The 115,343-nt window shown below is 59.6% G+C and carries 92 protein-coding genes, 3 tRNA genes and 2 pseudogenes (2 of these 97 cut by a window edge); 42 read left to right on the forward strand and 55 right to left on the reverse strand.

What is annotated here, in order from left to right; genetic code table 11:
• Positions 1–298, reverse strand: the 5' portion of a protein-coding gene (locus BPSY_RS02895; RefSeq protein ID WP_033496867.1) for an Rrf2 family transcriptional regulator. 170 nt of this gene lie to the left of the window's left edge; only the first 298 of its 468 coding nucleotides appear in the window; its start codon is at positions 296–298; the stop codon falls past the left edge of the window.
• Between the two features lie 278 nt (positions 299–576).
• Between BPSY_RS02895 and BPSY_RS02900 the strand changes: the two genes are divergently transcribed.
• Positions 577–1,428, forward strand: a complete 852-nt coding sequence (locus tag BPSY_RS02900) for an SDR family oxidoreductase (protein WP_033496866.1) — start codon at positions 577–579, stop codon at positions 1,426–1,428.
• A gap of 95 nt (positions 1,429–1,523) precedes the next feature.
• The gene (locus tag BPSY_RS02905) at positions 1,524–2,357 is read left to right on the forward strand and encodes an alpha/beta fold hydrolase (RefSeq protein WP_051921560.1); all 834 of its coding nucleotides are present in this window, start codon (positions 1,524–1,526) and stop codon (positions 2,355–2,357) included.
• On the opposite strand, the gene BPSY_RS02910 is transcribed toward BPSY_RS02905, so the two are convergent.
• From BPSY_RS02910 to BPSY_RS02940, 7 genes are all read right to left on the reverse strand, one after another.
• Positions 2,306–3,970, reverse strand: a complete 1,665-nt coding sequence (locus tag BPSY_RS02910) for an MFS transporter (protein WP_202961768.1) — start codon at positions 3,968–3,970, stop codon at positions 2,306–2,308. The two genes, BPSY_RS02905 and BPSY_RS02910, sit on opposite strands and share 52 nt — an antisense overlap.
• A gap of 51 nt (positions 3,971–4,021) precedes the next feature.
• Positions 4,022–5,059: a glutaminase A gene (gene glsA, locus BPSY_RS02915; protein ID WP_033496865.1), complete on the reverse strand. Its 1,038-nt coding sequence runs from the start codon at positions 5,057–5,059 to the stop codon at positions 4,022–4,024.
• A gap of 397 nt (positions 5,060–5,456) precedes the next feature.
• Entirely contained in the window at positions 5,457–6,473 is a 1,017-nt protein-coding gene (locus BPSY_RS02920) for an asparaginase (RefSeq protein WP_051921562.1), read from the reverse strand.
• A 126-nt stretch (positions 6,474–6,599) separates the two neighbouring features.
• Positions 6,600–8,012, reverse strand: coding sequence for an amino acid permease (locus BPSY_RS02925; protein ID WP_051921564.1), 1,413 nt, complete (start codon positions 8,010–8,012; stop codon positions 6,600–6,602).
• 156 nt (positions 8,013–8,168) lie between these two features.
• Positions 8,169–9,314, reverse strand: coding sequence for an amidohydrolase family protein (locus BPSY_RS02930; RefSeq protein WP_033496863.1), 1,146 nt, complete (start codon positions 9,312–9,314; stop codon positions 8,169–8,171).
• Positions 9,315–9,326: 12 nt separating this feature from the next.
• On the reverse strand, positions 9,327–10,688 hold the full coding sequence (locus BPSY_RS02935) for an aminotransferase class III-fold pyridoxal phosphate-dependent enzyme (protein WP_033496942.1): 1,362 nt from the start codon (positions 10,686–10,688) through the stop codon (positions 9,327–9,329).
• A gap of 48 nt (positions 10,689–10,736) precedes the next feature.
• On the reverse strand, positions 10,737–12,095 hold the full coding sequence (locus BPSY_RS02940) for a type I glutamate--ammonia ligase (RefSeq protein ID WP_157809775.1): 1,359 nt from the start codon (positions 12,093–12,095) through the stop codon (positions 10,737–10,739).
• A 127-nt stretch (positions 12,096–12,222) separates the two neighbouring features.
• Between BPSY_RS02940 and BPSY_RS02945 the strand changes: the two genes are divergently transcribed.
• Together BPSY_RS02945 and BPSY_RS02950 are read left to right on the forward strand one after the other, a co-directional pair.
• On the forward strand, positions 12,223–13,014 hold the full coding sequence (locus BPSY_RS02945; protein WP_081884168.1) for a class II glutamine amidotransferase: 792 nt from the start codon (positions 12,223–12,225) through the stop codon (positions 13,012–13,014).
• Positions 13,014–13,877 carry a MurR/RpiR family transcriptional regulator gene (locus BPSY_RS02950; protein ID WP_033496858.1) on the forward strand — a complete coding sequence of 288 codons (864 nt, stop codon included), beginning with the start codon at positions 13,014–13,016 and terminating at the stop codon, positions 13,875–13,877. Before BPSY_RS02945 ends, BPSY_RS02950 begins: the two co-directional genes overlap by 1 nt.
• Positions 13,878–13,944: 67 nt before the next feature.
• Here BPSY_RS02950 and BPSY_RS02955 read toward each other — a convergent pair whose 3' ends face one another.
• Positions 13,945–14,808 (reverse strand): LysR family transcriptional regulator, encoded by an 864-nt coding sequence (locus tag BPSY_RS02955; protein ID WP_033496940.1) that lies wholly within the window; start codon positions 14,806–14,808, stop codon positions 13,945–13,947.
• 69 nt (positions 14,809–14,877) lie between these two features.
• Between BPSY_RS02955 and BPSY_RS02960 the strand changes: the two genes are divergently transcribed.
• Positions 14,878–15,756 carry an EamA family transporter gene (locus BPSY_RS02960; RefSeq protein ID WP_051921664.1) on the forward strand — a complete coding sequence of 293 codons (879 nt, stop codon included), beginning with the start codon at positions 14,878–14,880 and terminating at the stop codon, positions 15,754–15,756.
• Positions 15,757–16,250: 494 nt separating this feature from the next.
• Entirely contained in the window at positions 16,251–17,156 is a 906-nt protein-coding gene (locus BPSY_RS02965) for a hypothetical protein (RefSeq protein WP_156099238.1), read from the forward strand.
• Here BPSY_RS02965 and BPSY_RS02970 read toward each other — a convergent pair.
• The 3 genes from BPSY_RS02970 to BPSY_RS02980 all read right to left on the reverse strand — a co-directional run bounded on the left by BPSY_RS02970 (position 17,143) and on the right by BPSY_RS02980 (position 17,974).
• Positions 17,143–17,427 (reverse strand): hypothetical protein, encoded by a 285-nt coding sequence (locus BPSY_RS02970; protein WP_033496855.1) that lies wholly within the window; start codon positions 17,425–17,427, stop codon positions 17,143–17,145. The genes BPSY_RS02965 and BPSY_RS02970 overlap by 14 nt on opposite strands.
• A gap of 372 nt (positions 17,428–17,799) precedes the next feature.
• Positions 17,800–17,872, reverse strand: a tRNA-Ala gene (locus BPSY_RS02975).
• Between the two features lie 28 nt (positions 17,873–17,900).
• A tRNA-Ile gene (locus tag BPSY_RS02980) sits at positions 17,901–17,974 on the reverse strand.
• Between the two features lie 208 nt (positions 17,975–18,182).
• Between BPSY_RS02980 and BPSY_RS02985 the strand changes: the two genes are divergently transcribed.
• A complete protein-coding gene (locus BPSY_RS02985) occupies positions 18,183–18,761 on the forward strand; it encodes a M48 family metallopeptidase (RefSeq protein WP_033496854.1) in 579 nt (192 codons plus the stop codon).
• Between the two features lie 134 nt (positions 18,762–18,895).
• Here the strand turns inward: BPSY_RS02985 and BPSY_RS02990 are convergent, their stop codons facing one another.
• Positions 18,896–20,023 carry a LacI family DNA-binding transcriptional regulator gene (locus BPSY_RS02990; protein ID WP_033496936.1) on the reverse strand — a complete coding sequence of 376 codons (1,128 nt, stop codon included), beginning with the start codon at positions 20,021–20,023 and terminating at the stop codon, positions 18,896–18,898.
• A gap of 306 nt (positions 20,024–20,329) precedes the next feature.
• On the opposite strand from BPSY_RS02990, the gene BPSY_RS02995 reads away from it, so the two are divergent.
• The 7 genes from BPSY_RS02995 (at position 20,330) to bglX (ending at position 32,500) form a co-directional block, all read left to right on the forward strand.
• Positions 20,330–21,979, forward strand: coding sequence for an ABC transporter substrate-binding protein (locus BPSY_RS02995; protein ID WP_051921569.1), 1,650 nt, complete (start codon positions 20,330–20,332; stop codon positions 21,977–21,979).
• Between the two features lie 199 nt (positions 21,980–22,178).
• Positions 22,179–23,105 (forward strand): ABC transporter permease, encoded by a 927-nt coding sequence (locus BPSY_RS03000; protein WP_238556787.1) that lies wholly within the window; start codon positions 22,179–22,181, stop codon positions 23,103–23,105.
• Positions 23,106–23,110: 5 nt separating this feature from the next.
• On the forward strand, positions 23,111–24,070 hold the full coding sequence (locus tag BPSY_RS03005) for an ABC transporter permease (RefSeq protein WP_081884175.1): 960 nt from the start codon (positions 23,111–23,113) through the stop codon (positions 24,068–24,070).
• Positions 24,067–25,719: an ABC transporter ATP-binding protein gene (locus BPSY_RS03010; protein WP_033496851.1), complete on the forward strand. Its 1,653-nt coding sequence runs from the start codon at positions 24,067–24,069 to the stop codon at positions 25,717–25,719. The genes BPSY_RS03005 and BPSY_RS03010 overlap by 4 nt, the downstream gene beginning before the upstream one ends.
• A gap of 30 nt (positions 25,720–25,749) precedes the next feature.
• Positions 25,750–26,655 carry an alpha/beta fold hydrolase gene (locus tag BPSY_RS03015; protein ID WP_051921571.1) on the forward strand — a complete coding sequence of 302 codons (906 nt, stop codon included), beginning with the start codon at positions 25,750–25,752 and terminating at the stop codon, positions 26,653–26,655.
• A gap of 142 nt (positions 26,656–26,797) precedes the next feature.
• The gene (locus BPSY_RS03020) at positions 26,798–30,283 is read left to right on the forward strand and encodes a GH36-type glycosyl hydrolase domain-containing protein (RefSeq protein ID WP_033496849.1); all 3,486 of its coding nucleotides are present in this window, start codon (positions 26,798–26,800) and stop codon (positions 30,281–30,283) included.
• A 63-nt stretch (positions 30,284–30,346) separates the two neighbouring features.
• Complete coding sequence (gene bglX, locus BPSY_RS03025; RefSeq protein ID WP_033496848.1) at positions 30,347–32,500, forward strand: beta-glucosidase BglX; 2,154 nt, start codon at positions 30,347–30,349, stop codon at positions 32,498–32,500.
• A gap of 95 nt (positions 32,501–32,595) precedes the next feature.
• Here bglX and BPSY_RS03030 read toward each other — a convergent pair whose 3' ends face one another.
• The 3 genes from BPSY_RS03030 to BPSY_RS03040 form a co-directional block, all read right to left on the reverse strand.
• Positions 32,596–33,075: a Dps family protein gene (locus BPSY_RS03030; RefSeq protein ID WP_033496846.1), complete on the reverse strand. Its 480-nt coding sequence runs from the start codon at positions 33,073–33,075 to the stop codon at positions 32,596–32,598.
• 137 nt (positions 33,076–33,212) lie between these two features.
• Positions 33,213–34,541: a hemolysin family protein gene (locus BPSY_RS03035; RefSeq protein WP_033496845.1), complete on the reverse strand. Its 1,329-nt coding sequence runs from the start codon at positions 34,539–34,541 to the stop codon at positions 33,213–33,215.
• A gap of 76 nt (positions 34,542–34,617) precedes the next feature.
• On the reverse strand, positions 34,618–35,250 hold the full coding sequence (locus BPSY_RS03040) for a carbonic anhydrase (protein WP_033496843.1): 633 nt from the start codon (positions 35,248–35,250) through the stop codon (positions 34,618–34,620).
• Between the two features lie 276 nt (positions 35,251–35,526).
• Between BPSY_RS03040 and ahpC the strand changes: the two genes are divergently transcribed.
• Positions 35,527–36,090, forward strand: a complete 564-nt coding sequence (ahpC, locus tag BPSY_RS03045; RefSeq protein ID WP_033496842.1) for an alkyl hydroperoxide reductase subunit C — start codon at positions 35,527–35,529, stop codon at positions 36,088–36,090.
• 189 nt (positions 36,091–36,279) lie between these two features.
• Entirely contained in the window at positions 36,280–38,076 is a 1,797-nt protein-coding gene (locus tag BPSY_RS03050; protein WP_051921573.1) for an FAD-dependent oxidoreductase, read from the forward strand.
• Between the two features lie 159 nt (positions 38,077–38,235).
• Here the strand turns inward: BPSY_RS03050 and BPSY_RS03055 are convergent, their stop codons facing one another.
• The 11 genes from BPSY_RS03055 to BPSY_RS03100 all read right to left on the reverse strand — a co-directional run bounded on the left by BPSY_RS03055 (position 38,236) and on the right by BPSY_RS03100 (position 45,926).
• On the reverse strand, positions 38,236–39,513 hold the full coding sequence (locus tag BPSY_RS03055; RefSeq protein WP_033496840.1) for an OFA family MFS transporter: 1,278 nt from the start codon (positions 39,511–39,513) through the stop codon (positions 38,236–38,238).
• 277 nt (positions 39,514–39,790) lie between these two features.
• Positions 39,791–40,195 (reverse strand): DUF6198 family protein, encoded by a 405-nt coding sequence (locus BPSY_RS03060; RefSeq protein WP_051921575.1) that lies wholly within the window; start codon positions 40,193–40,195, stop codon positions 39,791–39,793.
• 73 nt (positions 40,196–40,268) lie between these two features.
• Positions 40,269–40,787: a MerR family transcriptional regulator gene (locus BPSY_RS03065; RefSeq protein WP_202961769.1), complete on the reverse strand. Its 519-nt coding sequence runs from the start codon at positions 40,785–40,787 to the stop codon at positions 40,269–40,271.
• Positions 40,788–40,902: 115 nt separating this feature from the next.
• Positions 40,903–41,952: a S66 family peptidase gene (locus BPSY_RS03070; protein WP_033496839.1), complete on the reverse strand. Its 1,050-nt coding sequence runs from the start codon at positions 41,950–41,952 to the stop codon at positions 40,903–40,905.
• 88 nt (positions 41,953–42,040) lie between these two features.
• Positions 42,041–42,799, reverse strand: a complete 759-nt coding sequence (locus tag BPSY_RS03075; RefSeq protein ID WP_033496837.1) for a MerR family transcriptional regulator — start codon at positions 42,797–42,799, stop codon at positions 42,041–42,043.
• 3 nt (positions 42,800–42,802) lie between these two features.
• Complete coding sequence (locus BPSY_RS03080) at positions 42,803–43,315, reverse strand: VOC family protein (RefSeq protein ID WP_033496836.1); 513 nt, start codon at positions 43,313–43,315, stop codon at positions 42,803–42,805.
• 122 nt (positions 43,316–43,437) lie between these two features.
• The gene (locus BPSY_RS11585; RefSeq protein WP_156099239.1) at positions 43,438–43,578 is read right to left on the reverse strand and encodes a hypothetical protein; all 141 of its coding nucleotides are present in this window, start codon (positions 43,576–43,578) and stop codon (positions 43,438–43,440) included.
• A gap of 228 nt (positions 43,579–43,806) precedes the next feature.
• A complete protein-coding gene (locus BPSY_RS03085) occupies positions 43,807–44,397 on the reverse strand; it encodes an NAD(P)H-dependent oxidoreductase (RefSeq protein WP_033496834.1) in 591 nt (196 codons plus the stop codon).
• On the reverse strand, positions 44,397–44,969 hold the full coding sequence (locus BPSY_RS03090; RefSeq protein ID WP_081884178.1) for a TetR/AcrR family transcriptional regulator: 573 nt from the start codon (positions 44,967–44,969) through the stop codon (positions 44,397–44,399). Before BPSY_RS03090 ends, BPSY_RS03085 begins: the two co-directional genes overlap by 1 nt.
• Positions 44,970–45,038: 69 nt before the next feature.
• Positions 45,039–45,230, reverse strand: coding sequence for a hypothetical protein (locus tag BPSY_RS03095; protein WP_051921578.1), 192 nt, complete (start codon positions 45,228–45,230; stop codon positions 45,039–45,041).
• 273 nt (positions 45,231–45,503) lie between these two features.
• Positions 45,504–45,926 (reverse strand): MarR family winged helix-turn-helix transcriptional regulator, encoded by a 423-nt coding sequence (locus BPSY_RS03100; protein ID WP_051921580.1) that lies wholly within the window; start codon positions 45,924–45,926, stop codon positions 45,504–45,506.
• Positions 45,927–46,053: 127 nt separating this feature from the next.
• Here BPSY_RS03100 and BPSY_RS10955 point away from each other — a divergent pair, with 127 nt between their 5' ends.
• Positions 46,054–46,971, forward strand: coding sequence for an MDR/zinc-dependent alcohol dehydrogenase-like family protein (locus BPSY_RS10955; protein WP_051921581.1), 918 nt, complete (start codon positions 46,054–46,056; stop codon positions 46,969–46,971).
• A gap of 127 nt (positions 46,972–47,098) precedes the next feature.
• Here the strand turns inward: BPSY_RS10955 and BPSY_RS03110 are convergent, their stop codons facing one another.
• Positions 47,099–49,855 carry a phosphoenolpyruvate carboxylase gene (locus BPSY_RS03110; RefSeq protein WP_033496831.1) on the reverse strand — a complete coding sequence of 919 codons (2,757 nt, stop codon included), beginning with the start codon at positions 49,853–49,855 and terminating at the stop codon, positions 47,099–47,101.
• Positions 49,856–50,163: 308 nt separating this feature from the next.
• Here BPSY_RS03110 and BPSY_RS03115 point away from each other — a divergent pair, with 308 nt between their 5' ends.
• Positions 50,164–51,660, forward strand: a complete 1,497-nt coding sequence (locus tag BPSY_RS03115; RefSeq protein ID WP_238556795.1) for a threonine/serine exporter family protein — start codon at positions 50,164–50,166, stop codon at positions 51,658–51,660.
• A 100-nt stretch (positions 51,661–51,760) separates the two neighbouring features.
• On the opposite strand, the gene trpS is transcribed toward BPSY_RS03115, so the two are convergent.
• Positions 51,761–52,852: a tryptophan--tRNA ligase gene (gene trpS / locus BPSY_RS03120; RefSeq protein ID WP_033496828.1), complete on the reverse strand. Its 1,092-nt coding sequence runs from the start codon at positions 52,850–52,852 to the stop codon at positions 51,761–51,763.
• Positions 52,853–53,019: 167 nt separating this feature from the next.
• Between trpS and BPSY_RS11905 the strand changes: the two are divergent.
• Positions 53,020–53,364: pseudogene (locus BPSY_RS11905) on the forward strand (DUF3073 domain-containing protein); the annotation flags it as partial.
• A gap of 573 nt (positions 53,365–53,937) precedes the next feature.
• On the opposite strand, the gene BPSY_RS03130 reads toward BPSY_RS11905, so the two are convergent.
• Positions 53,938–54,363, reverse strand: a complete 426-nt coding sequence (locus BPSY_RS03130) for a sterol carrier family protein (RefSeq protein ID WP_033497697.1) — start codon at positions 54,361–54,363, stop codon at positions 53,938–53,940.
• Positions 54,364–54,503: 140 nt separating this feature from the next.
• Between BPSY_RS03130 and BPSY_RS03135 the strand changes: the two genes are divergently transcribed.
• Positions 54,504–56,960, forward strand: a complete 2,457-nt coding sequence (locus BPSY_RS03135) for a glycogen/starch/alpha-glucan phosphorylase (protein WP_033497699.1) — start codon at positions 54,504–54,506, stop codon at positions 56,958–56,960.
• A 397-nt stretch (positions 56,961–57,357) separates the two neighbouring features.
• Here the strand turns inward: BPSY_RS03135 and BPSY_RS03140 are convergent.
• Positions 57,358–57,576, reverse strand: a pseudogene (locus BPSY_RS03140) (hypothetical protein); the annotation flags it as partial.
• Between the two features lie 174 nt (positions 57,577–57,750).
• On the opposite strand from BPSY_RS03140, the gene BPSY_RS03145 reads away from it, so the two are divergent.
• A complete protein-coding gene (locus BPSY_RS03145) occupies positions 57,751–58,542 on the forward strand; it encodes a rhomboid family intramembrane serine protease (RefSeq protein WP_051921583.1) in 792 nt (263 codons plus the stop codon).
• A 150-nt stretch (positions 58,543–58,692) separates the two neighbouring features.
• Here the strand turns inward: BPSY_RS03145 and crgA are convergent, their stop codons facing one another.
• Entirely contained in the window at positions 58,693–59,253 is a 561-nt protein-coding gene (gene crgA, locus BPSY_RS03150) for a cell division protein CrgA (RefSeq protein ID WP_033497702.1), read from the reverse strand.
• An 85-nt stretch (positions 59,254–59,338) separates the two neighbouring features.
• On the opposite strand from crgA, the gene BPSY_RS03155 reads away from it, so the two are divergent.
• From BPSY_RS03155 to BPSY_RS03165, 3 genes are all read left to right on the forward strand, one after another.
• Positions 59,339–60,085, forward strand: a complete 747-nt coding sequence (locus BPSY_RS03155; protein WP_033497704.1) for a DUF881 domain-containing protein — start codon at positions 59,339–59,341, stop codon at positions 60,083–60,085.
• A 6-nt stretch (positions 60,086–60,091) separates the two neighbouring features.
• A complete protein-coding gene (locus BPSY_RS03160; RefSeq protein ID WP_081884185.1) occupies positions 60,092–61,237 on the forward strand; it encodes a class E sortase in 1,146 nt (381 codons plus the stop codon).
• Between the two features lie 119 nt (positions 61,238–61,356).
• Positions 61,357–62,007, forward strand: a complete 651-nt coding sequence (locus BPSY_RS03165) for an anthranilate synthase component II (RefSeq protein ID WP_033497734.1) — start codon at positions 61,357–61,359, stop codon at positions 62,005–62,007.
• 62 nt (positions 62,008–62,069) lie between these two features.
• Here the strand turns inward: BPSY_RS03165 and pknB are convergent, their stop codons facing one another.
• From pknB to BPSY_RS03200, 7 genes are read right to left on the reverse strand one after another with little or no spacing between them, the layout of a single operon-like run.
• The gene (gene pknB, locus BPSY_RS03170; RefSeq protein ID WP_081884186.1) at positions 62,070–64,220 is read right to left on the reverse strand and encodes a Stk1 family PASTA domain-containing Ser/Thr kinase; all 2,151 of its coding nucleotides are present in this window, start codon (positions 64,218–64,220) and stop codon (positions 62,070–62,072) included.
• The gene (locus BPSY_RS03175; RefSeq protein ID WP_081884188.1) at positions 64,217–65,251 is read right to left on the reverse strand and encodes a serine/threonine-protein kinase; all 1,035 of its coding nucleotides are present in this window, start codon (positions 65,249–65,251) and stop codon (positions 64,217–64,219) included. Before BPSY_RS03175 ends, pknB begins: the two co-directional genes overlap by 4 nt.
• On the reverse strand, positions 65,248–66,708 hold the full coding sequence (locus tag BPSY_RS03180; RefSeq protein ID WP_033497706.1) for a peptidoglycan D,D-transpeptidase FtsI family protein: 1,461 nt from the start codon (positions 66,706–66,708) through the stop codon (positions 65,248–65,250). Before BPSY_RS03180 ends, BPSY_RS03175 begins: the two co-directional genes overlap by 4 nt.
• The gene (locus tag BPSY_RS03185; protein ID WP_238556788.1) at positions 66,705–68,189 is read right to left on the reverse strand and encodes an FtsW/RodA/SpoVE family cell cycle protein; all 1,485 of its coding nucleotides are present in this window, start codon (positions 68,187–68,189) and stop codon (positions 66,705–66,707) included. Before BPSY_RS03185 ends, BPSY_RS03180 begins: the two co-directional genes overlap by 4 nt.
• A complete protein-coding gene (locus BPSY_RS03190) occupies positions 68,186–69,739 on the reverse strand; it encodes a PP2C family protein-serine/threonine phosphatase (RefSeq protein WP_033497708.1) in 1,554 nt (517 codons plus the stop codon). The genes BPSY_RS03185 and BPSY_RS03190 overlap by 4 nt, the downstream gene beginning before the upstream one ends.
• A gap of 6 nt (positions 69,740–69,745) precedes the next feature.
• Positions 69,746–70,279: an FHA domain-containing protein FhaB/FipA gene (locus tag BPSY_RS03195; protein ID WP_033497710.1), complete on the reverse strand. Its 534-nt coding sequence runs from the start codon at positions 70,277–70,279 to the stop codon at positions 69,746–69,748.
• Between the two features lie 26 nt (positions 70,280–70,305).
• The gene (locus BPSY_RS03200; RefSeq protein WP_033497712.1) at positions 70,306–71,007 is read right to left on the reverse strand and encodes an FhaA domain-containing protein; all 702 of its coding nucleotides are present in this window, start codon (positions 71,005–71,007) and stop codon (positions 70,306–70,308) included.
• Between the two features lie 135 nt (positions 71,008–71,142).
• Here BPSY_RS03200 and BPSY_RS03205 point away from each other — a divergent pair, with 135 nt between their 5' ends.
• The 4 genes from BPSY_RS03205 (at position 71,143) to BPSY_RS03220 (ending at position 79,633) form a co-directional block, all read left to right on the forward strand.
• Positions 71,143–73,437 carry a S9 family peptidase gene (locus BPSY_RS03205; RefSeq protein ID WP_051921585.1) on the forward strand — a complete coding sequence of 765 codons (2,295 nt, stop codon included), beginning with the start codon at positions 71,143–71,145 and terminating at the stop codon, positions 73,435–73,437.
• 79 nt (positions 73,438–73,516) lie between these two features.
• A complete protein-coding gene (locus tag BPSY_RS03210; RefSeq protein ID WP_051921587.1) occupies positions 73,517–76,168 on the forward strand; it encodes a YhgE/Pip domain-containing protein in 2,652 nt (883 codons plus the stop codon).
• Positions 76,165–78,411 carry a YhgE/Pip domain-containing protein gene (locus tag BPSY_RS03215; protein ID WP_033497714.1) on the forward strand — a complete coding sequence of 749 codons (2,247 nt, stop codon included), beginning with the start codon at positions 76,165–76,167 and terminating at the stop codon, positions 78,409–78,411. Before BPSY_RS03210 ends, BPSY_RS03215 begins: the two co-directional genes overlap by 4 nt.
• Before the next feature lie 115 nt (positions 78,412–78,526).
• Positions 78,527–79,633, forward strand: coding sequence for an alpha/beta fold hydrolase (locus tag BPSY_RS03220; RefSeq protein ID WP_033497716.1), 1,107 nt, complete (start codon positions 78,527–78,529; stop codon positions 79,631–79,633).
• A 107-nt stretch (positions 79,634–79,740) separates the two neighbouring features.
• Here the strand turns inward: BPSY_RS03220 and BPSY_RS11590 are convergent, their stop codons facing one another.
• The 6 genes from BPSY_RS11590 to BPSY_RS03250 form a co-directional block, all read right to left on the reverse strand.
• Positions 79,741–79,902: a hypothetical protein gene (locus BPSY_RS11590; RefSeq protein WP_156099240.1), complete on the reverse strand. Its 162-nt coding sequence runs from the start codon at positions 79,900–79,902 to the stop codon at positions 79,741–79,743.
• Between the two features lie 190 nt (positions 79,903–80,092).
• Complete coding sequence (locus BPSY_RS03230) at positions 80,093–81,373, reverse strand: MFS transporter (RefSeq protein WP_081884191.1); 1,281 nt, start codon at positions 81,371–81,373, stop codon at positions 80,093–80,095.
• A 306-nt stretch (positions 81,374–81,679) separates the two neighbouring features.
• The gene (locus tag BPSY_RS03235) at positions 81,680–83,734 is read right to left on the reverse strand and encodes an ABC transporter ATP-binding protein (protein ID WP_033497718.1); all 2,055 of its coding nucleotides are present in this window, start codon (positions 83,732–83,734) and stop codon (positions 81,680–81,682) included.
• Entirely contained in the window at positions 83,731–85,584 is a 1,854-nt protein-coding gene (locus BPSY_RS03240) for an ABC transporter ATP-binding protein (protein WP_081884193.1), read from the reverse strand. Before BPSY_RS03240 ends, BPSY_RS03235 begins: the two co-directional genes overlap by 4 nt.
• Complete coding sequence (locus BPSY_RS03245; protein WP_051921589.1) at positions 85,584–86,219, reverse strand: MarR family winged helix-turn-helix transcriptional regulator; 636 nt, start codon at positions 86,217–86,219, stop codon at positions 85,584–85,586. The genes BPSY_RS03240 and BPSY_RS03245 overlap by 1 nt, the downstream gene beginning before the upstream one ends.
• Positions 86,220–86,447: 228 nt before the next feature.
• Positions 86,448–87,533 (reverse strand): substrate-binding domain-containing protein, encoded by a 1,086-nt coding sequence (locus tag BPSY_RS03250; RefSeq protein ID WP_081884196.1) that lies wholly within the window; start codon positions 87,531–87,533, stop codon positions 86,448–86,450.
• Between the two features lie 151 nt (positions 87,534–87,684).
• Between BPSY_RS03250 and BPSY_RS03255 the strand changes: the two genes are divergently transcribed.
• The gene (locus tag BPSY_RS03255; protein ID WP_238556789.1) at positions 87,685–89,535 is read left to right on the forward strand and encodes a glycoside hydrolase family 13 protein; all 1,851 of its coding nucleotides are present in this window, start codon (positions 87,685–87,687) and stop codon (positions 89,533–89,535) included.
• A gap of 21 nt (positions 89,536–89,556) precedes the next feature.
• On the forward strand, positions 89,557–90,825 hold the full coding sequence (locus BPSY_RS03260; RefSeq protein WP_033497722.1) for an MFS transporter: 1,269 nt from the start codon (positions 89,557–89,559) through the stop codon (positions 90,823–90,825).
• 212 nt (positions 90,826–91,037) lie between these two features.
• Here BPSY_RS03260 and BPSY_RS03265 read toward each other — a convergent pair whose 3' ends face one another.
• Positions 91,038–92,372, reverse strand: coding sequence for a chloride channel protein (locus tag BPSY_RS03265; RefSeq protein ID WP_081884198.1), 1,335 nt, complete (start codon positions 92,370–92,372; stop codon positions 91,038–91,040).
• Positions 92,373–92,536: 164 nt separating this feature from the next.
• On the opposite strand from BPSY_RS03265, the gene BPSY_RS10960 reads away from it, so the two are divergent.
• Positions 92,537–92,998: a MarR family winged helix-turn-helix transcriptional regulator gene (locus BPSY_RS10960; protein ID WP_157809776.1), complete on the forward strand. Its 462-nt coding sequence runs from the start codon at positions 92,537–92,539 to the stop codon at positions 92,996–92,998.
• Entirely contained in the window at positions 92,995–93,921 is a 927-nt protein-coding gene (locus tag BPSY_RS03275; RefSeq protein WP_051921593.1) for a cation transporter, read from the forward strand. The genes BPSY_RS10960 and BPSY_RS03275 overlap by 4 nt, the downstream gene beginning before the upstream one ends.
• Before the next feature lie 83 nt (positions 93,922–94,004).
• On the opposite strand, the gene BPSY_RS03280 is transcribed toward BPSY_RS03275, so the two are convergent.
• Complete coding sequence (locus BPSY_RS03280; protein ID WP_033497724.1) at positions 94,005–94,253, reverse strand: GlsB/YeaQ/YmgE family stress response membrane protein; 249 nt, start codon at positions 94,251–94,253, stop codon at positions 94,005–94,007.
• 107 nt (positions 94,254–94,360) lie between these two features.
• Positions 94,361–94,885: a cupin domain-containing protein gene (locus tag BPSY_RS03285; RefSeq protein WP_051921595.1), complete on the reverse strand. Its 525-nt coding sequence runs from the start codon at positions 94,883–94,885 to the stop codon at positions 94,361–94,363.
• Positions 94,886–95,109: 224 nt separating this feature from the next.
• Here BPSY_RS03285 and BPSY_RS03290 point away from each other — a divergent pair, with 224 nt between their 5' ends.
• From BPSY_RS03290 to BPSY_RS03320, 7 genes are all read left to right on the forward strand, one after another.
• Positions 95,110–96,429 carry an O-acetylhomoserine aminocarboxypropyltransferase/cysteine synthase family protein gene (locus BPSY_RS03290; protein WP_033497726.1) on the forward strand — a complete coding sequence of 440 codons (1,320 nt, stop codon included), beginning with the start codon at positions 95,110–95,112 and terminating at the stop codon, positions 96,427–96,429.
• A gap of 18 nt (positions 96,430–96,447) precedes the next feature.
• Positions 96,448–97,029, forward strand: a complete 582-nt coding sequence (locus BPSY_RS03295) for a CoA-binding protein (RefSeq protein ID WP_081884201.1) — start codon at positions 96,448–96,450, stop codon at positions 97,027–97,029.
• A gap of 209 nt (positions 97,030–97,238) precedes the next feature.
• Entirely contained in the window at positions 97,239–98,378 is a 1,140-nt protein-coding gene (locus tag BPSY_RS03300; protein WP_051921597.1) for a substrate-binding domain-containing protein, read from the forward strand.
• Between the two features lie 18 nt (positions 98,379–98,396).
• Positions 98,397–100,001, forward strand: coding sequence for a sugar ABC transporter ATP-binding protein (locus tag BPSY_RS03305; protein ID WP_051921599.1), 1,605 nt, complete (start codon positions 98,397–98,399; stop codon positions 99,999–100,001).
• 6 nt (positions 100,002–100,007) lie between these two features.
• Positions 100,008–100,997, forward strand: coding sequence for an ABC transporter permease (locus BPSY_RS03310; RefSeq protein ID WP_051921600.1), 990 nt, complete (start codon positions 100,008–100,010; stop codon positions 100,995–100,997).
• A gap of 3 nt (positions 100,998–101,000) precedes the next feature.
• Complete coding sequence (gene mtnA, locus BPSY_RS10965) at positions 101,001–103,352, forward strand: S-methyl-5-thioribose-1-phosphate isomerase (protein ID WP_051921602.1); 2,352 nt, start codon at positions 101,001–101,003, stop codon at positions 103,350–103,352.
• Between the two features lie 73 nt (positions 103,353–103,425).
• Positions 103,426–104,547, forward strand: a complete 1,122-nt coding sequence (locus BPSY_RS03320; protein ID WP_033497728.1) for a RuBisCO large subunit C-terminal-like domain-containing protein — start codon at positions 103,426–103,428, stop codon at positions 104,545–104,547.
• Between the two features lie 73 nt (positions 104,548–104,620).
• On the opposite strand, the gene BPSY_RS03325 is transcribed toward BPSY_RS03320, so the two are convergent.
• Both BPSY_RS03325 and BPSY_RS03330 read right to left on the reverse strand, forming a co-directional pair.
• On the reverse strand, positions 104,621–106,492 hold the full coding sequence (locus BPSY_RS03325) for an ABC transporter ATP-binding protein (protein WP_033497343.1): 1,872 nt from the start codon (positions 106,490–106,492) through the stop codon (positions 104,621–104,623).
• Between the two features lie 123 nt (positions 106,493–106,615).
• Positions 106,616–108,388: an ABC transporter ATP-binding protein gene (locus BPSY_RS03330; protein WP_033497280.1), complete on the reverse strand. Its 1,773-nt coding sequence runs from the start codon at positions 108,386–108,388 to the stop codon at positions 106,616–106,618.
• 22 nt (positions 108,389–108,410) lie between these two features.
• On the opposite strand from BPSY_RS03330, the gene BPSY_RS11595 reads away from it, so the two are divergent.
• A complete protein-coding gene (locus BPSY_RS11595) occupies positions 108,411–108,563 on the forward strand; it encodes a hypothetical protein (RefSeq protein WP_156099241.1) in 153 nt (50 codons plus the stop codon).
• Positions 108,564–108,565: 2 nt separating this feature from the next.
• Here BPSY_RS11595 and BPSY_RS03335 read toward each other — a convergent pair whose 3' ends face one another.
• The 5 genes from BPSY_RS03335 to tgt form a co-directional block, all read right to left on the reverse strand.
• Positions 108,566–109,069, reverse strand: coding sequence for a MarR family winged helix-turn-helix transcriptional regulator (locus BPSY_RS03335; protein ID WP_051921604.1), 504 nt, complete (start codon positions 109,067–109,069; stop codon positions 108,566–108,568).
• 174 nt (positions 109,070–109,243) lie between these two features.
• The gene (locus tag BPSY_RS03340; RefSeq protein ID WP_033497279.1) at positions 109,244–109,876 is read right to left on the reverse strand and encodes a hypothetical protein; all 633 of its coding nucleotides are present in this window, start codon (positions 109,874–109,876) and stop codon (positions 109,244–109,246) included.
• 52 nt (positions 109,877–109,928) lie between these two features.
• Positions 109,929–110,312 carry a hypothetical protein gene (locus tag BPSY_RS03345; RefSeq protein WP_033497277.1) on the reverse strand — a complete coding sequence of 128 codons (384 nt, stop codon included), beginning with the start codon at positions 110,310–110,312 and terminating at the stop codon, positions 109,929–109,931.
• Between the two features lie 238 nt (positions 110,313–110,550).
• A tRNA-Leu gene (locus tag BPSY_RS03350) sits at positions 110,551–110,633 on the reverse strand.
• A 111-nt stretch (positions 110,634–110,744) separates the two neighbouring features.
• Positions 110,745–112,043 carry a tRNA guanosine(34) transglycosylase Tgt gene (tgt, locus tag BPSY_RS03355; protein WP_033497275.1) on the reverse strand — a complete coding sequence of 433 codons (1,299 nt, stop codon included), beginning with the start codon at positions 112,041–112,043 and terminating at the stop codon, positions 110,745–110,747.
• A 382-nt stretch (positions 112,044–112,425) separates the two neighbouring features.
• Between tgt and BPSY_RS03360 the strand changes: the two genes are divergently transcribed.
• Positions 112,426–114,510: a trypsin-like peptidase domain-containing protein gene (locus tag BPSY_RS03360; protein WP_051921606.1), complete on the forward strand. Its 2,085-nt coding sequence runs from the start codon at positions 112,426–112,428 to the stop codon at positions 114,508–114,510.
• Positions 114,511–114,766: 256 nt separating this feature from the next.
• Positions 114,767–115,343 carry the 5' end (the start) of an FAD-dependent oxidoreductase gene (locus tag BPSY_RS03365; RefSeq protein WP_081884202.1) on the forward strand. The gene runs 968 nt beyond the window's last position, so the window shows 577 of its 1,545 coding nt (coding positions 1–577); its start codon is at positions 114,767–114,769; its stop codon lies off the right edge, out of view.

The following is a 115,343-nucleotide window of genomic DNA, read 5'->3' on the forward strand; positions in this document are numbered from 1 at the left end:
TGCAGCGGGGATTCGTATGCTCGTCCACCTCGATCAGCCGGGTATCCCCCTGCACGCTGGTGAAGACGTCATACAGCGTGATGTCTTCCACGGGGCGGCTGAGCGTTGGTTTCGGACGACCGTTGACCGTGCGGATCAGCCCGTGCTGACGGAGCAGACCCATGATCTTGCGCACGTTCGTGGGGTTGGTCTCAATGCTTGCCGCCAGAATGTCGCTGGTGACGGAGTCCGTGTCTGAGAAGACGGCGATATAGGCAAGGATATGCACCGCATCGCTGAATCGCGTGGAATACCTCATGGCAAACGCCTCCTGTGCAAACCCCTCATCGGCTGAATCCGAGCGTTCCGGCCGAATCCGGCTCGCTCCGTCTGGACTGGATCACATCCATCCCAACTTGACTGGACAGAGGAAATTATATATTCTCTACCTGTACATTAAAAATATACAGCAAAACCGGACACTTGTCTCCCGGTGTGTGAGACCCCAAGCAGTCGCATGCATGTACGAAACAGGTGGGAACGGATGAAAGCCTTGCACCGCAAGGGTGCAGGGGACGTGCATGAAAGGGAGTCACCATGACATATTTGGTTACAGGAGCGACCGGCGGTCTGGGCGGTTATGCGCTTCACTATCTCAAGAAACTGGTCCCGGCATCCGAGATCGTCGCGTTGGTACGCGATGAGCGGAAGGCGACGGCACTGAAGGATCAGGGCATTGAGGTGCGCGTAGGTGACTACGGCGATCCTGCTTCGTTGAAGCAGGCCTTCGCAGGAGTGGACAGGCTGCTCTTCATCTCGGGAGTCCCGGGGGACAGGCAGGCACAGCACACGAATGTCGTCAATGCCGCCAAAGAGGCCGGTGTCTCCTTCATCGCCTACACGAGTTTTGCGAACGCCACCAACGTGGACAACATGCTGTCGGTCGATCACCAGTTCACGGAACAGCTGATCGAGCGCTCGGGACTGGATTACACCCTGCTGCGCAACAACTGGTACTTGGAGAACGAGACGCCCCTGCTCAAGGCCGCGCTGCATTCCGGTGAACTCGACTTCGCGGCAGGCGATGCGACGGTGGGATGGGCATTGAAGCGCGAATACGGCGAGGCGGCGGCACGGGTGCTCTCGGGCAAGCAGCACAACGCTCAGATAGTCGAGCTCTCCGGCAATGCGGTGACCTACACCCAGTTGGCCGAGGCGCTGTCGCAGGCTGCAGGCAAGACGATCGTGGCCCGCGCTCTGGATGACGAAGAATTCGTGAAGGCATTGGGCGAACAGGGCCTTCCCGCTGAGGCTGCTCAGGGCATTCTCGGCATACAGCAGCTGATCAAGGCAGGCGATCTTGAAGTGGAATCCAAGGACTTCGAAGAGGTGCTCGGTAAGCCGCTCACACCGCTTGCCGAGGCCCTCAAAGAGGTTCTGGGTCTGTAGCTCGTTCGAAGATGGATGGGGTTTGAGAGTCCCGGCAACGGTTCATACCGTCGCCGGGACTTCTGATTATGGACGAGCACAGGGGGTGCGGCTTGATGTATGTCGAGGAGCAGGGGAATGGTACGCCGTTGCTGCTGATTCATGGTTTCGGTGTGGATCATCACATCCTCAACTCGTTGAGGGACGCGATCGGTGAATCCGGCGGATGGAGACAGATACTGATAGATCTTCCCGGGCACGGCAAAAGCGCGATCGGCGATGTGCAGAGCTCCCAGGATGTTGTTGATGAGGTGGAGGATTGGATCCATGAGCATCTGGCAGGTGAGCGCTTCGCGGTGATCGGCAACTCCTTCGGCGGCATGGTCGCTCGGTGCATCGCGCATGATCTGCGCTCCCAGGTGCTCGGCCTGGCCACATTGGCCGGCGTGTTCGTGGCCGATCATTCCAAACGAGACGTGCCACCGCAAACGGTTCTGCATGAGGATCCTGAACTGATCGCATCGCTCGGTGACGAAGGCGAGGACTATGCGCAGATGGCCGTGGTGCAGACCGCGGCCCATGCCAAGGATTTCAGCGTGTATGTGCGTCCCGGCATCGAAGCGGCGGACAGAAGGGCGCTGCAGCGTATATCCGCCGACTACTCACTCCCGCAGGAGCCGGAGGACGCGCATCCGGAGCCTTTCACACAGCCCAGCCTGTTCATCACCGGTCGTCAGGATCAGGTGGTGGGGTATGCGGACGCATGGAGACGGATCGAACATTATCCCAGAGCCACATTCAGCGTTCTTGATGCCGCCGGTCACAACGTGCATCTTGAACAGCCGAATCTCAGCGGGGCGCTCGTGCTCGAATGGCTGAGCCGTATGGGATCGGCCGATTACTCGTCCTTCACGACGGGATCGGGGTCGGGAATCTCCTCGGGCTTGTAGCGCGGGAGCCTGCTGGCCGGAATAATCGCGATGGCGCTTACGGCCGCCAGCACCAGCAGGCCGGTTTTCAGCGCGGAAAGACGCGCCTGTTCGTTCAACGACACCGCGGCATCGACCTGCTCCGGTGTGGCCGTCGTGCCAGCCAGCACCTCCTTGAGATGATCGTTCGAGACGAAGTTGGTATTGTCCAGATCGACCTGCGAGGTCAGGTCCTGCGGCAGGGAGAGATTCTCGCTGTCACTCAGGGCGACCGTGATGTTCCCCGCCAGCAGGCCGACCATAAGCGCTCCGGCAAGCGCCGTGCCGACTGCCGATGCCAGGTTCTGGGTGGTGCCGCGTATGGAGCCGACATCACCGGCCAACTCCTTGGGGGCCGAGGTGACCAGCACGTTGAATACCAGGGTGACCAATGAGCCTTGTCCGACGCCGAAGATGAACAGGCCCAGTATCGTGGGGAAGGTCTCCCAGTTGTTGTTCACCACGTAGGCGAGCCAGAGCAACGCGAAGGTGGTGAGACCGAAGGAGAACACCCCGATCTGGCGTGGGGTGAAGCGTTTGTATACGCGGACGACCAGCATGGCGGTGAAGAACACCGTCAGATTGAATGGGAGCATGGCCATCGATGTGCTGAACGCACTCCTGCCCTGGACTATCTGAATGTACAGCGGGATGGTGAAGTTCAATGCGGCCTCCAACGCCACCACGACGAACATCGCGAATACCGCGGAGCGTTCGCGTGATGACTTCAGAATGCCGAGCTCGACCAGGGGCTCCTTGCCCTCTGCCGAACGCCTGCGCGTCCACATGGCGAAGAGCTGAACGAGGATGATGCCGATCACGATGAGCAGAGGGGCCGGTGAAGCCCCGAGAATCGTGAAGGGTGCCGAATCCGTGGCCCTGAGCAGACCCCAGCCATTGAGGTTGTTCACACCCAAGGTGAGCATGACGATACCCAAACCGATAAGAGGCGCTCCGACCAGATCGATATCCAGCGTCGCATCGCCATGGTCGCCGCGCAGACGGAAGCTGAAGGCGAACACGGTGAGGGCGAGCACCAGAACGATGGCGAACACAGGTCGCCAGCCGACGAAAGTCGCCAATGTCCCGCCGATGAGGAAGGCGCTGACACCGGAAAGAGCCCGTGCCGAGCCCAGTGAGCCGATTGCCGTCGCCTGTTGGGCGCCATGATAGTTCTCGGCGATCAAGGCGACCAGGGAGGGCACGATGATGGCGGCGGAGGCGCCCGCAAGAGCCTGGGCGACGATAACCCACACCACTGATGGTGCCAGCACCATGCACAGCGCGGAAAGGGCGAAGATGCCCACCACGACGCGGAATATATGCACCCAGCCGATGCGCTGACCGAGTTTGGCGCCGACCATGACCAGCGCCGCGACCACCAGGCCATATGTCACGATGGCCGTGGACACGCTGGTCGGCGGGACGCCGAAGTCCTCGACCATGCCTCCCATGGAAACGGGCAAAGCGGCCACATTGAAGGACATCAGCACCTGAGCGAGGAATAGCCCGACCATCGGCACCCACGAGTTCCGTGTTGTCGCCGCGAATTCCGTTGTCACAGGTGACTCGTCTGTTGTTCGTGCTTCTGTCATTGTTCCTCCCATGGATCCTTCAAAGACCATTCGGTGTTTAGACGTCTTTCCTTACTCATGTTTCTCGGCGCCCTCTTCGTCCACATCAGATGATGCGGCGCCGGGTGAAGAGGCGAAGAGATTCAACCCCAATGCACGAGACAGATATGCCGCCGCGACCTGGCCTCGTACGCTGTTGCCCGCTTCATCCAGACGTGGCGCGTAGCTTCCCACGGCCCCTTTGCCCGGTGCCACGGTGAGCAGCCCACCGGCGACGCCGGATTTGCCCGGTAAGCCTATTTGGACCAGCCATTCCCCCGAGCGCTCGTACAATCCTGCAGTGGCCATAACGGCCAGGGCGTCGCGTGCGACCTGTTCGCCGACAATACGTTTCCCGGTGACCGGATTCACCCCGCCGTCCGCAAGCGTTGCTCCCATGACCGAGAGATCGTGGGCATCGACCAGCAGAGAGCATTGCCGGGTATAGACATCCACCGTTTCGTCGCTATCGCCCTTGAGATACCCATAAGCGTTGAGCAGCCTCGCGATGCCTTGGTTGCGCTGATTGGTGAGCGCCTCGGATCGGTAGACGTCCTCGTCCATAGCGAGTGGACGGCCTGCGAATGCCGAAAGCCCCGACTGGATGAATTCCCACCGTTCAGCGGCGCTGTTGCCGGGAACGCATGAGGTTGTGGCTATGGCACCGGCATTGACCATCGGGTTCAAGGGGTGCCCGCCATTCAGTTCAAGGGCCATAACCGAGTTGAAGGGGAGGCCGGTCGCATTGACGCCGATGGTCTTGAGCGCGGCCTCATGACCAATCACCTCGCAAACCAAGGCATACACGAAGACCTTCGAGATGGATTGGATGGAGAAGGCGTGGTCATACGAGCCAAGCTGATGGACGCGGCCATTCCTTTCAGTGATTGCGATGCCGAAGACCTCCGGGTCGGCGTTGGCCAGGGCGGGGATGTAGTCCGCCACCTTACCTTCGTGATGCCGGAATGCGCGCTCGCGGGCGCGTTCGAGAATGCCGTCCACCTCCGATGCGGCGGGCAGCCTCCCAGTGGCCGCATACTGACGAATATCCGAAACATCAAGATCCCACATTGGAACACCTTCCCCCTACAGTGCACACAACAACAGCATAGTTGATTGATCCGCCTGCAAGGAGAATGCTTCCATTGGGATTGGTGCGCTCTCCGTGCATGGTGTGAATGTACGGGCATGGGGAAACGGCGATCCGAAAACCTGGGATGGATGATGATTCGAAATATCGCGGGGGAGAATGGCCCCGGCGAAGAGAGAAGAAGGGGAAACCGGGGCCTGATAACAGTATGCAGGCGGTGTCTCCATGGAACGGGTGGAAAGGCATGGAGTTTGCTGGCAATTATGTGGCGAAGATATGAAGCCGAAGCATCAGGTCACTTTCCGGTCGTGCGCCTGAAACCCTCCGGGCCTTCCACGCCCCGGTGCGTCCGATCCCTGCGGTGAAGGGCATGGGTGTTTATGCCAGGCAGCGTCTGCGCAGTTCGTGGGCCAACGATTCGCCGTGGTAGCCGGCCTGGATAAGCACATGCAGCAGTATTCTGGTCTTCTCCGGCGAGAGCAGTCCTCCCGGAATCAGCCCGCCTTCGATCAGATCCGATTCGGATCCCGGATAGGCATAACTTCCGGTCGTGGTGACACCGTGCACCGGTTTGCGCACGAATGCGACGACCGTTCCCTGGCTTGCGAGTCTCTTCGCACTCTTCGCCGCACGCTCGGACAGCCGTCCGGCCCCGGCACCTGCGATGACGATCGCCTCGACCTGCGGTGTTCCCTGTGTGGCGAAGGCTTCGATCGCGCAGCCGTCGTCATCCAGCGTGGCGGTGATGACGGGGATGCGTACCTGCACATTCCGGTCGGGCGCGGGAAGAGGCGGGAAGTGAAAGGCCGGTGTGAGCACCTTGGTGACGCTTTCTGCATCCACGCGTGCGAGCGGTCCCCAGCCGGGGGAGGTGAAGGCGTTCACCCAGGTTGAGTCGGTTTTTTCGCAGAGCGTCGCGCTATGCACATGATCGGCGAAATAGATGAGTGTGCCGAGTCCGCGGAGAGAGCTTTCCGCGGCGCAACGTATCGCACCTGCGAGATTTCCGGGACCATCCGAACCGGCCACATCCGAGGGCCGCATGGCTCCGGTGAAAATCAGTGGCTCTTCACGGTCCCAGAGCAGACTGAGGAAAAACGCCGCTTCCGCCATGGTGTCCGAACCATGCGTCAGGACTACACCACAAGCCCCGTCATCCACTTCGTGACGGGCGAAATCCAGAGCATCCAGCAGAGTCGGTATGGTCATGGATGGCGATCCCACCAAGGCTATATCCCGTGTGCGCGTGCTGATACCGTATTTCTCTGCCAGGTCCCCGGTCTGGGACTCCACGCCCTGGGTGGGGATTGCCCCCTCGTCATCGGTGTTCGTCGTCATGGCGATCGTGCCGCCGAGGGCACCGACCGCCACCACGGTTTTCGAAGTGATTGCCATGATGGTCCTTTCCGTTTGCCCGGTGGAATGTGCGGGCGCAGCAGGTGGCCCAGGCATCGGCGGTGGTGTCGCGCACCTTCGTCCGGTGCCTGGGCCAGCAGGCTTATCTATCGCATCGTGTGTCGGCTACTCCACCAAGGTCTCCTGGATGGATGCCGTTTTCGCATAGGATTTCTTTCCGACGGCAAAATAGTACGCCGTTGCGATGATCAGCCAGATCACACCTGCGATGAGGGTGTTGCGTCCTGACTCGCTGAAGAGCTGGCCGACGTAGATCCCGATGATGAGTACGACCGCGACGATCTGCAGTACGCGGCCACCGGGGCTTCTCCACTTGAGTTTGCCGTCACGCTTGAGCGCGATCTTCCGCATACCGGGCTGGGAAAGGCAGATCATCAGCCAGGCGAAGAGGAAGCCGAATCCGGAGACCGAGGCGAGCCAGGTGTACGCGAAATCCTGGAAGAAGTAATAGAGCAGGGCTCCCACGAAAAGCATCAGGCAGCTGACCAGGATGGCGTTTACCGGGGCCTTGCTTTTGGCGTCGGTTTTGGCGAAGGCCTTCGGGAAGAAGCCATCCCTGCTCATGGAGAACATCATGCGGCTTGTCGCGTAGATGCCGGCGTCGATGCATGAAAGCGCCGCGATGAGGACCACGAAGTTCATGATGTTCGCCGCGGTGGGGCCGGCGATAAGGCTGGTGGCGTCGACGAAGGGGCTGGAGGAGACACCGGCCTTCTGCCAGGGGAGGATGCAGACGAGCACGAAGATGGACAGAACGAAGAGGACGAGTATGCGGATAAGGGTGGAACGCAGGGCCTTCGGAAGATCGCGCTCTGGTTTCTCGGATTCCTCGGCTGCCGTTCCGATCGCTTCGGTACCGCCGAAGGAGAACATCACGATCATCATCGCGGTGACGATTCCCGCTATTCCGGTGGGGGCGAATCCACCCTGCGAGGTGAGATTCGAGAATGAGACATTATGGACGGGCGTGAAACCGAATAGCACCACGCAGCCGCCGACGATGAAGACAGCCAAGGCGATGACCTTGATGAGTGAGAGCCAGAATTCCAGCTCGCCGAAGAACTTCACCCCGATCAGGTTGACCACCGTCATCAGGGCGGCGACCGCCAGCGCAAAGCCCCAGATCGGAACCTGCGGGAACCAGACGTTCAGGAAGGTGCCTGCCGCGATGCTTTCCGAGGCCGGGCCGATCAGGAAGGCCAGCCAGTACGTCCAGCCCGTCAGGAATCCGGGCAGAGGCCCGAGCGACATATGCGCGTATTTCTGGAAGGATCCTGCCACGGGTGTGCTTACAGCCATTTCGGTAAGCAGCACCATGACCAGGAAGGTGATGATGCCTCCGAAGAGGTACGAGAGCACGACTGCGGGGCCTGCGGTGTTTACTGTGGATCCGGCTCCCAGAAAGAATCCCGCTCCGATGACTCCGCCGACCGCGAGCATGGTGACGTGACGGCTTTTGAGATCCTTTGCCAGGCCGTTGCCGGAACTGTCTTCCTTCACGGTGGGTTGAGTGTCCATTACTTCTCCATTCACTGGTTCCGAGGGCCTGGCCTTGATGAGCGCGGTGACGTTGCGCGGCCTCACATGTGGGTGAGCAGGCTAATGAACAGCATGCCGAGCAAATATGTCATATTTGTTACGTATTGAGTAAATAAATATTAAAAATTAGATTTGTTACATATCCTGTGTGCTGAGACCGTACAGGCGTGATGCATTCCCGGATGCGATCATATCGGCCACCCGTAAGGCGTCATCAGGAAGCCATGAATCGGATTCGACCCATGTGCACAGCAAAGAGCACAGGGCTTCGCGGAAAACCACGGCGCCGAGGTAATGGAGTTCGGGCAGCCCCCAGGCATCGGAGGAATACAGCAGACGGGAAAACGGACAGAGCTCCATGGCCCGGCGCAGGGAGTCAACGGCCTGGATGCCGGTGAGATACATGGTCAACCCAACATCCATATAGACGTTGGTGAAGTTCTGGCACAGGTAGCCGCATTCCCGCTCAAAGGGCCAGCAATGCAGCAGGGCGATCGGCACCCTGCGTCGCTCGGCCTCGATGAGCAGGGAACGCAGATCAAGGGGATTGCTATGACGCAGATCGACGTCCCTGTCGCCGATGCCGACGTGGAACTGGATGGGCAGTTCGTATCGCATGGCCTCATGGATGATGAAACTGGTGATGATGGGATTCTGCACATGGGAGCGTGCGGTGGCATCCATGGCCATAACCGCATCGGCTACGTCGGTATCCGAAGGCGCCTGCCAATCGATGTCGAAACCGCAGCGGTATGCACAGATTGATTTGAAGCCGACGCAGCCCACCGACTGCACGGCCAGTTCGGAGCGGAAAGTCTCCGGGAAACCCCCCGCCTCCGCGGTGCTCGCCAACACCGTCTCCGCTAGGCTCTCGAGGCGGAGCAGTCGCCGGACCCTGCCCTGTGAGCGGTGCGAGAACTCGTCAAGGGAGATGAGTTCCTTCCCGCCCCAACCGGGGTCGATGATCCAATCGCTCACCCCGGCGTTCCCAAGCATCCGTGCGTCGATTTCGGCTTCCGGCATGTGCTCACGCAGCTTCACGTACTCGTCGATCCGGCATCGGGAGCCGAAGAGCAACGGGGAGCAGTGACGAAGCAGCGAGAAACCGGCCTGGCTGTCGAAACGGCTCTGACCCTCGCCCAGAGGTCCGGCTGATTCGCAGATAAGCTTTTCAAGACGTTCATACGATGGTTTTTCGGCCAGACAGCTGTGAACATGATGGTCGATGAGCGGCATCGAGTCGATGTGTTCGCGAATGACTTCCAATGAGTGCCGTGCCACAGTCTTCTCCCTTCACCAACCGCCGAAGCCGGCGATGTCGTCATCGCCGACCATGCCCGCGCTGACGTCCCCTATCGCCTGAAGCACCCCTGAGAGACCGAGTCGCAAGGTCTGCTCGTCGATGTTCAGCGCCGGCGTGATCTCCAGGACGTGTCCGCCGACATAGTACACAACCACACCGAGCTGATGTGCCCTGAAACAGACCTTCTCCGCGAATCGTTCGGAGTCCTGCCGCGTGCCATCGCTGAGTTCGATCGCCATGCTCAAACCCCGCCCACGCACCTCGACGATGTGATTCTTCACGGCTGCATCCCCGTTGCGTACGGATTCATCGCAATATCGCCGTGCCTCCTCACCTTTCCTCAGCGCTTGTTCGGCCAGCCCTTCCTCGGTCAGAATGTCAAGCAGACACACGGCCGCGGCCGAGCAGACGGGATTTCCTCCCATGGTGAGCAGGGACGATCCAGGTACGCAATCGAGTATCGCAGCAGGCCCGACGATTGCGGAGATAGGCAGACCCCCTCCGAGGGCCTTGCCGAATGTCACGATATCCGGATGGATGCCCTCGTACTGGTAGGCATGGAGCATGCCCGAACGGCCGAGGCCGACCTTCACCTCGTCACAGATCATCGGTACATCGAAGCGGTCGCACAGCTCCCGAAGCCCGGACAGGAATCCGAGCGGTGGGATGATCATGCCTCCATCCGAAAGAATGGCCTCGACGATAAGACAGCAGACATCCCCCTTGCCCAAGGCCTGCCGCGCGCTCTCGATGCAATACGCAAGCTCCTCCTCCGGCGTGGCCAAGTCGGCATGCGGATGACCGGCATCAGGGTACGGAAGGAAGGTGACACAGGAATCGGGTCGTGCGCCGCCTTCGACCTGTACTCCGGAAAGACCCAAGGCCTCGCCGAGCCCACCATGATAGCTGTGTTCGAAGGCCAGGACGCGGCGTCCTCCTCCGTGCTCTTCGCTCGCCCTGCGGCACAGTCTCAGCGCGATGTCGTTGGCATCGGAGCCGCTGTGGCCGAAATAGACGCGACGGTCATCGTTCGTGGTGCCATACCCCACGGAGTCCGTGAGCTCGAGGAGCCGTTCCGCGGCGAGCAGGGTCTGTTCGTTGATGATGGAACCGATTCCCATACCGGGGCAGTTGCCGAGACAATCATGGACCGCCCGTTGGATGCGGGGATCCGAATATCCGATGGCCGCAGCCGTCCAGGTAGCGGAGAGGTCGATGAACTCCTCGCCTTGGGGGCCGAACAGTATGGACCCGCGTCCTCCGCTCATCGCCTGGGTGAAGAAGCGAACCTTCTGCGCCGCCGCGATGTCACGCGTGTCCCGTGCGATCAGTTCATCCGCCGAAGCCGTCATGATCATTCCTTCCGTGGTCTGTCCCGGAGCCTGCGCGACCGCGAATCGTCACCAGACGAATCGCATCGTTCTGGCGATCTCCTCGGGTGTGCTGTCCTTATAGGTCGATGACATCAGATTCCTGATGGACAAGGCTGCGTCCACCACTTCCTGCCCCAGTAGCTCCACTGCGAATCGCGAGGAGCGCAGTGAATCGGTGACGGCGTCGTAGGTGCCCGGCAAAGCCTTGACCCGTCGTTCCTCAAGTTCGGAGTCGCTGAGCAGAGCGGGATCGACGGTCGTCTCCTTCGCGAGTTCGAATCGATGATCGATGCCGTCCAGGGCAGAAGCGAGGATGCAGGACATCGCGTAATACGGATTGGCCGAAAGATCCGCACATTTCAGCTCGACATTCGCGCCCAGGGGGTTGCCGCGCGTCGCGGCGCAGAAACGGATCGCAGCCTCCCTGTTTTCAAGGCCCCAGCATGCGGCGGCTCCGGACCATGAATCAGGGGAGAGTCGGAGTTGCGAGACCGGCGACCCGGAGTATATGGCGCTGAGCTCCACGATGTGCTCGTGGATGCCGGCGATGGCCTGGGCCCCTTCCTGTGTGAGGCCGTGAGGGCCATCGCCACCGGAGAAGATAGGGGTGCCGTCGCTGAAATGCGTCATTGAGAAGTGTATGTGGCCCCCATTGCCGGTGAGGTCCACGAAGGGTTTGGGAGAGAAGCTTACCGACATCCCCAGCTGACGTGCGACGCTTTTGATGATGAGCTTGGTCAGCACCGCCTGATCGGCCGCCTGTGTGGGGGATACCGGTGCGGTCGACACCTCAAGCTGGCATTTGTCGTATTCGCAGTGCATCTGTTCAAGGGGGATCCCGGATTCGGCGCATTGCCTTTGGACCATTGCGAAGAAGCGTTCACGTTCCATGAAGCTTTCGGTGCCATAGGCATCCCAGGGCATATTCGCGAGGGACGAGGAATCCGGTGCGTCCTTGACGGAAGCGTCGAGCAGGTAGAACTCGAATTCGCAGCCGAACAGCGCCTGATACCCCGATTCGTGGGCTCTGCGTTCCAGTCTCATCAACAGGGAACGTGGACAGAAGGGGGAGATCTCGCCGTCCTGCGAGGTCAGGATGGTCGGTGCCCAGATGGCGATGTCGTCCAGCGGACGCTTCATCGCCGGATCTATGTGCAACCGCCAATCGCCGACGACGCTGATCGATGGGGTGAACGCGATCTGGCTGTCCGGGCAGAAGACCGTCCAGGTTGGCGATGCGCCCATCCCGGATCGGGCGAAGGTCGATTCGCGTGACGCCGGCACCGCCTTCGAACGGACGACCCCATCCAGTCCGACGAAGCTGCCGAGCAGCATGCGTCCCGCACTTTGTGGTTTGCCTGTTCCGAGCAATGTTGTGTTTTCCATACCCATACTGTGACCCCACCGTGTGTCAGATTTGTTACAGAAATTCGAATATATTGTTTTTTGTAATGCTTATAATTATCGGGTTCTCGGGGGATCCGTCATATTCAAGAGGAAGTGAAGCGTTCTTATGTGCCGTCTGTTAGCTACTGTGTCCGCCAGGGCAACAACCATCGAAGAGGTTCTCGGGGATACCGGGTTGCGGGAATTCAGCCGACTCAGTGAATTCCACGACGATGGTTGGGGCGCGGCGCGGCTTGATGAGCGAGGGGACATCGAGACGCGCACATCCATAACGAAGGCGGACGCCGATCCTGACTTCGAACGATACACCACGAGCGACCGCGCCACCGAACACCTGCTGCACCTTCGCTGGGCAAGCGCCGGGATGGGGACGGTCGCCAGGAATTCGCACCCGTTCAGGCGTGAGGGCTACGCATTCATGCATAACGGCAACATCGCGGCTCCCCGGCTTCTTGACGAACTGCTCGACGAGGATTCGCGCGCGGGGGTCCGTGGCGGCACCGACTCCGAGCGCTTCTTCGCATACATCATGCAATGCTGCCGGAACTCCTCCTCCGTCGAGCAGGGCATCATCGCGGCGGTCAAAGACATCCGTGAGGCCTTCCCGGGGCGCAGCCTCAACTCCTTCCTGATGCACGACGGCAGCATCTATGTCATCAACTGCCACGCGGGCGCGCACCTCGATCTCAGCGCTTATCCGGAGCGGGTGGGGCATACGCCCTGGCAGCACGATGAGACCCACTATCTCGACCTGCTGGTCTCCCGCAAAGAGGGATCGATCGCCGTGGCCTCAACCGGAATGCGCCATGGTGAATGGGAAAAACTGCCCGAGGAGAGTATCTTTAAGCTCAATAAGGAAGATGAAGCACCTTCGATCCGAACCATTTGGGAAGGGTAATGAACGACCCCAGCAGCACATCAACGGTGGTGGAAAGCATCAAGTCGGCGTTCTCCGGATTGTCCAACGCCGAACGTCTTGTCGCCCGCAGCATCCTGTCCGATTACCCGGCCTCCTGTCTGGGGCCTGTAGCCGTAATCGCCAAGAACGCCGGTGTCTCCGCACCTTCAGTGGTGCGCTTCGCGAAATCGCTGGGATACTCCTCATATATCGAATTCAGGGATGCCGTTCTTTCGGAGCTCGCACAACAGAGCAAAGGACCGCTCGACCGTGCACGACAGTTGAAGGTGGATGGCGACCTCCCGCGAGTACGGGAGAAGATGGAGATCCTGCTCTCCACGGCCACACGTAATCTCGCAGCGATACCCGACACTGAATGGGACGGTCTCGCCACGATGCTCGCCGACACCGGGAAGAACATATTCGTGGCTGGTGGACGCTTCAGCACCGCCGTGGCGCGCATCCTTGCACTGAATCTTCAGCTGCTGCGGCCCGGGGTGATCCTGCTCGATGATCTGGACCAACGCGACAAGGGCATCCTGCTCGATATGAACCGCAAGTCGGTGCTGGTGGTCTTCGACTTCTATCGCTACCAGAAGTCGGTTATCAAAGCCGCGCACGTGGCCAGGCAGAAAGGCGCCACGATCGTCCTCATTTCGGATGGGGATATTTCTCCGATCAGCGCGGACGCTTCGATAGTGCTGCCGGTCTCCACAACGAGTTTTCTGCCGATGAGCGGTCTTTCCACCGCGACCACCATCATCGAGATACTGCTTGGGGATGTATACGCGAAAATCGGTAAGGACGCGAGCACCCATCTTGCCCAATGGGAGCTTTTCACCGGTGACGAGACGCTGCAATGAGAAGGTCCGCCGCCCGATAACGGCCATAGCTGAAGCAGTGAAGCCGACTCGCCATGATGGGCATCAATCACTGCCCCGGGTTCTGGTAGAGATCGGTGCACAGATCCACAAGGGTGGGAATGGCCGGATGCGGATCGTCTTTGTGCCAGGCGAGGGCGACCGGGATTCGTGGGCCGTCGCTGATGGGTCGGTAGACGACGCCCGGTCTCGGGTAGTGGGCCGCGGTTGCTTCAGCGGTGGTGCCGACACCGTCGCCGGCTGCGATGGCGTCAAGCCATTCGTCCACATCGCCGGTCTGTCGAGTCGCCCGCGGTTGGTGTTCCGCGGGCCATAGGCTGGTCTGGGTGGTACCGGTACGAGCATCGATGAGCACCGTACGTTCGGTGATTTCGGCCATGCGCAGGCTGCGCCGCCGTCTCCAAGAGTCGTCGGCGGCGAAAGCTACCAATCTACGTTCGAGGCCTACCACGGCAGAGTCGAAATCGATGTTGTTGACGGGCACTCGCAGGATCGCCACATCGCAAAAGCCCTCGGCAAGTCCCGAAGTGTGCGTGTTGCAGCGCACCAGAGTGAGATGGATGTCGGGATGTTCCGCCGCCCACTGACGTTGAAGAGGCACGGTGCGGGCGCCGATCGCCGCCCATGCGTAGCCGACGCGGATAGTTGTCTTGCCGGTGGCCGCGATCGCGATGATCGCATCGGCATCCTCCAGCACCCGGCGCGCCTGTGTGACGATGGACTGGCCCACCCGAGTCGGTACGCTGCTGCGCGGTCCACGTCGCATTAGCGTGAGACCGAGATCATGTTCCAAGGCCTTGACGCTGCGCGAAACCGCCGCCTGAGACATTCGTAGTTCGATGGCCGCATCGGTGAACGTCCCGGTGTCTGCGACCGCAACCAAGGCGCGAAGCTGCGCGAGATCAAATGCCATAACCAAATGGTATCGCAGTGCCACAATATGCATTTTGCGTATCAGAGTGCGCTCAGTAGCGTCGCTTGTATGACTGCAGAAATCCGGAATCCGTCCACCAAGCACAAACTCATCGGCGTATCCACGCTGCTGGCGAGTGCGCTCTCCAACCAGGTCGGCGCAGCCCTCGGTGCACTTGCCTTCCCTGTGATCGGCACGCTCGGTGTGGTATCAATACGCCAACTCATCGCTGCCGGAGTGCTTGTTGGCATCGCGAGACCGCGATTCCGTACCCTAACTCGGGCGCAGTGGTGGCCGATACTCTTGTTGGGAGCGGTGTTCGGAATGATGAACATCTGCCTGTACGCCGCTATCGACCGACTCGGCCTCGCCTTGGCCGTCACCCTCGAATTCCTCGGTCCTCTCGGCGTAGCTATGGCCATGTCGAGGCGGTGGCTCGACGCCGTCTGTGGCATCATCGCCCTCGCTGGCGTGGTGCTGCTGACCGACCCCCAACCGTCGAGCGATTTCACCGGTATCGCACTCGGATTGGCTGCCGCCGGTGCGTGGGCGGCCTATATCCTTCTTAACCGCGTCGTCGGCGCTCGGGTACCGGGGTTGAGAGGCACGTCCGCAGCGGCCACCGTCTCTGCCATACTATGGACACCCATAGCTTTGGTCGTCCTAGTGTCAATCAACTGGGTCGCATCAGTTTCCTCGTTGCTGCTCGGCCTCGCCTGCGGAGTGCTCTCCTCCGCCGTCCCATACATTGCCGATCTCATCACCTTGCGCCGACTGCCGCCTGCCTTGTTCGGCGTGCTCATGAGCATCAACCCCGTCTATGCTGCCCTCGTAGGACTTATCATCCTCCATCAGCGGCTTGCGGCCAACGAATGGGCGGGTATCGCTGTAATCGTTGCAGTCAACGCACTTATCACCGTCATTCCGGGCCGCCAGCATCGCCGCTGACTCCCAACGAAGTCACGGGGTTCTATATGGAGTGGAAGCGCATATGCGGCAGCAGACTGAAGAAAAGGGAAATCAAACCAATCAGGCCAGGGGTTTGAGCAACGATCATCTGGTGGAGCTAGCCGGGTTCGAACCGGCGACACTCTGCTTTGTTTAACCGGATTGTGGATGGATCCGATAGCTAACGGATGATACTGAAAGCGTTGAGATATAAGTAAATCTACGCAAGCGTGACACCTAGTGGAATTGGCAGAAACATGCGAAAACTTGAGGTCATCGTGTCTGGATCGTGTGTGTGGGGATGTCTGTTTGGGAGTGTAGAAATTATAGATAGAGGGTTTTGGATTACACAATCTAGCATTCTCTGCAGGTCATTGTTACCTTTGTCCGGATCATTGAGAGATTGCTTTGTCTGGGTTTTCCAGGACAGGGGTTACTGAGTACTCCTTTGTGTGCTTTTGTTAAATCGAGACAGGTTCATCATGCTGCAGTTTATGAAAGATTATTCAGGGCTACTCACGAGCTTCCTTAATTTATTTATTGCCCTGTTGAGCGTGGGTACGGCATTGAGACTAGCGCTAAAAGGGCATGTATCTAAGAGCCTAGGAGCCCGCGCGTGTGAGGCGGTGAAGGAGCTGGGCGATTTGGATAAAGTCGATGCCGCTCTCTTCCAAGGGAAGAAGCGGATAGTCGTCGATCGGGAACGCTCACGATTGGAAGATGAAATTGCCCAGGGTTTCGCCTATAGACAATTTAAAATCTATTTTAGAAAGCATATATCAGAGGCAAATAAAGAGTTGAGAGTGCAGCAGCGGTCACTCGATTTTATGTGGTGGTTGGTCGTTGGGTTCTTTGTCCCGATACCCTTTATGAGTATTTTCCCTCTATTGGCTGACATATCTCAGGGTCCTGGCAACTTTCCGGAGACGGGGGGCATCAAAGTGCTTTTTCTGCTGGCCGGTTCATCGTTCCTCTTAGTTTTCTCAAGCACTTTTGTTAATTTGTTGTGGCAGGAGAAGGTCATTAGGTTAGGTTTTGATAAGTTCATTGCGGCTCAGGTTAATCTAAGCAATCCTGAGCGGACGGGTAGCGTTTTGTATGACAGAAAAGCCTTCGAGCAGTTGGAGCGGTATTGCATCGATCATAAAAGGCATGCTTGGGTCTATAGGATTCCCGGTTTATTGACGGGGACGAGTTTTGTAGTTGCTGTTATTCTTGTCGCTTTCGCGAAGGCGGGTGGTGGTAGGTTTTCAACCATCATGGGTGTTGGATTGGTGTTGTATCTGTTCTTTTTGTTGCTTATTCTCGTGGAAATGATTGTCTACTTTGTGTGGCAATTTTTTGGGAACGATCCTTATCGTTTCAGCAAAAAACAGTTTGAAGATATCAAAGTGAGGTAAGTGGTTTCTTGATCGTAGCCTGACTCATGTTCCAGGTGTTTCCGGTGGTTTTGATGTATCTGCCGTGGTTGAAGAATTCGATGTTTTTGTTTTGTAGCTGGGCTCTGGTGGAGTGCGCGAAGATGTGCGTGCCTTCCCTGGAGATGCTGATTTCCTGGTAGGTCCATTGTTCGCTGATGCCGTCGATGACCTGTCGGGCGAGGAGGCTGGTGAGTTGTCCGTCGTGCAGGCAGTGGTCGAAGTCCCAGCAGGCGAAGCGGTGACCGAGCATGAAGCTGTAGCCGGCCCCCGGTCTGCATGTTCGAGAAGGTGTGCTGGGATCGGTGTTGGATACCGGGTACCGTGTGGGGCCTGTGAGAGGGGCGTAACTGGGCTTTGTGTCTACATGTTGGGATACACGTATGCGGGCGCATAGCGATAGCCAACGGTGCCGACGTCAAGATCCCGCAAGCCCAGTTGGGGCATGCCATCGCCACCGAGACATTGAACGTCTACAGCGCACCGTGGCCCGAGCGATTGGGTGAGGTAGCAAGTGCTGTAAATAACGAGAGGTCTGCCGCAATCGTGTCTAATCGTGTGCAGAATTGGGATGGACAGAAATAAGAAAACCCTCGGAAAGCTACTGTTTCCAAGGGAAGAACTGTGGAGCTAGCCGGGTTCGAACCGGCGACCCTCTGCTTGCAAAGCAGATGCGCTACCAGCTGCGCCATAGCCCCGAAATACTGAATTGCGGAAAATCTCGCGTGGGCCCGGGAGGACTTGAACCTCCGACCTCATCCTTATCAGGGATGCGCTCTAACCACCTGAGCTACGGGCCCATTCACGCATGACTGGAAAATCACACGACTGCCCACAATAGTGGTACTCGCTGGAGAAGTCAATTTAGGCCGTCCGGTTTTTGAAATCGGTGTGTTGCCTGCGCGGAATGGTCGAAGCGGGTGGTGTGGCGGTATCCAGTGCTTGCGCGAAGATAGCGCTATGCCATCCACGCTACCCAGGGCAGGTACCTCCACCAGGCGCAGACGTATGAGGACATCCGTGCTCCGCTGCGGGGAAGAGACGATCCAGGTGAAGCGGGGTGCGGTCAAGAATCTCTACCTGCGGGTCAAGCCTCCCGATGGGCATATAGAGGTCACTGCGCCGCAGCGTGTTTCGGACGGTATGATCCTGGATTTCGTCACATCCAAAGGCTCCTGGATCTCCCATGCGAGAAGCAGGCTGTCCGCATCGATCAGCGCAGGATCGCAAGGCGGTTCTCCGACGTCGTGGAGCGATGAGGATCTTGCCTTGGCCAGACAGAGCATGCAGAGGCAGCTATCGGCCCTGCTCGACCACTGGGTGCCTGTGGTCGGACGGGCGCCTTCGGCGATCTCGCTCAGATTGATGTCCTCGCGTTGGGGATCCTGCACCCCGGCCACCCGCCGCATCCGGCTGAACCTTGAACTGGCCCGCCTTGATCCCAGATTCCTGGAGTATGTGCTCGTCCACGAGCTGACGCATCTCTACGTGCATGGGCATGGGCCGGAATTCCGCCGGCGCATGGATCTCTATCTGCCGGGATGGAAGGCGCTGAGAAAAGAACTCAATACGCATGTCATCGTCTGAAATCCGACCGTTCGCCTCAACCGAACCGCGGGTACGGTGATGATGCCCCTCGCCTATGCCAGGTTCGAGCACGGGCGGTCCGGAGAACGGGGATATCCGCCCAGGCATGCGGATCCCGATCATTCCTGATGGCCCTACGCGGCCGGAATCGCTTCCAGAACCCCCTCACAGCTTTCACGCAGCAGCACGCTCACGGGCATCTCGGTGGAGTATGGCGGGTCGTCCGGGTGTTCGATGCGTTTGACCACGGTGCTCACCGCCGCACGTCCAAGATTGACCATCGGCTGCCTGACCGTGGTCAGACGGGGATGGGATGTGTCGGACTCCTCGATGCCATCGAATCCGGTGACGATCACATCATCCGGCACGCGAAGTCCGGCTTGGGTGAGTGCGTCCAGCGCGCCGAGTGCCATCTGATCATTGGCGCAGACCAGGGCCTGTGGCAGGTCGCCTCGCTCGATGAGGTCCTGGGTGATTTTCTTCGCCGTGGGACGCGAGAATTTGCCCCTATAGATAGGTATCGATTCCGGGCTGATGCCGCGCGCGGCCAAGCCTTCCTGGAAGCCCACGTATCGCTTGTGGTTATCGGGTGAGTCGTCGGGCCCTGCCATATAGATGAAGCTTCGGATCTGATGGGCGTCGACCAGATGCTCGACGAGTGTGCACATGCCTTTTCTGTTGCTCACGCGGACGAGGTCCATGCTCTTCTCACCGCCGATCGGAGCGTCGGCGACCATGACCAGGGGAATCCGCTTGACCAGGGATTCGATGAGTCGGTCTGGAACGCTTCGGGCGAGGATGATGACCCCATCGACCTTGCCGATCATGTCGTGCACCATCTGATTCACATCGGATTCGCCTCTTCCCTGGCCGATGCTGACCATCAGGGAAAGCCCCTGGCTCCATGCCTCCAATTCGCATCCACGGAGCACATGGTCGAAGTACAGGGAGTCGCGATGTATTCTGCCGGTGACGGGACGGTCCACATGTATCTCGGCGGTGTCATGGTCGGTCAGTTCGAAGTCGCTGAGCGTCTCCAGCTCATCGACATTCGGCAGGAAGAGACCGATGATCCCTGTTTTGCGCGCGGCAAGGCTGCGGGCGCTGCCGCTGGGCACATATCCGAGCTGCTGCACTGCCGTTTCGATGGACTCCCGCGTTGCCTGCCGTACGCTCTCCGGCTTGCGGAGCGCCCGGGAGACGGTTGCTATGGATACACCCGCCTGCTCGGCGACGTCATAGACTGTCGGTTTCTTGGCCACGTTGCCCTCCAAAACCTGTTTTCATACATTTCTTTCACGATAAGGCATAACTGTAGCGCTATTTTCACATTCTTGAGAGCGCTATCATTCGGCGTGTCGAATTGCGTATCGTCCAGAAACGTTGAAATATCAATGTTTTTAGTCATGTAAGAAAATGTAAAAACGCGAACTTGCGTAAGTCAATGTAAGCGCATACAGTTGTTGCAAGTCAAGGCTAGTGACCTGGGTCATTCCGGGGAGCTGGTAGACGCGCGTGGGGGTAACCACATCCGCGCATCCTTGTCAACGAGGACAGAAAGATTATCAATGATGAAGAAGAGAATCGCAATGCGGATCTCCGCAGCGCTCGTCGCCGCCGCAACTTTGTTCGGCGTCGCAGCTTGCGGAAACAGCACCGCAAATAGTTCAGGCGACGCAAGTTCGAGCTCCGAGCTGCTCTTTGGTGGAGACAGCGGAAGCCCAACCTTCGTACGCAACTTCAACCCATTCTCGACCAGCAAGCGAATCGGCATCAACTTCATGTACGAGCCGCTCGAAGTCGTCAACGCCATCGACGGCACCTCAACACCATTCCTGGCCACCGGCCACAAGATCGTGGATGCCAAGACCATCCAATACACGGTTCGTGACGGTGTGAAGTGGTCGGACGGAACCGCATTCACCGCGGATGACGTCGTGTACACCTTCAACCTGATCAAGAAGAACGCCGCTCTGGACACCCTGGGTGTCTGGCAGCACGTCGATTCGGTCGAATCCTCAGGCGATACCGTGACCTTCCACCTGAAGACCGCCGATGTTCCCGCCGTGACCATCATCAACCAGCAGCTGATCGTCCCCAAGCACATCTGGGAAAAGGTCAGCGATCCCGTCAAGTGGACCAACGAGAACCCTGTGGCCACCGGCCCATACAGCCTCGACACCTTCACCCCGAACCAGTACACGCTTAAGAAGAACACCACGTACTGGCAGAAGGACAAGGTAGCCGCAGAGAAGATCGTGCTGCCGGCATCCAACAAGCAGCTCGACTTGGTCAACAAAGGCTATGACTGGGCATATTCATACATGACCAATGTCGACAAGACCTGGGTTGGCGCCGACAAGCAACACAACCACTACTGGTTCCCTCCGGGCGGCACCGTTTCGCTCTTCCCGAACCTCACCAAGGCTCCTTACAACGACGTGAACTTCCGCAAGGGCCTGAGCTACGCCATCGACCGCAGCAAGATCGCAAAGGATGCTGAAGAAGGCTACGTCGAAGGCGCCACGCAGACCGGTCTGCTCCTCCCCAACCAGGAGAAGTGGGTCAACACCTCCATCGCCAACAAGGGCAATATCGATCAGAGCAAGAGCAAGGCGCTTGAGTACTTCGCCAAGGCCGGCTACACCGAGAAGGACGGCAAGCTCGTCGACTCCTCAGGTACCCAGCTTGTGCTGAACATCACCGTTCCGAACGGCTACACCGACTGGCTCCGTGGCGTGCAGACCCTGCAGTCGCAGCTCTCCGCCCTCGGCATCTCGGTCAAGCTGACCCAGCCGCAGCCTGCCGCCTACACACAGGCCCAGAACAACGGCGACTTCGATCTGATCGTTTCCTCCTTCGGTGGCAGCGGCAGCATCTTCCAGGATTACAACAACTTGCTCAACAGTGAGTTCGCTCTTCCTGTCGGACAGTCCACAACGGCTAACTTCCAGCGTTACAAGAACACCGACACGGATAAGCTGCTCGCCGAGCTCAAGGTGGCCACCTCCGAGACCGATCAGAAGAAGATCGTCGACGAGTTGCAGAACGTGGTCTACGACCAGGTACCTGTGGTCAGCATGTTCTACGGCGGACTCTGGGGCCTCTACAGCACCAAGAAGTTCACCGGTTGGCCAAGTGCCGACAACCCATACGCTCCTCCGAGCACATGGACCCAGGCCAACCTCTTGATCGTCACCAACCTCAAGAAGGCCTGATACCAGGTCCCCCGATCCTCGGTGCCCGCACGATGATGTGATGGGCGGGCACCATTGGATGCAGACGGGTGGTGATGATGGTCAGCCGCTTCGGAACCATCGCTCACCGCCCGTGTTTTAATGCCAATACGCGAAAGGTCATCTCGTGCGTTACTTTCTAGGGAAAATAGGTTTATTCCTGCTGACACTGTGGGCTGCAGTGACGGTCAATTTCATACTTCCGAGGATGATGCCTGGTTCGCCTGCTGATGCAGCAATAGCGAAACTCGCACAGAATGGCCCGGTGACTCCGGCGCTGCGTGCTTCCATCGAAGCCCAGCTCGGTGTGCCCAAGGGCAACCTCCTGAGCCAGTACTTCCAATACCTCAACAATGTGATCCACCTCAATTTCGGTGTGTCATACAGCAACTTCCCTGCGAACGTATCTGACCTTGTCGGTGCCGCCCTTCCCTGGACGATCACCCTGGTTGGCGTCGTCACCATTCTTTCCTTCGTCATCGGCACCGTGCTCGGCGCCGTGATGGCCTGGAAGCGCGGCAGTGCAGTGGATGCCACCGGCAGCGTCGGCAGCTCCTTCCTCTCCGCATTCCCCCCATTCTGGCTCGCTCTCATGCTGCTCTACTTCCTGGGATACGTCACGGGACTCTTCCCGACTTCCGGCTCCTACTCGGCAAGCGCCGTTCCGGAATTCAGCGCCTCATTCTTCGGCGACGCGTTGTACCACGCGATCCTGCCAGGCCTGACGATTCTGATCACATCCCTCGGCGGATGGATCATGGGTATGCGCAATACGATGATCAGCACACTCGGCGATGACTACGTCACCTTCGCGGAGGCCAACGGCCTGCACCAAGGCACGGTCATGCTCAAGTATGCGGCCCGAAACGCGCTGCTCCCGAACCTTACCTCTTTCGGACTGGTGCTCGGAGGCGTGGTCGGAGGATCACTGCTCGTCGAGCAGGTCTTCAACTACCCGGGCGTGGGTCTGCTGCTCTTCCAAGCGGTGACCAACCAGGATTACCCGCTGATGCAGGCGCTGTTCCTGATGATTACGGTGAGCGTGCTTATCGCCAACTTCATCGTTGATTTGCTCTACGGCGTGCTCGATCCAAGGACAAGAAGGTGAGTTCCATGACATCGACTTCACAAACACCAGCTTCGGACGCTCCGAAGCACGGCAACAAACCACAGAAGATCGCCAAGCACAACAGCGATAACGCCCTGGTGCGCGGTCTCAAGGTGGCGGGACGCGGCATCGCGACCGTCTGGAGCGTACCGAAGGCACGCTTCGGCATCATTCTGCTCTCCCTGATCATTCTGAGCGCCATATTCGCACCGCTCATCAGCCCTTATGATCCCAAGGCGACGGGTTTTGAGGCAGGCGCCAACCCCACCATGGACCATTGGCTGGGAACCACGGCCAACGGACAGGATGTGCTTTCCCAGTTGATCTGGGGCGGACGCATCTCCGTGCTCGTCGCACTCGTCGGTGGTCTGCTTTCCACATGCATCGCAGTCATCGTCGGTCTGAGCTGGGGCTATATCCGGTCCTTCTTCGGTGAGTTCATCGGATTCATCGTGAACCTGTTCCTCGTGATCCCTTCCCTGCCTCTGATGATCGTTGTGGCCGCATATCTCCAGAACGGCGGCATGGGGGTCATCATCCTGGTGATCGTCCTGACTGGTTGGGCCTGGGGCTCACGAGTCCTGAGAAGCCAGACGCAGTCCCTGCGTTCGCGCGATTTCGTGACGGCCGCCTCCTTCAGTGGGGACAGCTCGCCTCGCGTGATCTTCCATGAGATCTTCCCCAATATGCTGTCGCTGATCATCAACAACTTCTTCGGGGCTGCCACGGCCGCCGCGTTGGCTGAAGCGGGTCTGGAGTTCCTGGGTCTCGGGGATTCCACCACGGTCAGCTGGGGCACGATGATTTATTGGGCACAGAACAACAATGTCCTGCTTACCGGCCAATGGGCACTGCTGCTGGCGCCCGGCCTGATGATTGCACTGCTCGCGGTCTCGATGACGTTCATCAACTTCGGCGTCGACCGTTTGAGCAACCCGCGTCTGCGTGAAGGGAGCTCACGATGAGCCTGCTGAAAGTCCAGAACCTTTCGATCGAATACGACACCCCTGGTATCGAAGCGGTCAAAGCTGTGACCGATGTCAACTTCGAGTTGGAGCAGGGCGAGTTCGTCGGACTTGTCGGTGAATCGGGATCGGGTAAGTCAACGCTCGGTTTCGCCATCACCAGGCTCTCCAAGCCGCCGGCACGCATTTCCGAAGGAAGTGTGCTGTTCAACGGCAAGGACATCACGACCCTCAGTGACGAAGAGCTGCGCCGCCAGCGCCAGGGCGGTTTCGCCATGGTGCTGCAGTCAGGTATGAACGCGCTCAACCCGGTTCGTACCATCCGCAAGCATTTCCAGGACATCTTCAAAGCGCATAAGCATGTGGCGAAGGACCGTTGGGAAGCGCGCAGCGAGGAGCTGATAGGCAAGGTCGGTCTCCCGAAGAGCACGCTTTCGAGGTACCCCGGGGAGCTTTCCGGAGGCATGCGTCAGCGCGTTTCCATCGCCCTCGCACTGTCACTCGACCCGAAACTGATGGTCTTCGATGAGCCCACCACCGCGCTTGACGTGCTGGTCCAGCATGATGTGATGCGCACGATCCGCGAGCTGCAGAAGTCGGAAGGCTTCACGGCCGTGCTTATCAGCCATGATCTGGGTGTGGTGCTCGAATCGACGCAGCGCGTCCTGGTGATGCACAACGGCCATATCGTCGAGGATGCCTCAAATGCGGACATTCTCAGCCATCCCAAGGATGACTACACGAAGATGCTGTTGAGCCATTACGGCGACCCCCGTGCGGAGGAGGTTTCCGTCCCGGGGCTGAGCCCTCGCGGAACCGCCAAGTACGAAGGTGCGGCCCAGGATCTCGATAGCCTGACCATCACCGTCAAGGACATCTCCAAGACCTACCCTGCGCGCAAGCGTGGCGAGCAGCCAGTCAAGGCCGTCAGCAATGTGAGCTTCACATTGAAGCCGGGAGAATCCCTGGCACTGGTGGGCGCTTCGGGCTCGGGCAAATCCACCATCGCCAAGATGATAACGGGCGTCGAGAATCCGACCGAAGGCAGCATCACGCTCGGTAACACGCATGTTGAGCGTATGCACAGCAAACGCGATCTGCGCAAACTGCATTCGGATATCCAGATGGTGTTCCAGGATCCGTACGCGGCCCTGAACCCACTGCACAATGTGGAATACATCCTGACCCGGCCGATCGTGAATTACACCAAGCTGCGTGGTGAGGATGCGCGCAAGCGGATGCTCGAATTGCTGGAGACCGTCGGTCTGACGCCAGTCGAGCAATTCGCCGCGAAGCTTCCCCATCAGCTTTCGGGTGGGCAGCGGCAGCGCGTCGTGATCGCAAGGGCCCTGGCGAGCGATCCCAAGGTGCTGGTGGCGGATGAACCGGTTTCCATGCTGGATATGACACTTCGCGCGGGCATTCTCGCCCTGCTCGATGATCTGCGTGTGCGTCTGAACGTGAGCATGCTGTACATCACCCACGACCTGCTCAGTGCACGACTGATCACCGATCGCATCATGGTGCTCAACCACGGTCAGATCGTCGAACGAGGGCAGACGGCTGAAGTGCTGCAGCATCCGAGCGATGATTACACGGTTCGTTTGCTTGACGCCATTCCGAAGCTTGAAGCACACACCGAAGCGTAGTTTCGCGTATCGATCCACAAAGGGGTTGCAATGAGTTTTGAGCAACAATCACAGAAGGCCTCGGAGAAGATCCACAGCGGTCGGGTATTCAGCTCGCTGCCGATGCCTGAGGGTGTCGAGGCACTTGTTATCGAGGCCTCGGTCGGGCCGCTGACGGCCATCCATGCACCCGTTGCGGAAGGGGTGAAGGGCAAGGGCACCGCGCTCTTCATACCCGGTTTCACCGGCAGCAAGGAAGATTTCTATGAGCTCTTCGCGCTGCTGCCTCAGCGGGGTTGGGATGTATGGGCATATTCCCAGCGTGGCCAGGGCGACTCGGTCGCGCCTAGCGGCATCGAGTCCTACGGAAGGGATCAGACCGCCTCTGACGCCTTGGAAGTCGCCGCCATCATCACGCAGGCCACGGCCTGCGATGGCATACACCTGCTAGGACACAGCTTCGGTGGACTGGTGGCCCAGGCCACGGTCATCAAGGATCCCAGCCCGTTCAGAAGTCTGACCCTGATGAGCTCAGGCCCCCACGGATGGCCCGGCCGCAAGGCGGATATCCGCGAACGCCTGCTGAACAGCGGCGGTGTGGACCTCTGGCGTCTGGATAACCCGGATAAGGCCGATTGGCCCGATGACAGGCTCGATCCCTTGCAGCGCTTCCTGCGTGAGCGTTCGGAACGCACCAGCACGGATCAGCTCATCGGAGCCATCGATCAGCTCGCGAATGTGCACGACACCACCTTCGAGGTGAAGGACACCGGTCTTCCGGCCCTGGTCTTCCACGGCATCGACGACATCTATGCCTGGCCGCAGGAGTGGCAGCACCGCATGGCGATCCTGCTGGGGGCCAGATATGAAATCATCCCCGATGCGGCCCACTGCCCGAACGGTGAGAACCCGGTGCCAACAGCCGATCTGCTTGACGATTTCTGGTCGAAGCACTGATCGGCCGGTCGTGGGATCTCTGAACACCGAGACCTCAAGACCCCGAGCCCAGGCATCACGCGAATACAGCATTTGACGGTTGCGTGCACGAGGAATGCCGTGCATGCCGCCGCAAGAACGAGATAGAACGAAGGACACCATCATGACTGTTGACACCAAAGGATCAACCATTCCCGACAAGCAGTCTGTCGACTGGAGTGTTTGGAAGCAGGGCAAGGAAACCGATCCTGTGATCACGAACGGCGATGTGGAGATCGCATTCACCGAATTCGGTGATATCGCCAGCATCAGTTCGGGAGAACTCCAGATCTCCCAGTACCGTCCAGGTCAACATGACGCTGGTATCGCGGGGCTTTGGCTCAGGCGGCACGATGGGAACGGCATCACCAGCACGCCGCTGATCGGTGTCTACTCCAATTCGAACTGGGGCGCGGAAGGCGGCACCGCGGTCTGGAAGGGCTCGGATCTGGGCGCTTCATGGACCGTCACCTTGGCGATCGATCCCGAAAGCCCCACATGGGCATGGCATGTGAGTGTGGATGCTGCGGCATCCGATACCGCATCGTGGGATATCGTCACCGATCAGGATCTCGCACTGGCTCCGCGTGCCCAGGCACTCACCAGCGAACCGTACATCTCCCAGTACATCGCGTACAGAAGCGCCGATCTTCCGGGACTGGGCCGAGTGGTCGCCGCACGGCAGACCATGTCCAGCGCACCGAAGATGCCGCTGCTGGTCAGCGCCATCAAGGAGGGTGCCCAGGCACATCTCACTGACGGCTTCGACTTCTACGGCAAGCAGGCACGCCTCGGTTCACGACCGCAGATGCTGGACGATGCCACCTGGGATGGTGGCAGAACCAATCAATACGAGTTCGGCATGATCGCTCTGCTGTCGAATTCCGAGAAGGCAAGTCAGGAGGGTCTCGAATGGACCGAGGTCCTCACCTTCGACCCTGATTTCCGCGGCGAACTTCCCGATGCCTGTGAGGATTACTCCAAGAAGGCCCTGGAACGCACGGAGGCATTCCTCCCCGAGGCGCTTCGCCAGGCGGCGTCGTTGCAGTTGAGCGAAGCCGGTTCGTCCAGGTCGGCCGACGCCCACGCGCCATCCCTGCTCGCGGTCGCACCGGTGATCAACGGTGATGACCTCGCTGACGAGGAGTTGGTACGCCTTGCCTCAGGCCAGGCCCGGGATCTGGAACGCGACGACGAAGGGCATGTGCTCTCATACTTCGCCGACCGGGCAGCCCATGTGGTGGCGAAGAGCAAGGAACTGCTGGTAAGCCGCTCACATGGACAGGTGCTTCTCGCCGGAAGCGTGAACACGTCCGAACACCCGGTTTTCGCAACAACCACCTATGCCCCCGGCGTTTTCGCCTCGCATATCGTATTCGGCAATACGAATATGAACCGTCTGGTTTCGGTACAGCGCACCAGTCTGAACCTGCTGCGTTCCGAGGGTGTGCGCATCCTGATCCGCAAGGACGGGCAGTGGTCCGTTCTCGGCGTTCCCTCCGCATACATCATGGAATTGGGTGCTTCACGGTGGGTGTATCGCTTCGGTGAGCAGACCATCACCGTGACCACAACGGCATATGCCGACCGCGACGGCATGAGCGTCGAACTCCAGGCAAGCGAAGCCGTGGACGTTCTGATGACCGCCGACGTGGAGTTCCCGGAGAACTGGAAGATCCGGAATGCCGGGATACCAGGACACGACCAGGCGATTGCGCTCACACCAGAGGCCGGTACCTCGGTCGCGGGCCACTGCCCCGGATTGGGCTATGTGTTCGCAGCCGACGGTGCCGTGATCTCCAATGACGCGCCCCTCTTCGGTCAGCAGGATGGTACGCGATCCGAAGGCACCGCGCTGCTGAGCTTCTCGGAGCGACAGACGACATCTCTGAAGGTGGTCGTCACCGCAAGCATGGATGACGCCGACAAGGCCGTCGAGAGCGCCGCCCAGGCACTCGACGACGCGAAGACCACCGAAGAGCAGCTCGTCGCGCAGTACGCCTACATCAGCGCCTTCATGGACGACTTCAGCATCTCCACCGAGGGCAGGCTCAAGGAATGGAACGAGGGCGCACCGTGGTTCGTGCAGAACGCCCTGGTGCACTTCCTGTCCCCTCACGGTCTTGAGCAATACTCGGGCGCGGCATGGGGCACCCGTGACGTGTGCCAGGGGCCTTTCGAAATGGCATTGGCCTTCGGCCACTTCGACATCGCGAAAGACATCATCCTCAAGGTCTTCGGGCATCAGAACCCGGACGGTTCACTGCCCCAATGGTTCATGTTCGACGAATACGCCGAGATGTTCCAGCATGATTCACACGGTGATATCCCGGTTTGGCCTCTGATGGCGGTCTACCAGTACCTTGAGGTGGGTGGCGACCGTTCCCTGCTCGAGGAGCAGGTCGATTTCTGGGATGACGCGGCGCGCACGGGTGACAAACCCACCGTGGCCGATCACCTTGAGCAGACCCTGGAATACATCCGCACGCATCGGGTGCCCGGCACCGAGCTCTTCTGCTACGGCGAGGGCGATTGGGATGACACCCTGCAACCCGCACAGCAGTCGATGAAGAAGGAGATGGCCTCCACATGGACCATCGCCCTGCTCTTCCAGGCGACAACCGCATTGCAGCGCCTCCTCAACGAGGCTGGTTGCGAGGAACTGGCACAGGAGTTCGGTGCCGAGGCCGATGGCATCAAGCGCCAGTTCGCCAAGAACTTCATCTACGACGACGTGCTCGCGGGCTATGTGGTCTTCACCGAGGATGGGCCTGTTCCGGTCATCCATCCTGAAGATACGCGAACCGGCCTGCACTACCGCCTGATTCCCATGACCCGCTCCATCATCGCGGGTCTGCTGCCACCGGAAGGTGCGCGCAGCCACGAGCAGCTGATCGAGGAGAATCTGCACTATCCGGATGGTGTGCGTCTGATGAACCACCCGGCCAACTATCACGATGGCGTCACCACCTACTTCAAGCGTGGTGAGCAGGCTGCGAATATCGGCCGCGAAATCGGTCTGATGTATACGCACGCGCATATCCGATACACCGAGGCGCTCGCACAGCTCGGTCGCGATTCGGTGGCTGACGAACTGCTGCGCATCAGCCCCGTGGATCAGTTCCAGCGGCTCGCGACCAGTGAGATCCGTCAGCGGAATTGCTACTTCGCTTCGTCGGACGCCGACTTCCCGGATCGCTATACCGCCGCTGAGCAGTGGGACCGCCTGCGTGCGGATGCCAAGGATCCGGTTGGCGTTCGTGGAGGATGGCGTGTCTATTCCTCAGGCCCCGGCATCTACCTGCGCCAGGTGATCCAGCATGTCTTCGGCCTGCAGATCCATACGGACAGCGTGGCGATCGACCCGATCCTGCAGATGCAGGATGACGGTACCAGCGTTGACCTCGGACTCTTCGGGGCCAAGCGCACGCTGCGCTACCACCTCAGCGACGATGACGCACCCGTTGTGGCATCGGTCGACGGCAGGGAGCTGGACGGCAACCGCTATGACCTGCCATATCGCCCAGGAGGTCTGGTGCTCAGTGCAGAGGCGATCGCTGACGCCAAGGTCATCGACATCAGCGTGGGCGTGCACCGCGCGAAGATCTGATACAAGCATCCGATAAGCAAGGGTCCCGCAGCCACGGTTGCGGGACCTCGGTAGGAGAGAATCATGGAACAATCACAGTTGACGGATCTGCTCGGTCAGATGACTCTCGATGAGAAGATCGGGCAGTTGCTGCAGATCACAGGCGACTTCTATTCCGATAAGGCCGAGGAACGTACCGGCCCGATGACCCAGCTCGGACTGAACGAGGACGATCTGGCGAATGCGGGCACGGTGCTGGGCGTTACCGGTGCGGAAGAATGCCGCAAGATACAGACCGCGTACATGAAGCGCAACCGTCTGCATATCCCGACCTTGTTCATGGGCGATGTGATCCACGGATTCCGTACGATCTTCCCGATTCCGCTCGGCCTGGCATCGTCATGGGACGATGAGGCCGCCGAAACGATGGCGCGTGTGTCCGGCCATGAGGCTTCGGTCTCGGGTCTGTTCGTGACCTTCTCCCCGATGGTCGATCTGGTGCGCGACCCCCGCTGGGGCCGTGTGATGGAGGCTACGGGAGAGGATCCTTACCTCAACGGCAAACTCGCCGCGGCTATGGTCCATGGCTACCAGGGTGATGACCTCCGTGGCGACACCAGTCGTGTAGCCGCATGCGTGAAGCATTTCGCTGCCTATGGCGCAGCGGTCGCAGGACGTGATTACAACACCGTTGATATGTCCGAACGCCAGCTCCGCGACATGTATCTGCCGGGGTACAAGACGGCGATCGACGCGGGCGCAAAACTGGTGATGACATCCTTCAATACCGTTGACGGTATACCGGCTTCGGGCAACCGTCACCTCTTCCGCGACATCCTTCGCCGCGAATGGGGCTTCAATGGCGTCGTCATCTCCGACTTCGGCGCGGTGAAGGAGATGATCTCGCACGGTGTTGCCGGAGATGAGCGTGATGCCGCGAAACTGGCCATCAAGGCCGGCGTTGATATCGAGATGATGACGGTCTGCTATCTGCGCAACCTCGGCGATCTCATCGAATCCGGGGAGATCCCGGAGCAGGTGCTTGATGAAAGCGTCATGCGCATCCTGCAGTTGAAGAACGACCTCGGTCTTTTCGAGAACCCACTGCGTGGCGCCGATGAGGCGGAGGAGCGCAAGGTGGTGATGAGCCAGAAGCACCGCAATGCCGCACGTCGTGTCAGCGAGGAATCCATCGTGCTGCTCAAGAACGAGGATGCCGCGCTGCCTCTGGATGCCGCGAACACGGTCGCGCTGCTGGGCCCCGGTGCCCGCTCCACCGATCTTCTCGGAGCATGGTCATGGAAGGGCGAGGAGCAGGATGTGACTGCTCTGGATGCCTCCCTGAACGAAGCCGGCTTCCAGGTGCAGACCACGGATGAGATCTTCGACTATCTCGACCCTTCACAGCAGGCGATCGATGCCGCGGTGCAGTTGGCGGGCAAGGTCGATGTGGTGGTCCTTGCCCTCGGGGAGCCCTCCTTCATGAGTGGAGAGGCTTCCAGCCGTTCCGACATCCGTCTGCCTCAGGCGCAGATCGAGCTGTTCAAAGCCGTCCAGGCGGTGAACCAGAACGTGATCGTCACACTGTTCAACGGACGTCCCCTCGATTTGAGCGATGTCCAGCCAGCCAAGGCGATCGTTGAGGCTTGGTTCCCAGGCACCGAGGGAGGCCGTGCCTTGGCGGATGTGTTGCTCGGCAAGGTGAATCCTTCGGCCAAACTGACGATGTCCTTCCCCGTTAGTGTCGGACAGGTGCCGCTCTACTACAATGTGGACAACACCGGTCGCCCCTATGAGAACGATCCTGAAGGCAAATACGTATCGAAGTATCTGGATGTCTCGAATTACGCCGCCTACCCCTTCGGTTTCGGACTGAGCTACAGCTCATTCGAATACGGTCAGGTCGAAGTCTCCGACAGCAGCTTCGATGCCGAGCATCCTTTGGAGATCAGCCTGACGCTCAGGAACACTTCGGAGCGTGCAGGAACGGAGATCGTGCAGCTCTACGTCCACGATCTTGTGGGCGAGGTGGTGCGCCCGATCAAGCAGCTCAAGGGCTATCAGCGTGTGACCCTGGAAGCGGGGGAGAGCCGAAGGGTGAGTTTCACGCTGAGCGAGCAGGATGTGCGCTATGTGCATCTCGGCGATCGTCTGGAAAGCGATCCGGGGCAGTTCGATGTGATGGTCGGGCCGAACAGTCGAGATCTAAGCGAAGCCATCCGCGTCGAACTCTTCTGATCCACCCCGGGCGCATCTGCTCGGGATACGAATATGGGCGGCTGCCCGAATGCAGGATGCATTCCGGGCAGCCGCCCATATTCTTGCCTCTGTGCTCACACCAGGTGTGAACGCATGAACCACTGGAACTTCTCGAGCTCCTGCACGTGATCCTGCACGATGTTCGAGCTGATCACATCCAGTTCGTCCAGTTCGGCGATCGCCTTGCGGTCATCGGCGATGAATGAATCGTAGTACTCGACCAAGGCCTTCAGGAAGCTTTCGGTGGAGTGACGGCCGGTCAGGTCGATGCCCTTCCACGAACGGTTGCGGATGATCGCGTCAGGACGACCATCGGGTGAGCCGCCGAGTGTGGCGATGCGCTCCGCCGTCTCATCGGCCTGTGCGAGAACGGCTTCGACCTCGGGATCGATCATCTCGTGAACGGCGATGAAGTTCGGGCCGGTCACATTCCAGTGAGCGTGCTTGAGCACGAGGGCAGCTTCCTGCTCCTGGCTCAGACGGTTCTGCAGAATCGAAATGATTTTCTCTGAAGCGGCTTCATCCAGTCCCGGGACTGTGAATTTCAATGCCATAATGTCTCCCTCACTGCTAACAGCGTTCGTTCCGCCCTGATGGCGATCACTTGCGTTCATCGCCTTCAACGGGCCTTGCTTCCAACTGTAGGTGGCGGCAGACGTATCTCAAAATAACACTTGTTCTGTGAGCGTCATCACTCTGTTTTGAGCAGCTCTTCGACATGTTCGTCATCGGTGCGGCGCTTGACCTCGATGGTGCCGATACGTCGACCATCGACCTTGGTGACCTTCATCTCGTAGCCACCGTCGGAACGGAGCACCTCGCCGATCTCGCCCATCCGTCCGGTATGTGCCAGGAAGTACCCGGCCACCGTCTCGTAAGGGCCGTCCTCAAGTTCGATGCCGGTCAAGTCGGCGAAATCCTGAAGCGTCATGCCGCCTTCCACGCTTACCGCGCCGTTGACGAAAGCCTGCTGCGGTTCCTGTTTCGCGGGATGGTCATCGGGAAGATCGTATTCATCGCGTATATCCCCGACCAGCTCCTCGGTCATGTCCTCAAGTGTGACGATGCCATCGGTGCCGCCGTACTCATCGATGACCACCGCCAGATGGATGCCGCGTTTGCGCAGCAGTTCCAGGCTCGGCAGCAATTTGGAGGTGCCCGGTAGCTCTATGCCCTCACGCACCACATCGCGAACCGTGCTGGCTTCGGGGTCGCGGATATCAAGCAGATCACGGACGTGGACGAAACCGAGTACATCGTCGAAGTCCTTGCCGCTGACAGGGTATCGGGAGTAAGGCTCGTTGCGCACGAAGGCCGCCGCCTCAGCGAGGGGCATATCGCCGTCGAGGAACACCACATCGGCCCTCGGGCGCATCACCTCGGCGACGATGGTTTCGGAAGCGTCGAATACGTCATCCAGAATGGTGCGTTCGTCTTTGCTGAGCCGGGTGTTCGAGGAGACCAGCACGCGCAGCTCATCATCGCTGACCTGTGTTTCGGCCTGCTGGGGATCGAAGCCGAGCAGTCGCACTATGCCATTGGTGTTTTTGCCGATCAGCCAGATCAGGGGACGGCAGATGCGTGAGAATATGTCGATTGCAGGCACTGCGGCTCGTGCGATCTGTTCCGCCCGCTGCATCGCTATGCGCTTGGGCACCAGTTCCGAGATCACGATCGAGAAGTATGCGATCACAATGGTGAGTACGACGGTCACCAGCGGGGAGGCCAGATTGGTGGGCACTCCCCAGCGTTCGAATACGGGAATCAGGAAGGGTGCTATCGAGGATGCGCCAACTGACGAGGAGAGGAAACCCGACAGTGTGACGCCGATCTGCACTGTGGACAGGAAGGTGTTGGGATCCCTGGCGATCTTGCCGACCCTTGCGCCCCGGGCATCCTCCTGTTCCATGCGCTCGACCTGCGAACCGCGCAGTGAGACCAATGCCAGCTCGGTACCCGAGAAAACGGCGCCGATCACCAGAAAAACAACAATAAGGACAATGTTAAGCCACAATGACATACCTCTAACATACGTGAGCCCATGCGACTTGCGCTAATAGTATGTAAACCCACGCATTATCCCTATACGGGCGGGGTCAGAAGGAGAGAACCTCGACCTTGCCGGTGGTCAGCAGGTAGCGTGATCCCACGATCATGATCTGTCCCGATGCCACGGCTTCGCGCAGCACCGTGGACCGTTCGACGAGGTTTTCGATGGTGCGGGCCACATGCACGCGCTCGTAGTCATCGCTGCTGTCGAGTTCGGACTCCCTGGCCGTCTGAATCGAGGCGCCGACCTGGCGCACCACGATGGAATCGGAATCTTCGGCCTTTCCGAGGCTGAGGCCCTTCAGCGCGGATTGCACGGCACCGCAATGCTCATGCCCCATGACGACGATGAGATTCACATGAAGCGCCTGAACCGAGAATTCCAGTGATGCCACCACGGCCTCGTCAAGGATTTCTCCGGCCGTCCGGATGGTGAACAGATCACCGAGACCCTGGTCGAATACGATCTCGGGTGGCACGCGTGAATCGGAGCAGGAAAGCACCGTGGCGAAAGGATGCTGACCGTCGATGAGCTGTTCCCGTGTTTCCGCATCCTGCCAGGGATGTTCGGCTTCGCCTTGAGAGAAACGACGGTTTCCGGCAAGCATGCGACTCCATGTGCTGGTGGCCAGATCCCCATCGGGGCGTTCGAGTGCCGTTGCCTTGTCTTCCTGCTGCATTGTGCCTGCCTCCTTGTGACGGTCACCTTATCCTACTCCCGGCTGCCTTCGTGCAGGGATCCACCGATGATGCCCCACAAGCTCGGTTTTCCGGGCTTTTGGGTATGCGCAGGCCTGCCTGTGTGTGCAAGCTCACATAGCTGGGGGCGGGAAGCGCGTGCATCGGCACAGGGCGACGGGATAGCATTGATGGCAACCAGACCTTCCGCGGAGTGTCCGGATTACGGAGGCTCGCTCAAGGGGTGCAGGAAGGTATTTCGTCGAAAGGGGATAGCAATGACGCTGCTGCAGCATGAGCTGACAGATTTCACTGTGCAGTCATACCAGAACAACGAGTTTCATGAGGTGACCAAGGAGGATGTGCTCGGGCATTGGTCCGTGTTCTTCTTCTATCCTGCGGACTTCACCTTCGTCTGCCCAACCGAGCTGGAGGATCTCGCCGAGAAGTATGCGGACTTCCAAAAGGCAGGGTGCGAGGTCTACTCCGTTTCATGTGACACGCATTTTGTGCATAAGGCATGGCACGATGCCAACGAGAAGATCGCGAAGATCACCTACCCGATGCTGGCCGACCCGACCGCAACGCTGGCCAAGGATCTCGACACCTACAACGAGGCCGATGGCACCGCGGAGCGTGGCGACTTCATCATCAGCCCCGAGGGCAAGGTCGTGGCATACGAGGTCATCTCCTCGAACGTGGGCCGTAACGCCGAAGAGATCCTGCGCAGGGTTCAGGCCTCTCAGTTCGTGTATGCGCACGGCGATCAGGTCTGCCCCGCGAAGTGGGAGCCCGGGGACGAGACCATCGCCCCGAGCCTTGATCTGGTCGGACAGCTCTGATCAGACGGGATGTCGTCGACCCTGAGGGGGAGGGCGAGTCCGTACCTGTAATTGCTTCTTTGGCCGCGAGATCCTCCATATGGTTTCCCGCGGCCAATGCATATGCAAGGCGCAGGTCGGTCCCGCCTCGGCTCGGACGAGAGTTCCAGGGTCGTCGCAAGATGATTTCGAAGCGTTGAAGGAGCGTTGATGACACAAGGAAGTGCTGCGACTACAGCGGCGAAGACAACAGATCCTGATCTCTACGATGTGGTGGTGATCGGTGGAGGGCCCGCAGGTTTGACGGCTGGGCTGTACCTTGCACGTGCGCGATACCGCACCCTGATTCTGGAAAAAGAGGATTTCGGCGGGCAGATCACCATCACCGCCGAAGTGGTGAATTATCCCGGTATCGCCAAAACGACAGGTAAGGCGCTTACCGATACGATGCACGCCCAGGCGAAGGATTTCGGCGCCGAGTTCAAGAGTGCGGAAGCCACCGGCATCGACGCCGAGGGCGACATCAAGGTCGTGCACACCAATCGTGGGGATATACGGACCTTCGGTGTGCTGATCGCCAGCGGGGCCAGCCCGCGCAAGCTTGGCTTCCAGGGGGAGAACGAGTACGCGGGCCGGGGTGTGGCCTATTGCGCGACCTGCGACGGTGAGTTCTTCACAGGCAAAGAGGTCCTCGTTGTGGGTGGCGGTTTCGCCGCGGCCGAGGAATCGGTGTTCCTGACCAAATACGCCAGCAAGGTGACGCTGCTCGTGCGTGAGGAGGACTTCACCTGTGATGCCGGTGTGGCTCAGGAGGCGAAGGACGATCCCAATATCGAAATCCACTACCACACGGAGCTCGATGAGGTTTCGGCCGGTCAGGGCGGGTTGAGCGAGGCGACGATCCACGATGTGCATACCGGCGAATCCAAGCTCTGGAAGCCCACCACCAGCGACACATTCGGTGTGTTCGTCTTCGCGGGCTATGTGCCCCAGACCGCTGTGGTCAAAGGGCTCGTCGATCTTGATGATTACGGCTACGTGATCACGGACTCTCACCTGCAAACCTCCGTCGAAGGCATTTACGCGGCGGGTGACCTATGCCAGAAGCATCTGCGTCAGGTGGTCACGGCCACGGCTGACGGTGCATCCGCCGCAGTGGAGTTGGAACGCTACGCTTCGCAGCTTTCGGATAAGACCGGCCTGCTGCCGGTGAGACCAACAGGCTCCACCAGCAACAAGGAGACCACCACCACACCCGCGGGCACTTCGCCCGCCCCGGCGCCAACACCGCAATCCGCCGACTCCGCGAAGGCTTCGCAGAGCGCGTCGGCCCTGTTCTCGGCCGATGTGAAGGCCCAGTTGAGCATGGTGTTCTCACGCTTGGTTAAACCCGCCGTTTTGCGGCTTGAACTCGATGGCACGCCATTGTCCAAGGAGCTGCGTGGCTTCGTCGGCGAGGTTGTGGCCTTGAGTGGAGGCAAGCTCAGCAGTGTGGTCAGTGACGATACCGCCGAAGTCGATGACGAAGGCAAGGCACGCTTTGATCCCGCCGGGGTATTGCCTGTCGCCCGTCCTTGTGTGCGCATCTGCACGGCGAATGAACAAGGTGATTTGGTCCCGACCGGTCTGGCCTTCCACGGTGTCCCGAGCGGGCACGAGTTCAATTCCTTCGTGCTCGGCATCTACAACGCCGCAGGCCCGGGTCAGGCGCTTGAGGACGACGTCAAGGAACGGATCGACGGGCTGTCGAAGCCGGTCGATGTGATGCTGCTGGTGTCGCTGACCTGCACGATGTGCCCGGAGACGGTGCTTTCGTCGCAACGCATCGCCGCCGCCAATCCGAAGGTCCGCGCGGAAGCCTACGATGTCTCGCACTTCCCCGAACTCAAGGAGCAGTACGGTGTGATGAGCGTCCCCTGCATCGTCATCAATCACGACGATGGACAGCAGACCGTGGAGTTCGGTAAGAAGAGCGTTCCCCAGATGCTCGACCTGATCGGAGCCTAGCCCCGGGCGGCATTGGCTGAGTCCAGAAGCGGCGAAGCTCGCATCTGCTTCCGCAAGTGCCCCGTGGCCCCCTGTTGAACTGTTGCAGGGGGTCACGGGGCACTGTTGCATTACTCGTTGCTTTACATGCGGCTTGCGGCTCGTCGCTCCGGGCGCACGCTACTGTTTCGCGACCGCCGTCTGGGGGAGTTTGACCCGGGAAACCAGCCATATGGAGAGCAGCGCAATCGCATACAGCACGGTGATCACCGGAATCACCGCCGCGTACCTATGCGCCTGGTCTGAGGCGTGCGACACCACGAAGGAGGCGAGCTGATTGCCGGAAAGCCCGGCGATGGCCCAGGCGCTCAGCGTCAGCCCGTGGGTTGTCGAAACCGCTTTGATGCCAAAATGCTGATCCAGCAGCACGGGCAGTGTGGAGAATCCGCCGCCATACCCCGCATTGATGAGGAAAAGCATGGCGAGCACGGCCCAGAGCAGCGCATTGCCGATGCTGTTGGTCAGGAGCTGCAACACACACACCGCGATGGACATGACGAAGATGATCTTGTAGCTGCTTTCGCGTCGTTTCAAATGATCGGAGAGCGTGGCGAAACCAACGCGCCCGAGGGCGTTGAAGAGGGCGTCCACGGCGAGAATCGTGCCGATGATGCCCGCGATGGCAATCGAGAACTCCGAGGAGGACATGCTGGCATACCGTGGAATCTGATGCAGCAGATCCTTGAGGATGTCTTTCTCCTGGGAGATCAGTGCCAGACCGCAGGTGATATTGAGGTAGAAGGCGATCCAGATTCCCCAGAAAAGGGGCTTCTTGAGCAGCGCGCCGCGTCGGTATTCGGCTGAGGGCTTCTCGTACACATACCCCGAAGGCCTTTTGATGAGCAGGAACCCACCCAGCATCATCACGGTGTAGACGGCGGCCAGCACGTAGAACATATTGACCAGTCCGACGCCTTCGATGAGGAATTCCATCACGGGACTCGCGATCGCCTTGGCCAGTCCGAAGCCCGCGACGGCGATCCCGGTTGCCATGCCCTTGTTATCCGAGAACCAGAGCATCAGATTCTTCACAGGGGTGAGATATCCGATACCGAGGCCTATCCCCATGATGACGCCGTAGAAGATGAATACGCCCGGTGTGAAGTGCAATGCGATGCTCGCTCCGGTTCCGGCGAACCCCACCACGAAGCAGACCGTGGCGATAAGCGCGGATTTCTTGATGTCCTTCTCGACCATCGGCCCAAGGAATGCCGCAGACATGCCGAGGAAGAAGATGGCGAGCGAAAATCCCCACTCGATGGTTCCCGATGAAACGTGCAGCTCATCTGCGATGAGCTGCTTGAACACGCTCCAGCAGTACACGGTTCCTATGGAAATATGAAGTAACAAAGCGGGTGCAACAGCACGTGTCCAGCGGTTGTCTGGCAACAATGTCATTCTGGTTTTCCCTCTCCGCAGAGGGGCGTGCACATGGGAATCACGGCGACTGTGGTCCTCTGCTTGTTCAAACTAACATCTTTTTTTACTGGCGTCCCTTGCGAATCCAAGGATGATTATGAGATAGATAACATTATTGATGTGTGCTTGGGCGTGTTCATGCAGGTGGATCCTCACGTGTGCTGGTCGAATCGTCGGAGCCTGCCACATCGCAGGCGTGGGAGGCTCCGCCTCCTGAATATTTATACACCATGCCTAATATATTCCGCCAGTTCGGTTAGGACGCTTCCGAAGCCGGGCGGCGTGGCCCGAACAGCTTCTCCCATACGCTAATAAGCTCCCCCACCAGCAGTACCGCCAGGGCGGTTCCCAAACCGATGGTCAGGCCATAGAAATCGACAATCCAACCGAATACCAGGGCCACTCCCATCTGGGCGATCACACGCCAGCGAAAAGAGCGCAGCAGGCACAGTTCGATGATGACCAGAATGATGAAGAAGACCGTAGTCATCTGCCCCAAGGTGACGGGTAGTAATAGCGAGAGCACTTCAGGTACGGCCACGAGTGCGCTGACGCCCAGACCGCAACAGGCGAACAGCGCCGTCCCTATGGCCAGCACATTGATACCGGCGGCGAACAACACCGAACGACGGCCCCAGTGCGATGCATGTCCTGTGTTCAACTGCTGTGATCCTTCGTGTGTCGTTGGCGTGGTAGGGAAGGGGGGGAGCGACTGATGCGGACCAGGGCGATGACTAGGCATGCCGTTCTTCGCGAGGCCCGGCGGTCGTTGGGTGCGCTGCGGGATCGTTCGCTTGTTTCGACTCGGTGATCCCTTGGTAGTATGCGATTTTGCTGTCCAGCAATGCGAGGCTGTCGGCAAGCTCCTGCTGTTGGCGCAGTAATTCCCTGCGGTGTGTCAGCAGCAATTCAAGCCTTCTGCCGGCGGTCTCCAGCCCTTCGGAACGTAGATGCACATAATGGGCGATGGTCTCCACCGGCATTCCCGTTGCCCGGAGGCGACGGACGAATCTGATTCGCTCTATGTCCAGATCGCTATATATGCGGCGGCCGCTCATGTCACGGGCGATCTGGTCGATCAGACCCAGCTTTTCGTAATACCGGAGCGTATCGATGCTCAGACCGGTACGCATGGATACCTCGCCGACGGAATACTCCGGAATGACCTGAGAGGCGGGCACATTCAGCAGCTCCGCCATCGCCGCCAGTTCGGCTCTGCTCGGAATGCCCTTGTCTGTTGCCAAATGTTGCATATGAAGAAGGTACGACCTGGAGTGAGCTCTAGGTCAAACGGTCAGCGTGTCTATTCGATACTGCACCCAGAAGCCACGTGGGCGTGGGCGCACGACATGATGCCGGATCGCTCGGCTACCCCGCGTAGTCGGCGATGACGGTCCGGCTTGTGCCGTCGAGTGTGATGCTTCCGCCATGCGGGATGATCCACTGCGGTCGGGTGTGCCCGAATGGCACGCCGACGCACACCACGGCCTGAGGATTGTATAAGGCCATTTGCCCGAGAATCGCATCGCGTTGCTCATGACGCAGGGCCGCGCGTTCCCCGGCCGAGGGTACGGGCGCGGATAGCTCGCTGACTGGCGGCCGGGCGACAAGCACACCGGCGGCGGCTTGCAGCAGGCCGCGTTCCCCCAGGGAACGAAGCCAGCGCTTCACCGCAAGGGCGGAGGGGAGTTCCTCGCTGCTCTCCAGCAGGAGGATCACCCCCTCAAGGTCGGCGAGCGGAGGCATCCGTCCGGCCATCGCTATCTCGTCTATCACTTCGATGCAGCCGCCCCACGTACGAGCTGTGACGGCCTTCCGCGGGCCGGCCCACTCCCACGCTTCGGTGGCCTCACGGTTGCCGAATGAGGTCAGTGCCCGGGGATCCTCCCATGGGATCCCGAAATCCTCGGATTCACTCGTTTGGGTGAGTTCGATGCTGCCGCCCTCAAGGAGCGCGGCCCGCAGGGAACGCAGATGGATGTCGTCCACTCCCGGTCCCGCGCCAAGATGGATCTGCGTTGAACCGCCATAGAAACTCGGGACCCCTAAATTCCACAGCAGATTATGGAGATTGGTGTTGTCGCTGTAGCCGAGGAAGGGCTTTGGATTGGCGGCGATGATGGAGGGGTCGATGTGCGGAATGACCGTGACCTGATCATCACCGCCGATTGTGGCCATCACCGCACGAATACCGGGATCCGCGAATGCCGCCTCGATATCGGCGGCGCGTGCTTCGGCACTGGCACCAAGTTGTCGCGTGGTGGGGTATTCCACCGGGATGAGACCGGTCGACTCGGATAGTCTGCGCAGGGCCTGTTCGTGTATGGCGGGTGAAATGGCCGGAGCCGCGAAAGCCGGCGATATCACCGCAACGCGATCTCCCCGTCTGGCTTTGGGTACGGATTTGAATGGGCGCACGACCGTCCTCCTCTGTTCGGATATCCCCCCAATCCTACGCAGCCTCAGGGCTGGGTGCGTCATACCCTCGGATGCCCTGTCGTGTTGTTCAGGTGAGATGGGTCCGGGTCCATAAGCTTATCGCGGTGCGTATGGTGTTCGCGTTCGCCTGACCGCCGTAGACGTCGGAGAATCGCGCATCCGCGACGTAGAGTTCCGCAAGGCCGCGATACTGATCGGATGTGGGCGCCCGACCTCCCCAATAAGCCTTCACCCAGAGGTAATGCTCCCCGATGAGTTCCTGGAACGCTGCTGCATCAGCCGGAATCCCGGATTCGGCCGCATCGCGCAGCGCCTGGTTGATGCGTACGTCCCGTTGTCGCATGGCTGTTCTTTCGCTTTCGTTGAGGGCCGCGTCGTGTGCGATGCTGCGCTCCCACGCCGCATCCCCCCAGCGCCGCCTGACTTCCTGCTCATGGCTGTCACGATCGAATCCTGCGAATAGTTCCTCCACGCTCATCGTCTCCCCTTCCCTGATTGCGGCCAGTGTGCGCTTCGCCGCGTCTATCCGTTGTGTGGTGAGCCGCCGATCCTCCTCAAGCTGTGCCACATGCGCCCGAATCGCATCCTCAAGTGTCAGCCCGTCATCAAGGGTTGTTTTGATGGCGTTCAAGGACAGGCCGAGTTCACGGAGCGACAGGATTCTGTGCAGGCGGGCCAGTTCGGCCATGCCGTAGAAGCGGAGCCCATTCGCCCCGACACGACTGGGTTTCAGCAGAGCGATGCTTTCGTAGTAGCGCAGTGTTCTGCTCGTCACGCCCGCCGATCTGGATACTTCGGCGATGGTCCACTGCCTTGTCTCCTCCATGGCTCAGTGATCCTTTCCGTCCACAGCGCTTTTCGAAGCATTATCGAGACCTTCTGCTGTTTCGTAGTCCCCGGAGATGTGTTCGCTCGCCCAGGCCGCGGCCGTCTGGTATTCGGATGCGCGCGGTGCCGTCAACGTCACCGTATTGCCATCCGGATCGGTGAAGGACAGATCGGTGGTGAACCACGGGGTATCTCTCGGGCCGGCGACCTCCACATCGAGATCCTCCATCGCGCTCGCAATGTCACTGAGATCGATGCCATCCGCCGCAATCGAGACCTGATGCCGTGGCGCATCCCCTGCGCGTCCGGGGACCAACAGGATATCCTGATACCGTTCTCGGCGCAGATGAAGCAGTGACGGGGCGCCGCCCGGTCCTGGAATGGTGGCGAGCGTCACGAAACCCGCGGCACCGTAAATCTCCTGGGCCAGGGCGAAATCACTGGTCGGGAAGGTGACGAACATCGGCATCGCATATATTGACCGGTCAATTTCCGGCTTCTTTGGTGCTTTCATGCTTCCAAGCTACAAGTTGACGCAAGGTCAATGTCAATATGGGAGCAAAGGGGTGTCGGTGTCATCGCCGGAGCATCCCGTACCCGCCGCTGGAATCGGGCCCTGGGAAGACGGAAGAGGCTTCACTTCCTGAAGGGTGTATCGGCCGCCTCTTCCCGCCCTTTGCGGTGCTTGAGGTATCTGACGAGAAAGTAGACACCGGTTCCGATTGCTGCGGCGACGATGAGGAGGAATACGACTCCTATAATTGCTGATGCTATCATCCGTATCCTTCGTTGAAGATCTCCGTTACGGCCTGCCTGGTCACGAGAATAATCGGGCGGCAGGGCGAAAACGCGCAAGAGGATGGATCTCAGCCGAAGAGGGTACACAACGATGTCCGATATGGCCGAAACCTTGTTTTCTGGGACAAGGGTTGCCTGCCGGGTGAATCGCCGCAACGAGGATATGGGGAATTGCCCGGGGATGTTGGCTGGAACGTTGGATGCGGTCTAGAACTTGAATCGCATCGTTCGAATGCGTTCGAGATGACGAAGGCGTTTCTGTGTGGACGAGCTGCTGATGCCTCCGAGATTGATCCACGTGCCGCGCCTGACGCCGATTTGCTTCAGTGTCTTATTGATGAAGATGCGACGTATGCCGTTGCCGAGCAAGAATCGGTAGTACGCGGTCGGCGAGGTGGATGTGGTCAGTACATAGGCGTGCTTCAGATTGGTCAGGCAGCCGTGGATGCCCGTCTTGGTCACCGTATGGCTCAGCCCTTCACCCTCTTTCATCACTTTGTCGATGAAGCCTTTGAGCATACCGGGGATGCCGTTCCACCAGATCGGGGTGATGATGATCAACCCGTCGGAGTGCTGCAATGCGGCGAGGTATCGGCGTACCAGTGGGTCGTGGGTTTCCCCGGTGTGGAAGAGTCGCAGTTCCTCCGCGTCGTAATACGGTTGGAACTGGTCCGCGTGCAGATCCAGCAGCTCGAATGTCGTCGAGCTGCCGTTCATGTTGGCGATTACCGATTCAAGAACCGCATGGTTGAAACTTTTCGTGTACGGATGGCAATAGATGATGGTTACTCTGCTCATCAGACTCTCTTTTCCTGTGATGCGATGAGTGCGGTGAGGGTGCGTTGCATCAGGTCGTCACCCTCGGTGATGACGCCTTGCCGAAGCAACTGAACGAAACCTTGCAGGAATGCCCACACTTGCAGGAACAGTATCTGCGGAGGAACATCCAGATCACGGTCCTTCACGATGCTTCCGATCACGGTTTTCGTGAGTTCAAGCAGGGGGAACACGTGGGTGCCGTCTTCCAGGGCGCTTCTGGTCCACGGGCTGAAAAACAGGAATTCAATCCGTTTTGGATCGTGCAGTGAGTGTTCCGACAGTGCCTTGCCTATGGCGAGCAGTGCCTGTTCTGCCTGGTCCGGTATCAGGCCTTGTACGGCGGGGGATATCTCTTCGTACAGATCGCGGGACATCTCTTTCGCCACCGCGGCGAAAAGCGATTCCTTGCTGCTGAAATGCTTGTAAAAGGATCCTGTCGTCAATCCGAGCCCCTGCATCAGATTGCGTATGGAGACCTGTTCCCAGCCCTGCAGGCCGATTGTTTCGGCTGCATACTCCACAAGCCTTCGTTTGGTGTCGTTTCGATTCATGGTTATCCCCCCAAACAAAAGGATAACACTGTTATCTTATGATCGCTGCACGATGGCCGCAACCCGCCATCAGCGGTAGAGGTATTTGCCCTGATCCATCTTTGATGAGATGTCACGAAGTGCCTTGGCGGTTTCGCGGTCGATCTCATCACCGTGTTGGAGCTTCTCGGCTTGGCTGCTCAAGTGGTTCTGCACGCCGAAAAAGGAGGCTATGGCTATCAGCGCAACCACGGTGATCCCCAGGATAATCATCAACCACATCTTCTGTGTCCTTCCCGTGCGGCATCCATACGAGCCCCGGCCGTCAGCTCACGGCATGCGCGGCCTATGTGGTGCGGTACCCCTCCTGCGGAGCGCGTCGTGTCTGCGTGCCTCAAGGCATTGCGTCTTTGCCGAGTCCCTTCAACGTCAGCTTAGGCCTTTTGGCGGTATTCTGCCGCGGCCCGGCGCAATATCAGCCGAATAGGGTACGGCGGCTCGGGGATGCCCGGTGGTGCTTGGCGGCGTGCCGCCATTGGGTGAGGGACATGGGCTTCAGGATGCCAGCTGCTTTCTGATGGAGATCAGGAAGTCGGTCGCCTCCGAAAGCTCATCGCTTTCGAGATGGAGACCCCGCATGATTCCCTCCCTGATCCGGAAGGATTCCTTGGCCAGCATGGTGCCTTCGGGCGTGAGACTGATGAGCATTGCCCTGCGGTCCTCGTCCGAGGCCTTTACGTCCACGAGCCCGCGTTCTTTCATTCGTGAGATGAGCCTGCTCGGGTGCCCCGATTCGGCGATCAGATGTTCGGAAAGCGTCTTGAGACTGCACGGTTGCAGGTCGCTCAATGCCATCAGGGCATCCGCCTGCACGCAGGAGAGGCCGATGGGGCGCAGCCCCGACATCAGTTGCTCGTCGAGCTCGTGATTGAGGGATCGGAGCTGCCTGATGAAGCCGAGATATTGCGGTTGTCCCATATATGTTCCCTTCCTTGGCCCGTACCAATATACATGATATGTCATCTATGTGCTACTCTTTTACATGACATGTCACCTAATAGGATGCGTGTGAAGGCTGTGCATCACGGAGAAGAGGAAATCACTCATGCTTGCAGCAGTGCAGAGGAATGGGTCGGGAATCGCTGCCATCGCGGTCGAGGAGCTTGATGAAGTCGCCGCGGGAATGGGAGGAACGCTTATCGAAGGTGCCTACGCCCCGGTCATGCCGTGGGACATCAAGGCGGGGGAGGGAACCATCGGCGGGAGGCGTCTGCCCTCGGTCATCGGATATGCGCTCAGTGGAACCGTCATCGGCGCCGGACCCCTTGGACTGCGCAACGCCGTAGGAAGACGCGTCATATCGCTTGTTCCCGAGGGGTCGAATGCGCAACGCGGTGTGGCGCCTCTGGCCCCCTTCGTCTTTACGGTTCCCGACAACGTGGGTATGGCTCAGGCGGCAAGCGTTATCGGTGGTGGCGATGCGGCCCTGATGCTGTCGAAGGTCCCGGAGTTGAATCCGGGTGATCGGGTTGTGGTCTCCGGCGCGAACGGGGGTGTGGGGACATGGCTGGTGCAGATACTCGATCTGATGGGTGTCAGGACGGATATCCTCAGTTCTTCACGAAGTCTCGGGGGCAATGCGGAGCTCTTCCCCGGCAAGCACGTCACTGACGATCCGGCGCAGCTGGCCTCCCACGCCTATGCCGCGGGTTTTGACCTGACAGGCGAAGGGAGTGTGCTGCGGATCCTGGAGAGCCAGCTGAAGAGCGGGGGCACCCTGGTGATGGCGGCGACGCCTGATCACCGGGCCTCAAGAAACGACATCAAGGCCGTCTTCCGCAACAGGCCGATCGGTCCGAAAGGATACAACTGGCTGCTGGCGCGACTCGCCGATGCTTCGATTACGGCGGTGATCGACTCCATCTACCCCTTGCGGGAGGTGCGTGAGGCCCAATGGCATGTGAAGCGGGATCCGCATAAAGGTCGTACCTTGCTCAGGCTCAATGACAATGCGGAGCCATGACTGCACCGGATGGTGATGCGGTCGCGACGATGCGGGCGGATCGTCGCGGCATCTGGTTGTGCATACGAAAATCCCGCACACGACAGCTCGGGTGTGCGGGATTCTCGTTGAAGGAGCGGGACTCAGATCATCCGGTGTTCTGCAGGCCGGCGGCTACTCCGGACACGGTGCAGAGAATCAGATAGATGAAGTCGGCCTGTTGGCTGGTGCTGAGTTCTTCCTTGTCGTTGCGACGACGCAGTGAGCGCAGCGCGCGGACCTGGGTGACCGAAAGTGCGTCAACATAGGGCGAACGGATGCGGATGGCCTGGCCAAGCACGTGCCTGTGCTGCAGCGGCCACTTGTCGCCAACGATCTTGAGCACCCACTTGCGTGTGAGCTCCATCTCGTCAAGGACCTTCTTCGCCAGATCGTCACGGTCGCCGAGCGCGAGGTACATCTTGGCGATGCGCTCGTCCGTCTTGGCGATCGACATCTCGATGTTGTCGATGAAAGTGCTGAACAGCGGCCACTCTTCGTATGCCAAACGCATGGTTTCCAGATCGTTGAACTGTTCGCAGGCGGTCCCCAGGCCGTACCAGGCGGCCAGATTGATGCGGGCCTGCGCCCAGGAGAACACCCAGGGGATCGTTCGCAGATCATCCAGTGATTTCGCGCCGATGCCGCGCTTCGCCGGACGTGATCCGATGGGGAGCAGACCGACTTCGGTCAGTGGCGTCACAATGGAGAACCACGGGGCGAAATCGGGTGTTCCCAGCAGATCCAGGAAGCGGTTATGCGATGCCTCGTTCAGAGCCGTGGCCATCTGCGAGTACTTCTGGGTCATCTCGGTGTTGCGCTTCTCCACGCTCGGAGCCGACTGCAGCAAGGTCGCCGCCGCAACGGACTCGATGTGGCGAATGGCCAGGATCGGATTGCCGTAACGGGCGAAGATGACCTCGCCCTGCTCGGTGAGCTTGAAGCGGCAGTTCACGGAGCCGACCGGCTGTGCAAGCACGGCGCGGTTCGCGGGACCGCCGCCGCGACCGACGGCACCGCCGCGACCGTGGAAGAGGGTCAGGTCGATATCGTGGCTCAGCGCCCACTTGGCGATGCGCTCCTGTGCGGAGTGCAAGGCCAGCGTTGCCGAAGTCGGGCCGGCATCCTTCGAGGAATCCGAGTATCCCAGCATGACTTCCATCTTGTTGCCGGTCGCCTTCAGACGTGCCTGCACCTCAGGAATCTTGATGATCTCTTCGAGGGTGTCGACCGAGTTCTCCAGATCCTCAAGCTGCTCGAAGAGGGGGATGACGTCGATCGTCGGCACATCCTTGGGATGCGCGAAGGCCAAACGGTTCAGTTCGAAGACGTCCTTGACGTGCTGCGCCGACTTGGTGAAGGAGATGATGTAGCGTCTGGCGGCTTTGATGCCGTTGCGGCGCTGGATCGAACCCAGCGCACGGAAGGTGTCGAGCACCTCGTGCGTCATCGGCTGAAGCGCTCCGCGCTCACCGTGCAGACCGTGTTCGCGGATGTCCTCAAGCGCTCGGGCATGCACCACGGAATGCTGACGGAACTCCATCTCGACCAGATGGAATCCGAAGGTCTGCGCCTGCCAGATCAGATCCTGCAGAGGACCATACGCGTGGCGTGGAGCATTGGCGGCGGCCAGTGAACGCTGCACGACCTTGAGGTCCTCGATGAATTCATCGCAGCTCTTGTACATCAGATCCGCATCGCGCAGAATCGAAGCGTGCAGACGGTCGGCGATGACGAGCACCACCGAACGATGCGGCTCCTGGCTCGAGATGAAGGAGGCCTTGTCGGTAAGGCGCTCGCTCATTTCCTTCTGATGGCTCCAAAGGCTCAGCAGCTCCGAGCTCGGGGGGGTCGTCTCGCTTTCCACCGTCAGGTTCTTGCCAACCGTGCGGGTCGACTGCTCAAGTTTGAAGATCACATGATCGGTGAACTTGCGAGCGACCATGCGGCTGACCTTGGCGGTGACGTTCGGGTTGCCGTCACGGTCGGAACCGATCCAGCTGCCGGGGTGGAAGAAGGCGGGGCACACGGGTTCGACTCTTCCGGCCTTCTTGCCGAGGATCCAATCGTCGAAGCGCCTGTAGACCTTGGGAATGGTGTCGAAGAGCGTGTTGTCGAAGATGTCGATAATCGTGTCGGACTCTTCAACAGGGGTCGGCTTTTTCAGGCCGATTGGCGAAGTACGGAAGAGCGCATCGATCTCATTGTAGAGACGGCGCTCATTCTCTTCCAGATCGGATCCACCGAGCTTGGGGCGTTCCTCAAGCAGTTCAGCCACGCGACGGATCTTGCCCTCGACCGCCTTGCGGCGGGCCTCCGTGGGATGGGCGGTGAACACCGGGTGGAATTCAAGCTTCTCGAGCAGTTCCTGCGCCTTGGCCGGACCCATCTCATCGATCAGCTGATGGTAGGCCCCGGTCATCTCGTTCACGGGATCCGTTGCGGCGTTGAGATCCACTTCGGACTCACGCTTATGCAGAGCGGCGACGCGGTAATTCTCCTCGCACAGATTCGCGAGGTGGAAGTATGTGGTGAATGCGCGTGCCAGCAACTGCGAGTCGTGCATCGAGGTCCCGTCGATGAGGGCCACGGCTTTCGCGAGCCCATCCTCATCGGGATGCGGATCGGTGAGTATGTCGCTGAAATGCTCGGCGCTCGCCTCGACCGCATTCTGACGGAGTGCATCGAATGATTCGAGTAATTGCGGGTTGAATTCTCCCAGGACATCGCGAAGAATGCGCAGACACAAATCCATGTCATACTTCAACGATTCGGGAAGATCACGCTCCTCGGGACCTTTGGTCCCCGTGCCGGAACTTACGATTCCGGCATCAGCAGCTTTGATCTGGTCATTATTATCTGCCATGTGGCCTCCTTGTGCCAAACGTCCGGTTGCTCGATCTACCAGCTTTCCACGGCTCCTCCGTGGTTGTGATAGCTGATCGTTCCAAGCCCACAGCCTTCAGTTCAGCTCTTGCGTGCAACATTGTAAGTCCTCTTTCGCCCAGTTGTATTACATTGGTCTGCCAATGGTCTGTGAAGTACATAACGAAAAGGTGCTTTCGGTGCAGGGTGTGGAGTAAACATGAAGCTGTGGGCTTCGCAAAAAGATTCAGAGACAACAGTCAGAAGGCGCAGCGCGCCACACACCAGAGTGAATCCGGCCAGGAGAAGATCAGCGCCTTTCACACGCACTCCATCCCTTTGGATATGGAGGATATCGTCAGGGATCTGGACAAGCCGGTCACCGAGGCGGGTATTGCGGCCAAAGCCAGCCTGATCGTGCGCGTCGGGGCCCTGGACCTGTCTTCGGGAACGGGAAGCTTCAGGGTGCGCGAGATGATGCACCGCATAGCGTATCCCCTTGGAGTGCATGTGCGCGCCGACGTCAACCTGACCGATATCGAAGCGACATGCACCGATGGCAAGGAGCGGATCACGGAGGTGATCGACCTGCCTTCGACGGGTGTGAACACCGAGCGCATCTGGCTGCTCGAGCATTTCGCGGACTGGTTCAGCGTGAGCTGCGGGTTAAGCAGCGTATACCATCATGAAGCCGAAATCTCAGAGGCACTGGTGGATAAGCTAGGCAGCCCGTCATCCGCCCTTTCGGCGTTGAGGGCATTGGGCCGCGTCAAGCAGGTGATCGCCAGAAAGAAAGAGGAGGATGGCGATTTCAAGGGGCTGACCGTTCGTAAGGCCCATGCACGGCTTGACGTCATAGAGAAGCGCAAACCCTTGTACCCCGCGTGGTTCGCCGCGTTCGGCTCCGCTGTCGCCTGCGCGGCCTTCGTGTTTCTGCTCGGCGGCGGTCCCTTCGATATGGCCGGTGCCTTTGTGGGAGCCGGAATCGGTCATTTCGTACGCAGGCTGATGCTCGCCAAGCACCTCAACCAGTTCTTCGTGACCTTCGTCTCCGTTGCGGTCGCCGCCTTGGCATGCGTGGGCATGCTCAGGTTCATCGGTATCTTCAATCCCATCGCCTTGGAGCATGACACCGCATATATAGGCGCGATGCTCTTCGTCATTCCCGGTTTCCCATTGGTCACCGGTGGTCTGGATATCGCCAAGATCGATTTCCCATCCGGGCTGCAGCGGCTGATGTACGCCTTGTCGATCATCCTGATGGCGACTTTTGCCGGTTGGGCCGTCGCCCGTGCTGTTTCCTTGAATCCTCAGGGTTTCGAACCGCTCGGACTTGATCCGATGCTGAACGGCGTTCTCAGATTCTTCGCGGCCTTCGCCGGTGTATGGGGCTTCTCCGTCCTCTTCAACTCACCGCAGCGTATGGCCTTCACGGCCGCTTTGATCGGTGCGATAACCGATACCATGCGTCTTGAAATCCAGGACCTGCTCAACGTGCCACCGGAGGCCGCTGCCTTCTTCGGGGCTTTCGCCGCAGGCCTGCTCGCAACCGCCTGGCGTTCGGCCGTCAGACGAGGGTGGCTGCCTCCACATCTGGGGTACCCGCGCATATGTCTGACGGTTCCCTCGATCGTGATCATGGTCCCCGGTCTGTATATGTACCGGGCGATGTTCTACCTCGGCCAGTTCTCAACGCTGAATGCGCTCGACTGGGCCTTCCGCGCGTTCATGGTGATCATCTGTCTGCCGGTCGGACTGGCGATGGCACGTGTGATCACCGATAAGTCATGGCGTTATGACGTATAGCCCTCCGCAGGGCTCGTGCATCCATTGAACCCGCAGTGGGGAGCCTGATGAAGGAAGCTCTCTGAGGGCCTGGAACCGTACGATCCCGGTTTCAAACGCCTCAGTACTTCATACCCATCGCGGCGCGGACCTCGTCAAGAGTCTCCTCGGCTATGGCGTTGGCCTGCGCGTTGCCGTCGTGCAACACATCGCGCACCGAATCCATATCCTTGGCAAGCTCCGCCCTGCGCTCGCGATGAGGCGCGAGGAATTCGTTCACCGCACTGGTCACATACTGTTTGAGCGCGCCGGAACCGGATTCTCCGATCTCCTCGGCGATCTCAACGGGATCGCGTCCGGTCACCAGAGCCGCCGTGGTCAGCAGCGCGGAGACCTGGGGGCGGTTCACCGGATCAAAAGTGATGCGACGTTGCGAATCGGTGGGTGATTTCTTGATGAGTTTGGCGGTTTCCTCGGCGGTGGCGCTCAGCATGATCGAATTGCCGTAGGATTTGCTCATTTTGCGTCCGTCGAGTCCCGGGATCTCCGGTGCATCGGAAAGAATCGCGGCAGGTTCCGGGAAGATCGGCTTCTTCGAGGCATAGCGTTCATTGAAACGACGTGCGATGGTGCGGGTTATTTCCACATGGGGCAGGTTGTCCTTGCCGATCGGGACCACATTCGCCTTGCAGAAGAGGATATCGCAGGCCTGATGAACGGGGTAGGTCAGCAGCAGACCGGTCAGTGCATGCCCGCTGGCCTCCATCTCCGACTTCACCGTTGGATTGCGGTGCAGCTCCGCCTCCGTGACCAGGGACAGGAAAGGAAGCAGCAGCTGGTTTTCCGCGGGGACGGCCGAATGCGTGTACATCATCGTGCGTTTGGGATCTATACCCGCCGCCAGATAGTCCAGTACCAGATTCAGCACATTGTCGCCGATGCGGTCGGTGGTGTCACGGTCGGTGATGACCTGGTAATCGGCGATGATGATATTGGTGTGTACACCCCGCTCCTGCATCTGGACGCGTCCCAGGAGCGAGCCGAAGTAGTGGCCCAGGTGCAGACGGCCGGTCGGCCGGTCACCGGTGAGCATGGTATATGCGCCGGGATTGGCTTCAAGCTTGGTCAATGTTGCATCGGAAAGCTTCTTTGCCGTGAGGAAGCTCGCGCTTACTTCGTTGCCTGCCGCCGTCAGCTGCCGTTCATCCGTCATTCTGTTGTCCCTTGAGTGCCTGTGCCAGTATTCTGCATAGAGTCGAAATCTTGCTTTTATCGTAAAAGTCTCAGCAGACAACGTAACTGGTGGTAACCTCTTATGTGATGCAAATTTAGAATCGTGTTGCCTATTGCGTGGGCACTTGAACTGGCGAAGGGGGTCGGATGGGCCGCGGACGTCAGAAGGCTAAGCAGACGAAAATAGCCCGTAAGCTCAAATATCTGACAACTGATACCGATTATGACGAACTCGCAAAAGAGTTGAACAACCAGGAAGCTTCCAACGAACAGGAAGCGGCGGTTGTGGGGGATGAGTTCGGTCCTGTTGAATCAGTGAGCTCACACACGGATGCCGAGGAGTCGGCTCCTGCGATGAATGATGATTTGGATGATTATGCCAAGTGGGCGGCCCAAGCCGCAGCCAAGGCCACCGCATCCGAAGCGCCGGCTGCACCAGTCGTGCGACATCGCCCAATCCCGATTCCGGTGCCGAGTGCGTTGAAGCCGAAGTTGGAGAAGGTCAAAGCCAAGCGTGCAAGCCAATCCGACGGCTCGGGGGCCGTTGATGACGAGGCGGACGCGACTGCAGCGACAAGTGGGCACGCGACAGCTCCTAAGAAGACCGTGAAGCGGAGCCCTGCGAAGAAGGGGACTGCGAAGGCGAGTGCCGCGAAGGCCGGTACTGCAAAGACCTCCGCGAAAAAGACTTCCACCGCAAAGACTTCCGCCACACAGGCATCGGTCAGGAAAAGCGCCACTGAGAGTGGCACCGCCGGCAAGAAGACCACGGTTCGAAAGACCGCAGCCAGGAAGACGAGCGTCTCGGGAACGAGCAGCACGGCGGCCAGCGGCACATCAAGCTCAGATACGGCGAAGACCCGCCGCGCAAGCACCAGGAAGCCTGCGTCCACGCGATCCTCCACGAGTGCGAAAAGCACGAAGAAGGCATAGCCCCGGCGGTGTCGGCCCAAGGGTCTTGAGCCTCCCCTCCTTAACGGTCAGCCCGGAACACCATGGTGTTCCGGGCTGACTTGTTTTGGCATCCACGCCCTTTCGCCGACTCCGGCTGATCGCCGTAAGGCCTTAGGCCTGTGGATGCTCGGCGGAGAGCAAGGGCAACAGGCGGCTCAGATCGTCGCGCTCACCCATTGCGCTGATATGTCCGGAGTCCCGCTCGGACGACCAGCTGGTGATCCCGCAGGCCACACGAAGCCAGACATCCGGATCGAGCTCGATGGTGTCCGGAGGAGTCAGATTATGGGGGTCGGAACTGGGACCGTCAAGAATCTTCACCGCGCCCCAGGGTGCCACGCGCACCTCGACCGCTCCGCCTGGCGCGCGCAGGGTCAGCAGATACAGGGAATAGCGAACGGCCATCGCGTAGTCCTTGCGTGGCAGATCCACATGGGCCTTTGCGTCCCCGGCCGCGGCCTGATGCAGGGCAAGACCGTGCCATCGTTCCAAGGCCGCTCTCCCGCTCTCCAGATCCTGATTCCTGATGACGCTCATAGGGGTATTCTCGCTCTTCCGGTGGTCAATGTGCGTGCTGATCGGCCAGCGTTACCTGATGTTCATGCCCGCTGGCCTGACTCGGGATGGAAAAGCAGGCATAATGAGAGGCACGGTTCGATCAGGAAAGAGGATTCTTCATGACTGAAGTTACTGCGCCGAAGGCATCGCTGTCGGGTTCTGAGTTCGCGGGCGAGATTCGTAGCAAATTGAAATATCAGCTTGGCGTTGACGAATCATCAGCCAAGGCGTCCGATGTGTATGTGGCTGTTGCATCTGCGGTGCGTGACCATCTGTCTGATTCATGGATGCGGACCCGCGCCGAGATGGTGCAGGGGAACACCAAAGCGGTCGGGTATCTCAGCGCCGAGTTCCTGATCGGCAGGCAGCTCTCGAATGCCCTGCTCAATGTCGGTTTGGACGAACAGTTCGCCCTGGCGATGAAGGAGCTGGGATTCGACCAGGACGAGGTGATCGCAGCCGAAGCGGAGCCGGGGCTTGGCAATGGTGGTTTGGGCCGTCTGGCTGCCTGCTATGTGGATTCCCTGGCATCGCTGGGCGTACCCGCATTCGGATACGGCATTCGTTATCGTTACGGCATCTTCCGTCAGGAATTCGACAAGGCCGGCCGCCAGGTCGAGAAGCCGGATTACTGGCTGACGCAGGAAGAGCCTTGGGGACACGTTGACTATCATCGTTCGCAGCGGGTCGGCTTCGGTGGCACGGTGCAGGAACACGACGGGGCGAAGGTCTGGGAGCCGGCGTGGTCCGTGCGCGCGGTCCCCGTCGACTATCCGGTTCCGGGATATGAGTCGGGCCGGGTCAACACCCTGCGACTCTGGGAGTCGCGATCATACGATGAGTTCGATCTCTCCGCCTTCAACGACTCTGATTACATGGGCGCCGTGGTGCCGCAGGTTGAGGCCGAGAACATCACGAAGATCCTGTACCCGGAGGATTCCACCCCGCAGGGCAAGCGCCTTCGTTTGGAACAGCAGTACTTCTTCGTGGCGGCATCCATCCACGATGCCATCGCGACCTTCTACCCGGGTCAGGAGCATCCGGATCTGCGCACCTTCCCCGAGAAGATATGCTTCCAATTGAATGACACGCATCCTGTGATCGGCATCCCCGAGCTGATGCGCGTTTTGCTCGATGAATACGGCTATGACTGGGATACCGCGTGGGACATCACCACAAGAACATTCAATTACACCTGCCACACCCTGCTCCCTGAGGCTTTGGAGGTCTGGTCCGCGCAATTGATCGGTGAATTGCTGCCAAGGCATCTGCAGATCATAGATCGAATCGACGCGCAGTTCGTCGAAGGGCTTGAGAACAAAGGTCTTGATGGTGAGAGGATCGACCGCATGCGCATCCTCACGCGTGACGGCAATCCCCAGGTGCGTATGGCCTTCCTGGCCACGGTCGGTGGCCTGCATGTGAACGGCGTCGCGGAGCTCCACTCGCAGCTCCTGCGCGATGTCACCCTGAAGGATTTCAGTGATGTGTTCCCCGAAAGGTTCACCAACGTCACCAATGGCGTGACGCCACGTCGGTTTGTGCGCCTGGCCAATCCGCGTCTGTCCGCGCTCATCTCCGAAGGTCTGGGCACCGACCGTTGGATGTCCGATCTTGAGCGGCTTCAGGGCCTGGCTCCGTTGGCTGATGATGCATCCTTCGTGGAGCGCTTCGCGGAGGTCAAGCGGGCCAATAAACGTGATTTCTCGGTCTTCGCGCAGCAGCGCTACGGCTTCGAGGTCGATCCGGGCACCATGTTCGATTCGATGGTCAAGCGTCTGCATGAGTACAAGCGCCAGTCCCTGAAGATCCTCGCGGTTATCGCCCAATACGCCGCCATCAAGGACGGCACGGCGGGCGACATGCTGCCGCGCACGGTGTTCTTCGGTGCCAAGGCGGCACCGGGGTATGCGATGGCGAAGCTCACGATCCGTCTCATCAACAATGTGGCGCGTGTGATTGATGCCGATCCTGACGTTGCAGGACGCCTGCAGGTCCGCTTCCCGGAGAATTACAATATCGAGCTCGCGGAGCATCTGATTCCCGCCACCGAACTTGACGAACAGATCTCGCAGGCAGGCAAGGAGGCCTCCGGGACCGGCAATATGAAGTTCGCTTTGAACGGCGCCTTGACCGTCGGCACACTGGACGGAGCGAACGTTGAGATTCGGGAGCGCGTAGGAGCCGAGAACTTCTTCCTCTTCGGACTTGAAGTCGAGGATGTCGATCGCTTGTATGCCGAAGGATACGATCCCCTGTCCTATGTGCAGGCCGATCCGAGGCTGAGGAAGGCCGTTGACATGGTTGCGGGCGGCGTATTCTCCGAGGGCGACCGCGATGTGTACGCCTCTTTGGTCTCCGACTGGCTCACCAAGGACTACTTCATGACGATGGCGGACTTCACGGCCTACATGGATATTCAGCAGGAGGTCGAAGATGCGTATCGCGATCAGGCACGTTGGAACCGCAGCGCGATTCTGAACGTGGCGAACAGCGGATACTTCAGCTCGGACCGTTCGATCAAGGATTACCTGGAGCGCATCTGGCACACCAGCCCCTCCCCATCCTCGATCTGAGGGCGCGCTCCGCAAAGCGCCGCCACATCTCGCACGGTATGCCCCCACTCATCGCCTTTGAGTGGGGGCATACCGAAAGCTGCGGGCTCCATAAGACGCGGAATGAGTGAGCATGTGGCCGGCACGACGACAGGAGTCTCAGCGGGATAGTTTCAGGGGTAGGTGCCGGCGCAACAAACAGTGGCCGGGGGATCTGCATGATTGAATCATGCAGATCCCCCGGCCACTGAACTGAAGCTATTGGAGGTGAAGCTCCTAGGCTTGGCTGTGCACCGACAGCACTAGTATCGCGGGATGCCGTTCTGTGAGAACGTCACTCCCGACGGAACTACTTGGCCTCTTCGGCGCTTTCCTCGGCTGCTGCGTCATCGTCGGCTTCGGACTTCTCGCCGTCATCCGCCGCATCATCCGTGGACTCCTCGTCGGCGTCCTCATCGGATTCCGATTTCTCGGCAATGCCCAGATCAACCGGCGACGAGCTGTTCTCCCAAGGCTCTTCCCAAGGGTCATAGTCTGGGTTCTGCTGCTTGTAGATATACAAACCCACTACTCCTGCAAGCAATGCGCCAAACAGCAACGCGAAAAACTTCCAGCCGTTCGAAGACTTGTTCTTCATGTTGGCTCCTTTCACCGTGATAAGGCAACTTGCCCATCCAAGCCACCGCTAGTCACTATCATAATTCTCATTTTGTGGTGATTGCGTGTGAATTGCGTGCTGAAGATTCCTTCATCGGCTTTCAGGCTGAGTTCTCAGGGAATTCACGGTCGGGTCTTCGATAGAGTGGAGCGCATGAACAATCGATTCAATCGTGGTGCTTTCGGTTTTGGCTCAGGACCTTCCCTCTCGACACTCTTCTCCCGCAGACGGATAGCGGCTTCATGGCGTAACGGGGGAGCCGTCGTAACAGGCGGGATCATCGTCGCCTGTGTGGCTATCTGGCTCGTTGAAATCGTGCTGAATCTCGTCGCGCCGAGCGCACTGAGCGCGGTGCTCAACGAAACGGTATTCGTGCCGGTATACGCGGTGGCCCATCCCTGGATCTTCATCACCGCCATGTTCCTGCATGCGACCAATCTCTTCCATGTCTTGTTCAATATGCTGACGCTCTGGTCGATCGGCCCGGTTCTGGAGCGCATGATGGGGCATTGGCGCTTCCTGGCCTTCTACCTGATTGCCGGAGTGGGTGGCGGCATAGGCATGATGGTGTGGGGTGTGGTCTCCCCCAACGGGCAGGGGTGGATAACCGCCTCCTATGGCGCATCCGGTGCATTGTTCGGACTGTTCGCCTCGGTGCTGATCGTGGCCAGGCGGGTCGGTGCCGATATCCGCTCGATGACGGTGTGGATAGGCATCAATTTCCTGATGCCCTTCGTGATCAAGGGCATAGCATGGCAGGCCCATGTGGGCGGCTTCATTACCGGTGCCTTGTTGACTTGGTTGCTGGTCTCAGGCCTTCCCGCATTGCGGCAGCGCAGTTTTACACAGAGAATGTGGATATATGGCTCGGCCGTATTCGCGCTGCTGGTAGTGGTGGCCATCCTGTGTGATACCCAGAATCCCTTGCGGGCATTGGTGTTCTAACACTGTGGCCCCACTCCGGGGAGCGGGGCCACAGTGGCAAATTACACGCGTGTAATCTATCCACATGCTGTGCACAACAGTGTGGATAACCACCCACCTAGCTGTGGATAACTATCCGGTCACCTGCTCTGCGGCAGCCTATGCCAAGGCTTATCTCCACCACATCGTCATGATGAAGCCGAGCATGATGAAAGCGAAGCCGATGGCCAGATTCCATGCGCTGATATTCGGGATCGGATAGGACCCTGTGATGTAGTAGACTACGCACCAGATCAGTCCGATGACCATCAGCGTGCAGAAGAGCGGCACGAACCAGCCGGGGTTCGCCTTGGTGCCCTTGATGGATTCCTCGACGCGCTTGGTGTTGTCATCCTGACGCTGCATCATGCGCTTCATCTGCGGGGTGAGTGCAGACTTATCCACCGTGGCGTTCAGCACGGCTTCGACTTTGTCGATGGATACGCCGTAGCTCTCGTCGTCCTCGGTCTTCTCCGCTTCATCGGCCTGTGTGGCTGGCTCTGATTGATCCGAAGCATCGTCGCCCTCATGGGCTGCGTCCTCCGCAGGGGCGTCCACCGACGCGTCCTCCCGGATTTCGCTCTCAGTATGGTCATTGGCCGACGTTTCGATTGCCACATCTGCCCCGGACTCGTTGCCCTGCTTGGATCCCCGCGCTTGCGCGTCGGTTTCGTGCAGCTCTTGCTCAGCCATGGGTGTGTTCTCCTTCGATAGGCTATAAGTCATAGTAATGGTTAGACTCGAAAGCGACCACATCGGTCGTCGAGAAAGGGTGTTCATGGCTCGGCATCACGCTCGTCACAGCGCACGGCATAGCACTGCCGGTCTGTTCAGCGTCGCCCTGATCATGGCATTGACCGGATTCCTCCTGGTGACCAACATACGCGTGAACCGCTCGGTCACCGTCACATCCGATACCGCGGGCCTGGTGGCCGAGCGTGAGGAGCTGGTCAGCAAGCTCAGCTCACAAATCAGCAATCTCAGCGAACAGATCAACACCCTGAAGGACCTCACCAGCACGTCAAGCAGCTCGGCGGACACGGAGGATGTGGGCTCGGGAACCGTGCTGCCCGCGATTGAAGGGCCCGGCCTGACCGTCACCTTGGACGACTCCCCGCTCTGGGAGCAGCAGGTCGATCAGTCCGGCTCCTCGGCCACGATCAACGATTATGTCGTTCATCAGCAGGATATCGAGGGTGTGGTCAATGCGCTCTGGGCCGGTGGCGCCGAATCCATGCAGATCCAGGGGCAGCGCGTGCTGCCGACCACCGCAGTGCGATGCGTCGGCAACGTCCTGCTGCTGCAGGGTAAAAAATACTCGCCACCATACAAGGTCTCCGCGATAGGACCCACCCAGCAGATGACCGATGCCCTTGACGATTCGAGAACCATTCAGATTTACAAGGGATATGTGACTTCGATAGGATTGGGTTGGTCCGTTGAGACTTCGGATAATCTGAGATTCGCGAAAACGACGGCCGTGTTACAGCCTTTGCACTACGCCACCGAATACAAGAAGGACTGAGCTGAGATGGCACGTCACTCCCATGATGAGCACACTGGTCGAAACATAGGTCAGGGCACGGGTGCGGGAAGACCGGCCGTCAAACGCAGCGCCTTCTTCGCGGCCCTGGGGATCCTCGGAGAGGTGCTGCTTAGCTTGGCTGTGGTATGCGCCCTGTATATCGTGTGGCAGTTGTGGTGGACGGGTGTGGAGTCCTCCCAGAGCCAGTTGCGGCAGCGGGAGTCGGTGTCCTGGTCGGAACCTGCCAGTGAGAGTGGAAGCACCAAGATCGCGGCCGCCCAACAAGGCGATCCGCCCGTGCAGCCGACGAGCGCCAAAGACGGTGATCTCGTGGCCGAACTCTATGTGCCTCGTTTCGGCTCGCAATGGCAGCGCAACATCGTCGAAGGCACGAGCAGCGAACAGTTGGCCAAGCATGGTCTGGGGCATTACACCGAAACGCAGATGCCGGGGCAACTTGGGAATTTCGCGGTTGCCGGACACCGCTCGGGATATGGCGAACCCCTCGCGCATGTGGATGAGTTGCAGAAGGGCGATGCCATCGTGGTGCGTACCAAGGATTACTGGTATGTATACCACTACACCGGCAAGGAGATCGTGCTGCCGACGCAGACCGATGTGATCGCAGCCAACCCTGAACAGCCTTCCGCCGAGGCGACGAAATGGATGATCACGCTGACCACATGCGAGCCTCGCTATACTTCGGCGACCCATCGTTGGATCAGTTGGGGGGAACTCGACTATTGGGCCAAAGTCTCCGATGGGGTGCCCAAGGAGATTTCGGACGGCGCTTCGACCGGAGCCACAACCTTCTCCAAACAGTCCAACGCATCGCTGTTGGACAGGCTCACCTCACTCGCCCCCGTCGTGATGTGGCTTCTGATCGCGTATGCGGTGATCGCCGTCGCGGCGGGCATCGCATGGCGTTATCCGGTGCTCAGGGCCATCCGCAACGGGGAGATCGCACGCCCCGAACCCAGCATCTACGGTTGGCTCACACGCCATCAGCCCGGAATCAAGCCGATACGCCTGTTGCTGGTGCTGCTGCTGATCCTTGCGGCCGCCGCGGCACTATTCCAATGGGGATTCCCCTGGCTGGCCTCAAACGTGCCATATCTGCAAATCATGTCGAATTACGTTTCGGTTCAGTAGTCCGCATCATCTTCAGCTGAGCGCGCTGGGCGTGCGGATGCGCAATAATGAAAGTAGATGGCGCCGTGTCACAGGACATGGCGCATCAATCGATGAGACGGCACGGTTCGGGGAGCATGATGACAGACAGCGCGAAGATACTGGTGATCGACAACTACGACTCATTCGTTTACACGATCGTGGGGTATCTGAAGACCCTTGGGGCAACGGTCAGCGTGGTGCGCAATGACGCCATCAGCGCGCAGGATGCGACCGCGCTCGCCGAATACGATGGTGTGCTGATCTCACCAGGCCCAGGCACCCCGGCCGAATCAGGGGCGAGCGAGGCGATGATCAGGCTGTGCGCGCAGACCCGTACGCCGATGTTCGGCGTATGCCTCGGTCTGCAGGCCCTGGCCGAGGTCTACGGCTGCACGGTGGATCATGCTCCGACGATTATGCATGGGAAGACCAGCGCCGTCGAGCATGTGGACGACGAGATTTTCGAGGGCATTGCGAATCCGATGACCGCGACGAGATACCATTCGCTTGCCGTGGAGCCGTCGACCGTTCCGGAAGAGCTTGTGGTCAGCGCATGGACGCAGCAGGATCACATCATCCAGGGTCTCAAGCACAGGGAACTGCCGCTGTACGCCGTGCAGTTCCACCCTGAATCCGTGCTCACCGAGGGCGGTTACCGCCTGCTTGCGAATTGGCTGCTGATCTGTGGGCAGGATGACGCGGTGCGGCGTTCAGCAGGGTTGAAGCCCAAGGTGTCCGCGAAGAACTGAGCCTTGAGACCCGTTCCGGGTTGTTCATCCGTATCCGCCGTCATCCCCAAGTCCGGTGGCGATCAGTTCGAATCGACGTACAAAGTCACCTGCTTGTTGCTGACGGTGATTTTGGTGACCGTCGCCGAGTCATCGCTGCTGCTGTCGTTCTTCTTGACGGTGTATCCGTTGGATTGCAACTCTGTGGTCGCATCGGACTGACTCATCCCGACCACGCTATTCGGATCGAATGTTGCGGATGGGGCGCTCGTCGTCAAGGTGATCGTCGAACCTTTATCCACGGAGGAGCCTGCGGCGGGATCGGTGCTCGTCACCGTCGCGGAGTCATCGGATGACCCCTTGGTCGTGACCGAAAGGGAACTGCCGATGGTCGACTTCGCATCCTTCAAGGTCATGCCCACCACATTCGGAACGGTCACCTGCTCCTTGCCCTTGGAGACGTAGACCGTTATGGCGGTTCCCTGCTCGACCGAAGTGCCTGCGGCGGGATTGCTCCGCGTGACCGAGCCGGTCGGAACCGTATCGGAATTCTCCTGGGTGGTGTTGGTGTTGAAGCCTTGATCGTTCAAGGTCTGCAAGGCATCGGCCTGTGATTTGCCGGTGACGTCAGGCACCTTGGTCATGCCCGATGAGATGTAGAGCAGCACGCTGCTCCCCTTGGACAGGGCCTGCCCTGCGGCGGGATCGGTGCGCGTCACATGGTCCTTCTCGACGGTGCCGCTGTCTTCCACCGATGCCGTGGAACCGACGGTGAATCCGGCGCTCTCCAGCTCCTGGCGCGCCTCATCCTGCGATTTGCCGGTGACGTCGGGAACCTTCACGGATTGCGGCCCTGTGGAGAACCAGACGGTGACGGTCGAACCCTTGTCGACCTTCGCGCCACCCTTCGGGCTCTGCTTGGTGAAAGTACCCTGGGGCTCGGTCGAATCAGTATCCTGCTTCTCCTGGAACACCAGACCGGCGCTTTCTATCTTCTCCTGCGCCCTGGCGGCGGACATCTGGGATGTGATCTCAGGCACGGTAACGGTTTCGACGCTGGCGGGCTTGTTCAGGAACCAGATCGCCGCAACCGCAGCGGCCAGAACCAGCGCTCCCACGATCGACCAGAGGATTATCTTCTTGCGACGGCTTTTTTTGTTGTCCGCCGCGCGCTGCTCGGCTCGTGTCGCAGTCGCGATGTTCCCGGTGGCGGGCCCGCTCTGGCCCATGGCGGGATTGAAGGCCTGCGTCGCAGCCAAGGTCTCGGTAGGCGAGTTCATCGCCACCGTGGTGGCATCCTGCTCGGCGTCCTTGCGCGCCTTCATATTCGACAGATCGGTCAAAGGGTTGAAGGCGGCCGCAAGAGGCGTGCCACCGTTCATGAAGGTGAGCACATCGTTTTTGAAGTCCGCGGCCGTGCCGTAGCGGTTCTGCCGGTCCTTGGCCATGGCCTTGGCGCAGATCGAATCCCACATCTTCGGCAGGCCGGGAATGATGGCGCTGGGAGGTGTGGCGACCTCGGAGACGTGCTGGTATGCGATGGCCACGGCGGAGTCCCCCTTGAAAGGAGGACGTCCGGTGAGCATTTCGTAGAGCACGCAGCCTGCGGAATACAGGTCGGAACGCATATCTACGCTTTCACCACGCGCCTGCTCGGGGCTCAGATACTGCGCGGTGCCCACAACCCCCTGGGATTGCGTCATCGTGGCTGCGGAGTCGTCCAAGGCGCGGGCGATGCCGAAGTCCATCACCTTGACCATGCCCTGGTCGCTGATCATGATGTTGCCGGGCTTGATGTCGCGGTGGATGATCCCCATCCTGTGCGAGTACTCCAAAGCGTTGAGCACGCCGAGCATGACCTGTTCGGCGTCCCGTTGGCTGAGCGGCCCGTTGGATTTGATGATGTCGCGCAGGGTCTGGCCCTTCACGTATTCCATCACCAGATACGGCACCCGCTCATGGTTGCCGTTCTCGTCCTCGAGGGTCTCCTCGCCGGAATCGTAGATCGACACGATATTCGGGTTGTTCAGCTGCGCGACGGAATGCGCCTCGCGGCGGAAGCGGGAAAGGAATATCTCGTCATTGGTCAGGTCGGAACGCATGATCTTGATGGCGACGGTGCGCCCGAGACGTGCATCCTGAGCCACATGGACCTCGGCCATCCCTCCGCGTCCGATGAGCTGTCCCAGCTCATAGCGCCCATTCGCCAATGATGACGGCAACGTGGTGCTCATATCGAATCCTCTCTGCTCAACATCTCTGATTCGGTGTTCAAGTTCTGCACTATTCGCGCGGCTGCGTCCAGATCTGCCGTGGTCAGCTTACGCGAAGCGCGCCATGCAGCCTGCAGCATATTATGCACGGCGTGTGGCGCACTCACCACGCGTCTGGGCATCCGCCTGTTCGGTTCAAGGATCAGCTCGGTGTCGTGTGTCTGCTGATCGAGCAGCCGGCGTTCGATGCGTGCCAGGGTCTTGGAGACCATCATCGCATCGGGCGGACGGTCAAGCGGATCCTTCGACAGCATGGACATGATGAAGGCCGCCAGCTGGGTGTCGACCAGATCAGGCAGCGGAGGAACGGGTTCGTTGACGTGTGCGGCGGCGATATCGACCGCCGTGGCCCCGGTGAAGGGTCTGTGCCCGCACAGGCCCTCATATGCGACGACGCCGAGCGAGTATATGTCCGACTGCGGCGTGGCCTTCAACCCCTGTGCCTGCTCGGGAGATATGTATTGGGCCGTGCCGACGACCATGCCGTCCTGCGTGATCTGGCCCTGGTTGGTCGAGTAGGAGACACCGAAATCGGTGATCTTGACCTCGCCCGTATCGGAAACCATGATATTCGCCGGTTTCACATCCCGGTGGATGACACCGTGGGAATGCGCGACGAAAAGACCGCGTGCCGTCTGGATGAGTATCGGCAGCAGGTCGACGGCGTCCATCTTGCCGTGGTCCTGCAGTATCTCCGCCAGCGATTTGCTGGGCACATATTCCATGATCAGGAAGCCGATGCCGGCGTGTTCGTAGTATTCAAAAAGCGCGGCGATATTCGGGTGCGCAAGATTGGCTGAATTGTGGGCTTCAGCGCGGAGCCTGCGCAGTTTCGCCTCTTCGTTGCGCACATCGCCACGGAGGGCTTTGATCGCCACCGTGCGACCCAGCTCGATGTCGTAGCCTTTCCAGACTTCGCCCATGCCGCCTTGCGCCAGACGCTGGTCCAAACGGTAGCGTCTGTGGATGAGTTGGCCTTCGATCAGTCTCATTGGAGGGCCTCCTGCATGATCTGCTTCATAATCGGCCCGGCGGTCACGGATCCGGCCGATTCGGCGTCGCGCACCACCACGGCGACCGCGATCTTCGGGTTGTCTGCCGGTGCGAAGCCGATCATCCATGCATCAATGGAGGTGTTGTTGCCCGTTTGCGCGGTTCCGCTCTTCGCGGCGACCTGCGCATTCGTCAGCTGCAGACTCGGTGCATCCTTGGTGACCATGCTTTTCATCATATTCGTCAGTGACTTCGCGGTATCCGAGGAGAAGGCCTGGGAGTATTCGGAAGGGCTGGTCTGGGATATGACGCTGAGATCACTGGAACGCACCCGGTCGACTATGGTCGGCTGCATCAATTTGCCGTCATTCGCCACCGCCGCCGCGATCATCGCGTTCTGCAGCGGTGTCTCGACGGTGTCCCCCTGACCGATCGAAGCGAGGGCCAGCTTATCGGCGGTTGCGGTGTCGGGGAAACTCGACGCGGTGGCCTTCATCGGCACGCCTGTCGTTGAGGTCCCGTCAACGGTGATCGAGCTTCCGAATCCAAGTTTGGTGGCCTGGTCGCTGATCGTCTTGTTGCCGAGAGCCACACCCAGCTGCGCGAACGCGGTATTGGAGGAGTAGGCGAGGGCGTCGCTCATCGAGATTTTCCCGTTGGAACCGTTGGCCGCCGATGTGGTGTTCGTCAGTTGCGTATTGGTGTTGGGCAGCGTGTATGAGCTGCCTGCCGGCAGTTGGGTGTCTTCCTTGTACTTCCCAGATTCCAGAGCGGCTGCCGCGACAACGACCTTGAAGGTGGATCCAGGGGGGTAGTGTTCGGAGATCGCCCGGTTGAGCATCGGGTTACTGGCATCCTGGACCAGCGAACTGTATGCCGCGTTGGCTTTTGTGGAATCGTGCACGGCTAGCGTATTCGGATCATAGCTTGGTGTGCTCGCCATCGCCAGAATGCGACCTGTGCTGGGTTCGATGGCCACAACCGAGCCTGTTCTGTTGCCCAGCAGTGAATAGGCGAGTGATTGCAGCTTGGGATTGATTGAGGTCTCAATCGAGGCACCACGGTTCTGGCTGCCAGACAACAGGGATTTGAATTTGTTCCACCACAGGCTGTCCGATTGCCCGCTCAGCAGCTCGTTGCGCGAGGCCTCCACACCGCGGTCGGCGCGGGCGGTGATGGAATAGTAGCCGGTGACCGGGGCGTAGACGGTGCCGTTGGAGTACTTGCGCTGGTATTCGAGTGAATCGTTGGATGGGTCGGATTCGGCCAGCACGGTGCCATCGGAGGCCAGGATGGAACCACGGGGTACGCCGAATTCGTGATACAGCGCGCGGCTGTTCCTGGAATCCGCATTCAGCGATCCCGCCCTGAAGGTCATCAGCACGGTTGTGGACATTCCCAGAATGACGAAAAGCACGATCACCGCGGTGAAGAGTTGACGGAGGGATTTATTCATCTCGCCTCTCCTTTCACTGTGCGTGGCTGTTCGGTGGTCTGGGGGAACTGGGAGGTGTTCGTGGAAGCCCCCGACTCCGCATCCTTCGCTTCCTGGCGCGTCCTGATCTCATGATCGCGCAACGCGGCCAGGGCCTCGTATTGGAAGGTGTCCGAGGACACTTCAGGCTCGGGCTTGTTGGCCTGGTTCGAGATCACGATGAGCAGCGAGGCGAGTATCGAATTCGCCACAAGGCTGGAACCTCCCGCCGCCATGAAAGGCATGGTGAGGCCGGTCAGCGGGATGACAAGGGTGATCCCGCCCACCACGGTGAAGACCTGGAAGGCCATCGTGAAGACCAGGCCGGATGCGAGCAGCTTGCCGAAACCGTCCTTGACCTTCATCGCGGTGATCATGCCGGAGGCGATGATGATCAAATACAGCATCAGCACCGTGAGCAGCCCGACGAGGCCGAGTTCCTCACCCACGGATGAGTAGATGAAGTCCGAATTGGCCAGAGGGGTGAACCAGGGATGCCCCTGGCCGAGGCCCGTACCAAGCAGTCCGCCGGTGGCGAGTCCGAAGACGCCACGAACCAGCTGCCCGGAGCCCCCGTAGGTCTTGTTGTACTCGGCGTCGCTGAAGGGATGCAGCCAGGCATCGATGCGGGCATCGACATGGCTGAACACCAGGGTCGCCAGAAAGGCCCCGATGATGAAGAAAACCGCTCCGAGGAATATCCAGCTGCGTCTGCCGGTGGCCACATACAGCATCGAGACGAACATGGCGAAGAACATCAATGAGGTGCCGAGGTCATGCTGAAGGACCAGCACGCCCATCGAGGCCACCCAGACCACGATGATCGGTCCGAGGTCACGTATGCGGGGCAGTCTGACCCCCAGGAACTTGCTGCCGCCGACGGCCAGCTGGTCACGGTGATCGAAGAGGTACGAGGCGAAGAAGAAGGCCAGGAAGAGTTTTGCGAACTCGCCGGGCTGCAGGCTGTGGCTGCCGATGCCGATCCAGATTCTGGCGCCGCCGATCTCCTTTCCCAGACCCGGGATCATCGGGGAGAGCAGCAGTCCTATGCCGACGACCATGCTGACGTATGAGAAGCGTCTGAGCACCCTGTAGTCGCGAAGGCACACGATAAGCACGCAGCTGAGCACCAATGCCGTGGCCAGCCAGACCAGTTGTCGGGTCGCCACATCCGAGGGCTTGCCAAGTGCGGTATTGGCGTTATCTATACGGGCGATCATCATCGTGCCGATGGCGCTGAGCAACAGCACACAGGGCAGGATCGCCTGGCTGGCATAGGGCTGGTAGCGTGCGATCAGGGCCCACAGCAGCACGAAGAGCGCCCCGACGACCAGGAGCAGTACCAGGAAGGTGGTCGAAGCGTCGCCTGTGGTGCGGCGGAACATCTGGAAGAAGCCTATGGCGCTGATCGCCATGGCCAGAAGCAGCAGACTGATCTGTTTCAGCCTCATACGAACGGTCATGACGTCTTACCTCCGCTTGGGGAGGACGATGCCGTGTCTGAGGCAGAGGCGCTCGGGGATGATGTTGAATCCTCCTGCGTTTTGAGGTTCTTGGCCTCGCTGCGAATCAGCATCGCGTGTTCACGGCCCTCCTGCAGATTGGCGACGCTGATGCCTTCGCTCAGTTGCTCCCTCCATGACTGAGGCAGGGAGCTGACCGTAATCGTCGTCCGTTCGACCTCATGGGACAGGTTCAGGCCGAAGACATTCGTGGGGACACCTTGATAGATGGCCACAACATTGTCGCTTTCACCGAGATAGTACTGCGTCTGGCTCCACCGGTACGACGCGAAGACGCCGGCTCCCACGATCGCCAGCAGCACAGCCGTGATTGCCGCGATGGATATCCGCATGCGGCGTTTGCGTGAACGGCTTTGGTTGCGCTGTGTGACGTGTTCATGATGTATGGCCCTGGCCACGGCGGGATCGTTCGGATCGGCGCTTGCGCTGCCGTCCTTCTTGTGCACGACCGGAATCTCACCGGTGTCGGGCACCTGACGTTCCCCCCGATCCTCGCGTGTGGCCGAAGGCTGAGCCATCCTGACGCCATCATCTGCAGCCTGCTGGTGGGCGCGCTGATTCGATTCGGTCGATGACAGCGCGGCGGCACGTTGAGCGGGGGAGCGGTCGCCCGCGCGCAACTTCGGGGCGGTGGTCACCGGCCCTTCGACGATGTCTGCAATCGGTTCGAGGCTTGCGCTGGCGGCTCCTGCGACCACAGGGTTCTGGTGGGGGAGGTCGAAGGCGCTGGCGTCAAGGGAGAGGGTGGCATCGGCGACCACAGCGGTCACATTGTCCGTGCTGCCGGCCTTGAGGGCCATCGTCACCAGGCGTTGCGCGCATTCCTCCTGATCCGAGACCGAGATCAGCGTCTCTTCGATGGTCGAGTCCTCGAGCACGCCGCACAGGCCATCCGAGCACAGCAGCCAACGGTCAGCGGGCTTGGCCGAACGTATGGAGATGTCGGGACGGGGGTCGATGTCGAAATCACCGAGCACACGCATCACGACATTGCGCTGCGGATGGTTCTTCGCTTCCGCTTCGCTGATCCTGCCGGTATTGATCAGATGCTGCACGTAGCTGTGATCCTGCGTCATGCGGATGATGTGCCCATCCCTCAGCAGATAGGCGCGGGAATCACCGATATGGGCGAGCACCCAGTATCCGGCGACCAAAGCCACGGCGGTGACCGTGGTGCCCATTCCGGAAAGCCGGCGTTCGCGTTTGGCCTTGCCGACGATGGCATCGTGGGCGGCCATGACGGAGGTCTCCATCATCTCCGCGACATCCTGCACATCGTCGTCGGTATCGTCGCGTTCTATATGCGCCAGCGAGCGTATCGCGATCGTCGATGCGGTGTCTCCTCCTGCATGTCCTCCCATGCCGTCGCATATCGCGACCAGTCTCTCCCCTGCGAATGCCGAATCCTGGTTGTTGCTACGAACATAGCCAACATCCGATACCGCCGTGGAGTATAGGAAGAGTGAGCGCGCCGACCGATTATCGTTCATGCCGCGTTACCTCAACTCGAAAGTGGTTGCGCCTATGCGCACCGGGACTCGTGGTTCCAGCACCGTGGGTTCGGTGATCCGTTGGTCGTTGACCACTGTGCCGTTGGTGCTGTGCAGATCGTGGATGATCCAGCGGCCCTGCTCCGGATCAGGCGCCACGCTGGCATGGTGTGAGGATACGAACTCATCATCAAGGACCATGGTGTTGGATGCCGCACGACCCAAAGTGATCGCCTGCCGTCCGAGAGGGACCGAAACACCTGCAAGGGGTCCGTCGATGACCACGAGCAAAGTCGGTCCGTTGTCCCTCGACGCGCTCTCACGGGATGCATTGCCGTGTGCGGAGCGGGGTTCAGAAGTCGACTGCGCCGATGCTGATACCGCGGCACGCGCCGCTTTCTCGCGCCTCCTGCGAGCTCTCGAAGGCCGAGGTGAAAAGGCTGTGATCTCCTTATGCAAAGAGCGTATGACCAGCCACACAAACACCCATAGCAGAGCCAGGAACCCATACTTAAGGATGGCGAATGTAAGTTCCGTCATGCTTCGACCTTACGCCTATGCGGGACCTACCCCTGTTCCTGCGATGATGCCCAGTACAGGATTCGGGTACGTCCGATGGTGACAGTGTTGCCGTCAAGCAGTGTTGCCGCAGGGACCTGGTGCCCTTCGACATAGGTGCCGTTGGTGGAACCCAGATCGCGTGCGATCACGCCTTTTTCGGTGATATCAATTTCAAGATGCCTGCGGGAGATCCCGGGATCGTCGATGACGATATCGCAATTGGATCCTCTGCCAAGCACCGTTTTGGGTGCTGTGAGCAGATACTGCCTGCCGTTGATCTCCAGAACGGGGCAGTCCTTCGTCTCGCTTGGCGCCGTTACAGGAGCCGCATTGCCCTGCACCGATTCCGAGGTGAGATGGAAATCGCCCTTGCTGAGATTCAGGTCTTCCTCGAAAATGACCACGACCGGTCCGACGAAAGCGTAATGCTGGCTTTCGGCGTACTTGGTGAGGTTGTCGGCCAGTTCATTGGCGAGGGCCTCCGAGCCCCACTGCTCAATGCGGTCGAAGTCGGGAGTGGACAGCTTGAAGCGGTATTCGTTAGGCGCGACCGTACGGTCACGTCCCATAGGCATCGCCTGCGCGTCGATTTCACGCTCCAAAGCGCTGGACAAATCGACGGGCTGAAGATCCTTTGAGCCGAACTTTGAGAACACGCCGTTTACGGCACTTTCAACGCTTTTCTCAAAACGGTCGAGAACGCTCATAGTCATCCCTTTCTGTATACCCACATTATCCTACGCAGTGCGGGCAGCAGGAGGGCTTTGCAGGGGCAATACTTGCAAAGTCTTCAAGCCGTGCCGTTCTCTGACCGCGTCGCACCTGGTGCTAGCGTGAGTTGCATGGGCGAATCCAAGCATACAGTCAGTGACGGTGTGATATCCGATTTTCCGCGAAAGCGGGCCAGAACATTACGTTTCAGCCTCGGGGCGCCACGTTCGGCACAGGTGGTGGGAGACGGCAGCAGGGCACTGTTCCTGCGCTCCGACGGGCCGGAGGATCTGGTCACGAGCCTGTGGCTCAGCGTTTTCGACCGGGATGGCGGCCACGCTGAGCGTCTTCTGGCCGATCCCCGCGTGCTGCTCGCCGATGCGGGTGAAGAGGAGGTTCCTGCACAGGAACGGGCCCGCAGGGAACGTGCACGTGAGGGTGCGCAGGGCATTGTGACCTTCAGCGTCGATGCGGCTGGAAAGTACGCGGTGTTTGCGCTCGGTGGACGGTTGTGGATCACCAGCATCACCGCCGAAGGCGAGGAAGCGGAGACCCGCGAAATAGGGATGCGGGATGCGGGCTCGCAACAGGGGCAGCTCCCAGGGCCGGTCATCAACCCGCGGATAAGCCCGGATGCCTCTCTTATCGCGTACTCGACAGGGACCCGAATCATCATTGTTCCCACCGATGGCAGGGGCGCTGCGACGACCGTGCTCGGTGTCGGTCCGGATGAGGGGACGGACGTCACCCTCGGCCTCGCGGAATTCGTGGCGGGAGAGGAAATGGACCGCTACGAAGGATTCTGGTGGTCGCCCGATTCCAGGGCCTTGGTGGTGGAACGGGCTGATGAATCCAAAGAGACGATGTGGTACATCAGCGATCCGGCGAATCCCGGACGGCCCGCCGAAGGTCGGAGATACCCGCGTGCGCTCACCCGGAATGCGGAGGTCAGCCTTATCGCGCTACGGTTCACACACGGCGATACGCAGGGTGGGAATGGCGGAATCGTGGTGCGGGCCGTGGCCGATATCCGCTGGGATCATGAGCATTACGAGTATCTGGCAGCCTTGCGCTGGGAAGCGGGTCAGGATCCTGTGGCGCTGGTGCAGAACCGTTTGCAGAACAAGGACCAGGTGGTGCTTGTCCCGCTCTCCAGGAGTGCCGCATACAGGCAGGATGCCGAGCAGGATGATGCCGCTTCGGCTCCCCGTCCGGTCGTGCAGGTTGAGGTCGTGGAGGAGCACAGCAGCGATACCTGGCTGGATCTTTTCCCCGGGTGCCCGTGCAGAACACCCGACGGTCATCTCCTGTCCGCCGTCGCCGACGGGACATGCGACAGCAATCGCTTGGCTCTTGACGGCAGGGCCTTCACCCCTGCCGGCTGGCAGTTGCGCGAAGTGATCGATGTGGATGACAGCGGCGTGCTTGCGGTCGCATCACGCGATCCGAGAAGTTTCGACGTGGTGGCCTTCGGATTCGACGGCTCGGTGCAAACCCTCAACGAGGAGCCCGGTGTGTGGGGCGCCTCGCGCGCGGGCGCGGGATTGGTACTGAACGGCAGGGGCATGGCATCGGCGCAGAGTCATATGACCCATACCTGGGCGTCGGATGGCAAGGTCTATCAGGCGAATATAGAGAACCACTCCGCCGAGCCGGGCTTCGCCCCACGTGTGGAATTCGCGCAGCTTGGCGCGCACCGCTTGCAGGCGGCCATCATCCGGCCATCGCAGAACAGCCCGTATGCGGATGCGGACAGTCTGCCGGTGCTGCTGAAGCCGTATGGCGGACCGGGATTCCAGCAGGCCGTGTTCAACCAGGCGATGTATTGGGAAGCCCAGTGGTGGGCCGATCAGGGCTTCATCGTGCTCACCGCCGATGGGCATGGCACGACCGGGCGAGGACCCGCATGGGACCGTGCGATTTTCAAGAACATGGCACAGGTGACCCTCGATGATCAGATCGAGGCCCTCCAAGCCTTGCCGGAATATGCGCCGGAAGCCGATCTGCACCATGTGGCGATGATCGGATGGTCATACGGCGGTTTCCTTTCGGCCCTCGCCGTGTTGAGGGCCCCCGACGCGGTTCACGCCGCATGCGCGGGTGCCCCGCCCACCGATTGGACCTTGTACGACACCCATTACACCGAGCGCTATCTCGGACTCGACCCTGATGTGTATCGCAGCAACAGCCTGCTCGACGATGCCAAGGGACTCCGCCGTCCTCTGTTGCTGATTCACGGTTTCGCGGACGATAACGTTTCGGTCGCCAACACACTGCGGCTCTCGCAGGCCCTGTTGGCGGAGGGGAAGGATCATGCGGTGCTGCCACTGAATGGCATCACCCATATGACCAACGATGAAACCGTCGCCGAGAACCTGCTGATCGCTCAGCGTGATTTCCTGTACCAGGCCCTGGGTCTGCGGTGAAGTTCGCCGTCAGCGGCGGCGGGGTATGACGGGCGGATATACTCTTTCGTGAAGAATCTGCCGATGAGGAGGCAAACGAGTGAGGACTGTTCTGCGTATCTTCATCCGTGACGCCATCCGTCTGCTCCGCAATCCCGTGGCGATTGTGATCACGCTCGGCGTGGCCATCATCCCCTCGCTCTATGCGTGGTTCAATATCGTCGCGAATTGGGATCCGTACTCGAACACCGGCAATATCAAGGTCGCGGTGGCGAATGCCGATGAGGGATACGACTCGGATCTTGCGGGCCATCTTGACGCCGGCGGGCAGGTCGTCAAGAATCTCAAGAAGAACGACGACCTCGGGTGGACCTTCGTGAATCGCACCGCGGCCATCGAAGGGGTTCGATCGGGTGAATACTACGCGGCGATCGTCATCCCCAAAGATTTCAGCCGCAGCCTGATCACTTCAATCGACGGCACATCGAAGCGCGCCTCCCTCGATTATTACGTGAACGAGAAGAAGAACGCGATCGCGCCCAAGGTGACCGACACCGGGGCCAGCACGATAGAAGAGCAGATCGATTCCACGTTCATCTCCACGGTCAGCGATGTGGTGGTCAAGAAGATCACGGATACGGCGGGCGGGATCGATTCCTCCACCGAAAGGGCGAAGGCATCCGTCGCAGCCGATCTCAACACCACCATCAGCAACATCAATCATGTGCGATCCACCCTCGACGGTGTTTCGAACACCATGCAGCAGGCGCGGCAGAACATCGTCGCCTCCCAACAGGAATCCGACACGCTCGCCGCTCAGATCACGGCCGCGCAGCGCTCTCTCGGGAACACCCAGAGCGCTCTGAAACAGGCCAGAAGCAGCTCGCTGACCTTCTCCAACAGCCTGCTCACAGGGCTCAACGGCGGTGCCTCGGGGCTTGCGGGCATAGCCGTGGACGCGAACTCGCTCTCCGGCAATGTCATCACCTCCTTCAATGAGGCGGGGCGGACGGTCGATCAGGTCACCAGCAGCATCGGCGGCGTCGTCGATGCCAATGCGCAAGCCATCACCAAGCTGCAGACGGCTTTGGACGAATCAGGCCTGGATAAGGATGATCCCGCATACCAGGCCATCGAGGAGCGGATACAGGATCTCCAACAGGCGAACAAGACCCAGCAGCAGCAACTCTCCGATTTCAAAAGCTCCTCCTCCACGATCATCGATTCGGGCAAATCGACGGCGACCAGCCTTTCCAAGGCGGTTTCGGATTCCACCAACAGCGGCATAGCGGCATTCAACGATGCCAGTTCAACGCTTTCGGGCACCATCGTTCCCGGACTGCTCAACAGCATGGATGGTTTTTCGGCCATGACGGGCACCCTTTCCGGCACCCTTACGGGGCTGTCCTCAACGGTGGCGCAGTCGAAAAGCCTGATGGGCCAGCTGATCGGCACCATCGATGAGACCCGATCGACGATGGCTTCGACCAGCGCAGCGCTCTCCTCCGTGAACACCGGCCTGATTTCCGTCCGCGATGATGTCGCCGCGCTCGGCAGCTCCGCGCTGATGCAGAAAATCTCCAAGGCGCTGGACCTCGACAGCCAGGGCATCGGGGCATTCATGGCCTCACCGGTGAATCTGAGCACCAGAACCGTGTACCCCATCAAGAACTATGGTTCGGCGGTGACCCCCTTCTATACGAATCTCGCCCTGTGGGTCGGCGGTTTCGTCATCATCGCCATTTACAAGCTTGAGGTCGACCGCGAGGGGCTCAAGCGCATGCATACCATCCAGGCCTATCTGGGCAGGGGGCTGCTGCTGAGCGTCATCGGCATCATGCAGGCGCTGATCGTGACGATAGGCGATCTGGTCATAGGCGTGCAGAACGAACATCCTGCACTGTTCGTGCTCGCAGGGGTGTTCATCTCGCTGGTATACGTCAACATCATCTACGCCTTGGCGACATCCATGAGACATATCGGCAAGGCCATCGCGGTCATCGTGCTGATCCTGCAGATCCCTGGATCATCGGGTATGTATCCGATCGAGCTGATGCCCCAGTTCTTCCGTAATCTCAGTCCGTGGCTGCCGTTCACCTACGGCATCAACGCGATGAGGGAGACCATAGGCGGCATGTATCACAGCCATTACTGGGGGAATATGCTCGCCCTGTTCTGGTATCTGCCGCTCGCCCTGTTCATCGGCATCGTCGGGCGCAGGGTGCTGACCAACCTCAATGCGATGTTCGACCGTCGTCTTGCCGCCACCGATCTGCTGATCACCGAACAGAGCCAGGGCAGCCATGACCTGATCGGCGTGAACTCGCTCATCCGGGCCGCCGCGAGCACCCAGGAGTACCGCAAGCGGATCACGCAGCGCGCCCATCGTTTCCTGGCTATGTATCCGGGTCTGGTGCGCACGGGTCTGGTGATGGTCGTCGTGCTGCCGATCATATTCCTTGTGCTGCTGTTCAGCGTCGAAGCGAAGATCGTCATGCTCATCCTGTGGATCGTGTCGATCATCCTCATCGATTTCTACCTGATCGTCATCGAATACCTGCGTGACAGTTTCGTCAGACAGCTCGGATACAGCGGCTCGGGTGTGGAGGGCATCACCGCCGAAGCCGAAGTCGGCATCGCCGAACACGTCCAGGATGAACACGTCCAGCATGAACACGTCCAGCATGAACACAGTGCAGACGGGCATGGGGAGCCCCCTGCGTCATCGACGAAGCAGGGTGGTCAAGGATGAGGAACATCTGGAGGATATACACCCACGATCTGCGCAATCTGACGCGGAATGTGATCGGTGTCATCGTGCTGATCGGCCTTATCGTGGTGCCTGCCCTGTATGCGTGGTTCAACATCGCCGCCAGTTGGAACCCATATGGGAACACCAAGGCGCTCAAAGTCGCCGTCGCCAACGAGGACAAGGGCTATCAATCGGATCTGATGCCGATCAAGATCAACGTGGGGGAGACGGTGGTCAATAAGCTGCGGGCCGACGACCAATTGGACTGGCAGTTCACCAGCAGTGCCGACGCGATGGATGGCGTGTCCTCCGGTGAATACTATGCCGCCATCATCATCCCCAAGCAATTCAGCACCGACATGATGACCCTCTTCTCCTCCGAGGTCAAGCATGCGAAGCTGGAGTACGTCATCAACGAGAAGACGAATGCCATCGCCCCGCATATCACCGGCAAGGGTGCGGATACCTTGGCGACCACAATCGACCAGAGCTTTGCCAGAACCATCGGTACCGTCGGGCTCGATATCGCCTCAAGTCTGCTGAAATACGCCAAAAGCCCCGAAATGCAGCAGTATGTGACAACCGCCACCGGCCATGTGGGCGATCTGGCCGATCAGCTGCATACCGCCAGCGAGCAGGTGCGTGCATATTCCAAGCTTTTGGGCGCTTCCGAGTCCATCATCGCTTCGACGAACACGCTGCTGGGCCAGAGCGCCACAGCCGCCACAGGTGCGAAAACAGCGCTGAAACAGGGCTCCGACGGCATGGGAGCATTCGAGAGCACACTCAATGCCAGCGGCAACGCCCTGACCGCGGCGCTGGCACAGGCCGATAAGGCCTACACCCAGGTATCCTCCGAGGTCGATACCGCGCTTTCCGGCACCGGAAAGCAGTCGACGGCCCTTGCCTCGCAGATGACGTCCTTGCAGCACGCGGTCACCACGGGAGCGTCGGGCTTCGGCGGTCTGGCGGACGATCTGGACGAACAGGCCGAGTCCGCCACCCAGGAGGATGTGAAGAAAGCGCTTCAGGATGCCTCAAAGCGGGCCCGTGACACGCAATCCGCCCTGAATGACGTTGCACGGAGTCTGGGGTCGGCGGCTGCCAATGTGAGCCAGGGCCAGAGCGATATGGCCGCAAGCCAGAAGCAGATCACAGAGCGTATTGCCACCGCAAAGGCATCCATCGACGGACTGTCTGACGATTATCAGAGCAATCTCAAACCCAAGTTGCAGTCTCTGAACGCTTCGGTCAGCGATCTGGTCTCCCAGACGGATGCGGTGATCGATGGACTGGGCAGCACTGTCGGCGGTGTGCAACAGATGTCGGGGTCTTTGCTCAGCAGTGTGGGGTCCATACGCAAGGATCTGGACGGCGCCGCCGACTCCTTGGACGATGCCTCGGGGAAACTCACGGATTTCGGCAACAGGCTGACGGCCGCATACAACAACGGCAACCCTGAGGATCTGGATCAGCTCAGCTCCTCCGATCCCGATGCGCTCGCGGCGCTGCTGTCATCCCCGGTCTCCCTGAACCGCACGGCGGTCTATCCGATAGCGAATTACGGCTCAGCCATGACGCCCTTCTACACGGTGTTGTCCATCTGGGTCGGCAGCGTGATCCTCGTTGCCATGGTCAAGGTCAGTATCTCTGAGAAACAGCGCAGGGCGGTGCTGGGCCTTGATCCGATTCCGGATGACGTGCATGCGCGCGCAGGAACCAAGGGACGGGTCCCGGTGCTGATGTTGCACCAGCAGTATTTCGGCAGATATCTGGTCTTCCTGTCGATCGCGCTGTGCCAGGCCGGGCTCGTTGCTCTGGGCGACCTGTTCTATCTTCGGGTTCAGGCGAACCATGCCTTCAGGTTCATGCTGGTGGCGTGGCTGTGCGCGCTGGTGTTCTCCAGCATCATGTATACCCTGACGCTGTCGTTCGGCGATGTGGGGAAGGCCTTGTGTGTCGTCCTGCTGGTGATGCAGGTCGCGGGATCGGGAGGCACCTTCCCTATCGAGATGCTGCCGGGATTCTTCAGGGCCGTGTATCCATTCCTCCCATTCCCGCATGCGATCGACGCGATGCATGCCGCGATGACCGATTCCTACGGAATGGAATACTGGAATGCCATGGGTGCCCTGGCCTTGTTCCTGGTGCCGGTCCTGCTGTTGGGTCTGGTGCTGCGTCGGCCGATGATCCGCTTCAACGCCTGGGTCGTGCGTTCGCTCGAAAGCACGAAACTGATGTGATGCGGGGTGCATGAGATGCTGCTGAGGTTCCTGATGAAGAGGCTCGCCCGCGGTATATGCAAGCGTCGCCCAGATGTTCGTTTGTACGGTTGCGGGATTGTTGTAGCGTGGACTTATGCCGTTCGATCTGCTTGATGAGCACCACTATGCCGAATCCATGCACAACATCGTGCTGCCCGCGTTGCGGTCATGCCGTGACGAAGGATGGATGGAGGCATCAGCGCCCGCCGGGGGCAAGGCACATGGCCGCAACGCGGCCGGTGGTGGCATTTCGGGAAATCAGCAGAGTGAGACCGCCGGGAAATTGCACTATGTGTGTTATGACGCTGAGCGATTCGATGGACTGCACCTCAACGAGGCCTCCGCGCGTTTCCGCGGTGCGATCGTGATCGCCCATGGATTCACGGAATTCGCGGAGAAATACGATGAGATGGTTTGGTATTTCCTGCTTGCCGGATACTCGGTATGCATACTCGAGCACCGGGGGCATGGCCTGTCGGCCAGGGATATCTCCGATCCGAGCCTGGTGTGGATCGACGACTGGCATCGGTATGTCGAGGACCTGTCGCACTTCTGCACCGATGTGGCACAGGAATACGCCGGAGGCTCGCCGGTGTTCCTGTTCGGGCATTCGATGGGAGGCGCCATCGGAGCGGCCGTGCTTGAACAGTATCCTACGATTTTCGATAAAGCCGTGCTGTCGTCGCCGATGATCGCACCCCGCACGGGTCTGCCGTTGTGGCTCGCCCCGATGATCATAGGAGGGGCCTGCAAAGTCGGTATGTCGCGGCGCATCGTTCCCGGGCACGCTCCCTTCGCGCCGCAGATCGCGGAACGCGACTATCAGAGGGCCAGTGCACCGCGTATCGAATGGTTCCAATCCTTGCGCAAACGACATGTCGAATATCAGACCAGCGCAGCCACGTTCTCCTGGGTGAACCAGGCTCTGCGGATGTCCCGTAGTCTGCTGCGGCAGTCGATGTGCGATCGTGTGGAGACGCCGATGATGGTGTTCCAGGCCACGAACGACGATTACGTATTGGAGAAGCCGGAAAGCCAATTCGTGCAGCAGGTGCAGGCGGGCGGCTGCTATGCCGAACTGGTACGTGTTGAAGACAGCCGGCATGAGCTCTTTGGCATGCCGAATGAGGCCATGGCCCCCTATGTGAAGAGTGTCATCGACTTTTTCGATGCCACCGTCCACATCAGCGTGAACGACTAGACGATCGGCCGATGGATGACGACCGCCCCGGCCGTATCGATTATCTGCGTGATGCAAAGCAGCTATCGGTAGGACCGGGGCGGTTGCCGGATGATATGCGAAGAATCTCAGTTCTTCTTGGAGAACAGACCCTTTACGAAGCCCCAGACCGCTGTGATGATGAACAGCACCAGCGAAACGAAGAACAGCCAGATCAGGCCCTTGACGGCCAGGCCCGCGATGCCGCCGATGATCCACAGCAGCATAAGAATGATGAATAGTGCCAACATGATATTCCCCCTTGATAGTGCTCTCTTTGCGGCTACAGCTTAGCAGCGTAGGGACTGTTGATCGCGAATATGGAGCCCAGGGCTTCGAAGACGCACATCTTCTTAATACGACCTGAACAAATCCATGCCGGTGCGGATGAAGAACGCTCCGGTGAAAACCACGTCGTCAGGAACCGGGAAGGTCGCCGAATCAGCGTGCCTCACCGGAAGGAGCAGCATCCCGTGAACGGGTGAGTCCGGGCAGGATCGTCGCGATAAGAAGGATTACGGCGAAAACAGTCCCGGCGAGAAGACCCGCACGCAGATTGTCGTCCTGCATGGCGGATACCGTGCCCACCAGCGCGGGGCCCACCGCACATCCGATGTCCCCCGCGACGGCGAAGAGCGCGAACATCAGAGTGCCGCCTCCCGGCATGTTCTCAACGGCCAGGGAGAATGTGCCGGGCCACATGATGCCTACCGACAAACCGGTGAGGGCGCAAGCGATCAGCCCCAACACCGGGGATGGTGCCAGCCCGGCCACCAGATAGGTGATGATGCATAGTCCGGCGCTCGACGCTATGAAGAACCTGAGGTTGATGCGATGGCCGAGAACACCGTATATGGTGCGGCTGACGCCCATCATTACAGCGAATGCAGCGGGCCCGGCAAGGTCGCCGATCACCTTGGTCACGCCCAGACCCGTTTCGGCGAAGGCGCTCGCCCACTGAGCCATGCCCTGTTCCGCGGCTCCTGCGCAGAGCATCATGATGAAGAAGACGATGAAGGCGGGACGACGCAGCAGTTGCCTGAAGTCGAAGCGTTCGCTGCCTTCGGGGATGATCGCCGGTATCGGTGCGCCAAGGAACAGCAGCACTCCGGCAATCGGAACCAGCGCCCACAGACAAGCCAGGGCAGGCCATGTGCCGATGCCGAAGACCCAGAGCGCCAAGGTCGAAAGCGCGACCGTCGCCACTTGGCCCCAGCAGTAGAAGGAATGCAGCAGGCTCATCATCTTCGCCTTGTGGGCGGTGGGGCAGCCTTGCACGATCGGTGAGACCAGCACTTCGATAAGGCCGCCGCCAAGGGCATACAGCACGATGGCCAACACCAGGAAGGGGTATGGCTCCGTGACCTGAGGGGGTACGATGCCCAGCACCAGAAGACCTGCGGCTGCGAAGACATGTGCTGCGATGATGCAGGGTTTGTACCCGATACGGTCCACGTACTTGCCCGCAAGCACATCCACGATAAGCTGCGTCACGAAGTTCAACGTGATCAGCGAGGCCAGCTTGCCCAGTCCGATCCCCAAGGTCGTTGAGAAGGTGACGAAGAGCAGGGGCATGAAATTGTTGATGACCGCCTGGGTGACGTACCCATTGAAACAGGCGACGATGGTACGCGTGTACCCCTGGCCGCCCCGGTCCGATCGGGTGCTCCGGCCGCCGAGTGAGGCATGTGCCGGATTCGGGTGCTGTTGTGTCGCCTTCATGTGTCGCCTTGTTCTGTCCGGTACCGCAAACAGCGGAGGAGTCGGGATGTCTGCCCGTCCCCGTGGGCGAGTGACCGGATCATCGATTGACGACGGTGCCAATTGACGATCCTGGCGATACGCTGTGGTGGGATATCGCCGAAGTGGTCTATCGTTGAGCAAACACAGGCGAATCTACCAGTTCCAGGAGCAGCACGCCAACTGCCCCGCCGGTTTTCAACACACGGTGCTGTTGAAAGCCGGCGGGGCAGTCGGGATGTGCCTGCCGCGGAATCGGGATCCGCAATGAGATGGACGGCGATGCCGTTATTCGAGTTCCACAGCCCCCGTGTACAGCTGGTAGTACTGGCCGTGTTGGGCGATCAGCTCGTTATGCGTTCCGCGTTCGATGATTCTTCCATGATCGAGAACCATGATGACATCCGCGTTGCGTACCGTCGACAGACGGTGTGCGATGACGAAGACCGTGCGGTTCTTCATCAGCGCGTCCATACCTGCCTGCACCACGGACTCGGTTCGCGTATCTATTGAGGAGGTCGCCTCGTCCAGAATCATCGCCGGTGGGTCGGCGACGGCGGCCCGGGCGATGGAGATCAGCTGCCGTTGGCCTTGTGACAGGCCGCTGCCGTCACCTTCGAGAACGGTTTGGTATCCGTCGGGTAGCATCCGGATGAAGCTGTCGGCATTGGTCAGTCGGGCCGCGTCAATGCATTCCTCGTCACTGGCGTTCAGACGGCCGTAACGGATATTGTCCATCACCGTCCCGGTGAAGAGGTTTACATCCTGAAGGACTATGCCGAGGGAATGCCTGAGATCGGGTTTGCGGATATGGCTGACATCGATGCCGTCATAGAGAATCTGCCCCTGCTGAATGTCGTAGAAACGGTTGATCAGGTTGGTGACCGTCGTTTTGCCCGCGCCGGTGGCTCCGACCAGAGCTATCTTCTGCCCGGGTTTGGCGAACCAGGTGATGTCGTGCAGAACGGGTTTGTCGGGGTCGTAGCCGAAGGTCACATCGGTGAAACGGACATCGCCGCGAAGCAGCGTCAGACGTCCGTCAGCCGAGGTGACGGCGCTCTGTTTGGCTTTGAGCGCCACTTCGGCCGCCTGTCCGCTGAGGTTTCCCGCTGCCTGCAGCGAGCGGGAGCCATCGTCGCCCGCTTCGCGCTTCCATGCCCAATGCTGGGTGGCTTCCGCGGACTCGCGTACGGTACCGTCCGCGTCGATGCTGGCATTCACCAGGACCACGGTGCCGTTGTCCTGCTCCACGGGTTCATCCATCAGGGAGAATATCCGAGAAGCACCGGCAAGGGCCATCATCACCATGTTGAACTGCATCGAGACCTGCCCGATGGGGTTGATGAAGGCTCTGGACAGCGTAAGCAGGGAGACGATGGTGCCGAGGGTGAGCGTACCCGCACCGGAGAGACCCACATTGCCCCAGCCCGCGATACCCGCGATACCACCCAGGATCGCGAGCAGCACATAGAGCAGATAGCCCATATTGCCCACCACGGGCATCGTGACATTGCCGTAGATATTCGCCTGGGTGCTCGCGTCGAAGAGCTTCTCGTTCTTCTCGGCGAAGGTGTCCGCCGTGGCTGCTTCGTGGTTGAAGATCTTGATGACCTTCTGCCCATTCACCGCCTCCTCGACGAAGCCGTTGACATCGCCGAGCGACTGCTGTTGGCGTACGAAGAACATGCCGCTGCGGGTCACCAGCACGCGGACCACGACGATCAGTACGGCCGTGAACAGCAGCGTGAAGGCGGTGAAGGGTATCGACAGCCAGAGCATCGCGATCAGGGCCGCCAGCGCGGAGACGGCCGAGGAGAACATCTGGGGGAATGACTGGCTGATCGCCTGGCGCAGGGTGTCGGTGTCATTCGTGTATCGGCTCATCACATCGCCGTGCTCATGGGTGTCGAAGTAGCGGATCGGCAGCTCCTGCTGATGGGCGAACATCTGGTCGCGGATCTGTTTCAGGGTGCCTTGTTCGATTCCGACGAGCAGCCAGTTGTACAGCCAGGTGCACAGCGTCCCCACCGCATACAGGCAGCCCATCAGTGTGAGGGCCTCGACCAGAGGCATCCAATCGGCATTGCTGGCTCCTACCAGAGGCAGGATATAGGTGTCGATAAGCGTCTGCAGGAAGAGTGCCGATCCTGCCTGTGCCGCGGCGGAAACCACGATGCAGAGCAGAATCACCGCCACCCGCCATCTGTAAGCGAAGATGTATCCGAATATGCGTTTGGTGGTTCCGGGCTGTGCTTTCTGGGGGCCACGGGGTTTGCGATTCCCGAAACCGCTGTCCTTGCGGTCTTTGCCGGTCGTGGTTCCCGATGCTGTTGCCGTGCTCATACTCTTGCCCTCCTTTGCGTCTCTTCCTCCATGCCAATCGGGGCATCATCCCCAGGGGCCCGGGTCTGCGACTCGTAGATTTCCCGGTATTCCTCGCAGTGCAGCAACAGTTCCTGATGCGTGCCCTGGTCGAGTATCCGCCCCTCGTGCATCACGATGATGTTGTCCGATTCCTGCACCGAGGCGACGCGCTGCGCGATGATGATCTTCGTGGTGTCCGGGATCTCGTTGCGGAAGGCATCGCGTATCAGCTGATCGGTTTTGGTGTCCACGGCGCTCGTGGAATCATCGAGTATCAGGATGCGTGGGCGTTTCAGCAGGGCTCGTGCGATGCACAGTCGTTGGCGTTGGCCGCCCGAGACATTGCTGCCGCCCTGCTCGATGTGGGTGTCGTAGCCATCCGGGAATTCACGGATGAAGTCGTCGGCCTGGGCGAGTTGGCAGGCGTGCCTGAGCTCGTCATCGCTGGCCTGCGGGTTGCCCCAACGAAGGTTCTCCTTGATCGTTCCGCTGAACAGCACGTTCTTCTGCAACACCATCGCGACCTGATCGCGCAGCGTCTCGAGATCATATTCACGCACATCGTGTCCCCCCACCCTCAGTGAGCCGGAGGCGACATCGTAGAGGCGCGGGATCAGTTGCACCAGACTGGATTTCGAAGAGCCTGTGCCTCCGACGATGCCGATTGTCTGGCCGGATTCGATATTCAGATCGATTGAATCCAGAACCGGTTTTTCCGAACTGTCCGCATAACGGAAGGTGACGTTTTCGAAGGTGACCGAGCCATCTGGAACGTCGACGACCGGTTCCGAAGGGTTGCTCAAGGTGCTGACCTCGGTGAGGACCTGGCGTATGCGCTCGGCTGAGGCCCTCGAGATGATGACCATGACGAAGATCATCGAGAGCATCATCATGCTCATCAGGATCTGCATCGCGTAGGTGACCAGGGCGGTCAGATCGCCCGTGCTGAGACCCAGGGCGCTGTTGTTGCCGGACGCGACGATCTGCTTGGCGCCGAGCCAGGCGATGACGATCATCGAGACATACATGCACAGCTGCATCAGCGGCATGTTGAAGCTCATCGTTTTCTCCGCCTTGACGAAGTACTTGTAGATGCGTTCCGAGATGCCGGCGAATTTGCCCACCTCGTGGTTTTCGCGATTATAGGATTTCACCACGCGGATGCCCTGCAGATTCTCATCCACGACGTTATTCAGTTCGTCATAGGTGTGGAAGACCTTCTCGAACACCGGATGGACGATAACCGCCAAGGCGCACAATCCGATTCCGAGTATGGGAATGGTCGCCACGAACACCATGGAGATCGATGGGCTGATGCGGAAGGCGAATATCCAGGAGATGATCACCATGATCGGCGCCCGCACACCCAGGCGAATCAGCATCTGGAAGGCGTTCTGAAGATTCGTGATATCCGTGGTCAGACGTGTGATGATCGAACCCGTCGAGAAGCGATCGATATTCGTGAAGCTGAAGGACTGCACCTTATCGAAGAGGTCATGCCGCAGGTTCTTGGCGATGCCTGAGGAAGCGATGGCGGCATACCTGCCTGCGAGGAAACCGCAGCTCAGCGAAACCGCGGAGCATGCGATAAGCATCAGTCCGAAACGCCAGATATTCGGCATGCTGCGTCCGGAGATGCCGCGGTCGATCAGCAGCGCCATCACCGTGGGGATGATGATCTCCAGTACGCTTTCGACTGCGACGAAGGCCGGTGCAAGAAGACTGGCCCTGCGGTATTCGCGCAGGCTCTTCAGCAGGATCCTCACTGTGGAGATGCCCCCGCTTGACTGGTGCCGCGTAGCCTTGGCACCCGTGGTGGTTGTTGTCATTACCTGTTTGTCCCTTTCTTCTCATCCTCCGACTCACCGCTGTCCCCGGTGGTCCCTTGTGTGTCCCTGCTCTCCGGGTTCGGGGCTCCGGGACAATTGCTGCCCACCAGTCCCGTGCTCAGGAGATTGCTTCTCATGCGTGCAAAATAGCGGGAGAGGTTATCTCTGTCCTCCTGTTGGAAACCTTCGAAGAGCATGTCCTCCATACGCATCGCGTTTGCTCTGAGTGAGTCGGCGATGTCCAAAGCCGCTTTGGTAAGCACGATTTTGCGCAAACGGGCATCCCTCTCGACGGCATGACGTTCGATGAGCCCCTTTTTCTCCATCAGGCTGAGCACACGCGATGCCGTGGATCGGGTTATCGAGAAGCGTTCCTCGATGTCGTACTGGAATATGTTGCGAGTCTGGTTCTTGGCCAGGAACATGATGATGCGCGCATTGCCACCCGTTGCGTTACGGGCGTCCTCGGGCATGGTCACACCGAGATAGCGGTTGATCATATTGCTCAATGAACGGATCTCGATGCCGAGATGGGCCGGTCGCCCCTCGCTCTCGGTCCCGATTTCCTTCCCGTTCCCGGCGCCTTCGGCATCCGGGTCGTATGCCGGTGCTGTCCGTGTAGATGTACCTGTCACCCAAGAGCCTCTTTCCATCGCTGAGAAACACACGGATACTCTAATATGTTGCATATACAACTGTTGTATATGCAACTGTTTCGCGCCTGGGCGCTGGTGTGCCGCGAACGGTGGGGATGCTTGCCCGGCCGCGGATACGTGGGTGCTGATGCGGGATTGGGGTTCAGCCGCCGGTGAACGAGGTGCGCGCGTGTTGTTTCCGCACGTTACGCATCCGTTGATCGGTGTTTATACGTCGGGAAATGCCGGGCCGAGACTGGACCGGGCGATGAAGGTGGTGCGGCTGTATGAATATGCTTCGGCCAGCTGTCTGCCGTTGAGTATGTCCAGCAGCTTCGAGGCCGCAAGGCGCGCGTCGTCGAGTGCATCCTGATGGAAGGTTGCCAGGCCCACCAGTTCGGAGGCCGCATTATCATCGAATCCGATGACCGAGATGTCCCGCGGCACCTGGATGCCGCGTTGTTGCAGTGCCGCGATCAGTGTGATGGCGAAGTCGTCGGTCTCTACGAAGAGCACGGTGGGCCGGGTCTGGGCGGACAGTATCTGTGCGCACAAAGAGGCGACGCCCTGGGCATCGGCGCGGTTGTTCTCGCTGCGGAAACGCTGAACGTTCCGCGGATCGTAGCCTGCGGCGCCCAACGCCAGTTCGAAGGTGGGGATGCGTTCGGTAAAGCTGTATCGCCTGAATGACCCTGGTTGGGGGAATTCGACGAGGCCGACCTGCGGGTGCCCGAGATCGCGTATGTGCTCGGCGGCGTCCCGCATGGATGCGGTGTTATCGAGGAGCACCGCGGCGTCGTAGCCTTCGGTGTCCTGCGAGTCAAGGCCGACGATGGGGATGTTGGCATCCGCCAACTGGGAGGATTGCTCGGGGCTGAGCAGAATCGAGGCGATGATGATGCCGTCGGTGTTCTTGTTCTCTGAGATGCTGCGGAAATAGCTGTCCATCTGTTCCGGGGTGTGCAAGACGATGGGAAAGAGATCGTATCCGCTTCCTGCGATGGTCGTATACAGACCTTCAAATGACGTGGAGGTGAACCAGGTGTTGAAGCGGTCGACGAAGAGCGCACTGATACGGAAGGATTTGCGGGAAGCCAGCGCGGAAGCGCTTTTCGACAGCACGAAATGCTCACGTTCGGCTATGGCCTGGATGCGTAGCCGGGTGGCCTCGCTGATGCGTTCATCGTTGTGCAGGGCGCGGGAAACCGTCGAAAGTGATACGGAAGCCATTTCGGCTATATCCTTCAACAACATTCTTCTCTGTCCCGCCTGGAATCTCCTGCTTACTGCTGCAATTGTACTGTGAAGGGCCATCGGCCGCCCGCTATCCCATCGGCGGGACGTGGGGAGCGAAGTTCAGTGACTATTTATTGCTAGCGCTTGCATAAATGTTGTGCAAGCGCTAGCATAACGATTGTTGTTCCAGAAACTATCAATGACGATTGGAAGAAAGTCAGAGCTGACTATGAGTGCAGATTCATTGAACCTCAAAGTATCCCAGGATGACACAACGGCCGTGAGTGGCGTATTCGAACCCGATGCGCAGGAATCCGACGCGCTGAAGGACGCGCTCTGGTGGAAACAGGCTTCGGTCTATCAGATCTACCCGAGGTCATTCAGCGACAGCACCGGATCGGGTTTGGGTGATATCAAGGGCATCACCTCAAGAATGGACTATCTGAGCGATCTGGGCATCGACGCAATCTGGCTCAGCCCTTTCTACCCCTCCCATCTGCTCGATGGCGGATACGATGTGGACGATTACCGGAATGTGGACAGCCGTCTGGGCACGATGGATGATTTCAGTGAGATGGTCGAGGCCGCGCACTCCCGCGATATCAAGGTCGTGGTGGACATCGTGCCGAACCATACCTCCAGCCATCATCCGTGGTTCCAGCAGGCCCTTAATTCGGAACCGGGTTCCGCGGCGAGAGAACGGTATATCTTCCGCGAGGGGCGGGGCGAGCATGGCGAGTTGCCGCCGACGAACTGGATCGCCAACTTCGGCGGTCCCGCCTGGAAGCGTGTGGCCGACGGCCAATGGTATCTGCATCTCTTCACGCCCGATCAGCCCGATCTCAACTGGGATAACAGGGAGGTGCGTGATGACTTCCTCAAGACGCTGCGGTTCTGGTGTGACCGTGGTGTGGACGGTTTCCGCGTGGATGTCGCACACGGTTTGGCCAAGGACCTGGACCGGGACGACCTTGACCAGTGGGATGTTGACGTATTCAAGCCCATTCCCTCCGATGGCTCGCACCCGACCTATGACCGCGATGAGGTGCATGAGATCTACCGTGAATGGAGGAAGCTGTTCAACCAGTACAATCCTCCGCGTTTCGCGGTTGCGGAGGCCTGGGTGAACCCTGACAGGCAGCATCTGTACGCCAGCCCCAAAGAGCTCGGACAGGTATTCAACTTCGAATTCGCGAAGAAGAACTGGATCCGCGACGAGATGCACGAGGCCATTGCCGAAGGCATCGCATCGGCGAAGCAGTCCGGCTCGACCTCGACATGGGTGATGAGTAACCACGATGTGCCGCGCAATGCCAGCAGATACGCCTTGCCCCAGGTTTCCGTACCGGGGCATCAGCATCAGCTCGCTTTGGATTGGCTGCTGCGTGATGGCAAGACCTATGTCGAGGATCGCGCGCTCGGCACCAAACGTGCCAGGGCCGCCATTCTGCTGGAACTTGCACTCCCCGGTTCCGCATACATCTATCAGGGTGAGGAGCTGGGCCTGTTCGAAGTGGCCGATATCCCCTGGGACCGGCTCGAAGACCCGACTGCCTTGCGCACCGCCCGTTCCGGTATGAGCAAAGGCCGTGATGGGTGCCGTGTGCCCCTGCCTTGGGTCGCGGCGGATGCCGGTGTTCGTGATGGTGGGAGTGCTTTCGCACAGACGGGGTCCTTCGGTTTTTCGCCTGAACGTGCGCAGGACGGGAAGACCCCGGCCCGGCCGCATCTCCCTCAGCCCTTGTGGTTCCGTGATTTCGCCGTTGACCGAGAGCGGGCGGACCGTAACTCGATGCTCAACCTGTATTGTCAGGCGCTCGCCTTACGCCATGAGTTGAAGCTGTATGACACCGAGCTCGAATGGTTGGAGCAGGATGCGGAATCCGGAAGCAAAGACGGAGCGGACGGCAATGCGGGCGGTGTGATCGCCTATCGTCGCAGCAACGGCTGGGCGAATCTGACGAACTTCGGTGCCACGCCAGCCGCCCTGCCTGAGGGCGATGTGCTGCTGTGCTCGGGAGAGCTGACTGCGGACGGCATGCTGCCGCAGGACACCAGCGTGTGGATGCGTTTGCGGTAACGGGCGGTGAGGAACATCACCATGAGTACACAGGTCAGGACCGCGGCGTCGAAACGCCCCACATCCCTCAGCACAAGTGCCTTCTGGCGCTTCATGATTGGTTTCTTCGTCTTCAATACCTTGATCTATGCGGGTTTCACGATGGTGACCGGCATATTGATGCCTCAGAAGCTCAAGGATCTCGGTATTGCGGATTACAGTTCAGCCCTCGGCACCATCAGTGCGGTCGGGGCCGTGCTCTCCATGTTCATCAACGTATTCCTGGGTGCCCTTTCCGACCGGACGCGAACCCGATTCGGCAAACGTTCCCCCTGGATAGTCGTCGGTGCTCTGCTGACGGGTCTAGGTTTCTTCATCATCAGCCTGCCTGCGACCTGGGTGGGCGTCGGTATTGCCTACTGTGTGTCTCTGATAGGCCTCAATATGATGGTGGCCCCTATCACTGCGGTGCTTTCCGATCGCATCCCGGAATCCCGTCGCGCCACGATTTCCGCGGCCTTCGGTGGCGGAGCCGTGGTCGGGCAGGCCATCGGCAATCTGGTTGCCGCGGCTTTCATCATGCATGTGCTTCTCGGTTTCGGCGTGGCATCCGTGCTGCTGATCCTTTCCGGCATACTGGCGGTTACCGTATTCCCGCGTGAGGGAAGCAACCGTGACGATCCTCGTGAACAGGGAAGCCTGTGGCAGGTCCTTCGTTGGTCCTTCACCCCGCCCATACGGGGTGCCGGTGATTTCTGGAAGGCCTTCGTATGCAGGACCGGTCTGATCATCGCCTATCAGATGGTGACCTCCTACCAGCTGTACATCCTTCAGGATTACATCGGTGAATCCCGTCAGACATCGGCGACCGCGATTTCGGTGATGTCGATTATCACGATGATCGTCTCCCTGGTAGCGACCTTCTCATCAGGGCCTGTTACGGATAAAATCGGCCGGCGCAAGCCTTCGATCTTCATCGCAGGGGTGCTGTATGCGGTCGGTATCGCGATGCCGTGGCTGATGCCATCCCGGATGGGCATGTTCCTCTTCGCGGGTATCTCGGGTTTCGGTTACGGCATGTACATGGCGGTCGATCAGGCCATCAACGTTGATGTGCTCCCGGATGAGAAAACAGCGGGCAAGGATCTGGGCTTCCTGAACATCGCCACATGCGCCGGGCAGGCCATCGGATCTTCGGTGACTTCAAGCGTCGTCGCGGTGACGGGTGGTTATTTCTGGGTGTTCCCGGTGGCGATACTGATGACTGTTGTTTCGGTGGTATCCGCACTGTCGATCCGGCGCATGCGCTGATAGGGGTCCGGATATGCAATCAGGCCGGCGTAGGGGGCGCCGGCCTGAACTGTTGAGGAAGAGAGAAGAAGGATTCAATTATGGTTATCGGGAAGTCTGCAGAAGGGGAATCTGCTTCCTGGCCTCGGTAGCTGGCGGGCTGACCATCGGTGATATGCAAGTACGTCTGGTCGGACCGTCAACTGCTTTCGACACTGTTTAGTAAAGCCGCCCTATCTGAGGGAGTCGTTGGATTTGGATAAAAACGGTGCAGGAGTTCGCTGGGAGTCTCCTGTGAGAGGGGAGGCCAACACCAGTCGTGAGGCCACCACGCCAAGACAGGTGGCCAATCCAAGCGGTCCGAGTGCGGTGATGGGAAGATGGCTGATTTCCATCAGCATCATCAAGGCCATAAGCGGTGCCTGCTGCGAGGCGGAGAGCATGGCGACCGCGCCGACAATCGCACACTGCCAGATGGGGATACCGGGAAGCATCAGACTCCATAGTGCGCCGAGTGCAGCGCCCACGCTGGCGCCGACGGCGATGGACGGGGTCAGGGTCCCGCCGGATGCGCCGGCTCGTATGGTGAGTATGGTGAGCACGGCTTTGGCGAGGCCGAAAGCCAGAAGGAAAAGGATGGCAGGGGTGATCGGGGAGTCCATCGAGACCTGGGCCAGTGCCCTGCCGTTGCCCATCACCTGAGGTGCCCAGATCGCCACGAGACCTGTGGCACCGGCGATCAGGGGCAGCTGCCAGAGGATATGGATTGTGGTGCTTTTTCGTCGTTCCGCCCATGAGGTCGCTTTGGCGAACAGGCCTCCGATGATCCCCGTGATGGGTGCCGCCACGACCGCGAATGCCAGGAGTTTCGGAGTGAAGCCCTCGGTGCCGACGGCATAATATGGATCGGTGCCTCGGATCAGACCGCCGAGCGTCGCGGCGATTACGGACATCGAGAAGCTCACGGCCACGGTCGTCGCATTGATGCGTTTGAGCAGTATCTCCAGGCAGAACAGCGCGCCGGTGAGCGGGGAGAGATAGATCCCGGCGAATCCCGCTCCCGCGGCGGCGGCGACCAGCAGTTGGCGATCCTCCGTGCTGACGCGGGCGTATCTGCTGATCCGGAGCCAGACCCCCGCAAGCATCGCGCCCGCCTCGCGCGGCGCGACCTCCCTGCCGATTGACCCGCCGGTGCCGACGAAGAATATCTGCGTGCACACGTGGACGATGGTCTGCCAGACCGGCATGCTCTCGCCTTTGACCGCTTTGCCGACTGTGGGAACTTTGGCGGTCCGGTTGCGCAGCAGCCACCAGATCACCGCGGCGATGCAGCCTCCGATCAGGACGGATAACGCCCGTCGAATCCAAGGGGTGTCAAAAGGTCCGGGAAGCAGGGGGCTCTCATTGAAATCGAGGAACAGGGATTCCACCGCCTCGAGCAGCAATGCCAGCAATCCGGAGGAGAATCCTGCGGCAAGGCCGAGGATAACCGTCGATACCAGCAGGAATGCGGGCCGGCGCCATCGGGACGGTACCCGTTCCTGAACCCCTGACGTTTCTGGATGCACGCCCTCAATCTAGCCGATGGTGTGCACACCGTGAAGACCACTTGCGTGGATCCGGGCCTTGTGTTCTGATAATGGTTAGGCAAATAGAACTAATTGTCATGACGGGATTCCCGTGGCGAGCCGATGCGTCAGCAATCATCGAAGAAGAATACGAAGGAGCGGATATGGACCTCATCGCATGCGTGGAGCAGGTGTATTTCAGCATGGTGACCAACGAGCTGCAACGCATGAGAAGCAACGGTTTGTACCGAGGAGTCTCATATAACGGGCTGCTCTATATGGATCTGATCCGGCATATGCCGGATGCGACCGTCAGCAGCATCGCGCAGACTCTGGGCGTGGCAAAGTCCTCGGTGTCCCAGCGAATCAGCGAGTTGGAGAGCAAAGGGCTGGTGGTCAGGCATAAGGATGAGCATGACGCGCGCATCAGCCATGTCGGGATTGCACCCGATGCGATCGATGATGTCAGCGCGATCGACACTTCGATCCGCGAGGCCGTGCAGAGCCTCAGCAAGGAATACAACGAGAAGGAGATCCTTATCGGATGCGCGATGCTGAGCAGCGTCGCCAAGGCGCTCGACGCGCAGACAACATCCCTCGGGCAGAAGCAGGGAGGTCGGGTATGATCGCCGGCACCAGGACGCGTAACCCGGAATCGAATGCCCTGCTGCTGGGCACCTTCGTCAACGCGGGCATGGGGTTGGCGGGGCTCGCGGTATATCTGATCACCGATATCCAGGCGCTGCTGCTGGACGCCGCCTTCACGATCATCTCGGTGGTGTCGGGAATCGTCTCGATCCTGGTGTCCAGAACCAGTTCGCGACGCAGCGCAAGGTACCCTTACGGCAGATTCGCCCTTGAATCCTTGTATATGCTTGCCAAATCGGCTTTGATCATTGCCCTGATGGGACTCACCCTGTGGAAGGTCAGTGTCAAGGCCTATGCGTACCTGCGTTCCGGCACCGGAGAGGCGATGAACGTCGGTCCGGTCATCATCTATGAAATCGTGATGGTCAGCTGCGGCTTCTGCCTGTACGCCTTCTTCCGCTTCCGCAACCGTCAGATGAACAACACCAGTTCACTGCTTCGGGTGGAGTCGACCAATGCGCGCATCGACGCATTGATGTCAGGTGGCATCGGTGTGGCCGCAATCGTGGTTTCGCAGATACCTCACGACTCACCGTTCTCCTTCCTGCTCTACACGGGCGACTTCTTCATCACCGCGATCCTGACGGTGTTCACCATCAAGGATCCCGTGGTGATGTGCGTGCAGGCATGGTCTGAGCTGTCCAACGGAACACTGAAATCAGGCAATACCAGCCAGAGGATTCGTGAGATCGTGCAGAAGCTGTCCCCCGAAGGTGCCATCGGAAATGAATGCATGGTATTCCGGCAGGGCAAAGGGCTCAGGGTGGCGATTCCGGTTGAGGAGCATGCCACGGTGCATGCGGCTCATTGGGCGCAGGCGGCGACCTCGATCAGCAAAGCCCTGAACAGGCGTTACGGGCACGCTCAGGTTGAATATGTGATCGCCGGTCAAGCCGAATAGGGCCGCAACACGGGTGCATATAGAGCACTGCGGCCCCCGGAGAACCGGGGGCCGCAGTGCTCTATATGCTGTCGTCAGCGCGTTCAGTTATTCGATTTGCTGACGAAGAAGGAGACTACGGCCACGACGATGACCGCACCGATGATCGAAGGGATCAGTGCCATTCCCGCAAGCTGGGGTCCCCAGGATCCGAACAGCGCCTGACCCACGGCCGATCCGACCAGGCCTGCGATGATATTGCTGATCCAGCCCATCGACTTGCCCTTGCTGGTGATGGCTCCGGCGATGATGCCGATGATCGCGCCGACGATAAGCGTCCATATCCAATACATGATGATTCCCCTTCCAACGGTTTCACTCTTCGCTTCCCGATGATAGAGAGAAAAGCCGCGGAGGGAGTCCGGTTCCTCTTCTAGCGTGTGGCCGCATGCTGCCCGGGCTATGCGTGGATGAGCCCCTTCAATTCAGGGTGCTCGGCGTAAATTTCCTGTAGTTCGGATGCGCTTGGTCGAACAGGGTGGTCCCTGTCCTCCTTGACGATGCAGATGAATCCCAAGGGTCCGTCATCCGTGGCGATGAACTGATGCCATTCGTTCGAGTCCACGAACACCAGATCCCCCTCGCTCACATGCTGGCTGCGGTATCCCACCACCGCCGTGCCGCTTCCCCTGTAGATGATGACCTGATGGGTGTGACGATGATGCTCGAATGTGCTCCATCCGCCAGAGGCCACCTCGAAGTATCGAACCTGGTTGTTCTGCCCCGCATTGGAATCGAAGAGGATTCTCCGCGTGATCGACTTGAACGCCGAACCGTAACCCGATTCCTTGTATATCAGTTGGTCCACATCCTGCCAGGCCCCGGGTTGCGTACGCTTGCGAAATGGGGTCAGCTCCTTCACCACGTGGCTCGGTGTGTGATAGCTGTCCTGTGTCTGTTCCTGAGTTTCGGCTGCCTGTGTCATACCCCACATCATGCATACCTCGGCGATGGGATACAACGCGGAAGGCCGCATGTCGTTATACCAATAATCTATCGGCGGTCATAAATCCCCATTCCCCCAATACGGGCCCTGCGCCGTTCATCTGACCGGATGCCTATAGTCAACGGCAACATACGGGTACTTCGGCCCTCATCCCGACAGCACGGTGTGCGTGGTTCTGAAGTCAGAGAAGAATTGGGGAGAGATTGGATAAGCAAACATTCGATTTTGCGACTCGTGCCGTCCACGCAGGGCTGATCCCGGACAAGGCCACTGGTGCGCGCGCGCTGCCGATCTATGAATCGGCGGCCTATGTCTTCGACAACTCCGATGATGCCGCAGCCCGCTTCGCCTTGAGGAAATACGGCGAAATCTATTCAAGGATCGTGAATCCGACGGTGGCGGCCCTGGAGGAACGTGTGGCGAGTCTGGAAGGCGGGCTCGGGGCGGTGGCAACCGCCAGTGGACTCTCGGCGCAGTTCATCACCTTCATCGCGCTGGCCTCGCAGGGGGACGAGGTGCTTGCATCCTCCGAGCTCTATGGTGGTTCGATCACTCAGCTGGACATCACCCTGCGCAGACTGGGCATCGACACCAAGTTCATCGACAGCGACGACCCGCAGGACTACGCGGCGGCGATCACCGAGAGAACACGATTCATATTCGTCGAAGCCGTGGCCAACCCATCTGGTCATATCGCCGATATCGAGGGTCTGGCCGCGGTCGCGCATGCGGCGGGAATACCGCTGGTGGTCGATTCGACCGTGGCGACACCCTACCTGCTGCGCCCCATCGAGCACGGTGCTGACATCGTTGTGCATTCGGCCACGAAGTTCCTCTCAGGGTCGGGAACCGTGCTTGGTGGTGTGGTGGTCGATTCGGGCACCTTCCACTGGGGTCAGGAGCGTTTTCCGGAGTTCTTCAAGCCCGTGGCGGCCTACAACAATCTCACATGGTCGGGCAATTTCAATGAATACTCCTTCCTGACGCGTCTGCGTGCCGAACAGCTGCGGGACGTCGGGCCCGCGCTGTCGGCGCATTCGGCTTTTCTGATCGCCCAGGGTATAGAAACCCTGCCGCTGCGTGTGCAAAGGCAGGTGGAGAACACCCGTGAGATCGCCGAGTGGCTGGAGCAACACCCCCAGGTCGAATCGGTGAACTGGGCCGGGCTGGAAACGCATGCACAGCATGATCGCGCCCTGAAATACTTCCCGAACGCAAATTCGGGTTCGGTCTTCTCCTTCACCATCAAAGGCGGGCGCGCCGCCGGGAAAATCTTCATCGATTCCCTCAATCTGCTGAGCCATGTCGCCAACATCGGTGATGTGAAGAGCCTGGCGATTCATCCGGCATCGACCACCCATGCCCAGTTGAGCGCTGAGCAGCTGCGCGAGGCCGGGATAGAAGAGGGCACGATACGTCTGAGCATAGGGATTGAAAGCGCGAAGGATCTGATCGCCGATATCGCCCAGGCGCTTGAAACGAGTACGCAGGGGGATGCCCCGCACTCCGTCGAACAACGATAGGGAAGGGATGGAAAGACCATGACCGAACAATCATTGCCTCTGGCCGCAGCAACACGGCAGATCTCGTTGAACGGGGCCTCCGGGCCCTCGGGGGTGGCCTGTACCGTCGCCACACCGGAATCGGAGCGACGCTGGCAGGGGCCGGATGCCGCCGAGCGTAACGGCATCCTGGAAAAGGCCCGCTCGATCGCGATTGTCGGAGCCTCCGCCAATCCCTCCAGAGCCAGCTATTTCGTGGCCACATATCTGCTCCAAAGCACCAATTACACGGTGTATTTCATCAATCCCAAGGAAAGCGAAATACTCGGTCACCCGGTGTACAAGGATCTCGCATCCCTGCCGGAAGTGCCGGATATCGTCGATGTGTTCCGCCGGAGCTCGGCCATCAAGTCGGTCGCCGATGACGCCGCGGCGGTCGGTGCGCCGGTGTTGTGGATCCAACTGGGGATCTGGGATGACGATGTGGCCGAGTACTCGGAATCGCTGGGTCTGGAAGTCGTTATGGACCGATGCATAAAAATCGAGCATGCACGTTTCCACCAGGGCCTGCATCTCTTCGGATTCAACACGGGTGTCATCTCCTCCAGAAGGGCGCGATAGACGGCACTAGGGGACGATAGCACGCTATAAAAGACTCATATATCAGGCGGCTTGTCACTCCTCCCGCAACTTCTTACAGTGAAGAAACGCTGAACCCGAATACAACGGGAACTTGATTTTCCATACATCCGTCGGAGCAGCGCATGAGGTTCGGATGTTCGATACAGCGATTTCTTGAGAGAGCTTGAAACAGGTTGGGGGAGACAGACATGACGGATTCATCGACGCCTACGGTTAACGGGGTCCCGGGCGGTCCACAGGGTGTGGGGCAGCCAGATGGGAAGCAACCCGGTGGGAAGAAGGGCGCAGGCCGCGTTATCGCCACGGTGGTGGCGGTGCTGGTGGTGCTGGCGATTGTGGCAGGAGTGGGCTGGTTCGTGAAGAACCGTCAATCCACCGCATCGGCCGAAGGCACGACCGGGGCGGCCAAACCCGTGATCGCGGTTTCGGCCAGAACCACCGACTCCGATTATTACGTGCAATGGCTCAACGGGGTGAAAAAGGAAGCCGCGAGAATCGGCGCGACCTTGAAGATCTATGATGCCAACGGCGACGACAGTCAGCAGATCCTCGACATCGAATCCGCGACGGCACTTAAACCGGCGGCGATCCTGGTCGATCACGGTCTGGAGGGAATCGAGCCGAATGTGAAGAAGGCTCTTGATGCGGGAATCCCGGTTGTGGGCTTCGATTCGGTCATCAGCGACAGTAGGGCGATCTCCGTATCCCAGTCGGACGAGAAGCTGTCGAAATTGGCCACCGATCGTCTGGTCAAGGACACCGACGGCAAGGCGACGGTCATCTACGCCTATGTGGCGGGCTTCGCACCACTGGATGCGCGTAACAAGGTGTGGGAGAGCGTCAAGAAGGCGAATCCCGGCATCAAACAGGTCGCGCAGGTAGGCGTCGTCAATGATTCCACGGCGCAGCAGACCGCGGAGCAGGTCAAGGCCTCCTTGCAGGCCCACCCGGATACGACGGTGGTGTTCGCCCCCTATGACGAATTCGCGAAGGGTGCCACGCAGGCGGTCGAGGAACTTGGACTCACCGGCAAGGTCAAGGTGTATGGCGTGGATATCTCCGATGCCGATATAGCGGTGCTGGGTAAGACCGATAGCCCGTGGGTGCTGACCGCGACGACCGATCCGTCCAATGTGGGGGCCGTCGCCATTCGCACGGCATTCCGGGCGGGTGAAGGCAAGCAGACCACCAAGGATGTGTTGGTGCCTCCCGCCTTGGTAACAGCCGAAGAGATCCGTAAGAACAAGATCAGCAGTGTGTCCCAGTTGGTGAAGTACTTCCCGAGTCTGGTGACGGACGATATCTCTCCCGTCGCCGAAGCGAAGTAAGGACGGCGCATACAGCATATGTCGGATGCATTGCATGGGGGGACGGGCGTCGGAAGCGTCCGGAAGGTGGAGACTCCCGCTCCGGACGGCACACCCGGCACCGGGCATGAGGTGCTGAGAGTCGAAGGCATCGTGAAGCATTTCGGTGCCACGAAGGCGCTTCGCGGCGTTGATTTCACGCTGAACAGCGGTGAGATCCTGGCGCTCGTGGGTGCCAATGGCGCGGGGAAGTCGACGCTGACCTCGATACTCTCGGGAATCGTCGAAGCCAGCGAAGGGCGCCTCGTCGTCGAAGGCAGGGAGGTCAGGCTCACCTCGATTCTCGATGCCTCGCAGGCCGGTATCGAAACGATCGTCCAATCCTTCGATGAGGCGCTGTTCCCGGGGCAGACCGTGGGCGACAATCTTGCGTTCCCCATGTTGGTGCAGCACAAGCTCGGTGCCTTCCCCGGTCCCCAGGCCATCAGACGGGCGGCGGCCGAAGTCGCCAAAGGGGTGATCGACATCCCGCTCAATACGGCGATGAGGGAACTCGATGCCTCCGAAAGGCAGCGGGTGCTTATCGCGCGTGCGCTGTTCACGCGCCCGAAAATACTCATACTCGATGAGCCCACGGCCTCCTTGGATATCGGGGAGAGCAGAAGGCTGCATGAGCGTATCCGGGCACTCGCCGATTCGGGCACCGCGATCATCTACATCTCCCATCACATGAAGGAAGTGGCGGATATCTGCGACAGGGCCGTGGTCCTGCGGGATGGCGCGAAGGTGGGGGAATACCGTGCGCCCCTGGACATCGCCCAGATCATCCGGGCGATGCTGGGCAAAAGCGTCGAGGTGACCCAGGACGGCACACATGGTCCCGCGGCGCAGGATGGCGGACGGGCCCAGGGCCAGCCCGAAGCGGATGGAGACATCGTGCTGAAGCTGAGGGACTTCCGCATATTCACGGACGGCGAATCGGTCAACCTCGATCTGCGTGAGGGGGAGACCCTGGGAATCACGGGCTTGATCGGCGCCGGGAAGACCGAACTGCTCTCGCAGATCGTCGGAGCTTCGCCCCTGATCGGCGGGACGATCACATGGCGGAATGAATCCTTCAATCCACGCGATACCGGCGAGGCGATCGCCGCGGGAATCGGATATGTACCCGAAAACCGCCAGAGTGACGCGGAGATACCCCTGTGGTCGGTCGAGGACAATCTGGTGTTTCCGGATCTGAAACGCTACCGTTCCCGTTCCGGCTTCATCAATCCTTCGGCGATACGTCGGAGCAGTGAAGCCATCATCGCGCGGATGGGTATCGTGGGCTCCTCGGATGCCCGTATCGAATCGCTCTCAGGCGGCAATCGCCAGAAGGTCATGATCGGGAGGTGGTTCGCCGCCGGGTCGAAGCTTCTGGTCATGGATGAGCCCTTCAGAGGCGTCGATATCGGTGCCAGATCAGACATAGCGACGCAACTGCGGGCTGCGGGGACGGCGATCGTCGCATCCAGCGACCCCGATGAAATCCTCCAGGTGGCCGACCGCATCATCGTGCTGTCACATGGAGCGATCGTTGCCGAAACCAGCGCCGTCGGCATGACGAGTGGTGAACTTTCCGAACTTATAGCGACAGGAGCTTGAAGCACCATGGCAGATATCAGAACCGTCATCTATAAATATGGTCTTCTGGCTTTATTCGCGTTGATCATCGTGTTCTTCTTCACGGCCTTGCCGGCGTTCGGCACATTGCAGAATCTGTATGTGATTCTCCAATCGGTCGCCGTCACTGCGATCGTTGCCCTTGGAGTCACGGTCTCGATGACCGTCGGTGGTTTCGACCTGGCTGTCGGCTCCACGGTTTCGCTCTCGGTCATGGTCGTTGCGGCCGCGCAGATCTATCACGGCCTCGGCATCGTCTGGGCTGTGGTGCTCGGCCTCGCCGCCGGGCTTTTGGTCGGATTCACCAGCGGGGCGCTTATCGTCTATGCAAGGATCCCCGACATGCTGGCCACCTTGGGGTCGATGTTCGTGTATTCGGGATTGTCGCTGATCCTGACGGCAGGAAAATCGGTTTCCACCGGGAACGGATACAACGGTCAGGCCGCCAAGGGAAACTGGGATCCCAAGTTGCTGTGGATCGGCACCGGAACGGTTTTCAGCATCCCCTTCTCCATCATCCTGGCCGTTGTGGCCACAATCGTCGTGGTGCTCTTCCTCGGCAGGACGCGCACGGGTCGCATTCTCGAAGCGGTCGGCAACAACCCGAGGGCCGCGCGTCTGGCCGGCGTGCGTACCGGGCGATACCGGATTCTGGCCTACATGATCTCAGGCCTGCTCTCAGCACTGGGGGGCATCGTTCTGGTGGCGCGCGTCGGCAGGGGTGACATCAACGTGGGCAGCAGCTATCTGCTTGAGGCGGTCGCCGCGACGCTGATCGGATACGCGGTCCTTGGCGCCAACCGTCCGAATCCGCTCGGCACTGCTGTCGGCGCCTTATTCGTGGGTGTGGTGGTCAATGGCCTGACGATGTTCAACGTGCCGTATTTCACGCAGGATTTCATCAAAGGCGCTCTGCTGGTGGTGGCGCTGATAGTCAGTTTCTCGAAGATATTCAATACGAGACAGCAGGAGGATTAGACGATGTCGACGCAGTTGCTGAATGAAGAAACGGTTCTTGATTACATATCCGGGCGTGACGATCTGAATGCGGTTGTCGATGTGCGCAAGGCCACGGTCCGTGAAGTCGGTGACGGCAACCTCAATCTGCTCTTCCTCGTGCAGGACGGCACGCATGGTCTGGCGATCAAACAGACCCTGCCCTATGTGCGTTCCGACCATTCATGGAAGGTGACGGAGGACAGCATCTTCGCGGAGGCGCGCGGACTGGATGCGGCATCACGCTACGCCGGCGCCTACGCGCCTGAATACTACGGCCTCGATGCCGAGCGGCGTCTGATCGTGGAGGAGGATCTGTCGGATTGGCAGGTCTGGCGACCGGCTCTCAGCGCGGGGAAGATCACGCCTCTGGCGGCCCGTGACACCGGCCGTTTCGTGGCCGAGCTGGCGTATCACACCTCATACTTCGGCCAAAGCGAGCAGGATGTGCAGCGGGCCGCTGCCCAGGCGGCCAATCCTGAATTGGAGCAGATCACCGAAGACCTGATCTTCACCGAGCCCTACTACGAGCATGTGCATAACTCCTGGGACGCCAACGTCGACGACGCGGTATCCGCCTTGCGTAACGACGAGGTGAGAACACAGGTCGCAAAATTGAAATATGAATTCCTGACCAATGGCGAAGCGCTGATCCACGGTGATCTGCATACCAATTCCATATTCGTAAGAGATGATGGGCGGGATGCTGCGCAGACCCCCGATGAAGGCGCGCATGTCAAAATATTCGACTACGAATTCGGTTTCTATGGCCCGGTCGCATTCGATATCGGCATCCTGTGGGGGAATTTCCTGATCGCCCAGGCACGTGAATTCGCCACGCTACCAGCCGATCGTCGGCATGCGGGAGCGGAGGGCGAGTTTCTCGAATGGCTGTTGTCCTTATACGAGGAGTCATGGAGGGGCTTCGAGGGCGAGTTCCGACGTCTGGCAACGCACACCAGCAACAGGATCTTCACCGAGGATTTCGTCAATCAGTGGATTGCCCGCACCCTGCGTCATGCCGTGGGCTTCGCCGGAGCTGAGGGCGTGCGTCGCACCATCGGCTGGGCGAAGGTGAGTGATATCGAGACCCTCGAAGGTGAGGAGAAGGACAGGGCCGTGCGCATCGTGCTGGCCGCCTCGCGAAGGCTTCTTGAAGGCTTCGAACACATCGTGTCCTCATCGGATGTCGCCGCCATCGTGCGGGAAACGGCTGCGAGTATCCAGGTGCGAAGCAGCGATGGAGCGCTGTCTGACGGCCCGGGCATTCCCGGAAGCGGCAAGAGTCCGCAAGCACGCCCTTCGGAAGCATTGAGGTCGCTGCGCTGGGTCGATACCGATCAAGGCGGTGCATTGCGCATCATCGATCAGCGGCGTCTGCCCGCATCGCTTGAGTACAGGAATCTGACCACGGTTGATGAGGTCATAGAATCCATCCGCACCCTGGCTGTTCGCGGTGCGAATTCGATAGGCGCCGCGGGTGCCTTCGCATACGGTTTCGCGGTGCGCGACGGCATAGCCGCGGATGAGGCCTTCGACAAGGTGGTGGGCGCTCGCCCCACGGCCGTGACACTCAGACATGGCGTGCAATTGGCTGCTGAGCGTTATGAGAAGAATGGGGATTGGCGTGATGCCTTACGGGCCGGAGACGATATCATCGCCGCCGATGCCGATGAATGCAGACGCATCGGCGAAATCGGATCCCGTGAGCTCGCCGATGCCACCAATATCCTCACACATTGCAATACGGGCATCCTGGCGACTGCAGGTATCGGCACGGCACTCGGGGTGATCTACACCAAACATGCCAAAGGGCAGAAGGTGCACGCGTATTCGACCGAAACGCGTCCCCTCCGTCAGGGTCTGCGATTGACGGCCTGGGAGTTGGGCCGCAACGGTGTGGCCGTGACCGCTCTGGTGGACGGGGCCGGTCCTGCCGCACTGCACCAGGGGATTATCGATGCCGTCATCGTCGGTGCCGACCGGATAGCGGTCAATGGCGATACCGCCAATAAAATCGGCACATACAGCCTGGCGGTGGCCGCCAAGGAGAATGGAATCCCGTTCTACATCGCGGCGCCATTGTCCGCGATCGACCGAAACGCCGCTTCCGCAGAGGACATCCCGGTTGAGTTTCGTTCGGGCGAAGAGGTGCTTGATGCGCCCGGTGTGAATCAGAACCTGGACACATGGAATCCCGCCTTCGACGTCACCCCGGCGAAGCTGATCTCCGGAATCATCACGCCCGAAGGTGTGCTCCGACCGCCTTTCGTGGATTCAATCGCCAAGGTCCTGGCGCCCGGGACGGCGCGTTCGGGCGATGGCGATCGCGCTTAGCGGCGCATCGCACAGTGATGTATGTGGATAGTCGTGTTCCTGTCTGCAGTGGACAGGAAGGAAAGGTGAAGGGATGATGTCATCATCAGCAAGCATCGAGGTCGAATACGAGATCCTCGGTGATGTCCGGGAGGCGCGGCAGCGAGCCGAATCGATCGCTGTTGAGCAGAGTCATGAGTTTCCCCGGGAATACGCACCCGCGAAAGCGGATCGTTCGCTTGGACGCCTCAGCAGTCTGGAGAATATCGATGACAACCGCGCCAGGGCGGTTATCTCATATCCGGAGGATCTCACCGCATTCGAATTCCCCCAGCTGCTGGTGGTGCTGCTGGGCAATGCCTCGCTGCTGCCAGGTGTGCGCCTGACGGATATCCGCATCAGCGATGCCTTCGCGCAGGGGATCGGGGGAGGGCCGAAACTGGGTATCGATGGAATCAGAAGAGTCCTCGGGGTGCCGAGCAGGCCGTTATTGGCGACGGCGCTCAAGCCGGTGGGTCTCGATACCGAGGACATCGCCAAGGATGCCTATGATTGCGCATTCGGTGGTGTGGATGTCATCAAGGACGATCAGGGACTCGGCAACCAACGATGGTCGCCCTTCGCGCAACGGGTCCCGGCCGTGTCGCAGGCCATACGCGAGGCCAATGAACGCAGCGGGGGGCATAGTGTGTACCTGCCCTGCTTCAACCCGCCGATCGGTCATATCCAGGAGCATGTGGATATCCTGCTGCGCAACCATGTGGGTGGATGTCTCGCGGTTCCTGGGATCACCGGATTCGATGTCATCGGATACCTTCGCGACAATACGCCTGAGGATTTCATCATCTACGCGCATCCCGCCTTCCTCGGCGGGTGGACGGCTTCGCCGGACCATGGCATTCGTGAAGACCTGCTTTTCGGCCATCTCCTGCGCCTGGCCGGTGCGGACTCCGTGATCTTCCCGAGCTTCGGAGGCCGTTTCACTTTCAGCAAGGAACAGTGCGGTCTGATCGCGCGCAAGGCACGGGACACTTTCGCCGGTCTCAACCGGTCCCTGCCTTCGCCTGGCGGCGGCATGTCCGTGGAGCGTATCCCGGAGCTTGTCGATTTCTATGGCAATGACACGATGTTCCTCATCGGCGGTGCGCTTCATGCATCCGGGAGTCTGGCAGAGGGGGCCAGGAAGTTCCGCGAAGCGGCTGAACGCTTCTCATGATGAAAGGCTCGGCTTGGGATTCATACCTGCCGAATCCCAAGCCGAGCCATCCGATTGCCTGATGCGGTGCTTCTCAGGCCGCGAGCCCGTTATTCGCGAACTGGCTGTTATAGAGGTCTGCGTAGAAGCCGCCCTTACCGAGCAAGGCCGTATGCGTACCGCGTTCGACGATGTCCCCGTCCCGCATCACCAGAATCATATCCGCATTCTTGATGGTGGAAAGACGGTGCGCGATCACGAAGCTGGTGCGGCCCACGGTCAGGGCGTCCATCGCCTGCTGGATCAGCTCCTCGGTTCGGGTGTCCACAGAGCTGGTGGCTTCATCGAGTATCAGAATGGGGGCATCCTTGACCATCGCCCGTGCGATGGTGACCAACTGCCGCTGACCTTGTGAAAGCGTGGTCTTGTCGTCAAGCATCGTGTCATAGCCCTTGGGGAGGGTGCGGATGAAATGGTCCAGACCCACCGCCTTGCAGGCTTCGATGACCTGTTCGTCACTCACCCCCGTTCTGGCGTAGGCGATGTTCTCACGTATCGTTCCACGGAAGATCCAGGTGTCCTGAAGGACCATCGAGAACTGGTCATGAACATTCCACCGGGGGACGCTCGTCGTGGATATCCCGTCGATGCGGATATCCCCTGAAGTGACGTCATAGAAACGCATGAGCAGGTTCACCATCGTGGTCTTGCCCGCACCTGTCGGTCCGACGATGGCTATCTTCTGGCCGGCGCTGACCTTGGCGCTGAAATCGTGGATGATGGCTTTCTCAGGGGAATACCCGAAGCTGACATGGTCGAATTCGACATCGCCGTTGAGCTGCTTACTGGTGCCGTCCGCATGCTCCCCGAGCAGGGCCTGCTTCTCGCTTTCGTCGGGCATCTCCTCCTCGTCAAGGAAGTCGAACACTCGTTCCGAAGCGGCGGCTGTGCGCTGCAGGTTCTGGAAGGCCTGCGCGAATTGGCTCAAGGGTTGGGTGAACAGTCGCACGTACATCATGAAAGCCACGATCACGCCGAAGGTGATGGAACCGTTGATGACCAGGGCCGCACCGACCACACAGACCACGACGTAGCCAAGATTGCCGACGAAGTTCATCAGAGGCATCATCAGCCCGGAAAGGAATTGCGACTTCCATCCCGATTCGTAGAGGTCCTGGTTGTACTCCTCGAATTGCCTGATGGAGGATTCCTCGCCGTTGTAGGACTTGACGATGACGTGACCGGCATACTTCTCCTCGACATGCCCGTTCACATCGCCAAGGGCCACCTGTTGGCGGACGAAGTAGCTCTGCGAATACTTCATCACCACAAGCATGAGCACGATGCCGATGAGGCTCGACCCTATTGCCGAGAGCGTCATGATGACGTTGTTCGCGAACATCATGATCAATGAGCCCACGAAAAGCGTGATCGAGGTGATCAATGCGCCGATGCTTTGTCCGAGTGTCTGACCGATGGTGTCGACATCGTTGGTGATGCGGCTGAGCACATCGCCATAGCTCACGCGATCGAAATACCGCAGAGGCAGCTTGTTGATTTTCTTGGAGATGGCATCACGCATCTTCCTGGCGGTTTCCTGCGTGATGTTCGCCATGATCCAGCTTTGCAGGTATGTGAGTACCGCATAACCGACGTAGAGGGCCACCAGGGTGAAGGCGATGCGTTCCACCTGGGTGAAATCAATCGATCCGGCGACCGGCTTGCCCTTCACCAAGGCAGGCAGGCCTTTCATGACGAGATTGGTGATGTCCTTGAGTTTGTCCGGTCCGATGATCTGGAAAATCGTGCCGACGGCACCCAGCACCAGTGCGATGACGACCGCAGGGATGTAGCTGCGGGTGAAATGAAGCAGTTTACCCAATACATCCTTGAAATTCTGAGGCTTCTCCACAGGTCCGCCCGCACCCGGTCCGCGGCCGGGGCCATGCCCGCCCTGACGTGGCATGCGGCTTCGTGACTGCGCATTCGCGTTCGTATCAGTCATCGATCCTCCGATCCTCTTGTTGGCATGCTGTATGCCATATGTGCTCCCTTAAGCCGTGTTCGTACACCGTGTGCGATCGCATCCTCATGCAGTCAGCTCCTTCTCGCTCAGCTGGCTCTCCGCGATCTGCCTATACACTTCGCAGCTTTTCAGCAGTTCCTGATGGGTGCCGAGTCCAACGACCTTCCCTTCATCGAGCACCATGATCTGGTCCGCATTCATGATGGTGCCGATGCGTTGGGCCACGATCAGCATCGTGCTTCCCGCGGTCTCCTTCGCCAGCGCATCGCGTACCTCCCGGTCGGTTTTGAAATCCAGTGCCGAGAAGGAGTCGTCGAAGACCAGGATCTCCGGTTTGCTCCAGACCGCTCGTGCGATCGAGAGACGCTGCTTCTGCCCGCCCGAAAGGTTTGAGCCGCCTTGTGCGATCGGCGCATCGTATGACTCGGGCAGGCCTTCGATGAATTCCGTGGCCTGGGCGACGGATGACGCATGCTTGACGTCCTCGAGTGTCTGCTCGGTGGATGCCGCATTGATGGCTTTGTCCCCATACGCCACATTCGATGTCACGGTTCCTCTGAACATCACCGACTGCTGAGGGACGTAGCCGATCTTGCCACGCAGCGATTTGAGCCGGTAGTCACGGATGTTCACGCCGTCGACCAGAATCTCGCCGGAACTCGGGTCGTAGAAGCGCATCAGCAGATTCACCAGTGTGGTTTTACCCGATCCGGTTGAACCGATGAAGGCCATGGTCTGCCCTTTGGATACGGTGAAATTGACGTTCTCCAACACCTTGTCCTGAGCGTCGGGGTAGGCGAAGCTCACATCGCGGAACTCCACGAGACCGCTTTGCCCATCCAATCCTTCGCTGCGTGTGCCATCGATGATGCTCGGCTTGGTGTCCAGCACTTCAAGGATGCGCTGGGCGGACACATCGGCGCGCGGCAGCAGCACGAAGACCATGCTCATCAGCAGGAAGGCCATGATGACCTGCACGGAATAGCTGGAGAAGACCACCATATTGGAGAAGACGGTGAGTTTGTCCCCCATGGCCGCCGATTCGATCAGGTAGGCGCCTATCCAATAGACGGCAAGCATCAGCCCGTTCATCACGGTGTTCATCAGCGGCATGAGCAGGGCCATCGAGCGTGTGGTGAAGAGTTGGGTGTCGGTCAGGTCGTCGTTCGCCTGTTCGAATTTGCGCTCCTGATAGTCCTCGGCGTTGTAGGCGCGCACCACCCGAACCCCGACGAGGTTCTCGCGTGCGACGAGGTTGATGTTGTCGGTCAGCTTCTGCATGCTGCGGAATTTGGGGATGACCAGCACCATCAGTACGCCGATGGTGACCATCAGCACGGCGACCGCGACACCGGTGGCCAGAGTCCACTCGAAACCTTTGCCCGCGATTTTCAGTACCGCCCACACGGCCATGATCGGCGCCCTGACGAGCATCATCAGACCCATCGTGATGAACATCTGGATCTGTGTGATGTCATTGGTCGAACGTGTGATCAGGCTCGGCGTGGAGAACTTGTTGAGTTCGGCGGTCGAGAAGGATTCCACCTTCGCGAATTGCATGGAGCGGATTCGTTGGGTGAAGGATGCCGCCACCCGGGCGACGATGAAACCGGTGATGACGGTGCAGACCACCGAGCCGAGGGACACCATGAGCATTTTGCCGCCGGCGCTCCAGACGGATGAGATCTGCGTGCCGGGCTGCTCCACCATCTGGGTGATGTCCGACATATAGTCGGGAAGCTTCAGGTCAAACCAGACCTGAGCAACGATGAATACCAGCGCGAGAACGAGCTGGCCTATCTCTGACTTGGAGAGATATTTACATATACGGATCACGGATTGTTCCTTTCAATGGGATGTGAACCCATATGACGCATGGTGCGCCGAAGCCGATGACGTTGCCCGTCTCGGCTCGGTGGTGTGCGATTCCTTGGGGATGGCCACCGACAGTGCATGCCTGCGCTCGCAGCCCGATGCTGCGTGGATGGGGCATGCCTCGGTGGGGCCTTGACGTTATGAGGGCTGTGATGGCGCGCTGGAGGCATTCGCCTCTAGGGCTTCAGCGACCTCTTCGGGGGTCGGGCGCGGCTTGCCTGGTTCGCATATCGTGGTGTAAGCGGCGAATTCCTTGAGCAATGTGATGAACTGACGGGTTTTGTCTTCTCCCATCTGCTCGAATACCCAGCAGATGGCCGAGTGCATTTCCTCGTGCCGTTTCTGGCCTTGGGCGCGTCCCTCCTCGGTAAGCGAGACCAGGATGTTGCGTCGATCATTGTGATCGATGTCGCGGGTGATATACCCTTTCTTCTCAAGTGAGGCAAGCACTGCGCTGATCCGCGCAGAGCTGCTTTTCGTCGAGTCGGCCAGCTCCGAGGGGGTCATCGTGCCGTGATGCCCGAGCTGGGCGAGAACAAAAGGTTCCCCCTTCATATCCCTGCTCATACGCTTCGTCATCTCGGAGCGTTTCTCGGCGGCGGCATGCATGAGCTCCTGATACGCCTCGTCTGCGAATGTCATCGCTCCTCCTTTCGCACATGCCACATGTTATCTCACAGTGTTAACTATTTATGATGTATATTATTAACAACGTTCGAAGGTTCTGTGAAGATTGTGATGCTGCTCCGGGGCGTCGGTGCCGTGCCGATGGTCCGTCGCGGGGCCGCTATGCTGCCTCCGAGGGGCCAGAGAACGTCACTGCCAGGGCTTCTGTACCTCATCCGATTCCGCTCGCGTGCTGGCCCTGCCCGTCCGGCGGCCGGATGACGGCTTGGAGATATAGGAGACGGAAGAGTCGGAAGGCACATAGCTTTGTGCAGGGGATTGCCGGGATCGCCCAGCTTTCGGGGCCTTCTCGGATAGTTCGGGATGCGCGTCCGCCCAGGCCTCGAAACGCGCCGTCAGCTCCTTGTCGGTGTTACGGATTTTCCGCAGCGGTTTGAATGCGACGTATACCATCAGCAGCACGATGACGATTATCGCCAGGACGATGCCAAGGCGCACCCAGACGGGGTTCGGCGCGAAGACGGCGAACAGCAGCGCGATGCCGACGATGCCCAGGTACAGGGCTCTTTTCACCAGTGTGCCGTATGCCCTGCGGCATTTCGTTATCACGTCGATGACCTCAAGTACGGCCGAAGCCTCTTCTTCGCTGACCGCATGTTCGGAGAAGAGATCCTCTCCCTGCCTTCTCTTGCTGAGATTGCGCTTGGCCAGGGTCAGGGAATGGTCCTTGGGCCGGTGGTAAATCGCCCAGCTGACGATGAACAACACGGCGAAGATCATCAGTCCGAAGTAAAAAACTACAAGAGCTATGGTTTCTGTCATATCTGCCATCCTCCATGAAGTCAGGGACTAGTGCGCCCCGCTGTGCGGGGTATCAGCCGTTGCCGCCACCGATTAAGTGCCAGGTGCCGCCATCCGGGTCCAAGGAGTACTGGTTGTTTCTCGCGCTGTCGTCGATCTGGGCGCCGGGCAGGCAAGCGTAGGTGATGGAGGTGATTGCGAGATGCCGTTTGTCCGTCTTTCCGTCCCTCACCAGAGAGGCCAGGGTCGAACCGTGGGAGACCGGCGTATCGCTCTTTATCTCCGTGGCGATGTAATTGTCGGAGAAGCCTTCATCGTAGGAAAGCTGCTGGGTCCAGCACGAGGCGAAGAGATGCGTCCTTCGCTCGGCATTGACAAGGGCATCAAGTTGAGCGGCACTGAATTTCTTCGAGGAGGACACGGTCACCTGCGCGAAGGCTGCCACAACCCAGGTCAATGGCCGTCTTGCGTCACCCGGCCGGCCGGAGATGCCGGTGGCCTGCTTCGGCCCTGTTGGCTCTGTTCTCCGGCTCCCCATAAAGCCAGTATAAAGGCTTTCGGATGTTCTCCGCCGATGGACGGTCACGGTATTCAAGGCACATTCCCGGATGCGCCGCCGGTGCGCCGGGCGATGTGTACGGGCAAAGAAAAACCCTCGGACCGTTGCTTCACAACAGTTCGAGGGTTTCACTCCGTGCGCGCGGGGGGAGTTGAACCCCCACGACCTTGCGATCACTGGCACCTGAAGCCAGCGCGTCTACCATTCCGCCACGCGCGCAGACAAACGTCAAAAATAGCACCTCTTAGGCATGCAGCGCAACTCCGCGTGTTCGGTACTGTGGCCAGGCACATCCCGCTGTGCCTGGCCACCTTGCGGCTAGCGGTGCTTTCAGCCGCGTGAACCGTGGGCGTAGAAGCGTGCCAGCGTCTCCCGTTTGAACTCATCGAAGTATCCTGCGTCGATCGCGGCTCGAATGTCATCAAGCAGTTTGACGAAGAAATGCTCGTTATGGATGGTGGCCAGCGTGAAGCCGTTGAATTCCCGTGCCCTGAGCAGATGATCGACATAGGCGCGCGAGTAGTTGCGGCAGGTGTAGCAGTCGCAGTCCTCCTCAAGAGGTCTGAAATCATGCTTGAACTCGGCGCGTTTGACGTTCCATCGTCCGTCACGTGTGAATATGGCGCCATTACGGCCGTTGCGCGCCGGTGCGACGCAGTCGAAAGTATCCCCACCGTTCTCCACCGCGTCGAAGATGTCGTTGACGGCGGCGATGCCCAGCACATGCCTTGGTCTTGATTCGGGCATCTCATCGCAGATCCAGGCGCAGGTCTGTCCGAGCAGCTGCTTCTCTATGGCCCCGCCGATGCCCACACCGTCGAAGTCCAGGGACGCGATCTGTGAGGCGGCAAGGCGCCGCAGATCCTCATAATTGGCGCCTTGAACGACGCCGAACAGGGCCTGGTAGGGCTTCCCGAGCCTCGTCTGGGTGAGCTGCTGGTGCTCCGCGACGCAACGTTTGGCCCAGCGGAAAGTGCGTTCGACCGATTGCTCCTGGTACGAGCGGGTGTTCATCAGCGTGGTCAGCTCGTCGAAGGCGAACATGATATCGGCGCCCAGTTTGTGTTGGATCCTCATCGAGATTTCCGCGGAGAAGCGGTGCAGGGAGCCGTTCAGCGGTGACTTGAAGGTGACGCCATCTTCATCGACGAAGGCCATGCGCTCCTTGCCATCGGCGATCACGTCATCGGATTTCATCCCTTGCACATCCATGGCCAGCGTTTTCTTGAATCCCGCCCCGAGCGAGAGCACCTGGAACCCGCCGGAATCGGTGTAGGTGGGCCCGTCCCAGTTCATGAACTGGGCCAGTCCGCCGGCCTCGTCAAGCACATCCTCGCCTGGGCGTTCGAAGAGGTGGAAGGCGTTGGAGAGCAGGCACTGCGCTCCGAGATCCTTCATCTGTTCGGGCAGAACCGCCTTCATGGCGCTCTGGGTGGCGACCGGGACGAAGGCCGGTGTGCGGATATCCCCATGCGGGGTATGGATGATGCCCGTTCGCCCGTAGCGTTTCCCTCCTCGGCCCAGGCCGGCCGCCGAATCCGGTAGACGTGTGGTGGTCTCGAAGCTGAATGCGCTCCGATCCGCGGGCTTGCCCTCTTCGCATCCGAGGGGATTCAAGGTCAATGTCATGAGCCTAACTCTAGCTGTCGGTGTCTGACTTCCCGGCTGCGGACATCACGCGGTCCGCACTCGGATGACTAGGACGCCTCTGCCGGAACATGCTTGGTGGATGGTGCATGAATGTCGGGTGCCTGCTGGGTCCAAGCTGTCAGCCAAGAGCGCAACGAAGGTGAAAGAGGTGCTTCGAGCAGTGAAATGTGTGGATAATGCAGCTATCCTAAGGGGTTCAGTGGAGAATTCGCCCACTTCTTACAACAAACACTCAGAAAACTTCCAGTACCGCTATCTTTACTTCTATATAGCAGTTGAATGAAGGCGGCACGAAGCGGCTCCGGGTGGAGTCGCTGCGGTGCGGCTGGTATGCGTACCGCAGGAAGTGTAAGGAGCAGCAATGGCAGAAGAACACAATGTGCATCCCTGGGAGGGGCAGGGCGATGACTCGTCATGGCAGCCCAGCCACATCGACAAGGATGCCGGATCCGACAAGGATGCGACGGATTCACAGAACGACACCTCTGCTGAGACCCAGCAGATTTCAGGCTCGCAGGAGACGCAGGCCACCACTCCGATTCCTACGGTTCATGGGAACGGCGGAGCCGAGGATCACGATGAGGCCTCTCAGCAGACCCAGATCATTCCTCCTGCCGACAACCAGGACACCTTCTCCTTCGGTGACCTGAACACCGACACACAACAGTATGGGTCCTTCGTCGAGCCACGTTCCTCAAGTGAGGAACTCTCACAGCCGGCTCAGCAGGAGCAGACGGCTGACGATTCGGCTAATGCCGATACCGCTGCCTATGGCCAAACCTCATCCGACTCCGGTACCGGCTCTGATCAGTACGCTAAGCATACGGGCGATGCTTATCCGCAAACGCCGATGGGCGTGCAGGAGGGCCAGCCATCCGTGCCTCTGTATCGTCCCGCACCGCAGTATGGTGCGTATGCTCCGGAAGGCGGCGATGGACAGCAGGGCGCCGGGCAGAATCCGGTGGATGCGGCGCAGAACGGACAAAGCGCGGCCCCGCAGTATGGCGCATATGATCCGCAACAGAATCAGACGCAAGGCGATGATGCGAACCGTCCTCAGTACGATCCACAGCAGCAGGGGCAATACAATCCCTTCGCAGGCGGATACGGCAATGAGCATTCGAGTCAGCAGGGCTTCGGCGGATCGCAGCTGCCTCCACAGGGTCCGGGAACTCCCGGCCAGGGCGGAGCGCAGCAAGGCGGTCAAGGTCAGGGCAAAGGCAAGAGCAAATCACTCAACATGATTTTGGTCGCCGTGATCGCAGCTGTGCTCAGTGCCGCGTTGATGCTCGGCCTCGGATGGGCCGCCATCTCCAATGGTTTGATTTCGACCCCTACGACCTCCTCGCTTTCAAGCATCAATTCGAATTCCTCCGGGTCGGGCAGCGCGACGGCCAAGTCCGGCGAGGCGGCTGACTGGGAGTCCGTGAGCAAGAGCGTCTCCAACTCGGTTGTGGCTATTGACACCGTGGTTTCCGGTGGAACGGCCAAGGGTTCCGGCGCGATTCTCGATACCTCCGGTGACGTGGTCACCAACAATCATGTCGTCGAAGGCGCCACGAAGATTCAGGTGACGCTGTCCAGCGGGCAGATCTACTCGGCGAAGGTCGTCGGCACCGACACCACGACCGATCTGGCCGTGATCAAGATCGAGAATCCCCCGAGCGATCTGAAACCTGTGACTTTCGCGGATTCCGACAGTCTGGCCGTCGGTGAGAGCGTGATGGCCATCGGCAATCCTCTGGGATACGACAACACCGCCACCACGGGCATCGTCTCCGCACTGAACAGGCCCGTTTCGGTAATGGATGACACCAACACCACGATCGTGACCAATGCGGTGCAGATCGATGCGGCCATCAACCCCGGTAACTCCGGTGGGCCTACCTTCAACGCCGCCGGGCAGGTGATCGGCATCAATTCCTCGATCGCATCGACGGCGACCACGAGCTCAAGCGCAGGATCGATCGGCATCGGATTCGCCATCCCCTCCAACCTGGTCAAACGCGTCTCCAACGAGATCATCAAGAACGGTTCGGTGCAGCATGTGGTCCTCGGCATCACCATCCAGAGTGCGACCGCTGAAGCCGATGGTGTGACCCGTGCGGGTGCACAGGTGACCAAGGTGACTTCCGGAAGCGCCGCGGCGAATGGCGGGGTGAAGGCGGGAGACACGATTGTCGCCTTCAACGGCAACGCGGTGAACAGCAATTACGCACTCCTCGGATATGTACGCGCATCGGCGTTGGGAGACAAGGTGACGCTGACGGTCGTACGTAACGGGAAGACCTTGGATCTAAGCGTGACCTTGGATCAGAAGGAGGCGGCTGTTTCAGGCTCGTCGAAGTCGGATTCCGATGACAGCGGCAACTCCGATGGATCGGGTTCCAGCGGCGGTTCGGATGATGGTGGCCTGACCGATCCTTACGGATTGTTCGGCAACTAGATTCAAACACCGTCATTGCGCTTCAAGGCCGTGGCACAGGGGGCATCCCCTGTGCCACGGCCTTTGCGTCGTTCGGGGGACTGCTGCACGTCAGCAGGAGGGTGCCTGTTGGATGCGGAGACGGGAAACTCCGTCTGGGGCATGGCGGCCGCGGAAGGTATCCGCTGTGCACGGACCGCATGATGCGCTTCGCTGTCGGGTGGGGCTCTGTTGCCGTCGGTATGGATGAGATACCCTATTACTCGTGAATGAAACAATGCGATCCGGTGATGCAAACCCTGCCAAGACTGTTGCCCAGAAGCCCACTGAAACCCCTGCCGGGGAATCCATCGGAGCCTTGCCGACCCATACGGGCGAGCCTCTGCGGATCGCAGTGATCGGTGCGGGGCCTGCCGGTGTGTATGCCTCCGATATCTTCCTCAGGCAGCTCGGACAGCTTGGTGATGAACGCGGTCTGGGAACGCAGGCGCGCATTGACATATTCGAGAAGCTCCCGGTTCCCTTCGGTCTGGTCAGGTACGGCGTTGCGCCCGATCATCCGAGCATCAAATTCATTGCCGGGGCTTTGCAGAAAACACTCGACAATCCGGACATCCATCTCTACGCCGATGTTGAGTTCGGCAAGGATGTGACGCTTGACGACCTGCGTAGGCACTACGATGCGGTGCTTTTCGCCACCGGTGCGACTGACGATCGCCTGCTTGATATTCCCGGCCATCAATTCGAAGGTGTGCATGGGGCGGCGAGATTCGTGGAGTGGTACGACGGCTACCCGACAGGTGTTGAGGTCTGGCCTTTGGAGGCCGAGGAAGTGGCGGTCATAGGCGGCGGCA

The organism is Bifidobacterium psychraerophilum, assembly GCF_000741705.1.
GTDB classification, from domain to species: Bacteria; Actinomycetota; Actinomycetes; order Actinomycetales; family Bifidobacteriaceae; genus Bombiscardovia; species Bombiscardovia psychraerophila.

What these genes read in the sequence shown, in the direction of transcription:
- BPSY_RS02900 (WP_033496866.1), top strand. Translation starts at nt 577, where the DNA reads ATGACATATTTGGTTACAGGAGCGACCGGCGGTCTGGGCGGTTATGCG.
- BPSY_RS02905 (WP_051921560.1), top strand. Translation starts at nt 1,524, where the DNA reads ATGTATGTCGAGGAGCAGGGGAATGGTACGCCGTTGCTGCTGATTCAT.
- BPSY_RS02910 (WP_202961768.1), bottom strand. Translation starts at nt 3,970, where the DNA reads ATGACAGAAGCACGAACAACAGACGAGTCACCTGTGACAACGGAATTC.
- glsA (WP_033496865.1), bottom strand. Translation starts at nt 5,059, where the DNA reads ATGTGGGATCTTGATGTTTCGGATATTCGTCAGTATGCGGCCACTGGG.
- BPSY_RS02920 (WP_051921562.1), bottom strand. Translation starts at nt 6,473, where the DNA reads ATGGCAATCACTTCGAAAACCGTGGTGGCGGTCGGTGCCCTCGGCGGC.
- BPSY_RS02925 (WP_051921564.1), bottom strand. Translation starts at nt 8,012, where the DNA reads ATGGACACTCAACCCACCGTGAAGGAAGACAGTTCCGGCAACGGCCTG.
- BPSY_RS02935 (WP_033496942.1), bottom strand. Translation starts at nt 10,688, where the DNA reads ATGACGGCTTCGGCGGATGAACTGATCGCACGGGACACGCGTGACATC.
- BPSY_RS02940 (WP_157809775.1), bottom strand. Translation starts at nt 12,095, where the DNA reads ATGGAAAACACAACATTGCTCGGAACAGGCAAACCACAAAGTGCGGGA.
- BPSY_RS02945 (WP_081884168.1), top strand. Translation starts at nt 12,223, where the DNA reads ATGTGCCGTCTGTTAGCTACTGTGTCCGCCAGGGCAACAACCATCGAA.
- BPSY_RS02950 (WP_033496858.1), top strand. Translation starts at nt 13,014, where the DNA reads ATGAACGACCCCAGCAGCACATCAACGGTGGTGGAAAGCATCAAGTCG.
- BPSY_RS02955 (WP_033496940.1), bottom strand. Translation starts at nt 14,808, where the DNA reads ATGGCATTTGATCTCGCGCAGCTTCGCGCCTTGGTTGCGGTCGCAGAC.
- BPSY_RS02960 (WP_051921664.1), top strand. Translation starts at nt 14,878, where the DNA reads ATGACTGCAGAAATCCGGAATCCGTCCACCAAGCACAAACTCATCGGC.
- BPSY_RS02965 (WP_156099238.1), top strand. Translation starts at nt 16,251, where the DNA reads ATGAAAGATTATTCAGGGCTACTCACGAGCTTCCTTAATTTATTTATT.
- BPSY_RS02970 (WP_033496855.1), bottom strand. Translation starts at nt 17,427, where the DNA reads ATGCTCGGTCACCGCTTCGCCTGCTGGGACTTCGACCACTGCCTGCAC.
- BPSY_RS02985 (WP_033496854.1), top strand. Translation starts at nt 18,183, where the DNA reads ATGAGGACATCCGTGCTCCGCTGCGGGGAAGAGACGATCCAGGTGAAG.
- BPSY_RS02995 (WP_051921569.1), top strand. Translation starts at nt 20,330, where the DNA reads ATGATGAAGAAGAGAATCGCAATGCGGATCTCCGCAGCGCTCGTCGCC.
- BPSY_RS03005 (WP_081884175.1), top strand. Translation starts at nt 23,111, where the DNA reads ATGACATCGACTTCACAAACACCAGCTTCGGACGCTCCGAAGCACGGC.
- BPSY_RS03010 (WP_033496851.1), top strand. Translation starts at nt 24,067, where the DNA reads ATGAGCCTGCTGAAAGTCCAGAACCTTTCGATCGAATACGACACCCCT.
- BPSY_RS03015 (WP_051921571.1), top strand. Translation starts at nt 25,750, where the DNA reads ATGAGTTTTGAGCAACAATCACAGAAGGCCTCGGAGAAGATCCACAGC.
- BPSY_RS03020 (WP_033496849.1), top strand. Translation starts at nt 26,798, where the DNA reads ATGACTGTTGACACCAAAGGATCAACCATTCCCGACAAGCAGTCTGTC.
- bglX (WP_033496848.1), top strand. Translation starts at nt 30,347, where the DNA reads ATGGAACAATCACAGTTGACGGATCTGCTCGGTCAGATGACTCTCGAT.
- BPSY_RS03030 (WP_033496846.1), bottom strand. Translation starts at nt 33,075, where the DNA reads ATGGCATTGAAATTCACAGTCCCGGGACTGGATGAAGCCGCTTCAGAG.
- BPSY_RS03035 (WP_033496845.1), bottom strand. Translation starts at nt 34,541, where the DNA reads ATGTCATTGTGGCTTAACATTGTCCTTATTGTTGTTTTTCTGGTGATC.
- BPSY_RS03040 (WP_033496843.1), bottom strand. Translation starts at nt 35,250, where the DNA reads ATGCAGCAGGAAGACAAGGCAACGGCACTCGAACGCCCCGATGGGGAT.
- ahpC (WP_033496842.1), top strand. Translation starts at nt 35,527, where the DNA reads ATGACGCTGCTGCAGCATGAGCTGACAGATTTCACTGTGCAGTCATAC.
- BPSY_RS03050 (WP_051921573.1), top strand. Translation starts at nt 36,280, where the DNA reads ATGACACAAGGAAGTGCTGCGACTACAGCGGCGAAGACAACAGATCCT.
- BPSY_RS03055 (WP_033496840.1), bottom strand. Translation starts at nt 39,513, where the DNA reads ATGACATTGTTGCCAGACAACCGCTGGACACGTGCTGTTGCACCCGCT.
- BPSY_RS03065 (WP_202961769.1), bottom strand. Translation starts at nt 40,787, where the DNA reads ATGCAACATTTGGCAACAGACAAGGGCATTCCGAGCAGAGCCGAACTG.
- BPSY_RS03075 (WP_033496837.1), bottom strand. Translation starts at nt 42,799, where the DNA reads ATGGAGGAGACAAGGCAGTGGACCATCGCCGAAGTATCCAGATCGGCG.
- BPSY_RS03080 (WP_033496836.1), bottom strand. Translation starts at nt 43,315, where the DNA reads ATGAAAGCACCAAAGAAGCCGGAAATTGACCGGTCAATATATGCGATG.
- BPSY_RS11585 (WP_156099239.1), bottom strand. Translation starts at nt 43,578, where the DNA reads ATGATAGCATCAGCAATTATAGGAGTCGTATTCCTCCTCATCGTCGCC.
- BPSY_RS03085 (WP_033496834.1), bottom strand. Translation starts at nt 44,397, where the DNA reads ATGAGCAGAGTAACCATCATCTATTGCCATCCGTACACGAAAAGTTTC.
- BPSY_RS03090 (WP_081884178.1), bottom strand. Translation starts at nt 44,969, where the DNA reads ATGAATCGAAACGACACCAAACGAAGGCTTGTGGAGTATGCAGCCGAA.
- BPSY_RS03095 (WP_051921578.1), bottom strand. Translation starts at nt 45,230, where the DNA reads ATGTGGTTGATGATTATCCTGGGGATCACCGTGGTTGCGCTGATAGCC.
- BPSY_RS03100 (WP_051921580.1), bottom strand. Translation starts at nt 45,926, where the DNA reads ATGGGACAACCGCAATATCTCGGCTTCATCAGGCAGCTCCGATCCCTC.
- BPSY_RS10955 (WP_051921581.1), top strand. Translation starts at nt 46,054, where the DNA reads ATGCTTGCAGCAGTGCAGAGGAATGGGTCGGGAATCGCTGCCATCGCG.
- BPSY_RS03110 (WP_033496831.1), bottom strand. Translation starts at nt 49,855, where the DNA reads ATGGCAGATAATAATGACCAGATCAAAGCTGCTGATGCCGGAATCGTA.
- trpS (WP_033496828.1), bottom strand. Translation starts at nt 52,852, where the DNA reads ATGACGGATGAACGGCAGCTGACGGCGGCAGGCAACGAAGTAAGCGCG.
- BPSY_RS03130 (WP_033497697.1), bottom strand. Translation starts at nt 54,363, where the DNA reads ATGAGCGTCATCAGGAATCAGGATCTGGAGAGCGGGAGAGCGGCCTTG.
- BPSY_RS03135 (WP_033497699.1), top strand. Translation starts at nt 54,504, where the DNA reads ATGACTGAAGTTACTGCGCCGAAGGCATCGCTGTCGGGTTCTGAGTTC.
- BPSY_RS03145 (WP_051921583.1), top strand. Translation starts at nt 57,751, where the DNA reads ATGAACAATCGATTCAATCGTGGTGCTTTCGGTTTTGGCTCAGGACCT.
- crgA (WP_033497702.1), bottom strand. Translation starts at nt 59,253, where the DNA reads ATGGCTGAGCAAGAGCTGCACGAAACCGACGCGCAAGCGCGGGGATCC.
- BPSY_RS03155 (WP_033497704.1), top strand. Translation starts at nt 59,339, where the DNA reads ATGGCTCGGCATCACGCTCGTCACAGCGCACGGCATAGCACTGCCGGT.
- BPSY_RS03160 (WP_081884185.1), top strand. Translation starts at nt 60,092, where the DNA reads ATGGCACGTCACTCCCATGATGAGCACACTGGTCGAAACATAGGTCAG.
- BPSY_RS03165 (WP_033497734.1), top strand. Translation starts at nt 61,357, where the DNA reads ATGACAGACAGCGCGAAGATACTGGTGATCGACAACTACGACTCATTC.
- pknB (WP_081884186.1), bottom strand. Translation starts at nt 64,220, where the DNA reads ATGAGCACCACGTTGCCGTCATCATTGGCGAATGGGCGCTATGAGCTG.
- BPSY_RS03175 (WP_081884188.1), bottom strand. Translation starts at nt 65,251, where the DNA reads ATGAGACTGATCGAAGGCCAACTCATCCACAGACGCTACCGTTTGGAC.
- BPSY_RS03180 (WP_033497706.1), bottom strand. Translation starts at nt 66,708, where the DNA reads ATGAATAAATCCCTCCGTCAACTCTTCACCGCGGTGATCGTGCTTTTC.
- BPSY_RS03185 (WP_238556788.1), bottom strand. Translation starts at nt 68,189, where the DNA reads ATGACCGTTCGTATGAGGCTGAAACAGATCAGTCTGCTGCTTCTGGCC.
- BPSY_RS03190 (WP_033497708.1), bottom strand. Translation starts at nt 69,739, where the DNA reads ATGAACGATAATCGGTCGGCGCGCTCACTCTTCCTATACTCCACGGCG.
- BPSY_RS03195 (WP_033497710.1), bottom strand. Translation starts at nt 70,279, where the DNA reads ATGACGGAACTTACATTCGCCATCCTTAAGTATGGGTTCCTGGCTCTG.
- BPSY_RS03200 (WP_033497712.1), bottom strand. Translation starts at nt 71,007, where the DNA reads ATGAGCGTTCTCGACCGTTTTGAGAAAAGCGTTGAAAGTGCCGTAAAC.
- BPSY_RS03205 (WP_051921585.1), top strand. Translation starts at nt 71,143, where the DNA reads ATGGGCGAATCCAAGCATACAGTCAGTGACGGTGTGATATCCGATTTT.
- BPSY_RS03215 (WP_033497714.1), top strand. Translation starts at nt 76,165, where the DNA reads ATGAGGAACATCTGGAGGATATACACCCACGATCTGCGCAATCTGACG.
- BPSY_RS03220 (WP_033497716.1), top strand. Translation starts at nt 78,527, where the DNA reads ATGCCGTTCGATCTGCTTGATGAGCACCACTATGCCGAATCCATGCAC.
- BPSY_RS11590 (WP_156099240.1), bottom strand. Translation starts at nt 79,902, where the DNA reads ATGTTGGCACTATTCATCATTCTTATGCTGCTGTGGATCATCGGCGGC.
- BPSY_RS03230 (WP_081884191.1), bottom strand. Translation starts at nt 81,373, where the DNA reads ATGAAGGCGACACAACAGCACCCGAATCCGGCACATGCCTCACTCGGC.
- BPSY_RS03235 (WP_033497718.1), bottom strand. Translation starts at nt 83,734, where the DNA reads ATGAGCACGGCAACAGCATCGGGAACCACGACCGGCAAAGACCGCAAG.
- BPSY_RS03240 (WP_081884193.1), bottom strand. Translation starts at nt 85,584, where the DNA reads ATGACAACAACCACCACGGGTGCCAAGGCTACGCGGCACCAGTCAAGC.
- BPSY_RS03250 (WP_081884196.1), bottom strand. Translation starts at nt 87,533, where the DNA reads ATGGCCCTTCACAGTACAATTGCAGCAGTAAGCAGGAGATTCCAGGCG.
- BPSY_RS03255 (WP_238556789.1), top strand. Translation starts at nt 87,685, where the DNA reads ATGAGTGCAGATTCATTGAACCTCAAAGTATCCCAGGATGACACAACG.
- BPSY_RS03260 (WP_033497722.1), top strand. Translation starts at nt 89,557, where the DNA reads ATGAGTACACAGGTCAGGACCGCGGCGTCGAAACGCCCCACATCCCTC.
- BPSY_RS10960 (WP_157809776.1), top strand. Translation starts at nt 92,537, where the DNA reads ATGGACCTCATCGCATGCGTGGAGCAGGTGTATTTCAGCATGGTGACC.
- BPSY_RS03275 (WP_051921593.1), top strand. Translation starts at nt 92,995, where the DNA reads ATGATCGCCGGCACCAGGACGCGTAACCCGGAATCGAATGCCCTGCTG.
- BPSY_RS03280 (WP_033497724.1), bottom strand. Translation starts at nt 94,253, where the DNA reads ATGTATTGGATATGGACGCTTATCGTCGGCGCGATCATCGGCATCATC.
- BPSY_RS03285 (WP_051921595.1), bottom strand. Translation starts at nt 94,885, where the DNA reads ATGACACAGGCAGCCGAAACTCAGGAACAGACACAGGACAGCTATCAC.
- BPSY_RS03295 (WP_081884201.1), top strand. Translation starts at nt 96,448, where the DNA reads ATGACCGAACAATCATTGCCTCTGGCCGCAGCAACACGGCAGATCTCG.
- BPSY_RS03300 (WP_051921597.1), top strand. Translation starts at nt 97,239, where the DNA reads ATGACGGATTCATCGACGCCTACGGTTAACGGGGTCCCGGGCGGTCCA.
- BPSY_RS03305 (WP_051921599.1), top strand. Translation starts at nt 98,397, where the DNA reads ATGTCGGATGCATTGCATGGGGGGACGGGCGTCGGAAGCGTCCGGAAG.
- BPSY_RS03310 (WP_051921600.1), top strand. Translation starts at nt 100,008, where the DNA reads ATGGCAGATATCAGAACCGTCATCTATAAATATGGTCTTCTGGCTTTA.
- mtnA (WP_051921602.1), top strand. Translation starts at nt 101,001, where the DNA reads ATGTCGACGCAGTTGCTGAATGAAGAAACGGTTCTTGATTACATATCC.
- BPSY_RS03320 (WP_033497728.1), top strand. Translation starts at nt 103,426, where the DNA reads ATGATGTCATCATCAGCAAGCATCGAGGTCGAATACGAGATCCTCGGT.
- BPSY_RS03325 (WP_033497343.1), bottom strand. Translation starts at nt 106,492, where the DNA reads ATGCCACGTCAGGGCGGGCATGGCCCCGGCCGCGGACCGGGTGCGGGC.
- BPSY_RS03335 (WP_051921604.1), bottom strand. Translation starts at nt 109,069, where the DNA reads ATGACATTCGCAGACGAGGCGTATCAGGAGCTCATGCATGCCGCCGCC.
- BPSY_RS03340 (WP_033497279.1), bottom strand. Translation starts at nt 109,876, where the DNA reads ATGACAGAAACCATAGCTCTTGTAGTTTTTTACTTCGGACTGATGATC.
- tgt (WP_033497275.1), bottom strand. Translation starts at nt 112,043, where the DNA reads ATGACATTGACCTTGAATCCCCTCGGATGCGAAGAGGGCAAGCCCGCG.
- BPSY_RS03360 (WP_051921606.1), top strand. Translation starts at nt 112,426, where the DNA reads ATGGCAGAAGAACACAATGTGCATCCCTGGGAGGGGCAGGGCGATGAC.